This is a genomic window from Microbacterium sp. GW823-FHT02G05 (assembly GCF_058797175.1).
In genome coordinates this window covers 169,481-282,718 of record NZ_JBXAJK010000002.1, presented here as the reverse complement: position 1 = coordinate 282,718, position 113,238 = coordinate 169,481, and the positions used below count along the sequence as shown (strand labels likewise).

Here is a 113,238-nt window from a genome sequence, read left to right as displayed (position 1 = left end):
TTCCTGCCCCCGTGATCGCGCCGTCCCTGCACGAACGCGCGTTCGGCGAGGCGGAGGGGATTCTGGTCGAGGAGTTCCTCGATCGCTACGGCGACTGGCATGCAGAGGTTCCCGGAGCTGAGAGCTTCGACGAGGTGCGCGAGCGTGCACTCACAGCGCTCGACGACCTCGCCCGCCGCGCCCGCGCCCAGACCGCCCCACGCGCACCGCGCCTCATCGTGGTGACGCACGGCGGACTCATCCGGTCGCTCGTGCATCATGCCTCGAAGGGCACGATCCCCGCACACGGCAGCCGACTGCTCAACGGCTCGGTGCATCGGTTCGTCGCGGACACCGCCGGCGTGCACCTGCTGGCTTCGGATCTCGGGCAATCCGAAGAGCTCATCGGGGTCTAGACGGCGCCGTCATGCGCGCTGAAGGATCGAGCGCGCATGACGGAGCACGGGCTCATCGATCATCCGCCCGTCGTAGCGGAAGACGCCCCTCTCCCCCTCTGCGGCGGCCAAGACCCCCTGGGCCCACGTCACGAGCTGCGGATCCGGCCGGTAGGCCGCTCGGATGACGGCCACCTGCTGCGGATGGATACACGCGGTCGCGCCGAATCCGGACGCCGCCGCGTCCGCCGCCTCCCTTGCCAGACCGGAGACGTCGCCGATATCGAGGTGGACGGCATCGATCGCGGCGATTCCCGCCGCACCTGCCGCGAGCAGCACCTGGGCCCGCGCGACGCGAGCGACGTCGCGGTAGCGACCGTCCGCATCACGACTTGACGTTCCGCCGAGAGAGGCGACAAGGTCTTCCGCACCCCACATGAGCGCAGCGACCCGCGGATGCCGCGCCAGCTCCGGCGCTGCCTGCACACCGCGCGCCGTCTCACACAGTGCGATGAGGTCGTAGCGTACGCCGAACGCGTCCAGCGCAGACGCATCCTCGGCCTTCGCGACCATGACCGTGCGGATCCGCGTCTCCGCGAGGGCGGCGAGATCGGCAGCGAACTCATCGCTGTCGGTGCCGTTGACGCGAACGATCACGCGGTCGGGGTCGAGGTCTGCGTCGACGAGCGCGCGGCGTGCCGCTGCCTTCGCGGCGGGCAGCACAGCGTCTTCGAGGTCGATGATGGCCGCATCGGCCTTTGTGAGCGCGGATGCGTACCGTTCCGGACGATCTGCGGGACAGAACAGCAGCGCGGGTCCCAGGGAGAAGGAGGGAGACATCGGCATCACTTTCCGGGATCGGGACTGCAGAGGACGAGAACAGTGCGACTCGCGGTGGCCACGACCGTGCCATCCTGGTTGCGGCCGGTGTGTGCGATCGTGCAGATCCCCTGCCCTGGCCGCGAGGCCGACGGGCGCTTCTCGGTGATCACGCTCTCGGTGTAGAGGGTGTCACCGTGCAGAACCGGGTGTGGAAAGCGCACGTCCCCGAGCCCGAGCTGCGCGACGAGCGTGCCCTGCGTGAGCTGAGCGACAGACGCGCCGACCATGGTCGACAGCGTCCACATCGAGTTCATCAGGCGCTCTCTGTACGGCCCTTGCGTCGACGCGAAGGCGGCATCCAGGTGGAGCGCCTGCGTATTCATGGTGAGAGTGGTGAACAGCACGTTGTCTGCCTCCGTCGCGGTGCGCCCTGGCCGATGCAGGTAGCGCGCGCCGACGACGAACTCCTCGAAGTAGAGTCCACGCTGCACAATGTCAGGACCTGCGGTTTCTGCCTGCGCGTTCACGTTCTCCACGGTAGCGCTCCCCTCGCCTCAGGCCACGCCCAGGGCCCGTGCGATCACGAGCAGCTGCACCTCGGTCGTGCCCTCGCCGATCTCCAGGATCTTGGAGTCCCGGTAGTGGCGGGCGGCCGCGAACTCGTTCATGAAGCCGTTCCCACCGAGAATCTGCGTAGCGTCTCGCGCATTGTCCATGGCGGCTTCCCCGGCGACGAGTTTGGCGATCGCGGATGCCACGGCGAACGGCTCCCCCGCGTCGCGAAGTCGTGCTGCATGATGCCAGGCCAGTCGCGCGGTGTGCACGCGGGCTGCCATGCGGGCGAGTGTGAACTGCGCATTCTGTCGGGTGCTCAGCGCCGCGCCGAAAACCGTCCGACTCTGGGCGTAGCGGGTCGCCTCTTCGAGGCATCCCTCCGCAGCGCCGGTCGCGAGGGCCGCGATCGCGATGCGACCTTCGTCGAGAATGCTGAGGAAGTTGCGGAAACCCTCGCCGCGCACGCCCAACAGGTTCTCCTGCGGGACACGCACACCGTCGAGCGTCAGGGGGTGCGTGTCGGACGCGTTCCACCCCACCTTGTCGTAGGCCGGTTCGACGGTGAAGCCCGGGGTGCCGTTCGGCACGATGATCGTGGAGATCTCCTTGCGTCCGTCCTGCTGGCCGGTCACCGCAGTGACCGTCACGAAGCGCGTAATCGGAGTGCCGGAGTTGGTGATGAACTGCTTCGTACCGTCGATCACCCACTCGCCGCCGTCCTCGCGTGCGGTCGTACGGGTCGCGCCGGCGTCACTGCCTGCTTCGGGTTCGGTCAGGCCGAAGCCTGCAAGCGCATGTCCGGCGAGGAGATCGGGAAGGTACTCCTGCTTCTGCTCCTCCGTGCCGAAACGGAAGATCGGCATGGCCCCGAGGCTCACGCCCGCTTCGAGGGTGATCGCGATGGACTGGTCCACACGGCCCAGTGCCTCGATGGCGAGGCAGAGCGCGAAGTAGTCTCCGCCCTGCCCGCCGTACTCCTCCGGGAAGGGAAGACCGAAGAGACCGATCTCCCCCATCTGCCGCACGACATCCATCGACAGGGTGTGCGTGCGGTCGGCCTCGTAGGACTGCGGTGCGACGACGGTGTCGGCGAACTCACGGACGAGGCCGGCGAGCTCGCGTTCTTCGGCGGAGAGATCGTTCATGACAGGTGCTCCTTATGAGAGTCGGAGGCCTCGGGGTCTGAGGCGGATGCTTCTTCGGTGGCGACGATGCGGGCGACGGACTGCTCCCGACGCACCTGATCGCCGATGGCGACGAGCAGGGAGACTGTCCCGTCATGTGGTGCGAGGACGGGATGCTCCATCTTCATCGCCTCGATGGAGACGAGCCGATCTCCTGTGCGCACGACGGCACCGTCGCTGACATGCAGAGCGACGACCGTTCCGGGCATCGGCGCCCGGCAGAGCGGGTCATGCGCGGCGTCCTGCTGGGTCATGGCGGCTCGGCGCAGACGGAATCGTCCCGCGCGATCAATCGGACGAAGGCGGATGCTGTCGCCTGCGGCGCTCACCCAGACAGCGCCATCCGCGTCCACGGCCGCCGTGGCTCCTGATGCATCCCCGTTGTCGGGTACCTCGAAGACCTCATCGTTATCTGTGCGGAACCAGCGTGCGGCTCGCGGTTCCGCGCGGCCGAGCCGCCACCCGGGCCGCTCCGCCCACAGGCCGGAGACATGCGTGCTCGACGGTGCTCCGCTCGTCACTCCTGCGGCGGCGACGAGCATGGCGGCGGCGGCTGCGGACGGCGCGATCGGCAGCAGGGTCTCGATGAGCCCGGTGTCGATGTCTCCTTCCCGCACCCGCTCGTTCTGACAGAGCTGTCGGAGGAAGGCGATGTTCGTGTCGACCCCCAGCACGACGGTCTGCGCGAGAGCCGCATCCAGACGTTCCAACGCAATGCGTCGGTCAGGCGCGTGCGCAATGATCTTGGCGATCATCGGGTCGTAGGCGCCGGAGACAGTACTGCCGGTCTCGACCGCCGAATCCACACGCACACCCGCCGGTGCCGTGAACACCAGGATCTCTCCCAGTGACGGAAGGAATCCGCGCGCCGGGGCCTCTGCGTAGACGCGTGCTTCGACGGCATGTCCCTGCGTGATGAGTGTGGTCGCGCGCTCCGGCAGCGGAAGACCAGCCGCGACGAGAAGCTGCAGTTCGACCAGGTCCAGCCCGGTCACCTCCTCTGTCACGGGATGCTCCACCTGCAGGCGCGTGTTCATCTCGATGAAGAAGAACGTCGCGGGATCATCGGCGTCGACGAGGAACTCCACTGTGCCCGCGCCCACGTAGTCGACGCTCTCGGCGGCTCGCACCGCCTGCGCGAGGAGGGCGTCGCGCGTCGCAGCAGGGAGTCCCGCCGACGGCGCCTCTTCGATCACCTTCTGATGCCGGCGCTGCAGCGTGCACTCGCGTTCCCCCAGTGCGATCACGGTGCCGTGCTCATCACCGAAGACCTGCACCTCGATGTGGCGGGGACGCGCGACCAGTCGTTCCAGCACGAGGCTGTCGTCGCCGAATGCGGCCGCGGCAACCCGGCGCGCGGAGTCGAGTGCCGTCTGCAGCGTCGCGGCATCCTGCGCGATCTCCATGCCCTTGCCACCGCCACCGGCCGACGGCTTCACGAGGAGCGGATACCCGACATCCGTAGCACGGGCGGCGATCTCCTCGTCGCGGAGGCCGACAGCGGAGAATCCGGGAGCGACGGGGACGCCCCGAGCCAGGACATGAGCGCGTGCGGTCGCCTTGTCGCCCATGATCTCGAGCGCTGTCGCCGAGGGGCCGATGAAGACGATCCCGGCCGCCGCGCAGGCATCCGCGAAAGCCGCGTTCTCCGAGAGGAAACCGTAGCCCGGGTGGATCGCCTGCGCGCCGTTCATCTGCGCAGCCGCGATAACCGCATCGATCCGCAGGTACGACGACGTGGCCGGATCGGGGCCGAGGCGCACGGCGACATCCGCCTCCCGCACGTGGGGTGCCGTGGCATCCCCCTCGCTGTAGACCGCGACGCTGCGGATGCCGAGAGCGCGCAGGGTTCGGATGATACGACGGGCGATCTCCCCGCGGTTCGCGACGAGGACGGTGTCGAAGGGAGGTGTGTGGGTCATCGGGTCACATCCGGAAGAGTCCGAAGCGCGGCTCCGGAAGAGGACTGCGGGAAATCACGTCGAGGGCGAGTCCGAGGAGGTCACGCGTCTGGTCGGGGTCGACGATCCCGTCGTCCCACAGTCGCGCGGTGCCGTAGTACGGCTCCCCCTGGGTCTCGTATCCGGCGCGGATCGGGGCTTCGAAGGCCGCACGCTCCTCCGACGTCCACGTCTCGCCGCGTGCGCTGAGCTGGTCGTCCTTGACGGTGGAGAGGACGGAGGCAGCCTGCACTCCGCCCATGACCGAGAGCCTGCTCGCGGGCCAGGTCCACAGAAACCGCGGTGAGTATGCCCGTCCGCACATGGAGTAGTTGCCCGCACCGAAGGAGCCGCCGATCACGACCGTGAGCTTCGGTACGCGCGTCGTCGCGACGGCTGTGACCATCTTCGCCCCGTGCTTGGCGATGCCACCGGATTCGGCCTCCGTGCCGACCATGAATCCGGTGATGTTCTGAAGGAACAGCAGTGGGATGCCGCGCTGATCGCAGAGCTCGATGAAGTGCGCGCCCTTCTGCGCGGACTCTGAGAACAGCACGCCGTTGTTGGCGATGATCCCGACCGGGTGCCCGTGCAGCCGTGCGAAGCCCGTGACGAGGGTGGCACCGTAGTCCCGCTTGAACTCCGAGAACGATCCGCCGTCGATGAGCCGGTCGATGACCTCGTGGACGTCGTAGGCGGCATTCACGTCGACGGGGACGACGTCGTACAGACTTCCGCCCTCGTCGGGCGCGCGCGCCGGAAGCACTTCCCAGGCCGGCGCAAGCGGCGGCGGAAGCGTTGCGACGATGGAGCGCACGATCTCGAGTGCATGCTCATCGTCATCGGCCAGGTGGTCGACGACACCGGACACCCGGGCGTGCATCTCTCCGCCGCCGAGCGCCTCGGGAGTGACGACCTCGCCGATCGCGGCCTTCACGAGCGGCGGTCCGCCGAGGAAGATCGTGCCCTGCTCCTTCACGATGACCGTCTCATCGCTCATCGCCGGCACGTATGCGCCTCCGGCGGTGCAGGAGCCGAGAACCGCAGCGATCTGCGCCACCCCGGCGGCAGACAGCTGCGCCTGGTTGTAGAAGATGCGCCCGAAGTGCTCTCGGTCTGGGAAGACCTCGTCCTGCATCGGCAGATAGGCACCGCCGGAGTCCACGAGGGCGACGCACGGAAGGCGGTTCTCGCAGGCGATCTCCTGGGCGCGAAGATGCTTCTTCACGGTCATGGGGAAGTACGTTCCGCCCTTGACGGTGGCGTCGTTGCAGATCACCATCACTGGCCGTCCGTGCACGAGGCCGATCCCGGTGATCATCCCCGCCGCAGGCGCCTCGTCGTCGTACATTCCGTCGGCAGCGAGCGGTGCGATCTCGAGGAAGGGGCTGTTCTCATCGAGGAGTCGTGTCACACGATGACGAGGAAGAAGCTTTCCCCGTGCAATATGACGGTCCCTGGCGGCCTGTGGGCCCCCTTCCGCGACATGTTCGAGTCGCGCACGCAATGCCTCTGCGAGACTGCGTTGCGTGGGAGCATCCGTCATCCTGTGGTCCTCCTTGACTCACCGCCACCCGAAGGTAGAGATTAGAGACGAAACTGGTTAGTCTTCATTAACTGACGACTTCAGGTTAGCGAGGGTTAACTGAAATGACAAGGGTGTCCACTCCCCGATCGCGCGCGAAACAAGACCGTCAGACCGCCCTGCTGCGCGAGGCCGCCCGGCTCTTCGCAGCTCGCGGTTTCTCCGCGGTGAGCCTGGAGGAGATCGGTGCCGCCGTCGGCGTCAGCGGGCCGGCCGTCTATCGCCACTTCGCCGGCAAGCAGGCCCTTCTCGGCGCCCTGCTGGTCCAGGTCAGTCAGAAGCTGCGCGACGGCGGCCGCGAGGTCATCGATGCGCACACCGAGCCCGCCGCCCGCGTCGAGGCGCTCATCGGATTCCACGTCGACTTCGCCCTGGGCCACCCCGATGTGATCCGCGTGCAGGATCAGGACGCCGCACATCTGCGCGACGAGGACTACGCGGCCGTCCGTGATCTGCAGCGCGAGTACATCGAGATGTGGATCCGCGCGATCGAGCCCCTCGTCGCCGAGGACCGCTCCGCGCGTCGCCTGCGTGTGCAGGCGTGCTTCGGCCTCATCAACTCGACACCCCACAGCACGAGTGCGACGACGCGCGCGAGCAGAGCGACGGCGAACGTGCTATCGCGCATGGCCAGCGCCGCTCTGCTCGCCTGAGGGGCTCCCCGCAGTTCCAGAGGAGAGCCCCTCAGGAGGCGATCAGTAAAGCAGCGCCCGGCCTGGTTCCTGCAGGATGTCCGCGACCGCCTTCAGGAACTGCGAGCCCTCCGCACCGTCGACGAGACGGTGGTCGAACGACAGGCTCAGCGTCATGACCTCACGCAGCGCGATCTCGCCGCGGTGCTCCCAGGGCTGACGTCGGACCGCTCCGGTCGCCAGGATCCCGGACTGCCCCGGAGGCAGGATCGGGGTGCCCGCATCGATGCCGAAGCTGCCGATGTTCGTGATCGAGAAAGTGCCGCCCGCGAGTTCCGCCGGCTGCGTCTTGCCCGCACGCGCGGTCGACGCCAGCGTTCGCAGCGCCTCCGCCATCGCGGGCAGTGACAGCGACTGCGCCTCGCGGATGACGGGAACGATCAGCCCCCGCTCGGTCGCAGCGGCGATACCGAGATCGACGAAATGGTTCTGCACGATCTCCCCCGCAGACTCGTCCCAGAACGCATTGAGCCCCGGATACTGCGGCAGCGTCAGGCAGACTGCCTTCGCGACGACCGCGAGCGGGCCGATGCGATGCTCGCTCAACGTCCGGTCGGCGCGGAGAGACGCGATGAGTGCCATCGTGTCCGTGACATCCACCGTGTGGAAGGTCGTGACGTGCGGCGCCGTGAAAGCGCTGCGCACCATCGCCTCTGCGGTGTGCTTGCGGACACCGCGGATCGGGACGCGCGTCGTGCGCTCTCCGGACGGCAGCGGGGCCTGCGACCCCCGCTCCACGGGCACGGTGTCCCGCGCGGCTGTCGAACGCTCCGAGATCCGCGCGAGGTACGCGTCGACATCGCGGCGGGTGATCAGCGGAGCCCGATCGTCGACGGTCGCCATCTCGGCGCTCAGCAACACGAGGTCGACCCCGTGGTCCTTCGCATACTTGCGCACCGGCGGCGTCGAGCGTGGACGCTCCAGCGGCGCGTCCACCACGGCGGTTGCGACCGCGTCGTGCGGCGCTGCCGCGCGCACCGCCTCGTCCGCGCTCGCATCACTGACGGCCACACCGAGGCGCCGCGCGCGACGAGCCGGACGTCCGCGCGAACTGGGTGCGGCGCCGTAGCCGACGAGGTTCGGCTCCGCCTTCTCCTCGGAGGCGCTCTCCGCGTCCCCGGTCTTCGCCGGCGCATCCGGAGCAGATGGCTCCTCCCCTGCGACTTCGAAGGCGATCAGGGGCGCACCGACCTCGACGGTCTCGCCGGCCTGGGCGTGCAGGACACTGACGGTGCCCTCGTAGGGCGAGGGAAGCTCGACGACCGCCTTCGCGGTCTCGACCTCGGCAAGAGTCTGATTCAGGGCGACCGTGTCGCCGACAGCGACGAGCCACTGCACGACCTCCGCCTCGGCGAGGCCTTCTCCGAGGTCCGGAAGGAGAAACTCCTGCTTCATCGCTCTGCTCCCGTCAGGCTCTGCGAATCTCCGATGACCCGATCGACGGCACCGAGGATACGATCCAGATCCGGCAGATGGTACTTCTCCAGCTTCGCGGGCGGATAAGGAATGTCATGGCCCGTCACCCGGAGCGGCGCCGCCTCCAGCCAGTCGAAGCACTTCTCGGTCAGGCTCGCGATGACCTCGGCCGCGACACCCGCCTCCCGAGAGGCTTCATGCGCGACGACGACACGGCCCGTCTTGCGAACGCTCGCGGCGACGGTGTCGTAGTCGACGGGTGAGAGCGAGCGCAGATCGATGACCTCGAGCGAGCGTCCTTCGTCAGCGGCGGCGGTCGCGGCATCCAAAGCCGTTCCGACCATCGCTCCGTAGGTGATGATCGTCGCATCCGTGCCCTCACGCGCGACGCGTGCCAGACCCATCGGAGGCGCGTCCGCGAGTGCGCCCTCCAGATCGACCTCACCCTTCGAGTGGTACAGCCGCTTGGGTTCGAAGAAGATCACCGGATCGTCGCTCGCGATCGCCTGACGCAGACACGTGTAGGCGTCCTGTGGGTTGGACACCGCGATGACCCGCAGCCCCGCGGTGTGCACGAAATACGCTTCGGGCGACTCCGAATGATGCTCGGCCGCGCCGATGCCGCCCGCCCATGGGATGCGGATCGTGATCGGCATCCGCACGGTTCCCTGTGTGCGATAGTGCAGCTTGGCGACCTGCGCCACGATCTGATCGAACGCCGGATATACGAAGCCATCGAACTGGATCTCGACGACGGGCCGATACCCGCGGAATGCGAGCCCCACGGCCGTGCCGACGATTCCCGATTCGGCGAGCGGCGTGTCGATCACGCGCTGCGCACCGAACTCGTCCAGCAGTCCGTCCGTGATGCGGAACACACCACCGAGCTTCCCGATGTCCTCGCCGAGAAGCACGACCCGGTCGTCATCCTTCATCGCCTGTCGAAGACCTGCGCCGAGCGCCTTTCCCAGTGTGAGCGTCGTCATCTCACGCCTCCTCGAAGGTGTCCAGGTAGCGTGCGTAGTCCGCGCGCTGCTCGGCCAGTCCCGTGTGCGGCGCGGCGTACACGCCGTCGAAGACCGCCAGCGGCCCGCGCGTGACCATCCCCAGGCAGGCGGCGCGCAGTTCGCGGGCCGCAGTGTCCGCATCCGCCTGGATCGCCGCGACATGCTCATCGCTCAGTTCCTGCTGTGCCCGCAGGTGGGCCTCGACGCGAGCGAGTGGGTCGCGCGTGCGCCACGCCTCCAGCTCGACGTTGTCGCGGTAGCGAGTCGGGTCGTCCGCGGTCGTGTGCGGCCCCATTCGGTAGGTCACCAGCTCCAGGAACGCCGGCCCCTTACCGGAGCGCGCGTGGTCCAGCGCCCAGCGCATCGCAGCCAGACAGGCGAGCACGTCGTTGCCGTCGACCCGGAGACTCGGGATGCCGAAGCCCGGCGCGCGCCCGGCGATGGGATACCTCGCCTGCACGGAGACGGGCTCGGAGATCGCCCAGTGGTTGTTCTGGCAGACGAACACGACCGGCGCCTGATACGAGGAAGCGAAAACCATCGCCTCGTTGACATCACCCTGGCTCGTGGCGCCGTCGCCGAAGTAGGTCACGGCGACCTGGTCGGCGCCATCGTGCAAGATGCCGAGGGCGTAGCCGACGGCGTGTAGGGTCTGTGCGCCGATGATGATCTGGAGCGGTGCCATATGCATCACGGCCGGGTCGTAGGACGCTCCCTCTTCGCCGCGCCACATCCGCACGAAGTCTGCAGGCTTCGGGTCGCGCACATAGACGACCCCCGTCTCGCGGTAGCTGGGGAAGACGAAGTCATCGGCGCGGAGCGCACGGGCGGTGCCGATCTGGGATGCCTCCTGACCGTTGCACGGCGCCCAGAGGCCCAGCTGCCCCTGCCGCTGCAGGGCGACGCCCTCGGCGTCGATGCGGCGCAGGATCACCATGTCACGGTAGAGAGCACGCAGCGCTTCCGCGTCGATATCCGGGACGTAGGAATCCAAGAGCTGGTGCGCGCGCCGAGTCCCATCCGGGGCCAGAAGCTGTTCCGTCAGCGCGAGGTCTGTTTCGACATCGACGATCGGGGTGCTGTGCGGTGACATCATCGTCCTCCTCTGCAGAAGCTGCCCTTGTGGGGCGGCGTTCCTTCATCGCGGCGTCGTCGCCGGTACCCCAGAAGCTACGCGCGTTTCGCACCTAGCTCAAGCATTTGCGGGCGCCTTGAGCATGTTGCCAAGACATGCGCGGATTCGGGCTGTTACTGTTGGTCACTATGCCCGCCCTGGACCGCACTGATCTCGACCTGCTGGATGCTCTGACGGCTGATCCCCGCGCCACCGTGGTCGCGCTCGCAGAGAAGCTCGGACTGTCCCGCAACACGGTGCAGGCGCGAATGGCCCGGCTGGAACAGTCCGGCGTCTTCCTCTCCTTCGAGCGCTCACTCTCCCCCGCCGTCCTCGGCTTTCCTCTGCAGGCGTTCGTCAGCATCAGCGTGCGTCAGACAGAGCTGCCGCGCATCATCTCCGAGCTCGCGCGCATCCCCGAGGTGGTGCAGGCGCACGGGCTCAGCGGATCCGTCGACCTCCTCACGCGCGTGGCATGCCGTGACGCGCGTCATCTCTTCGACACGGATGCGCGCATCCTCTCGATCGACGGCGTCGAGCGCACAGAGACTTCCCTCGCGATGGGCGAGGTCATCCCGTTCCGTGTCGGCGGACTCATGGGACTCGCTCGCCGCGAAGTGTGAGCGAGGCTCAGACGAACTGACGGATCGCCGCGGCGGCTTCGGCCGGAGTCTCGTAGTGGATGAGGTGACCGACGTCGGCGATCTCGACGAGAGTCGCATCCGCGAACAGTGTCGCCAGCCGTCGCTCCGCCTCGATCGGGGTGATGTCGTCCTTCTGCGCGGCGACCAGGAGCGTCGGCACACGAATGCGCGCGGCGAATTCTGTGACATCGTGTGAGACGCTCGCGACGAAGGCATCCTTCAGCACATCGCGATCCGCGAACCGAGAGAAGTACGTATCGTGCTGGTCATGGATGAAGCGTCGCAGCACGGGATCGCTCGTCTTCGCCATAGTGACGCTCGCGACGCGCACGATGATCCGGCTCCGCAGCAGCGCCGTGCCGAGCTTCTCGGGTAGCCTCGCGCCCATCGCGTAGTAGAAGACGGCGAGCCGCGTCATGAGTCCCTTGGGGCCTTCGAGAGCCGGCGCACCGATCGGATTGATCAGGATGAGCTTCGGAGTCGCAAGCCCCCCGGCCACAGCCGCCGAGGTGATGATCGAACCGAAGGAGTGCCCGAGGATCACCGCGCCCGGCGCGACCTGCGCGGCGAACTCGGTCAGCCAGGCCGCATACTCATCGAGGTCGTGGGTGCGATCCTGAAGAGGCGAGGTCTCGCCGAAGCCCGGGAGATCCGGCGCGATCACGCGCACGTCGGGCAGGTACGCGAGCACGGGTTCAAGACCGTGGTGCTCGCCACGAAACCCGTGCACTGCGATGAGGGTCGTGGCGGCGTCATCCGGTCCGTACACCCAGTAGGCCGTCCTGCCCCCGCGCACGTCCACTTCATGCCGCTCCATCGGCAGGGCGGACAGGCGTTCTGCGTAGGGCGAGAAGACAGGCATTCTCCGAGTCTACGGAGCGTGGCCTGAGTGCTGCGCGCACACCCGAATGCCCCCCTTCCGCGCGTCATGTTCCGCGCTCTCCGAGCGCCTTCCGAGCGATGTCGGAGGCCGGCTCTAGCGTGGTGCTCATGACCTCCGCAGATGCCGCGTCCGACTGGCTCACCCGCGTCGGCGTCTTCGATCTTGAGACAACCGGAGTCGATGTCGTCCACGACCGGATCGTGACCGCGCACGTTGGCGTCCTCGACGCGAAGGGGCGAGTGATCGCTTCTCGCAGTTGGATCGCCGACCCCGGCGTGCCGATACCCGACGGCGCCGCCGCGATCCACGGCATCACCACCGCCCGCGCTCAGCACGAGGGTCGCCCCGCCGCCGAGGTGGTCAGTGAGATCACCGACGCTCTGCGCGCTCTCTTCGACCAGGGGCTGCCGGTCGTCGCCTACAACGCGTCCTACGATTTCTCGCTGCTGCACCATGAAGCGCTGCGCCACGACATTCGCCCGCTCGAGAATCCCTCGCCGGTCATCGATCCGCTCGTGATCGACAAGCGGGTCGACCGATACCGTCGCGGAAAGCGCACGCTCACCGCGGTCGCCGAACACTATGCGGTTCCGCTGACCGACGCACATGAGGCGTCTGCCGACGCGATCGCCGCCGGTCGCGTCGCACTCGCTCTCGCTGAGCGGTTCGCGCTGGCGTCCTCCGCCGGAGAGTTGCACGTGCAGCAGATCGGCTGGGCGCGTTCTCAGGCAGAGAGCCTCACCGAGTACTTCATCCAGATCGGTCGCCTGGACGCTACCGAGACGCTCGACGGCTCCTGGCCCGTCCGTGTCGACGCGAGCAGCACCTGACGACTCACACGCGCACCGCGGTACGCTGTGCCGATGGAGGACGTGTTCGGCTGGGCGACGATCGCCTTCATCGTGGCGATCGGCCCTGTTCTCCTGATCTGGGGCGTCGCGCGCGTCTTCAGCCCGCGCCCTCTCGAGACGAAGTACACCGGCTCGGGGCTGGGAGGTCTGGGCGGAGCGTTCGACGCCGTCTGGTCGCCGTCCGCTGCGGAAGCCGGTGCCGAGCGAGACCGTCAGCATCGGCGCACTGCTCCTGCTCCCTCCCCCGGTGATCCGCCGGATCTCGCGCAGAACGGTCGCATCATCATCACGCCGCCCGATGCGGAGCGCGCCGCGGGGTGAACACGCCGAGGGGTCCTGACATGCAGACGCAAAAGACCCCGCCGAAGCGGGGTCTTTTGGGAGCGGACGCTGCTTAGTTGCTGCTGCCGCCGAAGCCCTTGAAGCGCTGGTTGAACTTCTCGACGCGACCGGCCGAGTCCATGATGCGCTGCTTGCCCGTGTAGAACGGGTGCGAAGCCGACGAGATTTCCACGTCGATGACGGGGTACTCCACGCCGTCCAGCTCGATGGTCTTGTCGCTCGAGACGGTCGAACGGGTGAGGAACGTCTCGCCCGAGCCGAGGTCGCGGAACACGACTGCCTGGTAGTCGGGGTGAATGTCAGTCTTCATGGGATTCCTTAAGTGGTGCCCTGGATTGTGCCAGGGGCGAGGGAAGTCTGCGGCGCGAATCCGCACCAAGGATCAATCCTAACAGACGCGAGCGTCAGCCTGCGGAGCGCGCCGCGTAGCGTCCGGCCTCATGCGTCAGAGCGATCGGCATGCCGAAGGTCTCCGTGAGCGCCGCGGCCGTCAGAGTCTCGCCCAGCGGGCCCGCGGCGACGATGGCTCCGTCGCGGAGCAGCAGCACATGGGTGAAGCCGACCGGGATCTCCTCGACGTGGTGCGTGACCATGACCATCGCCGGCGTCATCGGCGACTGCGCATACTCACCGAGAAGGATGAGAAGCTCTTCGCGAGCGCCGAGGTCGAGACTCGCGGTCGGCTCATCGAGCAGCAGGAGCTCCGGGTCGGTCATGACGGCGCGCGCGATCTGGACGCGCTTCTGCTCGCCGTCGCTGAGCGTTCCGAACGTGCGCTCCGCGAGGTGCTCGAGCTTCCATTGTGCGAGGACGCGGCGGGCACGGCGCTCATCGAGCGATTCGTACTCTTCATTCCAGCGCCCTGTGACCGAGTAGGCGGCGGTCATCACAGTGTTGAGCACCGTCTCCGACGCCGGGATTCGACGTGCCATCGCAGACGAGGCGAAGCCGATGCGCGGGCGCAGCTCGAAGACGTCGACGTGCCCGAGCGTCTCCCCCAGGATGTCCACGCGGCCCGAAGTCGGGTGCATGAGGGTGTCAGCAAGCTGCAGCAGCGTCGTCTTGCCGGCGCCGTTCGGGCCGAGGACCACCCAGCGTTGGTCATCCTCGACGGAGAGGGTCACGTGATCGATGATGTTTCGGCCGTCGCGACGCACGACGACATCGCTGAATTCCAGGGCGCCAGACATGGTCCCCAGCCTATCGGCTCACGCACCCAGCTCCGTGTAGAGGCTGCGCGTCGTGTCGGCGATCGCCGCCCAGCTGAACTCCTGCGCGGTGCGGTCCCGTCCTGCCGCCCCATAGGCGCCCGCGCGGTCTGGATCCATCGCGACCTCTGAGAGGACAGCGGCGAGGTCCGTGACGAAGCGATCGGGATCGACGGGCGTCCCTGTGCCGTCCTGGAGCTGCTCGATCGGCACGAGACGCCCAGTGACGCCGTCATCGACGACTTCGGGGATGCCGCCGGTCGCCGTCCCCACGACGGCCGCGCCGCATGCCATGGCCTCCAGGTTCACGATGCCCAGGGGTTCGTAGACAGAAGGGCAGACGAAAGTGGTGGCCGCAGAGAGGATCGCCGAGAGCTGATCCCGCGGAAGCATCCGCTCGATCCAGACGACGCCGTCGCGCGACTGCTGCAGCGCGCGCACACCCGCCTGCACCTCGGCCATGATCTCGGCGGTGTCGGGAGCCCCGGCACAGAGCACGAGCTGCACCTCGGGCGGAAGGAGCGCGGCGGCGCGCAGCAGATAGGGCAAGCCCTTCTGCCGGGTGATCCGCCCGACGAACACGATGGACGGACGATCCGGATCGATCCCCTGGGCCCGCACGAAATCGGGGTTGTGCACGGGATGCCACGCCTCGACGTCGATGCCGTTGTGAATGACCCGCACGCGTTCGGGATCGACCTGCGGGTAGCTGCGCAGAATGTCCGCGCGCATCCCCGCACTCACCGCGATGATCGCGTCCGCGTTCTCATAGGCGAGCCGCTCGATGCCGCTGCTGACCACGTAGCCACCGCCCAGCTGCTCCGCTTTCCATGGCCGCAACGGCTCGAGGCTGTGCGCAGTCAGCACATGCGGGATGCCGTGCAGCTGCGACGCGAGGTGGCCGGCGAAGTTCGCGTACCAGGTGTGACTGTGCACGATGTCGGCACCGGCGATGTCGGGAACCATGACCAGATCTGTACCGAGCGTCTGCAGCGCAGGGTTCGCGGAGGCCAGCTCGAGGGGCGTTCGATAAGAGTTCGTCCCCTGTTCATCCCGGTCGGATCCGAAGGCACGAACCTGCACATCGACGTGCGGTCGCAGGGCTTTCACGAGCTCTGCGACGTGCACTCCGGCCCCGCCGTAGATCTCGGGCGGGTACTCCTTCGTAATCATGTCGACGCGCATGTTCTGAACGCTAGTACAAGGCGGTAATCGGCATCTATGGTGGAGCCATGTCGGCACCGTTGAAGGTTTTCGGGATCATCCTCGCCGGCGGCGAGGGAAAGCGACTCATGCCTCTCACGATGGATCGCGCCAAACCCGCGGTGCCGTTCGGCGGGCAGTACCGACTCATCGACTTCGCGATCTCGAACCTCATCAACTCGGGGCTCCGCCAGGTGGTCGTGCTCACGCAGTACAAGTCGCACAGCCTCGACCGGCACATCTCGACGACGTGGCGGATGTCTTCTCTGCTCGACTCCTATGTGACCTCGGTACCCGCCCAGCAGCGCCTCGGCAAACGGTGGTTCACGGGCTCCGCGGACGCGATTCTGCAGAGCCTCAATCTCGTCAACGACGAGAAGCCAGACATCGTCGTGGTCATCGGGGCCGATCACGTCTACCGGATGGACTTCCGGCAGATGCTCGAGGCGCACGTCGCGTCCGGCGCGAAGGTCACCGTGGCCGGAATCCGCCAGCCCCTCGCCCACGCGTCCCAGTTCGGCGTCATCGATGTCGCCGCCGACGGCTCAGGCCGGATCCACCAGTTCCTGGAGAAGCCGACGGATGCCACGGGCCTTCCCGACTCCCCGCACGAGGTTCTCGCGTCCATGGGCAACTACATCTTCGATGCTGACGCGTTGATCGCCGCGGTCGAGGAAGACGGCGAGCTGCCGACGTCCGGACACGACATGGGCGGCGACATCGTGCCGTACTTCGTCGAACGCGGCGAGGCAGGCTTCTACGACATGAAGCAGAACGAGGTTCCAGGGTCATCACCGCGCGACCGCGCCTACTGGCGGGATGTCGGAACGATCGACTCCTTCTTCGACGCCCACATGGATCTGATCTCCACTCTGCCCGTGTTCAACCTCTACAATATGCGCTGGCCGATCCGGTCGCAGGCGGTGAACTCGCCGCCCGCGAAGTTCGTCCGCGATTCGGTGGGCCGCATCGGCAACGCGATCGATTCGATCGTGTCGCTGGGGTCGGTGCTGTCCGGCACGCACCTCGAGCGCAGTGTGGTGGGTCCGTGGACGCTCGCCGCAGGCGGTTCGACCATCACGGAGTCAGTGCTCTTCGAAGGTGTTCAGGTGGGCGCCGGGTCGCGTGTGCACCGTGCGATCCTCGACAAGAACGTCATTCTCGCGGATGGCGCCACCGTCGGTGTCGATCGAGAGCGGGACCTCTCACGGGGATTCACGGTGACGGATTCGGGCATCACCGTGGTCGGCAAGGGCGTGCGCATCGAGGTCTGAGCGCCCGCTACGCTCGGAGCGTGACCGTTGCGCGCTTCCTTGTCGTCCTCGATGCCGATTCCACCCTTCTGCAGGATGAGGTGATCGAACTCATCGCCGACGAGGCGGGTCGTCGCGCAGAGGTGCAGGCCGCGACGGAAGCGGCGATGCGCGGAGAGATCGACTTCGCGACCAGCCTCCGCTCACGCGTCGCGGCGCTGCAGGGCGTCCCTCTGGAGGCGTTCGAGCGAGTGCGGACACGCGTGCGTCCGACCGTGGGCGTAACGGAACTCACCACCGCCGTGCATGCGCGTGGCGGCGTCGTGGGCGTGGTCTCCGGCGGATTCCACGAGGTGCTGGATCACATCGCCCCCGGGCTGGGCGTCGACCGATGGCGCGCCAACCGGCTCGGTCTCGTGGACGGCGCGCTCTCAGGTCTCGTCGAGGGCGAGATCGTGGATGCGGAGGCGAAGGCGTCCTCGCTGCGCGAGTGGGCAGATGAACTCGGGGTCCACGTCAGCCGCACGATCGCGATCGGTGACGGCGCGAATGATCTCCGCATGATGGATGCTGCGGGCCTCGGCATCGCCTTCAACGCGAAGCCCGCTGTCCGGGCCGCCGCGAACCTGGTGATCGGGCCGCAGGACCTCAGCGCGGTCATCCCCCTTCTTCCCTAGCTGGCGTACTCATGGCCAATGTCCAAGGCACGGCGTAGCGTGGCGGACATGGACATCATTCTCGTACCGGGACTCTGGCTCGACGAAGACAGCTGGGCTGAGGTGACGCCAGCGCTTACTCAGGCGGGGCATCGAGCGCATCCGCTGACGATGCCGGGCACCGGAGTCGCGGCCGCCCAGAGCGCACAGATTGGGATCGCCGAGTGGGTCCGCGCCGTGACAGACAAGATCGATGAGCTGCGCAAGCCCGTCGCTCTCGTCGGTCACAGTGGCGGCGGCAACGTGGTGTGGGCCGCCGCGTCCGAACGGCCAGAGCAGGTCAGACACGTCATCTTCGTCGACACCGTTCCGCCCGCCGACGGACACGGCATCAACGAGCTTCCCGTCGTCGACGGCGTCGTCCCGTTCCCCGGGTGGGACTTCTTCCCCGCGGAAGAGGTCGACGACCTCGACGAACACACGCGCACGCGTACTGCAGCGGCCGCGAAGAGCGTGCCGGCACGGATTCCCACCGATCCGATCGTGCTCTCGCACGAGGCGCGTTACCGCATTCCGGTCACGCTGCTGATGGGCTCCTTCGACGAGCAGTCGCTCGCCGAAGAGATCGCGAACTGGGGTCCGTTCGCGGCCGAGTACGACGCGATCGAGACGTCACGCGTGGTTCGTCTGGACTCCGGTCACTGGCCGCAGTTCTCGCAGCCGCAGAATCTCGCCACTCAGATCGTCGACGCCCTGCGCTGAGACTGCTGCAGCGTCAGTGGCCCATGCCAAGGCCGCCGTCCACCGGAATGACCGCGCCGGAGATGTAGGCGGCGTCGTCGGAGGCGAGCCAGGTTACGACACCCGCGACCTCATCCGCGCTCGCGAAGCGTCCGGCGGGGATGTTGGCCTCGTACTGCTTCTGGGTCTCTTCGGGCAGTTCCGCCGTCATGTCCGTCTCGATGAAGCCGGGCGCCACCACGTTGGCGGTGATGCCGCGACCGCCGAGTTCGCGTGTGAGCGAACGAGCGAAGCCGACAAGGGCGCTCTTCGACGCCGAGTAGTTGATCTGTCCCGCCGAGCCGTAGAGACCCACGACACTCGAGATCAGGATGACGCGGCCGAACCGCGCCCGCAGCATCGCCTTCGACGCACGCTTGACCACTCGGAAGGTTCCGCCGAGGTTGGTGGCGACGACGCTGTCGAAGTCATCCTCCGTCATACGCAGCAACAGGGTGTCCTTCGTGATGCCGGCGTTCGCGACGACGACCTCGACAGGGCCGAGCGTGTTTTCTACCTCGGTGAAAGCGGCGTCGAGAGCAGCCGCATCCGTCACATCGGCCCGCACCGTGAGCGTGCCCTCGGGACCTTCGCCGCTGCGAGCGGTGACCGCGACGCGGTAGCCGTCGCGAACGAAACGCTCGGCGATGGCGCGGCCGATACCGCGGTTTCCACCGGTGACAAGAACGACGCGGTCAGAGGTCATGAGTTTGTTCTCCCAGAAGAGCGAAAGCGGGCCGCACCAGCCTAGCGACCTCCTGTGCATCCTGTGCAGCAGACGAGTTGACACGCTCTCGCTTCGGCTGGAACGCTGAATCCATCGATGAAGGAGCACTGTGAGCGACAACACCTCTGCGGGAGGATTCCCAGACCAGCCGAGCCAGGTCTCGCCTCCCCGGCCCGGTTCCCCCGAGACGCCCTACCCCGGTGCGCCGACCAGCGATCCCGCACCGCGTACGGTCGCGTATGGCGCGCCGCCCGCACACCCCTACGGTGCACCGCCTGCGCTTTCGTATGGAGCACCGCCCGCATCTGCCTACGGTGCACCGCCTGCGCCTGCGCCTGCGCCTGCGCCTGCGCACGGGGCACAGGGATACGCGCCTCCGGCATACGGGGCAGCGCCCACATACTCGGCAACTCCCGGCTCCCCATATCAGGGACACGCAGCGCCTGCACCGCAGGGCTACGTCGTCCCCACGTACCCGCTTCCTCCTGCTCCTCGCCCCACGAGCGGCCTCGCCGTGGCCTCCTTGATCTCCGGGATCATCGGCGTCCTCTTCGGAATCTTCGGAATCGGCATCGCAGCGGCGATCGGGGCGATCGTCACGGGACACATGGCATCGAGCCGGCTTCGTGCCGATCCCGCTCTGGGCGGGCGCGGCCTCGCGATCGCCGGACTGATCATGGGCTACGTCGTCACAGCGTTCGCTGCGCTGTTCCTCGTCGGGTTCCTTTTCCTCCTGTTCGGAGTTGCCTGGTTCGCCTGAACCGCACGCGCTGGGGCCGCCGATGCGCCCCGAGCGGCGTAGGCTGGAAGCACCGTGAAGGCTTCCAGACACACCCCCTCGCTCACCTCGCTTCCGCGCGCGCCGCGCGACGAGGAGAGCGCGCGTGTGCGCCACTACATCATCACGATGGGCATTCGCGTCGTCTGCTTCATTCTGATGGTCGCGGTCACGCCGTACGGCTGGTACACCTGGGTGTTCGGCATCGCGGCGGCTGTGCTCCCCTACTTCGCCGTCGTGATCGCGAACGCGGGCTCAGACAACAAAGAGCCCACCGCAGAATCTCCGCAGATGCAGCTCGCGCCTCCCCCGCAGGACCCGGTCGCGCCGCCCGAGGAGCAGCCGCGCACGATCACACTGCATGAGTCGAGGCTCCTCGACGCACAGAACGACGACGCTGATGGTGATGATGAATCGAGCCGGCAGTGAGCGTCGAATGCTCGCGCGCCGCCTGCCGCGAGATCGCCACGCACCGCATCGTCTGGCGAAACCCCCGCATCCATGCCGCAGACAGAGAGAAGATCTGGTTGGCCTGTGACGAACACCTCGAGTTCCTCAGCGAGTATCTGCGCGCCCGAGACTTCCCCGTCGAGATTCGCGAGGGTCTGTCGTGAGGCGTGAGTGGGTGCTGCGCTGGTCGGGATACGTCGCCGTGGCGATCGTCTTCGCGATCGTGTGTGTCTGGCTGTCCAACTGGCAGTTCGAGCGCAACGAGAGCCGTTCGGTCGAGCTCGCGCTGGTCGCGCAGAACTACGACGTCGATCCCGTGCCGCTCGATGAGCTCCTGGCCCCGGGTGAGACGCTCAGCGAAGATCACACCTGGCGTCCTGTGCGTCTGATCGGCGAGTACAACGTGGATGATCAGGTCCTCGTCCGCAATCGCCCCCACGGGGGCACCAGCGCATTCGAGGTGCTCGTACCGCTGCGCATGGCGGACGGACGCGAGTTCCTCGTGAATCGCGGATGGGTCGCGCCGGGAGAGAGCGCCACACCGGATGTCATCCCCGCTCCCCCGAGCGGGCAGGTTGAGGTCATCGCGCGCCTCCGGCCCAGCGAGCCTCTCCCGCCTTCTGGGCGCACGTCGGCCCCTCCCGGGCAGGTACCGACGATCCATCTGGAGACGGTTGCCGCCGTCCTCGGCGATGACTCTCTGGAGACGGGCGCGTTCGGCGAGCTGGTGAGCGAGAGTCCCGCACCCGACACCCGCCCCGCGGCTCTTCCCGCTCCGACAGAAGACCCCGGACCCCATCTTTCCTACGCGATTCAGTGGATCCTCTTCGCCCTCATGGGCTTCATCTTCATCGGGTACATCATTCGCACCGAGGTCGTGAAACATCGCGAGGACGCCGAGGGCGCGCCCGCAGTCGAGAAGCGTCGTCGCCGGGATCGCGATGCCGACGAAGAAGACGAGCTTCTCGACGCGCACGTCTGAGCGCAGCGCGCGGCCGGCATGGCAGAATCCGCTTCCGGCCGCGCGCGCGAACTGACTCGGCCGCCGCTCAGGCGAGTTCGATGAGGTCCTGGTACTCCTGGCTCCAGATGTCCTCGACGCCGTCCGGAAGGATCAGCACGCGCTCGGGGTTGAGCGCCTGGACAGCACCGGGGTCGTGCGAGACCAACACGACCGCGCCTTCGTAGTGCGCGAGTGCGTCGAGGATCTCCAGACGAGACGCCGGGTCAAGGTTGTTCGTCGGCTCATCGAGAAGCAGCAGGTTGGCCGAGGACACGACGAGCGTCGCGAGAGAGAGTCGCGTCTTCTCACCGCCGGAGAGCACCCCGGCGGGCTTGAGCACATCGTCACCGGTGAACAGGAACGACCCGAGGACACGACGCGCTTCTGTCTCGGTGATGTGCGGCGCGGCCGAGACCATGTTCTGCAGAACCGAGCGATCGACATCGAGGTTCTCGTGCTCCTGCGCGTAGTACCCGATCTTGAGGCCGTGACCGTGCTCGATCGTTCCAGTGTCGGGCTCGTCGACGCCCGCGAGCATCCGGAGCATCGTCGTCTTGCCGGCACCGTTGAGACCGAGGATCACGACCTTGGAGCCGCGATCGATCGCGAGGTCGACGGAGGTGAAGATCTCCAGCGCGCCGTAGGACTTCGACAGCCCGGTCGCCATGATCGGGGTCTTGCCGCACGCTGCGGGCTTCGGGAAGCGCAGCTTCGCGACCCGGTCTTCCTGGCGGACATCCTCGAGACCGGCCAGCAGCTTCTCGGCACGGGCGACCATCTGGTGCGCGGCGGCCGCCTTCGAAGCCTTCGCGCCGAATCGGGCGGCCTGCTGCTGCAGGGTCGTGGCCTTCTTCTCGGCGTTCGCGCGCTCCTTCTTGCGCCGCTCTTCGTCGGCAGCGCGCTGACGAAGATAGTTCTTCCAGTTCATGTTGTAGGTGTCGATGACCTGGCGGTTCGCGTCGAGGTAGAAGACGCGGTTGACTGTCTCGCCGACGAGCTCGACATCGTGACTGATCACGATGAGCCCGCCCTTGTAGTTCTTGAGGAACTCACGCAGCCACACGACGCTGTCGGCGTCGAGGTGGTTGGTGGGCTCGTCGAGGATCATGGTCTGTGCATCCGAGAACAGGATGCGTGCGAGCTCGATGCGGCGGCGCTGACCGCCCGAGAGGGTCGACAGCGGCTGGTCGAGGATGCGATCGGGCAGCGAAAGGTTGTGCGCGATGGATGCGGCCTCGGCCTCGGCCGCATAGCCGCCCAGCGCTTCGAAGCGCTCCATGAGGTTGCCGTAGCGCCGCATCGCCTTCTCGGCGACGGCGGGGTCGTCGGATGCCATGAGGTGTGACGCCTCGGTGATGTTGATGTGCAGCTGACCCAATCCACGTGCGTCGAGGATGCGGGTGCGCGCGAGGTCTTCGGGGTTACCCGTGCGCGGGTCCTGCGGCAGATAGCCCAGCTCGCCGTGGCGGTCGACCTTGCCGCCCGAGGGCAGCAGGTCGCCGGCGAGCACCTTCGTCAGGGTCGTCTTGCCGGCGCCATTGCGACCGACCAGTCCGATCTTGTCGCCATCGGCGACGCGGAACGAGACATTCTCCATGAGGAGGCGCGCTCCAACGCGGATCTCGAGATCGTGCACGGCAAGCACAGCGGACGTCCGTTCGTTGAGGTGGGTAGATGACCGAGCGGTCAGCCCCCCAGTATATGCGGCGCGCCCGAGCGTCTGCTTTTCTCCGCAGGGACAAGATCACTCCAGAGAGGGAGGCGGATAGCGCCACGGGTGGATGCTGCAGGGCGGTCGCCGTTTCTACGGTGGACGGATGGACGTGATCAATGAGCTCATTCTGCAGGCCGTCGCCTCCCCCTGGCTTGTGCTCGTGCTGCTGCTCGTGACGATCATCGACGGGTTCTTCCCTCCTGTCCCCAGCGAGACCGTACTGGTCGCCGCAGCCGCCGCTGCGTCAGCGACCGGGAATGTCGGGACCATCGTGCTCCTCGGTGTCGTGGCGGCCTTCGGAGCCACGATCGGCGACAACATCGCGTTCCTGCTCGGACGCCGAATCGGCACCGAACGGTTCGCATGGATGCGCAGGCCGCGGGTGCGCTCCGCGTTCGCGCACGCTGGTCGTGCACTCGATCGGCGCAGTGCCTCGCTCATCCTCTGCGCCCGGTACGTGCCGGTCGGACGGGTCGCGGTGAACATGTCCGCAGGGGCACTCGGGTTCGCATGGCGTCGGTTCCTGCCCCTGAGTGTCGTCGCGGGCGCGAGCTGGAGCCTGTTCAGTGTCATGATCGGTCTGGCTGCGGGTGCGTGGCTGAAGGACCAGCCGCTGCTGAGCGCAGTGCTCGGAATCGTGATCGCTCTGAGCATCGGCCTCGTCATCGATCGGGTCGCGGCGTTTCGCCGGCGTCGCGCCGCCGTACCGCAGCTGGCAGGATGATTCGCATGACCGGCCGTTCTCGTCCCGTGCGATCGCCAGCGGCCGACGGTCAAATGCGCCGAACCCGCCCCGTCGTGGCACTCGTGCTGCTGTCTGCGGCAGGAGTCACGATCCTCTCGGTCATGATCCCGTTGCTCGCCGTCGCCTACGGCGTGCCGCTTTCCCTGTCGTTCCTGCTCTCGGCAGCGCTCTGTGCGGTGCCGTTGCTGTTCATCGTCGCGCCGCGCGCGGCGCTGATCCTCTTCGCTGTGGCGGTCATCGCGCTCCCCATCGTCGTCGACTCGGTACAAGCCCGTTCCGCACCATGGCCGTGGTCGGTCCCCGCGCTGCTCGCGTTCATCCTCGCCATCGTGACCATCACCCTTCACGCAGGGTTCCGTCGCGGCGCGCTGGTACTGATCATCGGCGTGGGGGCGTCGCTGGCAGCTCCCCTTCTCCGCGGAGACCTCACCAGCACGGCCGACGCCGCCGCGGTCGTCACCGCGAATCTGATCGTCGCGGCGTCCTGCTCCGTCGTCGCCTACGTGATCGCCGCGTTGATCAGGGCTCGCAGGAACGTGGCGGCGGAGCTCGAGCGTGAGCGTGAGCACACCGCCGTTGAACAAGCGCGGCGAGCCCTCGTGGAAGAGCGAACCCGCATTGCGCGTGAGCTGCACGACGTGATCGCACACAGCCTCTCGGTGATTCAGGTGCAGTCTTCGACCGCGCGCTTCCGCATCCCCGATATCGCCGAGGGAGCCGCACAGGAATTCGACGACATCGCTGCGACAGCGCGCAGGTCGCTGACCGAGATGCGACGGATGCTCGGCGTCCTGCGCACCGAAGATCACGCGGCCGAGCTCACTCCGCAGCATCGCATCTCTGACATCCCGTCGCTCATCGAGACGATGCGTCGCACCGGGGTGGGCATCAGCCTCTCGATCGAGAACGCGCAACTGTCGGCGACGGCCTCTGAGGGGGTTCAGATCGCCGCCTACCGAATCGTGCAGGAAGCCCTGAGCAATGCGGTGCGTCACGCCCCCGGCGGCACCATCGCGGTGCGGCTGACGACGGACGAGGGGATGCTGCGCGTGCACATCAGGAACGAGGCATCCGTGTCGCCTCCTCCGCCTCACGCCGGTGGCTTCGGCCTGCGCGGCATGCGTGAGCGCGCTGAGGCACTCGGCGGCTCGCTGTCCGCAGGGCCCGGTGCCGACGGGGGCTGGACTGTCGATGCGACCCTGCCGCTGTCCGCAGACCCGCCCACCCCCATCGACAAGGAGAGCGTGTGAGTATTCGCATCCTCATCTCCGACGATCAGGCGATGATTCGCGCGGGCTTCACGGCTCTGCTCGACATCCATGAAGACATCCAAGTGGTGGGACAGGCGTCCACGGGCGCAGAGGCGATCACCGCGTCCGCCCGCCTCAGCCCGGACGTCATCCTCATGGATGTGCGGATGCCCGAGATGGACGGCATCGAAGCGACCCGGCGGATCCTCGGCCCCTCGTACCCAGCCGCGAGCGTGCCCCGGATTCTGATGCTCACCACGTTCGACATCGACGACTACGTGTACGACGCCCTTGCGGCCGGTGCCAGCGGCTTCCTCCTCAAGGACGCCCTCCCAGAAGAGCTCGTCCACGCTGTCCGCGTGATCGCCGGAGGCGATGCCCTGCTTTCGCCCAGCGTCACGCGCCGAGTCATCGAGCAGTTCGCCGGGAACCGGCCACGGAGCATCCGCGACAGCACCGCCCTCGCAGCGCTCACAGAACGCGAGCGCGAGGTTCTGGTTCTCATCGGTCGCGGCCGCTCGAACACGGAGATCGCGGCCGACCTCTTCATCTCCGAGCAGACGGTGAAGACGCACGTCGGCAAGATCCTCGCGAAGCTGAACCTTCGTGATCGCGTCCATGCCGTGATCCTCGCGTACGACACTGGCCTCGTCGCCCCCTCCGCCTGAACCACGAGCGAATCACCCCTGAGTAGGGGTGCAGGTCCGCACTCCAGGGTGATGTGCCGGCTGACACCGGGTTCATAGCCTCCAAAGACATCCCATCCGAGGAGGACCCATGGCTCTTGTCTCCGCACCAGCGACACCGCGCAGCAGCACGCACGACAGCGCTGCGCTGCGGGATCCGGGCATCGACCTCGTCCGCGCCCTTTGCGTGGTGGGGGTCGTCCTGCTGCACGCGATCATGGTCGGTGTGACAATCGAGGACGGCGCACCCGTCTTCGAGAACGCCAGCGTCGGAACCTGGTGGATCGTGCCGGTCAGCTGGCTCCTGCAGGTGATGCCGCTGTTCTTTGTCATCGCCGGGTTCTCCGGGCTGCTCTCGTACCGCAGACACCGGGTGCGCGGCGGGTCGGATACCGCCTTCGTCGCCGCCCGCGTTCATCGACTGCTCCGCCCTGCGTTGTACGCCGTCGGCATTGTCGGAACGGCGCTCACGGTTCTGGTGATGTGCGGGATCCCGGCCGACTTCGTCGCGACTGCCGGATTCCGTTACGGACAACCCCTGTGGTTCCTCGCCGTCTTCCTCGGCTGCCAAGCGCTGCTTCCCGCTCTCACCCAGATGCACGACAATGCACCACTGCTCTCGATCGGCGCGCTCTCCACGCTCGCGCTCACTGTGGACATTCTGCGCGCGCTGACCGGGAACGACGGCCTGGGCTTCCTGAATCTCGCCTTCGTCTGGATCGCCCTCCAGCAGCTGGGATTCTTCCTGGCCGACGGCACCATCGATGCGCTGGCACGCCGTACACGTGGCGTCCTCGCGCTCTCCGCCACGGCCACGCTGTTCCTCGCGTGCGCCTTTGGGATCTTCTCCCCTGATCTCATCGCGAACATCAACCCGCCGACGACCGCCCTGCTGCTCGTGGGGCTCGCGCACACGAGCGTCTTGTCGCTGTATCGCTCGTGGGTCACCGGGTTCAGTCGACGACCGCTCGTCGCGCGGGTCACCGCGTTCATCACGCCCCGAACCATGACGATCTACCTCTGGCACATGCCGGTTCTGCTCACGATGGCCGGCCTCACCTCGGCTTTCGCACTGCACAGTGGGCTGCGCCTTCCGGCGTTGAGCAGCGTCGACTGGTGGACGCAGCGCCCGTTCTGGCTCGTGACGACGCTCGCTCTGACGGCGCTCGTTGCCCTCCTCCTCGCACGGTGGGAGTCGGGGGTCCCGACGCCGTCGACGGCCGGCGCGGCGGTCACGGGTGCCGTCCTGCTCGGTGTGGGCGGCACCCTCGCACTGCTGATTCTGGGAACCTCACCTCTCACCGCGGCCTTCGCCGTCAGCCTGTATGTCATCGCCCTGCGCCTGGCTGCGCGGCGCTCTTCTGTCAGCCCCGAGGGTTACGCAAGACCGCGTGCACTCAGCGCGTCCCCGACGTCGTCGGCATGACGCAGGACCCGCACGAGCACGGGCAGCAGAGCATGGCGTCCCATCCGCACCCCTCGCGCGGCATGTGCCGCCCGCACCTGAGCGAACACGTCCGCGACGAACGGCACGAGGGTCAGAGCGAGCATCAGGGTCAGCGCGACCGCATCCGCATTGACTCCCAGCGGACGCAACGGTCGCAGCATCCGATGCAGCGTGTCGAGAAGCGCGCCGACCGGCGTCGTGAGGGTCAGCAGCGCGGCCAACAGCATCAGAACCACGACCCGCGACGTGTTCACCACGGCGACCTCGGGCGAGACGAACACCGCCAGAGCGCCTCCGAGCACGAGAATCAGCCAGCGCAACCGCCACGTCTCACGCAGGATCGTCGCATCGTGGAACCCGGCGATGAGATAGAGCACGATCGTCGCGCTCAGTGCGATCCCCGCCGCCAGGAGGTCGTGCACCGCGGCCATGATGACGATGGCACTCAGCGCAAGCAACGCGAGCTTCACCCCCGCGGGTACACGGTGCAGGCAGCCCGTTCCCGGGCGATACAGCGGGATCACGCGTGCATGCCTCGATAATGCCGGAGGACGGCGGGCGGTTCGTCCGCCGCGATGACGCGGCCCTGATCGAACAGCACGGCGATGTCACAGCGCGCGGCCAGTTCGAGATCATGGGTGACGAGCACTACCTGGGCATCGATCTCCTCCAGCAGGAGCGTGCCGATACGCCGGGCGTTGCCCAGGTCAAGCAGGGTCGTCGGTTCGTCCGCAACGATCAGCGCCGGTCCTGTCACCAGAACCGAGGCGATCGCGAGCAGTTGCTTCTGCCCGCCGGACAGCGTGGACGCCGGAGCATCCGCGAGGTCAGAGAGTCCGTGAACTGCGAGTGCCTGCGCGACGCGCACACGCTGATCTTCTGCACCGAGGCCACCGCTGCGAAGTGACAGCGCCACGTCCTCGGCCACGGTCGGCATGAGGATCTGTGCATCCGGTGACGAGAAGACGAAGCCCACGCGCCGGCGCACGGCCGTACGCTGCGCGACAGGGTCGAGCCCGTGCACCCGCACATTCCCCGACGTCGCAGGCACAAGCCCGTTGAGCAGCCGAGCGAAGGTCGACTTGCCCGAGCCATTCGCCCCGATCACGGCGATGCGAGGAGCATCGAGGTCCAGACTCACCCCGGTCAACACGGTCCGCGCCCCGAAGGCGACCTCGACGTCCTCCAACCGGATCGAGGTTCCCGTGGCGTGAGCGTCGGCGCACTCGCGAACGTCAGCGGTGCGACGGGACAGGCGCATGGTCAGGGGTGGTCGCCGTGCGGCTCTCGAATGCGGTGCCGAAGGCGGGCGGATACGCCCGGTACAGTGCGAGCGAGAGGCCTGTGGCAACGGCAGCCTTGAGCAGATCGCCGGGCAGGAACACAAGGCTCGACACGGCCGTAGGCAGGAGATCGACGCCGGTCACGAGGGCCTGGACCGGGACACCGAAGAGGTAGACCATGAGGATGCCGCCGAGCAGCGCTCCGAGGATGACTCGCCACGCGCGCAGCGTCGACGCGCCTCGACGGACGATGAGACCGATCACGATGACACCCGCGATCCAACCGAGCATGTATCCGGCGGTCGGCCCCACGAACACGCCGAGTCCGCCACGACCGCCTGTCAGCACCGGAAGTCCGACGGCCGCGAGAGCGAGCACCGCGAGGATGGCCAGTGATCCACGCCAGGCCCCCAGCACGATGCCGGCGAGCATGACGCCGAGCGTCTGCCCCGTGATCGGAACGCCACCCGGCACCGGCACCATGACGGTGCCGAGTGCGATGATGAGCGCGGTGAAGATGGCGATGCGAGCGAGGTCACGAGCATCGAGGCGGGTGGGAGCTGGCACGGGATCTCTCTTCCTGAACAGTGTTCACATGAACGGCGTTCAGTATAGTGAGAACATGATGGCTGCGCGCAACCCGAGACACGACCGCGAGAGCGTCACGGATGTGGCACTCTCTCTGCTCGATCAGGTGGGCCTCCCCGATCTCTCAATGCGTCGACTCGCTGCCGAGCTCGACGTCCAGCCGAGCGCTCTCTACTGGCATTTCGCCAACAAGCAGGAGCTTCTCGCTGCCGTGGCCGACCGCATCGTCAGTCAGATTCCTCAGCGTTCTGCGGACAGCACCGATACCGCAACACGCCTGTTGCTGACCGCGCGCAGCATCCGCGACGCTCTGCTCGCCTATCGCGACGGCGCCGAGGTCGTCCAGAGCACTGCCGCCCTGCGGCTCGGCGCGACGCGCGCGACCGAGATCATCCGAGACGCGATCCTGGACGCGCCGCTGGCCCCCGACGTCCGTTCGGATGTCGCGGATGCGGTGCTGCAGTTCATCCTCGGGCACACCATGCTCCTGCAGCAGCGGATGCACGCGGCGAGCCATGGGGCGGATGCGGGAGAGGAGAACCCGTTCGCCGACGAGTCGTCGCGTGTCTTCGACACCGGCATCGCGCTCTTCTCTGCCGGGATTCCTCTCAGCGGCGCTCTTCGATCGGCGCAGAGCCCAGCCTGAGCCCCGGAACGATCCCGCCCAGCACGAGGAGAAGTCCCACGCCGAAGACGGCGAGGAAACCGGAGGCGACCGGCGATACCGTCGCGAATGCGAGACCCGCGACCGCTATGGCCACGGCCGCACCCGTCGCGTCGGAGATCGACAGCGCCGCCGAGTTGAAGCCTTCTGTCCCCGGCCGGGAGAACGCCAGAGTCAAGACCGTGAGGCGTGGGTACAGCAGGCCCATGCCGCCTCCGGCGAAACCCCAGCCGATGATCGCCAACCAGGGCGCCGCGCCGCTCAGCGCCACGATGAGCACCGACACCATGCCGATCCCCAGCAGAAGCAGACTCAGAGCGGCGATGCGACGGCTTCCGATCGCCTCGCCGTAGCGCCCTTGAAGTGCCGACCCACTCGCCCAGGCCAGGGCTGCGAGCGTGAGTGCAAGGCCTGCCCAGGTCGGGCTGAAGTCGAACTCCGCCATCAACAGAAACGGAATGTACGCCTCGGCCGCGAAGAATGCTCCCGCGACGATCCCGCGCAGCAGAACGACACTCGGAAGCCCGGGGCGCGCCCGCAGCATCCCCTTCGGGACGAGCGGGACGATCGCGATCGCGATCACGAGGACACACCCCGCCGCAGCAGCCCAGCCGAGGACGCCGGGGACTTCGGCCGCGAGGCCGACGCCGACCGCCGACAGCGCGATCACAACCGCGAGGAACATCCGCAGCCCGATCCTGGCTTCGGGCGTCGATGCCCCACCCTCCGCGGGATCCGCGACGATCGGCCCCAGTGGAGCCGCGCGCAGCTTCACCGCCACGATCGTGAAGGCGATCACAACGAGCACCGCGACGCCCAGGAACGCCCATCGCCAGTGCAGGAACTCGGTCACCGCGCCGGCGAGGAAGGGTCCGATCATCGACGGGACCACCCAGGCTGCCGCGAACACCGCGAAGATGCGCCCGTGCAGGTGCGCGGGGTACACACGGGCGACGACGACATACAGCGCCACCGTCTGCGCACCCGCGCCAAGCCCCTGCACCAGCCGCCCCAGAAGGAAGACGGGCATCGTGGTCGCGATACCCGCCACGACCAGCCCGATGATGAAGAGGATCACCGCCGCGTACAGCGGCCGGCGAGGCCCCGCACGATCCGACCACGCGCCCGCGGCAACCATGCCGATCACGCTCGTCGCCAACGTACCGGCGAAGGCGACCGCGTACAGAGCCATGCCGTCAAGGTCCTCTGCGACCACGGGCATCACCGTGGTCACGGCGAGAGACTCGATCGCCGCGAGGAAGATGAGTGCCGCCGCACCCAGGGAGATCCCCAGCCGCTCTCGATCCCAGATCGTGAGGGCGCGCACCTCCGCGCTCATGAGGCGAGCATCCGACCGATGCGCGCGATCGCCTCGGTGATGATCTCAGGGCTCGTACCGAAGTTCAGGCGCACATGACCGGCCCCTTCCGCACCGAAGGCTGGCCCGAAATGCAGCGCGACCTTCGCATCACGCAGGATCGCGCGAGAGGGGTTCTCCCCCAGGCCCGCGTCGGACAGGTCGATCCACGCGAGATATCCCGCATCCGGGATCCGATATCGCGCCGACGGAACGTGCGTCGCGAGGAGATCGGCGACAAGACGACGGTTCTCGTCAAGGGCCGCGAGGAGGCTGTCCAACCATGAGTCGCTCTCGGAACGGAATGCCGCGACGGCGGCAAGCAGGCCGAACTGTCCCGTCCGCCAGAAGACCTCGTCCGGAAGAGTGTGGAAGACAGCGGCCGTCGCATCGCTGCCCGCAATCATGAGCGCGCACTTGAGCCCCGCGAGATTGAACGCCTTGCTCGCACTCGTCACGACGTAGCCGACGGCCGAAGCCGCATCACCTGCCGCCAAAAACGGTGTGAACCCCGTGGCGGGCTGCGCCAGCGGCGCGTGGATCTCATCCGAGATCACGACGGCGCCGAACCGCGCGGCCAGCTCAGCCAGTGCGGAGAGCGAGGTTCGAGAGTGGACCGTACCCGTCGGATTGTGGGGGTTGCAAAGCAGGATCGCCCGTGCACCGTCGGCGAGTTCAGCTTCGATGCCCGCGAGGTCGAGCTCCCAGCCGTCTCCGATGTCACGCAGCGGCACCCGGGTGACGACACCGCCCGCCTCGGAGACGACATCGTAGAACGGCGGATACACCGGGGGGTTCACGATGACCCGGTCCCCCGGGACGATCAGCACGCGCAGGAGCTCGACGATCCCCATGCTGACATCTGCGGTCGTGCGCACACGGGACGCATCCACATGCCATCCGTATCGGCGGGCGGCGAAGGCAGCGAACACCTCGGGCAAGGCCGTCTGCCCCGCCACATATCCGGTGTCGCCGATGCTCACGGCGCGCTGCAAGGCCGCCTCGACCTCCGGGGCGAGCGCAAAATCCGTCTCTGCGACGAAGAGGGGCAGCACGTCCTCCGGGTACGTGCGCCACTTCGCACTCGTGCGGTCCCGGAGTTCGTGCAGAGGGAGCGCGCGCAGAGCAGAAGTGGTCATGAACTCAGCGTAGTGACCCCCGGACACGACAGAGCGCCTGCGTGCATTCCGGATTCTCTCCGAAATTGCACACAGGCGCTCTGTGCGAAGACGATCAGATCGCGAAGCCGAGGGCACGCATCATGTCGCGGCCGTCGTCGGTGATCCGCTCCGGACCCCACGGTGGCATCCACACCCAGTTGATGCGGAATCGGTCGACCACGTTGTCCAGTGCCTGCGCGGTCTGTTCTTCGAGGACATCGGTCAGCGGGCATCCGGCGCTCGTCAGCGTCATGTGGATCACGAGCGCGTCGTTCTCCTCATCCCACGAGAGGTCGTAGATGAGGCCGAGGTCGACGACGTTGATCCCGAGCTCGGGATCCATCACGTCCTTGAGCGCCTCGGTGACCTCGTCGTACTTCTGACCATCGAGAGTCACTGTCATGCGATCAGCCTACGCCTCGATGGGGGCCGCGGGGTCGAGGAAACGGTCGTAGCCTTCGTCCTCGAGGCGGTCAGCGAGCTCAGGTCCGCCCTCTTCCACGATCTTGCCGTTGACGACGACGTGCACGAAGTCGGGGCGGATGTAACGGAGGATGCGGGTGTAGTGCGTGATGAGCAGGACACCGAGGTTGGTCTGTTCCTTCGCACGGTTCACACCCTCGGACACGATCTTCAGCGCGTCGACGTCAAGACCGGAATCGGTCTCATCGAGGATCGCAAGCTTCGGCTTGAGCACCTCGAGCTGCAGGATCTCGTGACGCTTCTTCTCGCCACCGGAGAAGCCTTCGTTGACATTTCGCTGCGCGAACTTTGGGTCCATGCGCAGGTCTGCCATGGCGGTCTTCACGTCCTTGGTCCACTGACGGATCGCGGGCGCTTCGCCGTCGATGGCCGTCTTCGCGGTGCGGAGGAAGTTCGTCACCGTGACCCCCGGGATCTCGACCGGGTACTGCATGGCCAGGAACAGACCGGCGCGGGCGCGCTCGTCGACCGACATCTCAAGCACGTCGGCACCGTCGAAGGTGATCGAGCCGCTCGTGACGGTGTACTTCGGGTGGCCGGCGATCGTGTACGCGAGCGTCGACTTTCCGGACCCGTTGGGGCCCATGATCGCGTGGGTCTCACCCGTGTTGATGGTGAGGGTGATGCCGTTGAGGATCGGCGTCGTGCCGACTTCCGTCTCGACCGATACGTGCAGGTCGCGAATCTCGAGGACAGACATTCAGACTTCCTTTGTCACAGTGGGATCAATGAGCACGTCATCGCCGTCGATCTCGACGACATAGACCGGGACGGGCTCGTAAGCAGGGAGGTTGAGGGGCTTGCCGGTGCGCAGCGAGAACGCCGAGCCGTGGGCCCAGCACTCCAGCGTTTCGCCTTCCACAAAGCCCTCGGAGAGGGAGATGTCGCCGTGCGTGCAGACATCGCCGATGGCATGGACCTCGCCAGCGGAGTCGAGGACGACAGCCATCGGGACGCCGTCGAGGACGACCCGCACCGCGGTGTCCTGCTCCAGCTCACTCAGTGCGCAGGCGCGCTGTGCGGTCATGCATTCACCTCGGCGAGTTCCTTCTCGATCTCTTCCAGCAGCTCGTCCTCCAGGCTCGGAACGCCGATGCGCTGGACGATGTCACTGAGGAATCCGAGCACGACCAGACGGCGCGCTTCCTCCTCGGTGATGCCGCGAGCCTGCAGATAGAACAGCTGCTCGTCGTCGAAGCGACCCGTCGCACTGGCGTGACCCGCACCGACGATGTCACCGGTCTGAATCTCCAGGTTGGGGATCGAGTCGGCGCGCGCGCCCTCCGTCAGCACCAGGTTCCGGTTGGCCTCGTAGGAGTCAGTGCCCGTGGCATCCGGTCCGATCAGGACGTCGCCGATCCACACGCTGTGCGCGCTCGCACCCTGCAGCGCGCCCTTGTAGAGAACGTCACCGGTCGTGTGCGGACCCTTGTGGTGCAGGTAGACCTGGCTCTCGAGGTGCTGTCCCGCATCCGCGTAGGAAAGACCGAAGATGCGCCCCTCGGAACCCGCGCCCGAGAGTTCGATGTTCGGGTTCACGCGCACCAGGCCGCCACCGAAGCTGACGACGGTGTGGGTGAGGGTCGCGTTCGCGTCGACTCGCGCCTGGTGAGCGGAGACGTGAATCGCGTCCGCATCCCACTGCTGCACCGAGACGACCTTGAGGTGAGCACCGTCGCGGACGATGATCTCCACGTTCTGCGCATACCGCGCAGAACCCGAGTGCCGCAGCACAACAGTGGCCGAGCTGTGCGGCAGGGCTTCGATCACGATGTGCGCATCCGCACGAAGCTCTGCGCCCTGACCGAGGAAGGCGATCTCGATGGGCTCTGCCACCTCGACCTCGCGGTCGATGCGGACATGCATCGCCTCTGCCGCGCCGTTCCACGCGACGGCTGCCGTCACGTCTTCCGGACGGAAGAACTCGCCGCGCGGTGCCGTGCCCACGGCGAGAGGTGTCGCGATGTGCGAGGCGCCGGAGCGGATCTCCGTGACGACGCCCGCAGCGCCCGTCGCGGTCTCGAAGAGACCGGTCAGCGTGGCGACGGGGGTGTGCTTCCAGTTGACCTCACGGCCCGTCGGCACACCGAAGTCACTGATCTCAAAGGATGAAGGACGCTCGGAGCGGGTCTGCACCGGAACGAATCCGGCGTCGGCGACCTGGGCTGCCGGGTCTACGTGCGCGTGCGTGTTCGGCGCCTGCGAAGGCGCTGTCGTCGAGGCCGCCATTTAGCCGACCGATCCTTCCATGCCCATCTCGATGAGCTTGTTGAGTTCCATCGCGTACTCCATCGGCAACTCGCGTGCGATCGGCTCGATGAAGCCGCGAACGATCATCGCCATGGCCTCGTCTTCGGGCATGCCGCGCGACTGCAGGTAGAAGAGCTGCTCTTCGCTGACCTTCGACACCGTCGCCTCGTGCCCGAGCTGCACATCGTCGACACGGATGTCGATCGCGGGATATGTGTCGGAGCGGGACTTCGTGTCGACCAGCAGCGCGTCACAGCGCACGGTGTTGGCCGAGTGGTGTGCGTTCGCATCCACCCGGACCTCGCCGCGATAGCCCGCGCGACCGCCACCACGGGCGATCGACTTCGAGATGATCGAAGACTGGGTGTACGGAGCCTGGTGGATCATCTTCGCACCGGCATCCTGGTGCTGGCCGGGACCCGCGAAGGCGACGGAGAGCGTCTCACCCTTGGCGTGCTCGCCGACGAGGTAGATCGACGGGTACTTCATGGTGACCTTGGAGCCGATGTTGCCGTCGACCCACTCCATCGTCGCGCCCTCGTGCGCAACGGCACGCTTGGTGACGAGGTTGTAGACGTTGTTCGACCAGTTCTGGATCGTCGTGTAGCGAACGCGCGCGTTCTTCTTCACGATGATCTCGACGACGGCCGAATGCAGCGAGTCGCTCTTGTAGATCGGCGCCGTGCATCCCTCGATGTAGTGCACGTAGCTGCCTTCATCAGCGATGATCAGCGTGCGCTCGAACTGGCCCATGTTCTCGGTGTTGATCCGGAAGTAGGCCTGCAGCGGGATCTCGACGTGCACGCCCTTCGGGACGTACACGAAGGAACCGCCCGACCAGACAGCCGTGTTGAGAGCAGCGAACTTGTTGTCGCCGGCAGGGATCACGGTGCCGAAGTACTCTTCGAAGAACTCGGGGTGCTCACGCAGTGCCGTGTCGGTGTCCATGAAGATGACGCCCTGCGCCTCGAGGTCCTCGCGGATCTGGTGGTAGACCACCTCGGACTCGTACTGCGCGGCGACACCGGCGACCAGGCGCTGACGCTCGGCCTCGGGGATACCGAGGCGCTCATAGGTCTCGCGGATGTCTTCCGGAAGGTCTTCCCACGATTGCGCCTGCTTCTCCGTCGAGCGCACGAAGTACTTGATGTTGTCGAAGTCGATGCCCGAAAGGTCTGCACCCCATGTCGGCATCGGCTTGCGCCCGAACAGCTGGTAGCCCTTGAGTCGGGTCTTCAGCATCCACTCGGGTTCGCTCTTCAGCGCGGAGATGTCGCGGACGACCGCTTCATTGATTCCGCGACGCGCGCTCGCTCCGGCGGCGTCGACGTCGTGCCAGCCGAACTCGTACACCCCCAGACCGTCGAGTTCAGGACGGTCGATCAGCACATCCGACATCACACACTCTCCTTTATGGGCCGCAACGGTGTCATCCGCCCCGACACGCCTGTGCCTCCGTCGAGTCTGCGGAGGTGGCGGCCGATGTGGGCCCTCATCACTGACGCATCCATCGCGCCTAAACTGTAGGTGATGCGCTCTGCGTTCAACGCGCACATCACAACAAGACGATTCTACAGGTTCCCCCGCATCTGGTGCCGTTCTGCACGATGTCGGCGGAACCGGAGGACACATGCCCGAAACAGCCACCCGCCCCCTCGTCGATCCCCCCGCACGCTCGCGCTTCGCTCAGTGGTTGCCCACCGCCGTCGATACGCGCATTCGCGTGTTCGCGTGGATCTCCTTCGTCCTCAACGTCGTGATCATCGCGACCGGCGGTGCCGTTCGGCTCACCGGCTCCGGTCTCGGATGCAGCGACTGGCCCGTCTGCGTGCCCGGCTCGCTCGTCCCGACGCCGGAGCTCGGCATCCACGGTGTCATCGAGTTCGCGAACCGCACGATCAGCGGCCCCCTCCTGCTCGCAGCCCTGGGGGTGCTGGTTCTCGTCTGGCGGATGCGCCGCACACGCCGCGATCTCTTCGTCATCGCCGCTGTCATCGTCGCGCTCGTCATCGTGCAGGCGCTCGTGGGCGCCTTCGTCGTCTGGCAGGAGCTCGCCACTGCCCTCGTCGGCTTCCACTACACGGTCTCCGTCGTGATCGTGTGCATCGCGGCGACGTTCCTCGTTCGCATGCGTCAGGCCGGAGGCGAACGTATCGCGGCAGCCCCGCGCTCGTTCGCGATCCTCACGCACATCACAGGTCTGGCCCTGGCGGTCACGGTCTTCGTCGGCGTGCTCACGACCGCAGCAGGACCGCACTCCGGTGACGACGAGGTGATCCGCACCGGCTTCGACGCGAGCATTCTGGCGCACGTCCACTCCTGGCCCGGCTATGTGCTCGGCACCCTGGCGCTCATTCTCGCCGTGTCCGCCGTCGCCCAGCGCCTTCCGCAGCGCGGCTGGACGATCGCTCTCCTCGGCATCATCGCCGTCCAGGTCATCGTGGGCGTCATCCAGGCGCGCAACGGACTGCCGGAGATCCTCGTCGGAATCCACATGGTTCTCGCTGCGCTCTCCGCGGCGACCTACACGGCGCTCGCGATGAATCTGCGCCGCCCGGCGCGCTGAGCATCCACCGCACGAAGAAGGGACCCGCTGCCGTGGCAGCGGGTCCCTTCTTCTTTGACTCTTCGTGCTCCGTGCCTCAGAACGGCATGAGCGGGTCGATCGCGACGGCGATGAACAGCAGCGTCAGATAGGTGATCGACGCGTGGAAGACGCGCATCGGGGCGATGTCACGCCCCTTCACCGCATGGTTGTAGAGGCGGTGCGACTCATAGATGAACCATCCGCCGAAGACGAGGGCCGAGATCGTGTAGACCAGCCCCATCCCGGCCACCGGGATCAGCAGCAGCGAGCACACGATCGTCGCCCATGCGTAGAGGATGACCTGCAGACCGACCTGGCGAGCAGAACGCGTGACACCGAGCATGGGGACATCGACATCGTCGTAGTCGTCCTTGTAGCGCATGGACAGCGGCCAGTAGTGCGGGGGCGTCCACAGGAACACGACGATGAAGAGGATGAACGGTGGCCAGGCGAGCGAGCCCGTCACGGCCGTCCATCCGATGAGCACAGGGAAGCACCCGGCGATACCGCCCCAGATGATGTTCTGCTCGGTGCGGCGCTTCAGGATCATCGTGTAGATCACGACGTAGAAGAAGATGGCGCCGACCGACAGCGCGGCGGTGAGCATGTTCGTCGTCAGCAGGAGCCAGACGGTGGATGCGACAGCCAGCACCCACGAGAAGACGAGCGCGGCCCGATCGGAGATCTCACCCGTCACGAGCGGACGGTTGCGCGTGCGCTTCATGTGCTTGTCGATGTCTCGATCGAGATACATGTTGAAGGATGCCGCGGATGACGCGCTCATCGCGCCGCCGATGACCGTGGCCAGGACAAGCCAGAGGTTGGGCAGTCCGCCCTCTGCGAGGAACATCACCGGAACGGTCGAGACGAGCAGAAGCTCCAGAACGCGGGGCTTCGTCAGAGCGATGTACGCCTTGATAGTCCGCTTCAGCGAGCGATCTGCCACGACCGGCTGCGAGATCGTTGAGATGCTGATCGCCTCCTTCTGCGCGTGCGCATAAATCAGTGTCCATTCTATTGCACGCCGCCGAGGTGCACGGGCCGTTCGTGATGCGTCGTCAAAGAGCGCCGCGGCACCATGGGACCGCACTATGCTGAAACCACTCGCGCGCCCGGTGCATCTCTTCACGCCTCTCTCCAACGACGGAGAACGCGCCTGGAATCACGGGCGCCCTCAATCGTGTGAAAGGGCATATTCGTGTCAGAACTGCAGTGGGACGAGATCGATGCACGCGCCGTGGACACCGCGCGCGTGCTGGCCGCAGACGCCGTGCAGAAGGTCGGCAACGGCCACCCCGGCACCGCGATGAGCCTGGCTCCCGTCGCCTACCTGCTCTATCAGCACGTGCTCCGTCACGACCCTGCCGACACCGACTGGCTCGGCCGCGACCGCTTCATCCTCTCGGTCGGTCACTCCTCACTCACGCAGTATGTGCAGCTCTACCTCGGCGGCTTCGGACTTGAGCTCGACGACATCAAGGCGCTCCGCACCTGGGGCTCGCTGACGCCCGGCCACCCGGAGTACGGTCACACCAAGGGTGTGGAGATCACCACCGGCCCGCTCGGCCAGGGACTCGCCTCGGCGGTGGGCTTCGCTTACGCCGCGCGCTACGAGCGCGGTCTGTTCGATCCGGATGCTGCCGCGGGCACGAGCCCGTTCGATCACTTCGTGTATGTCATCGCCGGCGACGGCGACCTGCAGGAGGGCGTGACGAGTGAGGCATCCTCGCTCGCCGGTCACCAGCAGCTCGGCAACCTGATCGCGATCTATGACTCCAACCAGATCTCGATCGAGGGCGACACGGACGTCGCCTTCACAGAAGATGTCGCCGCACGCTACGAGTCCTACGGCTGGCAGGTGCTGCACGTCGATTGGCGGCGCACCGGCGAGTACGTCGAAGACATTGCCGAGCTGAACGCGGCGATCGAAGCAGGCAAGGCCGAGACCTCGAAGCCGACGCTCGTGATCCTCAAGACGATCATCGGCTGGCCTGCACCGAACCAGAAGGGCACCGAGAAGGTGCACGGCAATGCGCTCGGTGCCGACGAGGTCGCGGCGACCAAGGAGGTCCTTGGCTTCGACCCGACGCAGAGCTTCGTGGTCGAGGATGCTGTGATCGAGCGCACCCGCTCGCTCATCGGACGCGCGGCAGAGGCACGCGCCGCATGGCAGGCGGACTTCGATGCCTGGGCCGCGGCCAACCCCGAGCGCAAGACGCTGCTCGACCGCCTGGAGGCGCACGCGCTTCCGGAGAACATCGACGCAGCGGTGCCTGTCTTCGAGGCTGGCACAGAGATCGCCACCCGCGCAGCCTCGGGCAAGGTCATCAACGCACTCGCCGCAGAGCTGCCGGAACTGTGGGGTGGCTCTGCCGACCTCGCAGGCTCGAACAACACCACGATCGCCGGCGCGAAGTCCTTCATCCCCGCCGAGTGGTCGACGCACGACTGGAGCGGCAGCCCCTACGGTCGTGTGCTGCACTTCGGTATCCGCGAGCACGCCATGGGATCCATCCTCAACGGCATCGTGTTGCACGGCCCCACCCGCCCCTTCGGCGGAACCTTCCTCATCTTCAGCGACTACATGCGGCCCGCCGTTCGCCTGGCTGCCCTCATGAACGTCCCGAGCATCTTCGTCTGGACGCACGACTCCGTGGCGCTCGGTGAAGACGGCCCGACCCACCAGCCGATCGAACAGCTCGCCTCGCTGCGTGCCATCCCGAACCTCGCCGTCGTGCGTCCGGCAGACGCCAACGAGACCTCGGCGGTCTGGCTCGAGATCCTGCGCCGCCACGGCGGTCCCACAGGACTCGCGCTGACTCGTCAGAACCTGCCGGTCTTCGCGCGCGGCGAAGGCGCGGCTTCCGGTGAGACGTTCGCAGCAGCCTCGCACGCGGCCAAGGGCGCCTACGTCCTTGCCGAAGCTCCGAACGGCACCCCCGACGTCATCCTCATCGCCACCGGCTCCGAGGTCCAGCTGGCCGTCTCCGCCCGTGAGACGCTCGCTGCCGAGGGCATTAACGCGCGTGTCGTGTCGGCTCCCTCGCTGGAGTGGTTCGACGAGCAGTCGGCTGAGTACCGCGAGAGCGTGCTTCCGGCGGCGGTGACCGCCCGCGTCTCGGTCGAGGCCGGCTCCGTCCTGACGTGGCGTGGCATCGTCGGCGACCGCGGTCGCTCGATCGGCATCGATCACTTCGGCGCCTCCGCCGACTACAAGACCCTGTTCCAGAAGTTCGGCATCACCGCCGAGGCCGTCGTCGAGGCGGCGCGCGAGACCCTCAAGGAGAACGCATGAGCACCCCCACCGCACAGCTGTCCGCAGCCGGCGTCAGCATCTGGCTCGACGACCTTTCGCGCACCCGCATCACGTCGGGCAACCTCGCCGAGCTGATCGAGTCCCGCAACATCGTCGGAGTCACGACGAACCCGACCATCTTCGCGAACGCGATCACGAACCCCAACGACACGTCCTATGACGGACAGGTCGCGGAACTCGCCGGCCGCGGCGCCTCTGCAGAAGAGGCGATCTTCGAGGCAACGACTCAGGATGTCCGGGATGCTCTCGACATCTTCCGACCGGTCTGGGAGGCCACCTCGCACGTCGACGGTCGCGTTTCGATCGAGGTCTCCCCCGACCTCGCGCACGACACCGACGGCACCATCGCACAGGCGAAAGAGCTGTGGGCGAAGGTGGACCGCCCGAACCTGCTCGTGAAGATCCCCGCCACGAAGGCCGGCCTTCCCGCGATCACCGCGGCGATCGCGGCAGGCATCAGCGTCAACGTCACCCTGATCTTCAGCCTCGAGCGCTACGGCGAGGTCATGGACGCCTACCTGACCGGTCTCGAGCAGGCCAAGGCGGCCGGAATCGACCTCTCCACGATCCACTCCGTCGCCTCGTTCTTCGTGTCGCGCGTCGACACCGAGACGGACGCGCGTCTCAACGCGATCGGCACCGATGAGGCTCTCGCGCTTCGCAGCAAGGCCGGCCTCGCCAACGCGCGTCTCGCCTACGAACTCTACGAGCAGGTCTTCGCGGGCGACCGTGCAGCAGCGCTGCTTACGGCCGGCGCCAACGCTCAGCGTCCGCTCTGGGCGTCCACCGGCGTCAAGGATCCGGCACTGCCGGACACCCTGTACGTCACCGGCCTCGTCGCCGCGAATGTGGTGAACACGATGCCCGAGAAGACGCTCGAGGCCACGTTCGACCACGCCGTCGTCACGGGCGACACGATCACGGGCGGCTACGAAGGCGCACGCGCGGTGTTCGCCGGGCTCGAGGCTGTCGGCATCGACTTCGTCGACGTCACCCAGGTTCTGGAAGACGAAGGAGTGGCGAAGTTCATCGACTCCTGGCACGACCTGCTCGCTCAGGTCGCTGAAGGCCTGGAGGCACAGCGATGAGCGTGGCGATCCACGCGTCCGGTGCCGCCGCCGAGGCGATCGACGCCGTCGTTCCGCAGCTCGTCGGCGAGCTGATCGCCTCGCGCATCACGGCAGCGGACTCCACTCTCTGGGGTCCGGCAGCCGAAGAAGAGGCTTCGAAGCGCCTGGGCTGGGTGGAAGCCGTGTCGATCTCGCGTCCGCTGGTCGCGGAGATCGAAGCGCTGCGCCACGAGCTCAACGCCAAGGGCATCACGCGCGTCGTCCTCGCCGGCATGGGCGGGTCTTCGCTCGCCCCCGAGGTGATCGCCCAGACTGCGGGCGTCGATCTCACGATCCTCGATTCGACGGCCCCTGGTCAGGTCCTCGCGGCCATCGACGCGGGTCTCGCAGACACCGTGCTCGTGGTCTCGTCGAAGTCGGGATCCACCGTCGAGACCGACTCCCAGCGTCGTACGTTCGAAGCGGCGTTCCGCGACCTCGGCATCGACCCCGTCGAGCGCATCGTCGTCGTCACCGACCCGGGCTCCCCGCTGGACGAGTCCGCGCGCTCGGCCGGCTACCGCGTCTTCAACGCCGATCCCAACGTCGGCGGCCGCTACTCCGCTCTGACCGCCTTCGGTCTCGTGCCATCGGGCCTCGCCGGCGTCGACATCGCCGAGCTGCTCGACGAGGCCGAGGCGACGCTTCTCCAGGTCGCCGTCGACTCGGCGGAGAACCCCGCTCTGCGCCTTGCCGCCGCGATCGCGGGCGCTCAGCCTCGCAAGGACAAGGTCGGCCTCATCACCGACGGCACCCACATCGTGGGCCTGCCGGACTGGATCGAGCAGCTGATCGCCGAGTCCACGGGCAAGGAGGGCACGGGTGTCCTTCCTGTCGTGCTCCTGCCGGTCTCCCCCGAGGTCGAGTCCACCCCCGCGGATCTGCAGCTCGTGCGTCTCGTCGATGACGCCGCCGAGTTCCACCTGCGTGAGCGTCACCCCGGTGAGATCCTGGTCAGCGGAACGCTCGGCGCACAGTTCATGGTGTGGGAGTACGCGACCGTCATCATCGGGTACCTGCTCGGCATCAATCCGTTCGATCAGCCCGATGTCGAGTCAGCGAAGGTCGCCGCGCGTGGCCTGCTGGACGCACGTCCCGAGCCCGCGGCGCCTGCGTTCGTGCTCGACGGCGTCGAGGTTCGCGTCTCCGATCCGTCGCTCGCCGCATCCGGAACCATCGCGGGCGTGCTCGACGCGCTCTGGGCGCAGCTCGCCGATGACGGCTACGTGTCGATCCAGGCCTACGTGAACCGCCTGGAGCTCACGCAGCTCCAGGGGCTGCGCGAGATGGTGGCAGCAGACTCGGGCCGACCGACCACATTCGGCTGGGGCCCGCGCTTCCTGCACTCCACCGGTCAGTACCACAAGGGTGGTCCCGCGCAGGGTGTCTTCCTCCAGATCCTGGAGGCAACCGACGTCGACCTCGAGATTCCGGAGCGACCGTTCACCTTCGGACAGCTGATTCAGGCACAGGCGGCAGGCGATGCTGCAGTGCTCGCTGCACAGGGCCGGCCCGTCGTGACTCTCACTCTCACCGAGGCGTCCGATGACGTCCTCGATCTTTTCGAAGCCGCCCAGTAGGAGAAACCCCCTCTGATGACCGTCCCCATCTCGCGCGGGAACAACCCACTGCGCGATCCTGACGACCGCCGACTGCACCGTATCGCCGGGCCGAGCGCCCTCGTGATCTTCGGCGTCACCGGCGACCTGTCGCGCAAGAAGCTGATGCCCGCCGTGTATGACCTCGCCAACCGCGGTCTGCTTCCCCCCGGATTCGCACTCGTGGGCTTCGCCCGCCGCGACTGGGAGGATCAGGACTTCGCCGAGGTCGTGCTCTCTGCGATCAAGCAGCACGCGCGCACGCCCTTCCGCGAGGAGACCTGGCAGCAGCTGCTGCAGGGCATCCGTTTCGTCCAGGGCACGTTCGATGACCCGGAATCGTTCGCGCGCCTGCGCCAGACCGTGGAGCAGCTCGACACCGAGCGCGGCACGATGGGCAACCACGCGTACTACCTGTCGATCCCGCCGAAGGACTTCCCTCTGGTCGCGAAGCAGCTGCGCGAGTCCGGGCTCGTCGACGAGAAGCAGGACGACGATCGCTGGCGTCGCGTCGTCATCGAGAAGCCCTTCGGTCACGACCTCGCTTCGGCGCGCGCGCTGAACGATGCTCTCGAGGGCACGTTCCCTGCCGACTCGATCTTCCGCATCGACCACTACCTCGGCAAGGAGACGGTGCAGAATATCCTCGCGCTCCGCTTCGCCAACGAGCTGTACGAACCGATCTGGAACCGCAACTACGTCGACCACGTGCAGATCACGATGGCGGAAGACATCGGGGTCGGCGGTCGCGCCGGCTACTACGACGGCATCGGTGCAGCACGCGACGTCATCCAGAACCACCTCCTGCAGCTGCTCGCACTGACCGCGATGGAAGAGCCCATCAGCCTGTCCGCCGAGCACCTGCGTGCCGAGAAGGAGAAGGTGCTCGCCGCTGTTCAGGTTCCCGAGGACCTGGCACTCGCCAGTGCCCGCGGACAGTACGCCGGCGGCTGGCAGGGTGGCGAGAAGGTCACCGGCTTCCTGGATGAAGACGGCATGAACCCGGAGTCCACCACGGAGACCTACGCCGCGATCAAGGTCGAGATCGGAACCCGCCGCTGGGCGGGTGTGCCGTTCTACCTGCGCACCGGCAAGCGTCTCGGCCGGCGTGTGACCGAGATCGCCGTGGTCTTCAACCGCGCCCCGCAGCATCTCTTCGGGCGTGGACAGACCTCCGAGCTCGGGCAGAACGCTCTCGTGATCCGCGTGCAGCCCGACGAGGGTGTCACGATCCGCTTCGGGTCGAAGGTGCCGGGCGCCGGCACCAACGTCCGCGATGTCACGATGGACTTCGGCTACGGCCACGCATTCACCGAGGCGAGCCCCGAGGCCTATGAGCGCCTCATTCTCGATGTTCTCCTGGGCGACCCGCCGCTGTTCCCCCGTCACGAAGAGGTCGAGCTCTCCTGGAAGATCCTCGACCCGTTCGAGGAGTTCTGGACCGCACAGGGCGGCCCGATCGAACAGTACGCACCTGGATCGTGGGGCCCGGAATCTGCCGATGCCCTGCTGGCCCGCGACGGACGAGTCTGGAGACGCCCGTGATCATTGACCTCCCCGACACCACGGTCAGCCAGGTCGCCAAGCAGCTCGTGAAGACGCGTGAAGAGGGCGGCGCTGTCGCCCTCGGGCGCGTGCTCACGCTGATCATCGCCGCCCGCAACGGCGTCGCAGAGTCGGCGATCGACGCGGCGAACGACGCCTCCCGCGAGCACCCGATGCGCGTCATCGTGCTCACCACAAGCGACGGTGAGGCGCGTCTGGATGCCCAGATCCGCGTGGGCGGAGACGCCGGCGCGAGCGAGGTCGTCGTCCTGCACGCCTTCGGCGACGCCGCGGCGAACGCGGAGAGCCTCGTCACCGGGCTGCTTCTGCCGGATGCTCCGGTCGTGGCATGGTGGCCGGAGGACGCGCCGGAGAATCCCGCCACCTCTCCCCTGGGCCGCATTGCGCAGCGTCGCATCACCGATGCCGCAACGGCCGAGGACGTCACCTCACGGCTCGCTGAACTCGGTCGCACACACGCACCCGGTGACACCGATCTCGCCTGGACTCGTCTGACGCACTGGCGTGAGCAGCTCGCCGCTGTGCTCGATCAGCCGCCGTTCGAGACCGTCACCGGTGTGGAGGTACGCGGTTCCGCGGCTTCGCCGTCGACGGCACTGCTCGCAGGCTGGCTCCAGCTCGCTCTCGATGTTCCCGTGCGCTGGTCGCACGAGAAGCCCGAGGTCTGGCAGGAGGGTATCAAGTCGGTGCGTCTGACGCGCGCGAGCGGTGACATTCTGTTGGAGCGGCCTGTTCCGGGAACGGCGGTGCTGACGCAGCCCGGCCAGCCCGACCACGAGTTGCACCTCCCGCGGCGTACGCTTCGCGAGTGCCTCGCCGAAGAACTGCGCCGGCTGGACCCGGACGTGCTGTATGGGCGCGTCATCACCGAAGGCTGGGACAACCTGTCCGCGCCGGAGTCGGGAGAGTAATCCGATGGGTCGTGATTCGTCAGAGAAGCGTGTCGTCGTCGTCAGTGATCCCGCCGCGCTCGCGCAGCGAGTCGCCGATCGGTTCCTGGTGAGAGTGCGCGCGCGCACCGCGGACGGTCGACTGGCGCATATCGCGCTCACCGGGGGTTCGATGGGCGCGGCCGTCCTGCGCGCCGTCGCGCAGCATCCGGATGCAGCGGGAATCGACTGGTCGCTCGTGCACTTCTGGTGGGGCGACGAGCGGTTCGTCCCGGCGGCCGATGCAGAGCGCAACGCTCTTCAGGCGCGAACCGCTCTGCTCGACCACATCGACATCCCCGCAGAGAACATTCATGAGGTTGCAGCGAGCGATTCCGGCCTGACGCTGGATGCTGCGGCTGCGGCCTACGCAGCGGACCTTGCGCGCTTCGGCACCGCCGAGCAGGCTTGGCCGTCGTTCGCGGTCTGCTTCCTCGGGGTCGGGCCGGATGCGCACATCGCCTCGCTGTTCCCGGACCGCGACGAGATTCTCGTGACCGATGTGGCGGCGGTGCCTGTTCGTAACTCGCCGAAGCCCCCGCCGGAGCGTGTCACGCTGACCCGCCCGGTGATCAACGCGTCCAAGCGGGTCTGGCTCGTCCTGACCGGCGCCGAGAAGGCCTCGGCACTGGGGCTGGCTCTCGCAGGTGCCAACTACACGAGCGTGCCGGTTGCTGGCGCGAAGGGCCGCAAGCGCACGGTGTTCTTCGTGGATGAGGCTGCCGCCTCGAAGGTGGAGCCCGACCTCATCGACGCCGCATACTGAACGGCTCTCCGCGCGAACGCCTCCTGATGATCAGGGGGCGTTCGTCGTTGCGGTGCCGTCGCCGTTGCTGCCGCGCATGATGGGCAGCTCCTGGCTCTCGCTGAGCACCTGAGGGTGGTGTCGCGTGAGACTCACGACGCCCCAGACGGCGACCGCGCCCGTGATTCCGAAGGCGACGAGCACCCCCCAGGGGGCGGAGGAGGCCTCGCCGAGGACGAGCAGTCCGATCAGCACGGCGATGATGGGGTCGATGACGGTCAGTCCCGCGATCACGAGGTCAGGCGGGCCCGATCCGTAGGCGGTCTGCACGAAGTAGGCGCCGACCGCGGCGGCGGCGATGAGTGCGACGACGCAGATCAGGGTGATCCAGTCGAAATCCTGCGCCTGGATGCGTTTGATGACGACCTTCGCGAGCGTCGCGACGAATCCGTAGAGGATGCCGGCGCCGGTGACGTAGAAGAGTGCGCGCATGCGGTGGCGCAGGATGAGCCAGCAGGCTCCCAGCAGGATGATCACGAGCAGCAGGATCGCGAGGATCGTGAACAGCTGGCGTTCGGTGATGTCGCTCTCTGTGGCATAGACGGCAGCGAAGCCGACGAAGACGAAGACACCGCCGACGCAGGCGGCGATCGCGATGACAGAACGCCGAGTCGGCGTATGACCGGAGATGCGTGCGTTGATCAGGGTCGTCATGACGAGCGCGATCACGCCGAGCGGCTGCACCACGATGAGGGGTGCCACCGACAGCGCCGCGAGCTGGCAGACGATCGCCAGACCCAGCATGAGCGTGCCGAGCAGCCACGACGGCCGCGTCAGAAGACCGCGCAGCTGCGTCATGGAGAGTCCTGATGCGGCATCCGACCCACTCAGTCGTTCGACCTTCTCGACACCGCGGTGCTGATACTGCGCGCCGAGCGACATGAACACCGCACCGGCCAACGCCAGCGGGATGCCCATGAGGAGTCCGGGGTTCTGGAAGGCACCGACCAGTTGATCGCCCACCTCTTCGGCTCCGGCCATTCGCACCCATGTGTCCCAGCTCACCCTCCGACCTTACCGGGCAACCCCCGGCGACTAGGGTTAAGGCGTGGCTGTACTTCCGATTTGCATCTTGGGCGAACCCGTCCTCCATTCTGTCGCCGACCGTGTCGAGACGATCACAGACGAGATCCGCACGCTGGTCGCGGACATGTACGAGACGATGGATGCGGCGCCTGGCGTGGGTCTCGCGGCTCCGCAGGTGGGTGTGGGACTGCGCATCTTCACCTACTCGTATGTCGATGACGACGAGCGCCCCTGGCGCGGCGTGGTGATCAACCCGGAGCTGTGGATGGTCCCGCTGGAGCCGGGCTCCCCCGATCCTGATCTGGAGTCCGAGGGATGCCTGTCGTTCCCCGGCGAGCGTTTCGCACTGCGTCGTTCCGACCGGGTCATCGTGACCGGCATCGATCTCGATGGCGCACCCGTGCGCCTGGAGGTCGACGGATGGCGCGCACGCATCCTGCAGCACGAGTTCGACCACCTCGACGGCATCATCTACGTCGATCGGCTCGATGACGGCGACTGGAAGACAGTCCAGAAGATCGCCCGCAAACGCGGGTGGGGGCGCCCCGGCGCGAGCTGGATGCCGGGAGTCGACGACCTTGAGGGCTAAGTTCCGCTGAACGATCGACGGGTGAATTGCGGCGTCCACCCTCCGCCCGCTACCTTCGGATGGGCGCTGGTGACCAGCGCCCATTCTTTTCACCGAGGGGATATATCACAGCATGAAGGCTCAGTCTCTTTCTCGCGCCGCCGGCCTGACGGTCGCCGCACTCGCACTGGCCATGTCGCTGACCGGATGCAGCGCACTCACCGATCTTCTGCAGGTCGGCAAGACCGACGCGCAGCGTGACGACTCCGGCAGCGTCACGGAATCCGCGAACATCGACATCTTCGCCCTCAAGGTGGGTGACTGCATGCCCCAGAGCGAGGGCGGCGTCATCTCCGAGGCCGATGTCGTGCCCTGCGCGGAGCCGCACGCCGACGAGGTCTACTGGGAGTTCACGCTCCCCGAGGGTGACTTCCCGACCACGGAAGCCCTCTCCGCAGCCATCGAGGCCGAGTGCCTTCCTGCGTTCGAGACTTTCGCCGGCATCGCCTACGACGCATCCGCGCTCGAGGTCTACACGATCGAGCCGACGGCAGAGACCTGGGCGCAGGCAGACGACCGCGTCGTGCAGTGCGTGGTCTATGACCCCGCCGGCGACGTCACTGGTTCGCTGAAGGGCTCGGCGCGCTAAGCGTTTCGCACCGCTGAGAGGGGCATCGTCTTCGGACGGTGCCCCTCTTCGCATTACCGTTCGCGGTGCGACTGCACGCCTGGTGAACAGGACTGCGGCAAGGAAAGGGAAAACCCCTGGAACTCCGTAGAGTTCCAGGGGTTTTGTTGGCTCCCCGGCTTGGACTCGAACCAAGAACCTGCCGGTTAACAGCCGGCTGCTCTGCCAATTGAGCTACCGAGGAATGTTCTCCGCTGCGCGGGCAACTCATTTATCGTAGCAAACTCTGAGAGCCACTTTTGCCACTTTGGCCCCTCCCGCGCGCCCATTTCACGACACGCCCGAGGTTTCTCTGCCTAGGGCGCGGAGAGCATCTCCGTACCCGGAGTCCACGTCAAAGAGCCGCCACTTCCCTGGGCGACGACGTGTCCGTCACGGAGGATGAGTTGATCGGCTCCGAGCTGCCGGACGAGGCTGTCGTCGCTGGTGACGAGCAGCGCGGCCATGCCGTCACGGCAGCGCCGCGCGATCGCCTCGGCGACCACGGGACGGACATCGGGATCGAGCCCGGCGAGAGGCTCATCTGCGATGAGCACCTTCGGCTGCAGCATGAAAGCGCGCGCGATCGCCACCCGCTGACGCATGCCGGCGCTCAGCTCATACGGGAACTTCGCAGCAGCCCCCAACGGCAGATGCAGCTCGTCGAGGAGGGTGGCGACGCGGATCGAGAGGGCTCGAGTGTTGACCCTTCGCTCCCGTTGCAGAATCGGCTCGGCGATGATCTCCTGCACGCTGAGCGTCGGAGCAAGCTCGCTGCCCGCACCCTGCGGGACGTACCCGCTGAGGTAAGTGAGCTCGCGGTGACGTCGCCCAGGGCGTCGAATCGGAATTCCGTAGACGTGGGCGTCGCCTCCGACGATCCGCAGGGACGGATCCGTAACACCGGCGAGCGTGCTCAGCAGCGTCGACTTTCCGGACCCCGTGGAGCCCGAGACGCACAGGACCTCTCCTGCGTCCAGAACGAACGTGACTCCGTCGACGGCACGGGTGGCGCCCGAGTGCCCCAGTCGGTCGATCACCAGATCGACGCACTCGATCGCACTTGCACTCTTCCCCGCTCTGGCCATGCTCCCATCCTGCCTGACTCAGGCTGTACGCGTCAGGATTCGACGAAACGCTGCCGTTCGGCGTCGATGTCGCGCAAGCGCACACGCAGGGCACGCCCACCATCGGAATCGGCGGGAACCCGCTGAATGGCACCGAGCAGCTCATGCTTCTCGCGCTCCAAGTCGCGGACGATGAGGCCTCGTGCGAGATCGGTCGCCGAGTACGCGGCGCCTTCCTCGTCACGGGCAGGGAACGGACGCATGAGGAGTTCACCGGCGATGGACCGGTACGGCTCCCGCACGGCGTCGACGGCCTGCATCGACCAGCCCGCACGCGTATGGTCCGGCACGGCCGCGATCGCCTGCCGCACCGCCTCGAACGCCGCAGTGGTGAACGGTGAGGCCAGCGCCCGTCGCAGCAGTTCAGGTTCGATCCTGTGGCCGTACTGCAGGACGCCCATGAGGGCGTCGCGCTCGAGTGCGACCTCCGGAGTGGAGGGCAGCGACCGCAGAGTCACGGGCGGAAGCGCAGCGTCCGTTCCGTCCTGCGCGGATGCGGGCGGAGTGGGCTCAGACGACGTCGAACGAGAGCCGGAGGCGGCCGCGCGCACAGCGCGGCGCACAGCGGTGGGATCCATGCCGAGTCGGCGTGCGAGGATGCGCTCGTACTCGGGAAGCAGGAGCTGGTCGCGGATCTCCGCCACGATGGGTGCCGCTGCGCGCAGGGCGCCGACGCGCCCCTCCGCCGTACCGAGGTCGAACGCGGCGAGTCGACGGTCGATCACGAACTCGAACATCGGCACCTTGCGCTCCAACAGCCCGCGCACGGCCGCATCACCGCGCTGCAGGCGCAGGTCGCAGGGATCCAGTCCGTCTGGCGCAACCGCGACGAAGGTCTGCGCGTTGAAACGGTTGTCCTCCGTGAACGCACGCAGCGCGGCCTTCTGTCCGGCTTCATCACCGTCGAAGGTGAAGACCACCTCGCCGGCACCGGAATCGTCACCCATCACACGACGCAGCACCTTGATGTGATCGGTGCCGAACGCCGTGCCACACGTCGCGATCGCCGTCGTGACGCCGGCCAGATGGCAGGCCATCACGTCGGTGTATCCCTCCACGACGACCACACGACGCGGCTCGCCGCGCGCGATGTCGCGCTTCGCGAGGTCGAGTCCGTACAGGACCTGCGCCTTCTTGTAGATGGGGGTCTCCGGCGTGTTCAGGTACTTCGGTCCCTGATCGTCCTCGTAGAGCTTGCGGGCACCGAAACCGATGGTCTGCCCGGTGACGTCGCGAATCGGCCAGACCAGACGTCCGCGAAAACGGTCGTACACGCCTCGCTGTCCGGCCGAGACCAACCCCGCCGTGGTGAGCTCCTCGCGGGTGAAACCCAGCGCGCTGAGCGCCTTGAGCATGCCATCCCAGCCGCGCGGCGCGTAGCCCACGCCGAAGTGCGCGGCAGCACCGGCATCGAAACCACGCTCACCGAGGAATCGCCGGGCGGTCTCCGCCTCCGGCGACAGGAGCTGCGCGCGGAAGAATTCAGCCGCGGCCGTGTTCGCCGCGTACAGCCGGCTGCGTCCGCTCGTCTCGGGGGCCGCACCTCCGTCCTCATACTGCAGCGTGTAGCCGATGCGTCCGGCCAGACGCTCCACGGCCTCTGTGAAGCTCACGTGGTCCATCTCACGCAGGAACGAGTAGACGTCTCCGGAGGCACCGCAGCCGAAGCAGTGGTAGTAGCCGACCTGCGGACGAACGTGGAAGCTCGGGCTCTTCTCGTCGTGGAAGGGGCACAGTCCCTTCAGCGAGCCGACACCCGCTGACTTGAGGGCCACACGGTCGGAGACGATGTCAGCGATGTTGGTCCGCGCCTTGACCTCGTCGATGTCGGTCTGGCGGATGCGAGCCATCAGCGCACCTCGGCGGGGGTGGTCTGCGCGGGCGACCAGATTCCGATCGTGGCGGCGTCGATCTCGCCGACGAGCCGAGAGTGCCAGGCAAGTGCCACCTGATCAGTCAGGCTCGCGACCTGATCGACGATGACGCGCCGCTGTGCGTCCTCTGTCTCGGCCGCGTGGAAGTCGGCGACGAACACGGGTTCGAGAGCGTCCGGGCCGTTGTCCCAGATCGCTGTCGCGAGTCGCTTGAGCACCCGACGCTGCTCCCGGTAGAGCTCCTTGCGGCCATCGATCGTGACGACGGTCGCGCCGATGATCCCTTTGAGCACGGCGATCTCGACCTCGACCACGCGCGGCACCACGACGTGGGCGCGGTAGCGGGTCAGCTGCGTGCCGGGGTAATGCTCCTGCGTCGCGCTTGTCGCGGCACGGGCGAATCGCCCGATGAGATCCGAGGTCAGGTTCTTCAGCTGGGCCAGATCCGAGCGCGTCCCGCGGAACGATCGCAGCCAGGTGGGCAGGTTCGTGAGACGGAAGAGCCCCTCTTCGAGTTCTTCGCGCGAGAAGTCGAAGCCGACCCAGCGCTGAATCGCCGTCACGAGCGACTCGTGCTCCGCGGGATCGGTGAGCCGCGCGGGGTCGAGGTAGCCGTTCGTCACGGCGTCCTCGAAGTCGTGCACGGAGTAGCCGATGTCATCGGAGAGGTCCATGACCTCTGCCTCGATGCAGCGGACACGACCGGGAGCGCCGTCGCGCATCCAGCGGAAGACATCCTCGTCGTCGGGGTACACGCCGAACTTCAGCCGCCCGCCGGGATCCGGCAGCGGCTCGTCGATCGTCCACGGATACTTGCAGGTCGCGTCCAGGCTGGCGCGTGTGAGATTGAGCCCGACGCTGCGTCCGTCTGCCGCGGACACCTTCGGCTCCAGACGGACGAGGATGCGCAGGCTCTGCGCGTTGCCCTCGAAGCCGCCGAAGTCCTCTGCCCACTCGTTGAGGGCGCGCTCGCCGTTGTGACCGAATGGCGGATGCCCCAGGTCGTGACTCAGGCACGCCGTGTCGACGATGTCCGGCGAGATCCCGAGTCGGGTCGCGAGCTCGCGGCCGACCTGCGCGACCTCCAGGGAGTGGGTCAGCCGGTTGCGTGCGAAGTCCACAGGATTGGCGGGGCTCAGCACCTGCGTCTTGGCTGCGAGGCGTCGCAGCGCCGCGGAGTGCAGCACGCGGGCACGATCGCGCGCGAAGTCGGGACGCTCGGATCGGTGGTTCTCCGGGATGAATCGTTCGACGTCGGAGGCGTCGTACCCGTCAACCACCATTGTTCTCGACTTCCGCGCCGCGCAGCATGTCGGACGCATCCGCGCCGATCTCCCGTGAATCCAGCCATCCGTCCGGCAGCGCCGTGCGCTTCGGGGTTCCGGCACGACCGCGCTGCCCTTCCGCGGCGCTGCCGGGGTAGCGCGCATCGCCGAGCTGTCCGACGAGGTCGTCGATCTCGGCGAGACTCGAGACGCGGGCGAGCTGCGCACGGAGGTCGCCGCCGACGGGGTATCCCTTGAAGTACCAGGCCGCGTGCTTGCGGATGTCTCGGCAACCGCGGTCCTCGTCCTCGAAGAACTCGACGAGCAGTTCGGCATGCCGACGGAATGCTGCGCCGACGAAGGCGAGCGTGGCATCGACGAGCGGACCGTCCTTCGGCGTGCCGGTCGGATCGAAAGCGGCGGCGAGCTCACCGAACAGCCACGGGCGCCCAAGGCACCCGCGTCCGACGACGACGCCGTCGCACCCGGTCTCGGCCATCATCCGCACCGCGTCGTCGGCCGACCAGATGTCGCCGTTGCCGAGTACCGGGATCGAGGTGATGGCCTCTTTCAGTTCACCGATCGCGTTCCAGTCGGCATGCCCGGAGTAGTACTCCGACGCTGTGCGCGCGTGCAAGGCGATCGCCGCAGCGCCCGCGTCTTCCGCCGCGCGACCGGCGTCAAGGAAGGTGAGGTGGTTCTTGTCGATGCCCTTGCGCATCTTCACCGTGAGCGGGATTTCGCCGGCGGCCTTCACCGCCTGCGTGACGATGTCGCTAAACAGCGTGCTCTTCCACGGCAGAGCTGCTCCGCCGCCCTTGCGGGTGACCTTCGGCACCGGGCAGCCGAAGTTGAGATCGATGTGGTCGGCGTGATCTTCCGCGACGATGATCCGCACTGCCTCGGCAATCGTCTTCGGATCGACGCCGAACAGCTGGATCGACCGCGGCGTCTCGCTCTCGTGGTGCTGGATGAGACGCATCGTGACCTCGTTGCGCTCCACGAGCGCCCGCGAGGTGATCATCTCGCTGACGTACAGACCCGCTCCGTACTCACGGCACAGTCGCCGAAACGCAGTGTTGGTGATGCCGGCCATCGGCGCGAGGACGACGGGAACATCGATCTCGAGCGGACCGATGCGCAGCGAGCGGGCGGGAGCAGGGGCAAGTGTCACTCCCCTATTCTCCCAGACGCTCGGCCCTCGGTGGGCGAAGCGGCTCTAGGCTGTCAGGATGAGCGAAACGGCACTGCGCAGCATCCCCTTCCGCGACGCCACGGGCGCGGAGAAGACCCTCGATGATCTCGGCGCGGATGTGGTCCTCGTCGTCAACGTCGCCTCCCGCTGCGGGCTCACGCCGCAGTATGAGCAGCTCGAGCAGCTGCAGCGCGAGTTCGGAGACCGCGGATTCACGGTCGTCGGGTTCCCCTGCAACCAGTTCCTCGGCCAGGAGCCGGGGTCGCTCGACCAGATCCTCGACTTCTGCTCCACGACCTACGGGGTGACTTTCCCGGTCGTCGACAAGATCAAGGTCAACGGCAAGAACGCCACCGAGCTCTACAAGTCGCTCAAGCAGACTCCGGATGCCGCAGGCAAGACCGGTCGCGTGGAGTGGAACTTCGAGAAGTTCCTGGTGTCGGCGGACGGCTCGGTGCAGCGTTTCCGCCCGAAGACCCGCCCCGACGACCCGGCGATCGTGACGGCGATCGACGCCGCGCTGACCCGCTGATCCTGGCAGACGAGAGAGGGCGACTCCGAGTGTTCTCGGAGCCGCCCTCTCGTTCGGTCTACTCGGCGGGCGCCGCGACAGCGCCGCGGCGCTGCGCCCACAGGTCGCGAAGAACGTTCTCGAACGCTTCCGCCGGCTGCGCACCGCTGATGCCGTACTGGCCGTCGATCACGAAGAACGGCACCCCCTGGATGCCGTAGGCGCGTGCCTGCGCCTGGTCCGCCCGGACGTCGTCGAGGTGACGAGCAGATTCCAGGGCCTCGCGCGTCTCAGCCGCGTCGAGGCCGACCTCCGCGGCGAGATCAACCAGGTCATCGACGCGACCGACGTGCTTGCCCTCGGTGAAGTATGCCGACATGAGGCGCTCTTCCATCTCGTGCTGCAGTCCCTTCGCCTTGGCGTGGTGCAGGAGCTCGTGCGCCTTCACGGTGTTCGTGTGCTGCAGGAGGTCGAAGCGGTACTCGAGCCCGGCCTTCGCCGCGACGCCGGTGACGTTGTCGAGCATCTGCTGCACCTGCTCACGCGGCATGCCCTTGTGGCCCGCGAGGAAGTCGATCTCGTCGCCGTCGAAGTCGACGGGGGTGTCGGGCGAGAGCTCGAAGGAGTGGAAGGTGACGCTGACCTGCGGGGCATCCTCGTCGGATGCCACGGCCGCGAGCCCGTTCTCAAGATTGCGCTTGCCGATGTAGCACCAGGGGCAGGCGATGTCGGACCAGATGTCGATGGAGATGGGTTCAGTCACATTCATATCCAACCGCATGAAAAGACGACGTATTCCCTTGCTAGCATCCTTCGGTGCTCTCCTGCGATGATCCTCTCCCCCTGGTACCGCAGCGCGTACTCATCGCCGGGGTCACCGGATCAGGAAAGACGACGCTCGCGGGCCGGATCGCCGCTCTCTGGACACTGCAGCAGCACGAGATCGACGCGCTCCATCACGGGGCCGACTGGACGCCCCGCCCGGAGTTCCTCGACGACGTGCGCACCTTCTCCGCGACGGACCGCTGGGTCGCCGAGTGGCAGTACACGAGCAAGGGCACGGACGAGATCATGACGCCGCGAGCGGAGCTCGCGCTGTGGCTCGACTACCCGTGGCGCGTGGTGCGCTGGCGCCTGCTGCGACGCACGCTCCTGCGTAGCGTTCTTCGCACGCGCATGTACAACGGCAACGTCGAGAAGCCCCTCTGGCATCTGCTCGCCACGCGCGACCCCGCGGAGAACATCCTCGCCTGGCAGACGAAGACGCGCAGGTTCTGGGCAGAGCGGATGCCGGATCGCGAGAAACAGTTCCCCACCCTGACGATCGTCCGCCTGCGGCATCCGCGGGAGACCGAGCGCTGGTTGCGCCGTCAGGCGGAGGCGTCAGGGGTGTTGATCGCCCCGCCGAAGCGCCGATCGCGCGACAGGTAGATGCCGATCGCCCGCCAGAGCTCCTCTCGGGAGAAGTCCGGCCACAGCGTGTCGAGGAACACCATCTCGGCGTAGGCGGACTGCCACAGGAGGAAGTTGGAGGTGCGCTGCTCCCCCGAGCTGCGCAGGAAGAGATCGACGTCCGGCATGTCCGGCACGTAGAGGTTCTTGCGGATCTGCTTCTCGGTGATCGCGCTGGGTTTCAGGCGCCCGGCTTTGACGTCTTCGGCCATCGCACGCATCGCATCGACGAGTTCGACGCGCCCTCCGTAGTTGACGCACATCGTCAGCGTGAGGGTGTCGTTGCCCCGCGTGAGCTCTTCGGCGTACTGCAGCTCTTTGATGACCGTTCCCCAGAGGCGGGGCTTGCGTCCGGCCCAGCGCACACGCACGCCCCACTCGTTGAGCTGATCCCGTCGGCGGTGCAGCACATCGCGGTTGTATCCCATGAGAAAGCGCACCTCTTCGGGGGAACGAGCCCAGTTCTCGGTCGAGAACGCATAGACGGAGAGATGCTTCACGCCCGCCTGTATGGCGCCAGCGACGACATCCAGCAGCACCTCCTCGCCCGCCTTGTGCCCTTCGATGCGGTTGAGGCCGCGACGGTTCGCCCAGCGGCCGTTGCCATCCATGACGATTGCGATGTGTTCGGGAACCCCGGCGGGCGGGAACGCCGGCGGGTAGACGCCCGTCCAGTCGAGGGGGCGATAGGCCACAGCATCCTTGTGGGTGTAGGGCTTGGGGCTCACAGCGTTCCTTCCACGTGTGCGAGCGAGCGGATGCCGCGCTCCATGTGCCATTGCGCGTAGGCCGAGACGAGGCCGGAAGCCGCCGCGTGCTCCGTCGGCGACGCGCCATCGACGCTCTGCCAGTCCCCCGCGACGAGTGCATGCAGGAGGGACAGGGTCGCAGGTTTGATCCGGGCGCTGCCCGCGGGCGCACAGTCCGTGCACACCGTCCCGCCCAATTGGGCGACGAACATCGGATGCGGCCCGGTGCGCGCGCATCGCGCACAGTCGCCGAGTGCGGGCGCCCAGCCGGACAGCGCCATGACACGCAGCAGGTAGGAATCCAGGATGCTGCGCGCCGCATGCTCACCACGCGCAAGCGCTCGAAGACCACCCACGAGGAGCAGGTACTGCTCCGGCGTCGCCTCCGCGTCGCTCATGCGATCGGCGGTCTCGACCATCGCGTTCGCGGAGGTGAATCGGTCGTAGTGCACCACGATGTCTGCGCCGTAGGCGCCCAAGGACTCGGCCTGCTGCACGATGTCGAGCGAGCGCCCCTGGTAGAGCTGCACGTCAGCGACCATGAAGGGTTCCAGGCGCGAGCCGAACTTCGACGATGTGCGGCGCACACCTTTGGCGACCGCACGGATCTTGCCGTGCCGCCGCGAGAGCATGGTGACGATGCGATCGGCTTCACCCAGTTTGTGGGTGCGCAGGATCACTGCTTCGTCACGGTATGTGGGCATTACTCGATTATCCCTCGCACCCCGGACAATAGAGGGGTGACTGAACCGCTCTTCACGATTCCGCTCTGGGCAGACCTCCTGGGCGTCGGCCTCGGTGGTGTGCAGGGTGCGATGTTTGCCTCCGGTTTCCAGGGGCAACGGCGCCTCGACCTCCTGGGGGTCGCGATCATCGGCATTCTGATCGGGATGGGCGGCGGTCTCATCCGCGACCTCATGCTCGGACTTCCCCCCGCGACGCTGCAGAGCAACTGGTACCTGCTCACGGCGACCGGCGCCGCCATCATCGGCATGCTCCTGGCAGGACTGCTCAACCGCGCCAACGGCGTGATCGTCGGGCTGGACGCGATCGTGATCGGCATGTTCGGCGCGTTCGGGACCAGCAAGGCCATCGGGCTGGGTGTCCCTCCGGTCCCCGCCGTGTTCATCGGCGTGTGCGCTGCCGTCGGCGGCAGCATCCTGCGCGATGTGATCATGGGTCTTCCCGTGGCGATCATGCATGTCGGCTCGCTCTACGCCGTCGCAGCCGCCGCGGGAAGCATCGTGATCGTCAGCGCCTACGCGCTGGGCCTCGATCTCGTGATCGCCGGCATCGTCGGCATCGTCGTGACCGCCGTCATTCGCGTCCTGGCCGTGATCTTCGACCTCTCTCTGCCGGAGCAGCGCCGTCTCTACCGACGCAAGGTCGCCGCGGAGACCGGAATGATCCCGATCATCAAGCCGTAGCGTAGACACGAAAGAGGGCGGATGCTGCGCAGCATCCGCCCTCTTCTCGTTGTCTCAGACCGATGCCAACTCACGGTCACGGCTGCGGATCGAGCGGTTCACGCCCGAGACGATCGCCTTGAGCGATGCCGTCGAGATGTCGCTGTCGATACCGACGCCCCAGAGACGCTGGTCACCGACCTGCAACTCGACGTACGCGGCGGCCTGCGCATCGCCGCCAGAGCTGAGGGCGTGCTCCACGTAGTCGTAGACGGTGATGTCGAAGCCCTGGCCGCGCAGGATCTCGACGAAAGCGGCCACCGGGCCGTTGCCCTGCGCCGAGGCCGTCTGCCGTTCTTCGTCGTCACGCAGCACGACGTCGAGCGACACCGCGCCGGACATGTCGCTGCGCGTCTCTGTGCCCAGCAGCTCGAAACGCCCCCAGCGGGCGTCGGCGTCATCTGCCGGCAGGTACTCATCCGTGAAGATGTTCCAGATCTGCTCGCTCGTGACCTCGCCACCCTCGGCGTCAGTCTTCGCCTGGACGACACCGGAGAACTCGATCTGCAGCTTGCGCGGCAGGTCAATGGCATGGTCCGTCTTCAGCAGATACGCAACCCCGCCCTTTCCGGACTGCGAGTTCACACGGATGACGGCCTCGTACGAGCGCCCCAGATCCTTCGGATCGACGGGCAGATACGGCACGGCCCACTCGATCTCGTCGACCGTGACCCCCTTCTCGGCCGCTGCCGCCGCCATGGCCTCGAAGCCCTTCTTGATGGCGTCCTGGTGTGATCCGCTGAACGCGGTGAAGACCAGATCGCCCGCCCAGGGGCTGCGCTCAGGCACCGGCAGCTGGTTGCAGTACTCGACCGTGCGCTTGACCTGATCGATGTCGCTGAAGTCGATCTGCGGGTCGATGCCCTGAGTGAACATGTTGATGCCCAGCGCGACCAGGTCGACGTTGCCGGTGCGCTCGCCGTTGCCGAACAGGCATCCTTCGATGCGGTCCGCGCCGGCCATGTACCCGAGCTCGGCCGCAGCGATCGCCGTTCCCCGGTCGTTGTGCGGGTGCAGCGAGATGATGATGTTCTCGCGGTGGTTCAGGTGACGGCTCATCCACTCGATCGAATCGGCGTAGACGTTCGGCGAGGACATCTCGACCGTGGAGGGCAGGTTGATGATGACCTTGCGGTCGGGCATCGGCTCGAAGACCTCGATCACCTGATTGCAGATGTCTGCCGCGAACTCGAGCTCTGTACCCGTGTAGCTCTCGGGGGAATATTCGTAGAAGACCTGCGTCTCGGGGATGCGCTTCTCGAACTCCCGACACAGGCGAGCGCCTTCCAGCGCGATGTCGATGATGCCCTGCTTGTCGGTGCGGAAGACCACATCGCGCTGCAGCACGCTCGTCGAGTTGTACAGATGAACGATGGCCTGCTTCGCGCCGGCGATCGCCTCGTAGGTACGCGCGATCAGATGCTCGCGCGCCTGGGTCAGCACCTGGATCGTCACGTCGTCGGGGATGACGTTGTCGTCGATCAGGTGGCGGACGAAATCGAAGTCCGTCTGGCTCGCCGAAGGGAAACCGACCTCGATCTCCTTGTAGCCCATGCTCACCAGCAGGTCGAACATCACGCGCTTGCGCTCGGGCGACATCGGGTCGATCAGCGCCTGATTGCCGTCACGCAGATCGACCGCGCACCAGCGGGGCGCCTCGGTGATGCGGGCATCGGGCCAGGTGCGATCCGGCAGGTCGACGCGAAGCTGCTCGTGATACGGACGGTACTTGTGGACCGGCATCGCGGAGGGGCGCTGAGTGTTCTTCATGATGGGCTTCTTCTCTTCGTCAGAAATGTGTGGGGCCAACACAAGCGCCGCGACGAGGAAGGCCCTGTATTAGGACTCGTCGCGGCAGCTAAGAAGAAGCAGACCGCCAAAGCGCATGCGACCATGATAACAGTCGTGTCGGCCTGCCACCGCACGTGCGCCCTGAAGCTCACCTCAGAAGCCGAGACGACCCAGCTGCTTGGGGTCGCGCTGCCACTCCTTGGCGACGCGCACGTGCAGCTTGAGGAACACGCGCGTGCCCAGAAGCTCCTCGATCTGCGCCCGTGCCCGAGCGCCGACGTCGCGCAGACGCGAGCCCTTGTGCCCGATGATGATCGCCTTCTGACTGTCGCGCTCGACGACGATCGACGCATGGATGTCGGTGAGATCCGAGTCTTCCCGTGGCTCGATGTCATCGACGACCACGGCGATCGAGTGCGGCAGCTCATCGCGCACGCCCTCGAGCGCCGCTTCGCGGATCATCTCGGCGATCCGGTCTTCCGTCGACTCGTCTGTGACGACATCGTCGTCATACAGCGCGGGTCCGGTCGGCATGAGCTGCAGGATCTCATCCGACAGCACGTCGAGCTGTACCCGTGTCAGTGCCGACAGCGGGATGACCGCGGCCCAGTCTTCGCGCAGCGCGTCGACCTCCATGAGGCGCTCGGTGATCTCATCACGCCCGGCCACGTCGACCTTCGTCACGATCGCGATCTTCCTCGCGCGCGGGTAGCCGTCGAGAGATGCCGCGATCCGTCGGTCACCCGGGCCGATCTTCTCGTTCGCAGGGACGCAGAAGCCGATCACATCGACATCGCCGAGCACCTGCTCGACCAGATCGTTCAAGCGCTCGCCGAGGAGCGTGCGGGGCTTGTGGATGCCGGGGGTGTCGACGATCACCAGCTGTCCGCCGGGGCGGTTGAGGATGCCTCGGATGGCACGCCGTGTCGTCTGGGGCTTGGCGCTCGTGATGGCGATCTTCTCGCCGACGAGCGCGTTGGTGAGCGTCGACTTTCCAACGTTCGGTCGACCCACGAACGTCACGAAGCCGCTGCGGTTCTCCGATTCGAGCTCAGTCATGGTCTGTGTCCTGTTCCTTCTCGTCTTCGGCGCGAGCGACGAAGACGGTCGCGAGGCCGCGTCCGCGTCCGCGGGAGGTGCCACCGGTGAGTTCCAGACCGCGGACGACCGCGGTGGAGCCGGGCAGCGGGATACGTCCGATGGCCTTACCCAGCAGACCGCCGATGGAATCGACATCATCATCTTCGAGATCGATTCCGAAGAGGTCACCGACGTCTTCCAGGCTCAGGCGAGCACTGACGCGGTAGCGTCCGTCGTCCAGCGCGACGACCTCCGACGACGGCAGGTCGTACTCGTCTGCGATCTCACCGACGAGCTCCTCGATGAGGTCTTCAAGGGTGACGAGGCCGGATATCCCGCCGTGCTCATCGACGACCAGACAGACGTGGACCGCTTCGCGCTTCATCTGCTGCAGCAGGGTCTCTGCACGCATCGACTCGGGGACGAAGCTGGCCGGGCGGGCGATCGTGCGCACGGAGCCGGTCTTCCAGCCGACCTCGTCGCGGAACGCGAACTGCACGAGGTCCTTCAGGTAGAGCACGCCGACGACGTCATCCGCCTCATCGTCGACGACGGGCATGCGCGAGACTCCGCGGTCGAGGAACAGCCCCATCGCCTCGCTCGTCGTGGCGTCCGCATCCACGGTCACCATGTCGGTACGCGGCACCATGACGGCGCGCACGAACTGGTCGGTGAAGTCGAAAACGGAGTGGATCAGCTCGCGGTCGTCGTCTTCGATGAGGTCGTGCGAGGCAGCCTCGTCGACCATGCTGAGGAGCTGCTCCTCCGAGGTGAAGGTGCTGCGACCCGTCCCCGGGGTGACGCGGCGACCGACGACGACGAGGCCCTGCGCGAGGGGCCCGAGGATCAGGCGCACCCCGCGCACCAGCGGCGCACAGGCGCGCAGCATCGCATCGGCGTGCTGGCGGCCGAACGAGCGCGGGCTGGCTCCCACGAGGACGAAGGTGATCCCGGTCATGAGCACAGCGGCAGCGAGCATCGCCCACCAGATGTTCCCGAAGAACAGCGTGAACGCGACCGTGACGAGCACGGCTGCCGTCGTCTCGGCGAGCACCCGGATGAACGACACCGCGTTGGTGTGCACCTCCGGGTTCTCCGCGATCCGCGCGAGCGAGGGAGCGTTCCTCCCCTCCTCGCCCATAGCCTCCAGGTCGCTGCGCGATCGGACACCGAATGCGGCATCGATCGCGGCCATCAGCCCGGCGAAGGCGACCAGAAGCACCGCTGCGAGGAGCAGCAGGACGGCAGTCATGTTCATCGATCTCGCTCGCGCTCTGCGGCGGCGAAGCTCAGGATGAGCTCCCGCTGCAGACCGAACATCTCCCGCTCTTCGTCGGGCTCGGCGTGGTCGAAGCCGAGGAGGTGCAGCAGGCCGTGCGTGGTCAGCAGGATGAGCTCGTCCATGAGCGTGTGGCCGGCCGTCGCGGCCTGCCCCTCCGCCACCTGCGGGCACAGCACGATATCGCCGAGAAGCCCCGGGGGTGTGGGGCGGTCGATCGTGCCGGGACGCAGCTCGTCCATGGGAAAGCTCAGGACGTCCGTGGGTCCGGGCTCGTCCATCCACTGCACGTGCAGCGCTTCCATCGCTCCCTCATCGACGAGCACGATCGCCACATCGGCGTCGGGACTGACGTTGAGCTGGGCCAGGTTGTGATCGGTCAGGCGCAGCAGCACCGTCTCATCGATGGCGATGGCCGATTCGTTGTTGATCTCGATCATGAGCGTCCTCGTTTCGGCGCGCGGTCGTGTGTTCCAGGACGCATCCCTGCGCGTCGTTCTGCGCGGTTGGCGAACTCGGCCGCCTGCTCCCGCTCGTGACGCGCAGCCATGCGCTGTTCGTCGTACTCGCTGTAGGCGTCGACGATACGCCCGACCAGGGAGTGGCGGACGACGTCGTCGCTTGTCAGGCGAGAGAAGTGGATGTCGTCGATGTCTTTGAGCACGCGTGTCACGAGACGCAGACCCGATGCGCCCTGCGGCAGGTCGATCTGCGTGATGTCGCCGGTCACGACCATCTTCGAGCCGAAGCCGAGACGCGTGAGGAACATCTTCATCTGCTCGGGGGTGGTGTTCTGGGCTTCGTCGAGCACGACGAAGGAGTCGTTGAGCGTGCGGCCACGCATATACGCGAGCGGGGCGACCTCGATGGTTCCGGTGGCCATGAGCCGCGGCACGATCTCCGGGTCCATCATCTCGTTGAGAGCGTCGTAGAGAGGCCGGAGGTAGGGGTCGATCTTGTCGGTGAGAGAGCCGGGAAGGAAGCCGAGCCGCTCCCCCGCCTCGACCGCCGGACGCGTCAGAATGATGCGCTCGACCTCTTTGCGCTGCAGCGCCTGCACGGCCTTCGCCATCGCGAGGTAGGTCTTGCCCGTACCGGCCGGACCGATGCCGAAAACGATCGTGTTTTCGTCGATGGCATCGACGTACTCTTTCTGGCCGAGTGTCTTCGCACGGATGACCTTGCCTCGCGAGGTCAGGATCGGCTCGCTCAGCACCTCACTGGGCCGGGGCCCCGCGTCGCGCTGCAGGATGCGCGCCGAGTTCTCGACATCACCAGGCGCGAGGTCGTGTCCCGAGCGCGTCATCGCGATGAGCTCATCGAGCAGCGTGCGCGCGGCCGCGACATCCGCCGCCGGACCGCTGAGCGTCAACTCGTTTCCGCGCACCAGGACATCGACGGATGGATGCTGAGCCTCGAGCATCTTGAGCAGGCGATCCTGTGCCCCCAGGAGACGCACCATCGCGATGCCGTCTGCAGAGAGCCGATCGACGACGTGGTCGTCTTCCGGATCAGGCACCGACGCTCGCCTCGCTCAGACCACCGGCGAGCACGTGCGCGTGCACATGGAACACCGTCTGCCCCGCGTGGGCTCCGGTGTTGAAGACGAGCCGGAACTCGCCGTCGGCATGTGCAGCGGCCAGATCGTTCGAGAGCGAGACGATCTCGCCGAGGAGCTCAGGGTCGCCCTCAGCAAGCTCGACCACGTTGCGATACTGCTCGGTCTTGGGGATGACGAGCAGATGCACGGGAGCCTGCGGGTTGATGTCGCGAATCGCGAAGACGCGGTCGGTCTCCGCGAGGATCTCGCCGGGGATGTCCCCGTTCAGGATGCGCGTGAAGATCGAAGGTTCCGTCATAGCGCCCAGTCTATCGGCGCGATCTGGCCTGCGCGGGTGGTACGCGCCCAGCGGAACTGCAGGATCACCAGCGTCCGAGAGCAGCCGAGAGCACCGCGATCGCGGCGGGCCCCGCCGTGGAGGTGCGCAGCACAGCATCACCGAGGACGACTCTCTCGGCGCCGGCCGCTTCGAGGCGCTCAAGCTCTTCGGCACTGATGCCGCCTTCCGGACCGACCACCAGCACGATGTCGCGGCCATCGAGTTCGAGCTCGGTGAGCCTGAGCGTCGCCGACGGCTCCAGCAGGAGCATCCGCTGCGTGCCTGCCCGCTGTGTGAGCTGCGCAGTGCTCTGCACCTCGGAGACCGTCGGAATCCATGCGCGATGGGCCTGCTTCGCTGCCTCACGGACGATCGTCGCCCAGCGCTCGCGCCCCTTGGCGGCCTTGGCACCCTCCCAGCGCGACACGCTGCGCGATGCCTGCCACGGCACGATCTCGTCGACACCGAGCTCGCACGACGCCTGCACGGCCAGCTCGTCGCGGTCGCCCTTCGCCAGCGCCTGGACGAGCACCAGCTGTGGGCTCGGCCGTTCGACGTCGGTCCGCGATGTGATCTGCACGTCGACACGCGTGGCTTCGACGAGGGATGCAGCGCCGCTCAGCCATACGCCGGAGCCGTCTCCGAGCGTGATCTGCTCGCCGAGGCGCACACGGCGCACGACGGCCGCGTGCTTCGCCTCCGGCCCGGTGAGGGTCACGATGTCGCCGACAGCAGCAGCGGAGGCATCCGCAGTGACGAAGTGCAGAGCCATGGCTCAGGAGTTCCGGAAGCGGTCGCGCAGCTTCGAGAACAGCCCCTGGTGGAACTCGGCGAGCTTGGGCGCCGGTGCCTTCGAAGTGCGGGCGAAATCTTCGATCAGCTTGCGCTGCTTCGAGTCCAGACGCGTAGGCGTCACGACCTGCACACCGACCCGCAGGTCGCCGCGCTGGGTGCCGCGCAGGGGCGTGACACCGCGGTTCTTGATCGTGAGGACGTCACCGGACTGCAGACCCGCGCGGATCTCCAGATCGACCGCTCCGTCCAGCCCCTCAATCGTGGTCGTCGTACCGAGGATCGCATCGCTCATCGCCACCTCTAGCGTCGCGAGCAGATCGTCGCCCTCGCGGCTGAACGTCGGGTGCGGAGCGACGCTGACCTCGATGTACAGGTCGCCGCTGGGCCCACCGCCCCGGCCCACCTCACCAGAGCCCGGAAGCTGCAGACGCAGGCCGTCCTCGACTCCCGCCGGGATGTCGAGCGCGACCGTGCGGCGCGAGCGCACACGGCCCTGGCCGCTGCACGTCGCACACGGGTAGGGAATCGTCGTTCCGTAGCCCTCGCACGAGCCGCAGGGCTGCGTCGTGATGACGTTGCCGAGGAGGCTCCGCACCTGCTGCTGCACGTGACCGCTTCCCTTGCAGATATCGCAGGTGACCGGCGACGTGCCCTCCTGGCAGCAAGAGCCCTGACACGTCTCACACAGAACCGCGGTGTCGACCTCGATGTCCTTGTGCACGCCGAACACGACATCGCCGAGCTCCAGGCTGATGCGAACGAGGGCGTCCTGGCCGCGTTCACGACGCGACCGCGGTCGGGCCGTGCGACCGCCACCGCCCGCCCCGAAGAACGTCTCGAAGATGTCGCCGAAGCCACCGAAATTGCCGAAGTTGCCGCCGGCGGAGTCGCCGCCCATGTCGTAGCGGCGACGCGACTCGGCGTTGCTGAGCACGTCGTAGGCGTGCGTCACGAGCTTGAAGCGTTCAGCCGCATCCTCACCGGGATTCACATCCGGGTGCAGCTGGCGCGCCAGCTTGCGATACGCCTTTTTGATCTCTTCCTCGGTCGCCTCGCGAGAGACTCCAAGGATCTCGTAGTGATCAGCCACTTCTCCCTTTCCAACGCCCCGGCACGCGGGGCCGTCTCACGTGCCGCTCAGCGGCCCGTCTCGTCGTCTTCGAGCATCCGCGACAGGTAGCGGGCGACGGCCCGCGCTGCGGCGAAGTTGCTCGGATAGTCCATGCGCGTCGGCCCCATGACCCCGACGCGTGCCGTTCCCCCGTGTGTCTGATAGTCGCTCGCGACGATCGAGGCCTCGGGCAGGCCGAAAGCCTCGTTCTCTGCGCCGATGCTCGCCGCAAGGCCGTGCTCATCGGCGACCATCTCACGCATCAGACGCAGGAGAGTCACCTGCTCTTCGATCGCCTCCAGCAGCGGATGGATGCTGCCGCGGAAGTCCTGCTCCCGTCGTGCCAGCGTCGCAGCCCCGGCCATCACGAGGCGCTCCTGCCGGAACTCCGCGAGTTCTTCGCCGATCGCCTTCGCCAGCGCCGACATCGCCGCGGTCGTGCGGGCCGGACCGACTTCGTTCTGCAGCGCCGTGAGGCACTCGGAACCATCGCGCACCGAGCTGCCGGTCAACGTGCCCGTCAGTCGTATCCGCAACGCGGTGAGGTCGGCCTCGTCGAGGTCGACGGGCAACGGCACGATGCGTTGCGAAACCCCGCCCGCGTCGGTCACGAGAATCACCAGCAGGCGGTTGGGCGCCAGCGATACGAGCTCGACATGCGTCACGTGCGCACGCGCGAACGACGGGTACTGCGCCAGGGCGACCTGCCCGGTGAGCTGGGTGAGGACGCGCACGGTGCGGATCATCAGATCGTCGAGGTCGGTCGGTTCGGTGAGAAAGCTCGAGATCGCGGAGCGTTGCGCCGTCGAGAGCGGCCGTACCTGCGCGAGATGATCGACGAAGACGCGATAGCCCTTGTCGGTGGGGACGCGGCCCGATGAGGTGTGGGGGGCCGTGATCAGCTCTTCGTCTTCGAGCAGCGCCATATCGTTGCGGATGGTGGCCGCGGAGACGCCGAAGGAGTGACGCTCGACGATGGACTTGCTACCAACCGGCTCGTGGGATGCCACGTAGTCCTGCACGATCGCACGGAGAACCTGCAGACCTCGTTCGCTGACCATCGCCCCTCCTCTCGGGTGCTCTCCGACCGCAGGAGCGCATTGGCACTCCCCACCTCTGAGTGCCAATCTTAGCGCGCGGTGCTGGACACTGGCCGAGCCGACGCGCCTACCCCTACGATGTGGCCATGAGCCCCCAGCGCCCGCGTGTCCGCTTGTCGACAGGAGAGATCGAGGGAGAGAGCCGCGGCGGAATCGACCGATTCCTCGGGATCCCCTACGCCGCACCCCCGTTCGGCGAGCGTCGTTTCGCAGAACCTCAGCCGCCCGAGCCCTGGAGCGGCGTTCGCGATGCCCGCGCTTTCGGCGCGACGCCACCGCAGCGTCCGTATCAGGGGCGCCTGCAGGCTCTGCTGCCCACGGTGACCATCGCCGGAGAGGACGTGCTGACGGTGAACGTCTGGGCACCACGCGACGCGCAGAATCTCCCCGTCGTGTTCTGGCTGCACGGCGGCGCCTTCGAGCGCGGCACGACGGCGCTTCCGCTCTATGACGGGAGCGCGTTCGCGCGAGACGGCGTCATCTTCGTCTCGGCCGGGTACCGTCTCGGCGCGGAGGGCTTCTCCGTTCTCGAAGGCGCACCGCGCAACCTCGGGCTCTCGGATGCCGCATGCGCTCTGCGCTGGACGCACGAGGAGATCGCGGCATTCGGCGGCGACCCAACCCGCATCACGGTCATGGGCGAGTCCGCTGGCGGCGCGCTCGCTGCCGCGCTGCTCGCACGGCCGGATTCCGCCGAGATCCCGGCGGCGCTGATCGTGCAGAGCGGCCCCCTCTCGGCCGACAGCCCGACGAAGGCGGGACGCGTGACCGCAGCACTCGCGAAACGACTCGGCGTGTCCGCGACCGTCGAAGACTTCCGCGCCCTCACCCCTGACCAGCTTCTCGACGCGCGCCAGGCGCAGTCCGCCGGAAGCACACCCCTGCGAGGGGCGCCCGGGTACCTGCTGTGCCTCGACGCGACCTCACTCCCACGCTCGCCGGAGGAGGCTCTGCGCGAGGCGCAGATTCCTGTGCTGATCGGCACGAACACCGACGAGTACCGCCTCTGGTTCGCGCCCGAAGCCCTCTCCCGCATCCGTCCCCTCCAGCTGCTGCTCGCGCGCCTCGCCCTCGGAATCTCGCGATCTGCCGTGCGCGCATACCGCCGCGAGTTTCCCGAAGCGACGACCGGCGAGATCTTCGGACAGCTCGCAACGGATGTCCTGCTCCGGGCACCTGCCCTCCGCGCGGCCGGTGCGAGAACCACCGTGACGTGGGTATACGAGTTCGCCTGGACGACACCACTGCACGATCTCGGCGCTGCCCACGCACTCGAACTGGGCTTCGTCTTCGACGCGCTGCAGACGGATCACGCGATTCGCCTCGCCGGTCCGGAGGCACCGCAGGCTCTTGCCCAGCAGATGCACGGCGACTGGGTGCGCTTCGTCCTCGCCGCCGAACCCGTCTGGCAGCCGTACGCGGCGCACTCGCGGATCACCCGTGTCTACGACAATGAGATCCGTGACATCCCTGCTCGTCGCACCGCCGCCCTCGATCTGCTGCCGACAGCGCGGTCACGCTGAGCCGCGCTCGGCTCAGTCAGTGAGAGCGCGGACGACCGCGTCAGCGAGCAGCCGTCCGCGAAGGGTCAGCACGACCGTGCCGCGCAGAGCGGACGCCGGATCGATCAAGCCGTCTGCGATGAGCCCCGCCACCTTGGTGCGGTGCGTCGCGGAGAGCACATCGATCGGCAGGCCCTCGGCCATTCGAGAGCGCAACAGCACGCGCTCGAGCGTCACAGCGGTGGCATCCGGACGCTCCTGGCCCGCCGCCGGCGATTCACCCGCAGCGAGGCGTGTCGCGTACGCGGCGGGATGCTTGACGTTCCACCACCGCAGGCCGGCCACATGACTGTGCGCGCCGGGGCCGAAGCCCCACCAGTCGGTCCCCCGCCAGTACGCGCTGTTGTGTCGCGACTCCTGCTCAGGCGTCCGCGCCCAGTTGCTGACCTCATACCAGGACAAACCGGCATCCCCGAGCATCCGATCGGCCAGCTCGTACATGTCGGCCTGCAGATCATCGTCCGGTGCGGGAACTTCGCCGCGGCGGATCTGCCGGGCGAGTTTCGTCCCGTCCTCGATGATGAGGGCGTAGGCAGAGATGTGATCCGGAGCCAGTTCCAACGCGGTCTCAAGGGACAGTCGCCAGTCTTCCAGTGACTCCCCGGGTGCGCCGTAGATGAGGTCCACGCTCACGTCGAATCCGGCAGCACGGGCGGCCTCGACGGCGGTGCGCACGTTCTCGGGTCGGTGCGTACGATCGAGCGCGGCGAGCACGTGCGGCACCGCCGACTGCATGCCGACCGACATGCGGGTGACACCGGCGCGTGCGAGCTCAGCCGCCACTTCGGGCGTGACCGTGTCCGGGTTCGCCTCGACCGTGACCTCCGCGCCGGGGCGGATCCCGAAGGCCTCGACAGCGGCGCGCAGCATCCGCCCCAGATCTCCCGCGGGAAGCAGGGTCGGGGTGCCGCCGCCGAAGAAGACCGTGTCGAGTGGACGCAACGCCCCCGCCTCATCGAGGACCGCACGGGCGAGCGCGATCTCGGAGATGAGAGTGTCGGCGTAGGTGTCCTGGCGGGCGCCCTGGAGTTCAGACGAGGTGTACGTGTTGAAGTCGCAGTACCCGCAGCGCACGCGACAGAAGGGCACATGGAGGTAGGCCGAGAACGGTGCGTCCGCGTCGATGCGCAGATCCGCGGGGAGGCGCCCATCCGTCGGTGCGGGATCTCCCTGGGGCAGTGCTCCGGCCATCAGAGCGGAGTCGCGTACAGCGGCGAGATCGCACGAAGATAGCGCGCGAAGAGCTCGCGGCGGCGGCGCTTCACGAGTGCCGGAAGCACCCGGTAAAGAAGACCGACCGGAGCATCGAACGCTCGCACGGTGAACCACACCTCGTCCGTGTCTTCACGCCACTGCAGGTCGAACGACTCCTCGCCGCTGACGACGGAATCCCCCACCGTGCCGAGAACGAAGCCGATGTGGCGGCGCTCCTCCGTGACCGAGATCACACGAAGCTCCGCGTCCGCACGCATCCCGCCGACGCGCCCGTCCAGGCGGATCGTCATTCCGGGACCGACGAACGGCGTGCCCTCGGCGTCGAAGCGCTGTTCGACGTCGCGCGTGCTCGGCGCGATGGGCGTGCCCTCCTCATCGAAGGTGACCCCCGCGTAGGCCGGTCCGGCAGCAGGGCGGACATCCTGCAGAGTGAGTCCTGCCGCACGCTGGGCGGTCCAGGACAGCAGCGCCTCACCGGCGATCTGGAATCGCTCCTCGCCGCTGCCGATGCGCCACGATTCCTCCGCAGGAATGCTGTGCTCCGGCGGATACTGCATCAGATCCGGCGCATGAGTGGCACCGACGGCGGCATAGTCCACCGTCCCAGCTCGGAATGTTCCGCGACGCATGTTCTCCAGAATACTTGGGCTCACCTGAGCAGACACCGGACACGCGGCCCGACGTCGAGGACGTCAGGCCGCGCCCCTGTCACTTCTTGTCTTTGCCTTCGACGTCGCCCGACAGCGCGGCGATGAACGCCTCCTGCGGAACCTCGACGCGGCCGACCATCTTCATGCGCTTCTTGCCCTCCTTCTGCTTCTCGAGGAGCTTGCGCTTACGGCTGATGTCACCGCCATAGCACTTGGCGAGGACGTCCTTGCGCAGGGCGCGGATGGTCTCACGGGCGATGATGCGGGCACCGATCGCCGCCTGGATCGGCACTTCGAAGTTCTGACGCGGGATGAGCTTGCGCAGACGCTCGGTCATGAGCGTGCCGTAGGCGTAGGCCTTGTCACGGTGCACGATCGCGCTGAAGGCGTCGACCTTGTCTCCCTGCAGCAGCACGTCGACCTTCACGAGGTCGGCCGTCTGCTGGCCCGCGGGCTCGTAGTCGAGGCTCGCGTAGCCCTGCGTCTTCGACTTCAGGTGATCGAAGAAGTCGAAGACGATCTCACCGAGCGGCATGTTGTAGCGCAGCTCGACGCGCTCTTCGCTGAAGTACTCCATGCCCAGAAGCGACCCTCGGCGCGACTGGCAGAGTTCCATGACCGTTCCGACGTAGTCCTTCGGCAGCAGGATCGCGACCTTCACCACGGGCTCTGCCACCGAGGCGACCCGCCCGTCCGGGTACTCGCTCGGGTTCGTCACGGTGACCTTCTCACCGGTGTCGGTCGTGACCTCGTAGATCACGCTCGGCGCCGTCGTGATGAGATCCAGGCCGAACTCGCGGCTCAGACGCTCGGTGATGATCTCGAGGTGCAGCAGACCGAGGAAACCACAGCGGAAGCCGAAGCCGAGTGCGACGGATGTCTCGGGCTCGTAGACGAGCGATGCATCTGACAGCTTGAGCTTGTCGAGTGCCTCACGCAGATCCGCGTAGTCACTGCCGTCGATCGGGTACAGCCCCGAATAGACCATGGGCTTCGGGTCGGTGTAGCCGGGAAGCGACTCCTCCGCCGGCTTTCGCAGCGTTGTGACGGTGTCGCCGACCTTCGACTGGCGCACATCCTTCACACCGGTGATCAGGTAGCCGACCTCACCGACGCCGAGCCCCTTCGTGGGGATCGGCTCGGGGCTGGACACACCGATCTCAAGGAGTTCGTGCGTGGCACGTGTCGACATCATCTGGATGCGCTCGCGCGGCTCCAGCTTGCCGTCGACCATTCGCACGTACGTGACCACACCGCGGTACGAGTCGTACACGGAGTCGAAGATCATGGCGCGCGCCGGAGCATCCGGGTCGCCCTTCGGTGCAGGGATCTGCTCGACGATGCGGTCGAGCAGGTCTTCGACGCCGACACCGGTCTTGCCCGAGACGCGGAGGACGTCGTCGGGGTGACCGCCGATGAGCGAGGCGAGCTCCTTCGCGAACTTCTCGGGGTCGGCCGCCGGCAGATCGATCTTGTTCAGCACAGGGATGATGTGCAGGTCGTTCTCGAGAGCAAGGTAGAGGTTCGCCAGGGTCTGGGCTTCGATGCCCTGCGCCGCGTCGACGAGGAGGATCGCGCCCTCACAGGCCGCAAGCGAACGGGACACCTCGTACGTGAAGTCCACGTGGCCCGGGGTGTCGATCATGTTGAGTGCGAAGGTCTCACCGCCCGCAGACCAGGGCATGCGCACCGCCTGGCTCTTGATCGTGATGCCGCGCTCGCGCTCGATGTCCATGCGGTCGAGGTACTGCGCCCGCATGTCACGGTCAGAGACGACACCGGTGATCTGGAGCATCCGGTCGGCAAGAGTCGATTTGCCGTGGTCGATGTGCGCGATGATGCAGAAATTGCGGATCTGCGCAGGCGGCGTTGCAGCCGGACTCAGGGGGGTGGAAGCACGTGGTGACATATCCAATCCAGAGTACCGTGGCGCGGCGTCAACCTCGATTCCAAGAGAGAAGTGATAGTGTCCCCAAGGTTGCGATGGCACTGAGTGTCATCTTCGCCATGACTCAGTAACGTCCTCGCAGCGAGTCTGCAACGTCGCCGACTCGTCACAGGGCTTGTACCTACAAGTACCCATTCTCAGCGCGTTATCGGCGATCCCGATGACGTCTGTGAGAGAGAAAGAACATCCACCTTGATCAAGTACCTGTTGCGCCGCCTGTTCGGTTGGTTGCTCATGATCGTGGTGGCGACCAACATCACGTACTTCCTCGCGTGGGGTTTCCTTGACCCGCGCAGCAACTTCGTCGGCCGCCGCCCACCCGCAACCGAAGAGCAGATCGTTCAGACGCTCACGCCGCGAAATCTGAGCGACACTGTTCCCCTCGCCGAACGGTGGTGGAACTGGTTCAGCGGGATCATCTTCCGCTGGGACTGGGGCGTCAGCCCCGTCGGGCAGTCGGTCAACGATCAGGTCGCGTATCGCATGTGGGTCAGCGCGGAACTCGTGCTCGGCGCGACGATCATCACGACGATCCTCGGCATCGCGATCGGTGTGTACACGGCATCGCGCCAGTACAAGCTCGCCGACCGCATCGGTCAGGCCACCTCGATCATCACGATGAACATCAACATCGTCGTGGCCGCGCTCGGCATCGTGCTGCTCGCGATCAACATCAACGACCTCGCCGGCTTCCGCATCTTCTACGTGACGGGCTCATCATCCAAGGGCGTCACCGGGTTCTTCCCCGTCCTCATAGATGCCTTGCAGCACCTGATCCTGCCGACGATCGCCCTCGTGCTGGTCGGCTATGCGAGTATCCACTTCTTGCAGCGCTCGCTGCTGCTGGACAACATCAACGCGGACTATGTGCGCACCGCGAGGGCGAAGGGTCTGACGAAGCAGCAGGCGATCCGCAAGCACGCTCTGCGCACGTCCCTCATTCCCGTCGCCACGCAGGTCGCCTTCACGATCCCGGCCGTCTTCACCGGCGCGATCCTGACCGAGACGATCTTCGCCTGGAACGGCATGGGCCGATACTTCATCGATGCCCTGAGCAAGAACGACATCCACGCCACTGTGGCCATCGCGGCGTTCGGCGCCGTCCTGACGGCGATCGGCGCGATTCTCGCCGACATCACCGTCGTGGTCCTCGATCCCCGAGTGCGGGTGAGCTGACATGACTGACGAGAAGATCATCGATTCCGCGGATGCCGCAGCTGTCGCCACTGCTCCCGCACCGCGTCGCCGCATGTCGAAGTGGGAACTGTACTCGAAGCGCTTCATGCGCAACAAGCCGGCCGTGGTGGGTGTGTTCATCTTCATCGCGCTGGTGCTGTTCGCGATCATCGGCCCGCTCGTGGCCCGCTACGACCACATCGAGCTCGACTTCCTCAACATCGGCACTCCCCCGTCGGCAGAGCACTGGTTCGGCACCACGAGCGCCGGAAACGACACCTTCGCGCAGGTCGCAATCGGCCTGCAGCGTTCACTGCTCATCGCACTCATCGTCTCGATCGGCACGACCGTGCTGTCCGCACTCGTTGGCACGGCCGCGGCCTACTTCGGCGGTCTCGTCGAGCGCACGACGCTGCTCGTCATCCACTTCCTGATGGTGATCCCGGTCTTCCTGATCCTGTCGCTCGTCTCGAACGACGCGGGCGGTGACTGGCGGGTGATCTCGCTGATCATGGTGCTCACCGGCTGGTTCTTCCCGGCGCGCGTCATCTGGACCGTCTCGCTCTCGCTGCGCGAGCGCGAGTACGTGCACGCCGCTCGGTACATGGGCGTTCCCGGCATGAAGATCGTGATGCGCCACCTGCTGCCGAACATCGGCTCGCTGCTCGTGATCAACTTCACCCTCGGCGTCGTCACCGCCGTCATGACCGAGACCGGCCTGTCGTTCCTCGGCTTCGGCGTGAAGATCCCGGATGTCTCGCTGGGCTCCCTCATCGGCTCGGGCGCCAACACGATCACGAGTGCACCCTGGCTGTTCTACTTCCCGGCCGGTGCGCTCACCCTGCTCACCGTGTCAATGGCTTTGATCGCCGACGGCCTGCGCGATGCACTCGACCCGACCTCGGCTGCAGGAGGACGCGCATGACCGCCCCCATTCTCTCCGTCCGTGACCTCAAGGTCAGTTTCGCCTCCGAAGCAGGTCGAGTGGATGCCGTGCGCGGCGTCTCCTTCGATCTCGAAGAGGGCCGCACCCTCGGCATCGTCGGTGAATCCGGATCCGGCAAGTCGGTCACGTCGCTCGCGATCATGGGCCTGCTCGACGAGAACGCCAAGGTCACAGGCTCGATCATGTTCGACGGACAGGAGCTTCTCGGCAAGACCGACAAGCAGCTCTCCGCCATCCGCGGCAACGGCATCGCCATGATCTTCCAGGATCCGCTGACGTCTCTCACGCCCGTGTTCACGGTCGGCGACCAGCTGGTCGAAGCGCTCACCGTGCACAAGAGCATGTCGCGCACGGATGCCTGGAACCGCGGTATCGAGTTGCTGCGCCTCGTCGGCATCCCCAGCCCTGAGCGCCGCATGAAGTCGTTCCCGCATGAGTTCTCGGGCGGTATGCGCCAGCGCGTCGTCATCGCGATCGCGATGGCGAACAACCCGAAGCTGATCATCGCCGACGAGCCCACGACGGCCCTCGACGTCACGATCCAGGCACAGATCCTCGACCTCATCGCCACGGCGCAGCGTGAGACCGGCGCCGCCGTCATCATGATCACGCACGATATGGGCGTGGTCGCGAAGACGGCGGACGACGTGCTCGTGATGTACGCGGGGAAGCCCGTCGAGCAGGCCCCGGTCCGCGAGCTGTTCCACAACACGCGGATGCCGTACTCGATCGGTCTGCTGGGTGCGATCCCGCGCGTGGACAAGAAGGAGAAGACGCCGCTGGTTCCGGTGAAGGGCAACCCGCCCCTTCTCGTGAATCTGCCGGACGCCTGCCCCTTCGCCGCACGCTGCCCCATCGCCGTTGCCGCCTGCCACGCCGGCGAGCCGGCGCTCGTCGACGTCAACACCGGCGGTGACGGCGTGCACCGCGCGGCCTGCATTCGCTCACACGAGATCGACAGCAACGGCATGATCGGCGGCGTTCCCGTCTTCCCCGTGCCGGAGATCCCTGTGAGCGCGCTCGAGGATATCCCCCGCGAGGATCGTCCCGTCACGCTTGACGTGCAGAACATGAACAAGTCGTTCCCGCTGCTCAAGGGTTCGTTCCTGAAGCGCAAGGTCGGCGAGGTGCACGCGGTCAAGGGCGTCTCGTTCGACATCCGCGAGGGTGAGACGATGGCGATCGTCGGTGAATCCGGATGCGGCAAGACGACGACCCTTCTGCAGATCATGGACTTGGTCAAGCAGACCGATGGCGAGATCACGATCGCCGGCACCAAGGTGTCGGAGCTGCACGGACACCGCAACGAGCGCGAGCTGCGTCGCGACATCCAGATCGTCTTCCAGGACCCGATGGGTGCCCTCGATCCCCGCATGACGGTGGCGGATGTGATCGCGGAGCCGCTCCGCGCGATCGGCATCGACCGCGACACGGCCAATGCCCGCGTCGACGAGCTCATGGACCTCGTGGGCCTCGACCCCAGTCACAGCAACCGCTTCCCCGGCGCCTTCTCGGGCGGGCAGCGACAGCGCATCGGCATCGCGCGTGCATTGGCCACGAACCCGAAGATCGTGGTGCTGGATGAGCCGGTGTCCGCGCTCGACGTCTCGATCCAGGCGGGCGTCATCAACCTGCTGGACGAGCTCAAGGTGAAGCTCGGGCTGTCGTACCTGTTCGTCGCGCACGACCTCTCCGTCGTTCGGCATATCGCGGATCGCGTGGCCGTGATGTACCTCGGCTCGTTCGTCGAACACGGCGATGTCGACGAGATCTTCGACGACCCGCAGCATCCGTACACGCAGGCGCTGCTCTCGGCGATCCCGATCCCCGATCCAGACATCGAGCGGTCGCGCGAGCGGATCGTGCTGCAGGGCGATCTGCCCAGCCCTACGGAGCAGACGAACGGATGTGCATTCGTCACGCGCTGCCCGCTCTACAAAATGCTCGGCGCCGAGCAGAAGCTGCAGTGCGAGACCGAGGTGCCCCAGCTCACGGGGTCGTCGGCGCACAGCAACGCCTGCCATCACCGGTGATTCTCCGAAACGTTACGACCCGTTAACGGTTCGCGAGTTTTTCCGGCGCGTTTCCGAGGGGCAGGATAATCTGCCCGTATTCCCCCAAGAAGCCGACAAGGCAACGAAGGAGCACCATGAAACGGCACCAGAAGCTGATGGGCGTCATCGCTCTCGGCGGCGCCCTTGCACTCGCGATCAGCGGTTGTGCAGCGGGCGGCGGTAGCACCGGCGGCGACGACGCCAAGCCCGTCGAGGTGAAGGCAGCGGACTACAACCCGCAGCCCCGCGAGAACCTCAAGGAGGGTGGCACGGTCACCTTCCCGATCAACGAGATCACTCCCCAGATGAACCCCCTGAACGGCGACGCCTCGGCCGACACGACGCGCCTCGCCTCGTGGTTCCAGCCGCAGGTCGTCCTCATGAAGGACGACGGCACCCCCTACAAGAACGACGCCTACCTCGACGCCTGGGACTTCGCCGTTGAAGACGGCAAGACGGTTCTGAAGTTCACCTTCACGGACAAGGCCACGTGGAACGACGGCACGCCGATGGACTGGACGGCCATCGAAGCGACCTGGGTCGCCAACCGCTCGTTCGACGAGGGCTACACGCCCAACGCGACCGACGGCTACAAGGAGATCGAGAAGGTCGAGATGGGCGCTTCCGAGAAGGAAGCAGTCGTCACCTTCAAGGGCGAGTTCGCCTGGCCGCAGATGCTCTTCACGCAGATCCTGCACCCGGCCGTCAACACGCCGGAGATCTTCAACGAGGGCTTCATCGAGAACCCGCACCCCGAGTGGGGCGCCGGCCCGTACAAGCTCACCGACTTCGACATCAACGGCCAGACCGTGACGTTCGAGCCGAACGAGCTGTGGTGGGGCAACAAGCCGCTTCTTGACACGGTGACCTTCCGTGGCCTGGACGCCGCTGCCTCGATCAACGCCTTCAAGGCGGGCGAGATCGACATGGTCGGCACGGCCACCAAGGACCGCCTGGCACAGGTCGCCGACATGGAAGACGTCGTCACCTACCGCGCCATGCAGACGGCCAACACGCTGATGCAGGTCGACTCGGAGAAGCCGCAGTTCGAGGACATCAAGGTCCGCGAGGCGTTCTTCAAGGCCATCGACCTCGAGCAGCAGAAGCAGATCGCCTGGAACGGCCTCGACTACACGGAGGAGCCGGCCGGCTCGTTCACGCTGTTCTCATTCCAGCCGGGCTACTTCAACGCTCTGGAAGAGGCGGGTTACAAGCACGACGTCGAGGGCTCGAAGAAGCTCCTCGAAGAGGCGGGCTGGACCGAAGGCGAAGACGGCGTTCGTGAGAAGGACGGCGAGAAGCTGGCTGTCACCTACCCGATCTTCAGCGACGACCCCGTGCAGGAGGCCCTCGCGAAGGCTCTGCAGCAGCAGCTCAAGGCCGTCGGCTTCGACGTCACCATCGACAAGCGCTCGCCGCAGGACTTCTCGACGGACTACACCTCGAAGAACTGGGACATCTTCTCCCTGCGCTTCACCTCGTCTGACTCGTTCGGTGCCGCCTGGTTCTGCCAGCTGTACTGCTCGGACAGCGGTCTGAACCTGTCGGCCACGGGCACCCCCGAGATCGACGCACGCATCCACGACGAGCTCGAGACGATTTCGGACCCCGAGAAGCAGACGGCCGCGGCCATGAAGCTCGAGGCGGAGATCTTCGCCGAGACCTGGGGCATCATCCCGATGTACAACGGTCCGTCGATCTTCACTGTCAAGAAGGGCCTCGCCAACCTGACGCCGGAGCCCTACGTGGGCCTGGACCTCTTCGGCGTCACGCCGGTGGAGAACGTGGGCTGGGAGAAGTAAGACTTCTCGCACTCGAAGCGGGGTCGGTGGTTTTCCACCGGCCCCGCTTTCGCGTTGTCTAGGCTGGGCGCATGGCCACAAGCGTCGTCCTCGTCCATGGCATCCGCACCTCGCACACGATGTGGCGCGCGCAGGTGGAGGACCTGGAGCGACGGGGTCAGCGGGTGATTGCAGTCGATCTCCCGGGCCACGGCACACGCCGCGGGGAGCCGTTCGCTCTGTCGGGTGCCTTCGACACGATCGACGAGGCCGTGCAGGCGGCATCCGTCGACGGTCCTGTCCTGCTCGTCGGACACTCGATGGGCGGTCTGCTGTCACTGCAGTATGCCGCCGATCACCCGGAGGCGCCGCTCGCGGGCCTCGTCGCGGCGTCCTGCACCGCTCTGCCGCGAGGTGCCGCACTCGCCACGTACCGGCTCCTCGCCCGCGCACTCGACTCGCTGCCGGATCGCGGCTTCTGGCTCTCGGAACGGATGCTCGACGCGACGATCCCCCCGGAGACGAGGGGCGACTTCGCGGCGGGCGGCTACGCGCTCGACGCACAGGATGCCGCTCTCAGCACTCTGGTGGGGCTCGATATCGCGGATGCCCTCCAGCGCCTGAGACTGCCCCTGTGGTTCGTGAACGGTCAGTTCGACCAGCTGCGGGCCAACGAGCGTCAGTTCCTGCGATGGGCTCCGCACGCGGAGCTCATCGTGGTCCCCCGCACCTCGCACCTCGTCACGGCGATGCGGCCGGCGGTGTTCAATGCGGTGCTGCAGCTGGCGACGGCGAGCGTTGCGGACTCCGCACCGCGAACGTCATGACGGCACCGACGATCGAGAGCGCCGCAGCGCCGGCGAACAGCAGCCAGAAGCCGCCCACGAGCGCGACGAGCCCCGCGCCCAGCAGTGGTCCGAGCAGCTGCCCGAGGCTCGCCGAGACGTTGACCACTCCGAGATCTCGTGCGTGATCTTCCGGGTCACGCAGCAGCAGCGTGCTGAACGACAGGCTCACCGCCATGTACGCTCCGTAGCCCGTCCCCATGAGCCCTGCGGCCACCAGGAGCATCTCGAAGGTCGGACTCGCGAGGATCGCGATGCCGGCCGCTCCCTGGATGAGCGCGGCGATGATCGTGAGCGCACGGTGGGCTCCACGGCGGTCGGAGATCGCACCGGCGGCGATGGATGCGAGGACGACGAAGACGGTGTAGACCACGATGAGCAGGAGCAGGCTGTCTTCCGCGGATGCCGCGGGGATGCCGATCCCGTAGATCAGGAAGAACAGCAGTAGCGCCGTGCCGAGCGCATTGCCGATGTTCACGACGAGGCGCCCGCTGAGCAACCACAGGAAGTCGCGGTCGCGCAGCGACGAGGAATGTGGCCCCCTCGGCGCATCCTGGATCTCCGCGCGCGGCGGATCCGGGAGAAGCACCGCTGTGGCGACACCGACGACTGCGATGAACCCGGCCAGAACCAGGTAGGACTCGACGATCCCCAGACCGAGCAGTACGACTGCCCCCACGCCGACGACGATGCCGACGGCCTGCGCCGAGCTGGCCGCCGCGGATGCGACGCCCCGCTGATCGGTGAGCTGGTCGGCGATCAGGGCGGTCAGCGCGGTCGAGGCGACGGCGATTCCTACGGAGACGCCGACCCACGCGGCCCCCACCGCGACAGGACCATCCGCGAAGGCCGTGACGACGAGCGACGCGGCGGCGAGAAGCGATCCACCGATTCCCCAGGGACGACGACGTCCCCAGCGCGAGCGGGTACGGTCCGACAGGCGCCCCGAGAGCGGGCCGGCGATGATTCCGGCACCGCCTCCGACCGAGAGGACGATCCCCGACCACACCACGCCGTCCAGCCACTGTCCGCCCGTGTTCTGACTGTCGAGCTGCAGTGGGAGCAGGAGCTGGACCGGTGTGAGCTGCACGGTCCAGATCGCCAACCAGGCGATCGTGAAGAGCGTGAGCCAAGAGCCGCCGACGCGGGTCGGCGCTGCGGCCGTCATGCCCGCGCCTCGGCGATGAGCGCGCGATACCAGTCGTACGAGGCTTTCGGAGTGCGGGCGGATGTCTCGCTGTCGACGTGCACGAGGCCGAAGCGCTGCGTGAAGCCCTCCGCCCATTCGAAGTTGTCGAGGAGGCTCCAGACGGTGTACTCCTCGATATCCACGCCTGCGGCGATCGCGGCAGCGACGGCCTCGATGTGCCCGCGCAGATAGTGGATCCGGTCGCGGTCGTCGATCATGCCGTCGGCGTGGTCCGGCTCGGGGAACGAGGCGCCGTTCTCCCCGATGATCACAGGGGGCAGATGGACGCCGTACCGCTCCTTGGCATCGATCAGGAAGGCGGTGAGCCCTTCGGGCACGATCGGCCACAGCGGACCGAACCCCGTGTGCGGAGCATCCGGAATCGGGAGTATCTCGAACGGCACCGGTCCGCTCGAGGCACCGATCCGCGTCGGATTGTAGAAGTTCACGCCGTAGAAGTCGTTGTGCGCCGAGATGATGTCGAGATCGCCCGACCGCACCGGAAGCTCTACGCCCAGCGCGGTGAGGTCCGGATACTCCCCGAGCAGCACCGGATCCGCAAAAAGGCGGTTGTGGATCAGATCATAGATGTATGCCGCTGTCTGATCGTTCTCGCTGAGTGACGCAGGAACCACGGCGGTGTGATTGTTGACGATGCCGACATGCGTCGCCCCGTGCGTGCGGAGACGCTGCGCGGCCAGGCCGTGGGCGAGCAGTTGGTGGTGCACCGTGGGCAGGGAGTCGAACAGCATCGTCCGGGCGGGCGCGAGTTCGCCGATCGCGTACCCCTGCAGCGATGTCGACACCGGCTCGTTGATCGTGTACCAGTGCGCCACGCGATCACCGAGCGCCTCCGCGATGATCTCCGCGTACTCCGCGAATCGCTCGGCGGTGTCGCGGTTCAGCCAGCCGCCCTGCTCCTCAAGATGCACCGGCAGGTCCCAGTGATAGAGCGTCGGAAAGGGAGTGATGTCTGCGGCGAGGAGCTGATCGACGAGACGATCGTAGTACGCGATCCCTTTCTGGTTCGAATGGCCGGAGGCATCTGGCAGCACCCGCGTCCACGAGACGGAGAATCGATAACGGTCCACCCCCAGGCCGTGCAGCAACGCCACATCCTCGGAGCTGCGGTGATAGCTGTCCGGACCAGGCTCGGCTGTGCTCCCATCGCGGACGCGGCCCGGCGTGTCGACGAAGTCATCCCAGATCGACCGCCCTCTCCCGTCCGCGATCCGGGCTCCCTCGATCTGGAACGCTGCCGTGGCCGCAGACCATCGCAGCCGGGCAAGGTGAGTGAATGACGACGTTTCGGGCAACGACGCTGATGTCATGGGCGACTCCTTTGTCTCCTTCGCTCAGCATGCACCATCCCGTCATCCCGGGCGCGCGACGCGCGGAGCGGTACCGCGCATGTGACGCCCTCGAACCTGGTAGACTCGGTGATTGGCTTGCGTGTGGGTTCTTCCCTCACGACCGCTGTACAACGCCCCTCTCTCGTTGGCAGCACATCCACCATCACTTCGAACGAAAGTTTCCACACGTGGCAAACATCAAGTCGCAGATCAAGCGCAACAAGACCAACGAGAAGGCGCAGGAGCGCAACAAGGCGATCAAGAGCGAGCTGAAGACGGTCATCCGTAACACGCGCACCGCGATCGCTGCTGGCGACAAGGCTGCGGCCGAGACCGCACTCAAGACGGCGACCAAGAAGCTCGACAAGGCCGTCAGCAAGGGCGTCATCCACGAGAACCAGGCGGCGAACCGCAAGTCCTCGATCGCCAAGAAGGTTGCCGCTCTCTGAGCCACCCCATTCTTCTCGAAGGCCCGTCTCCTCGGAGGCGGGCCTTCGGCGTTCACTCGTTAGGTCGCTGAGAGCCCCGCTTCCGCGGGCGAGGCGATACGAGGTGCTGAACCGGTGCTCAGGCGCCGAAGGGTGCGCGGGTGGCGACGACGGTGACCATGCGCTCGAGGGCGAAGATCGGATCGCGCGCACCACCCTTGACTTCGGCGTCGGCGCGAGCGGTGGCCTGGATCGCCAGCCCGAGGGAGCGTTCGTTCCAGCCGACGAGGTCGCGCTTCGCACGGTCGACCTGCCAATCCTTCATGCCCAGGCGCTGCGCGAGCTGTCTGCTGGGCTCTCGGTTGCCGGCGACACGCGCCATGGTGCGCAGCTTCATGGCGAACGCGGCGACCATCGGGACAGGGTCGGCTCCGGAGGCCAGGGCGTGACGGAGAGCGACGAGCGCGGCCCCGTACTGTCCGGCGATCGCCGTATCTGCGACCACGAAGGCGGAGACCTCGACGCGTCCGCCGTAGTACCTGGTCACGACGTCGTCAGTGACGTCACCGTCGACGTCGTTGATGAGCTGCTGACAGGCGGCGGCGAGTTCGGTCACGTCGTCAGCGAACGCCGAGACGAGAGCACGCAGTGCCGTGGGCGCGATGCGCTTGTTCGCGGCGCGGAACTCCCCCGTGGCGAAGTTCACCTTCTCGTCATCGCGTTTGATCGCCGGGCAGGCGATCTCGACCCCGCCGCCAGTGCCGGATCGCAAGGCGTCGAGCAGCTTCTTGCCCCGGACCGTGGCACCGGTGTGGCGCAGAATGACGGTCGCGCCCTCTTGCGGATGGTCGAGGTAGGCGATGGCCTCCTGCAGGAAGGCATCGGAGCACTTCTCGACGCCGGCGACGCGGACCAGTCGCGGCTCACCGAACAGCGAGGGCGACGTGAGACTGAGTAGAGTGCCCGCCGCATAGTCGTCCGCTCGCACATCGCTGACCTCGAGGGCGGCGTCTTCTGCGCGAAGGTAGTCGCGCACGCCGGCGATCGCGCGCTCCGCGCAGACTTCTTCGGGGCCTGACACCAGCACGATCGGAGCCGGACGGGGGCTGCGCCACGAGACCTGAGGAATCGCCGTCGCCTTCGCGCCGCCGCGTGCGGAGGAACGAGGAGCAGCCATGCCTCCAGCCTACCGGCGGGCACGGACGTCGCCGCCCGTCATTCGGAACTCGGTGCTGCCTCTCGTTCGGTCCAGATCGCCAGACCTTCGTCGGTCTGGGTGATGAGGATCTGCCCTTGCAGGTCGGTACGGGCGATCACTGCTCCCGTCGCTTCGAGCATGCTCAGGGTCTCTTCCCGCGGATGACCATAGCTGTTGTCCGCGCCGACGGTGAAGATCGCGAGCCGGGCGGCCGCTTCGGCGTACAGATCCGCGTCCTGGTCGGCGCTCCCGTGGTGCGCGACCTTGACGATCGCATACGGCCCGCGTACCGCGCTCACCCGCTGCATCAGACGCTGGGCGTCCGCGGAGAGATCGCCGAGGAGGAGCATCCGCGGGACTCCCCCGCCGCTGATCTCCCAGACGACGCTGGCGTCGTTTCCCGCCGGGAAGACCGGTTCTGGTGCACGCGGCCAGAGAACCCGCCACGATGCGTCACCGAGTTGTCCGGTCTGGCCCCGCGCCGCCTCGTGGAGCGTGGCTCCCCCTGCACGCAGATTCTCCAGCGCGCGCACGTCGCTGCTGCCCGTCGGCGGTCCGTGCAGAACCGTGTCGATCCGGCCCCGCAGCGCTTCCATTCCGCCACCGTGATCAAGGTCGAAATGAGTCAGGACGAGGAGATCTACCCGGGTGATGCCCAGCGACTCTAAGCAGGCGCTGAGTGTCGCAGGATCCGGGCCCGTGTCGACGAGCGCGACCTGACCGGCGCTACGGACGATCACGGCGTCTCCCTGTCCGATGTCGCACGCGGCGACGCTCCAGTCGGAGGGGCGTGAGAGCGGAGCGAGTGGTCCGCGCACGAGTGCCCCGCCGGCGACTCCGGCCGTCGTGACCGCGACGATGAGCAGAGCCCCCGCTCGCAGCCAGCGTGGACGTGCGTCCGCCGACCGGAGTAACAGCCAGCCGAGCGCCGCACTCAGCAGCGCGATGCCCACCGCCGGCAGCACCCCGGCTGGAACAGCCACCGTCGCCAGAGGAAGCTCTGCCGTCACCTGGGCGGTGGTCGCGATCCAGGCGGAAGGAAGCCACGCCGTCGCGGCGAGCAGATCAGCCAGCCACGGAAGGAACATGGTCACGCACGAGAGGAGCCCGATGACCGTGGCGATGGGAGCCGCCGGCGCAGCCAGCAGATTCGCGACGACGCCGATCAGCGACTGGTTATCGGCGAAGAGCGCGATGACCGGGCCGCACGCCAGCTGTGCTGCCAGAGGGACGGCGAGAACGAGCGCGAGGGGATACGGCATCCACCGAGACAGCCCGCGAGCGAGTGGCGGCGCGAGGACGATCAGAGCTCCGGTCGCGACGGCAGAGAGCGCGAAGCCTGCCGTCGACGCCAGCCACGGGTCCGCGATCAGGAGCACTGTGACCGCGAGCAGCAGCACGGCGAAGCCCGCCCGCGGGCGTCCGAGAAGCAGACTGAGCATTGCAAGTCCCGCCATGGCAGCGGCGCGAATCACGCTGGGCTCCGGCGTCACAAGAACCACGAATCCTGCGAGGCTCACGGCGGCGATGATGATGCGCAGCATCCGACCTCCCCCGAGCAGCGCAACCACGCCGAACGCCGCTGCGGTCACGATCGCGCAGTTCGATCCGCTCACCGCCGTCAGGTGGGAGAGCCCGCTCGCGAGCATCGCGTCATTGAGCTTCTCGTCCACGGCGCGGGTGTCACCCACGGCGAGGCCAGGCAAGAGCGCTGCGCCCGGAGCGGGCAGGCGCAGCGCGCGCTCGATGAATGCCGTCCGCACGCGGTCTGCCTGTTCCGCGATGAAACCCCCTCGTTCGGCGACAACAGCGGAACCCTGGCCGAAGAGCACCAGAACCGCCCGCTCCCCCGAACCCGCTCGTTTCGCCTCAGCGCGCAGGCGCAGCTGCATGCCCGGGGACAGTCCGCTCTCGACCTCCTCTGCGGCAATTCCCAGCCGCACGGGCGCGCTCGCCTCCTGAATTCCGTGCCCAGGACGCGCGGCAGCAACGGCATGAGCATCCGCCCATACCCGCCCGTCGGAACCCGGCGACGGATTCGACAGCACCTCGACGACGACGTCCACGCTGCCGCCCTCGAGGGCAGCGACCTGGGCACGTTCAGGGGACACGATCGTGACTGTGAGTGCGGGACCTGCAACGGCAGCAAGACAGACCACGACCATCCCGGCCGCCGCTCGCAGATGCCTCTGCCACACCCGAGCCGTCCCGCTCCGCGTACGACGCCGGATCCATTCGGAGCCGCCCGCGACGCCGGCGGTACCGAGCGCGACGAACATGACGGTCGCCGACAGGTCCGGCATGTACACGCACAGCAGCGCTGATGTCCACGCGCACAGTGCCACGGGCAGCAGCCGCAGGTCGCGCCCCCTCACACCCGCACCTTGCTGCGCAGCCCCGCGAGCAGCTTCTCACCGATGCCGGGGACGGCGAGGAGATCATCTACGGACTGGAATCTCCCGTTCTCTTCCCGCCACGCGATGATTCGCTCCGCGATCGCTGGTCCGATACGAGGGAGCTCCTCCAGCGCTGCGGAATCCGCCGTGTTCAGGTCGATCGTTCCGTCCGAGGTGGCTCCAGGAGCGGCAGGCGCGCTCGAAGCCCACAGCGCGGCCACGACCAGCTGCTCACCATCGCTCACGAGACGGGCAAGGTTGATGCTCTGCAGATCGGCGGTCTCGGTCGTGCCTCCCGCCGCCGCCAGAGCATCTGCGACGCGTGCATCGGCCCCGAGCACATAGAGCCCGGGATTGACGACTTCGCCGAGGACATGCACGTAGGCCTCGGCTCCACGCGGCGCGCCGGTCTCTTCGACGGCGTCCCACTCGATGGCCTCCGCGGGGCGGACCTGGCCCTGCACCAGGGCCACGCCCACGATCGTTGACAGCACGATGAGGCCGACCACCACCGCGGCGCCGACACTCAACCGGAAGCGACGAGGAGACGGCGCCAGACCCTCATCTTCATCAGGCGAATCCGGTGCGGGAACGGGCGAAGTGGGCACACGTCGACGCTAGGTTCGCCGGATCGCATGGCTCCCCTCGTGCACGTCGTCGGTGGAGAAATGCGGGAGGACCCAGGTCTGTGCAGAATCGGATGCCCTTGGAGACAGCAACGCGGCACCCGGCCGAAGCCGTGGTGCCGCGTTGTCGGATGCTTCGAACTCAGCCCTTGACGGCGAAGTTGACGATCTTCGGAGCGCGGACGATCACACGAACGATCTCCTTGCCCTCGAGCGCGCGCTGCACCTTCTCGTCAGCGCGGGCGAGCGCCTCCAGCTCGGTGTCGCTGATCCGCGCGGGGACCTCCAGAGTGCTGCGCACCTTGCCGTTGATCTGCACGGCCGTCGTGACCGTGTCTTCCACGAGCATGTCGGCTTCGGGCTGACGCCAGACGACGAGTCCGACAGACGGCTCGTGTCCGAGAGCCTCCCACATCTCCTCCGCGGTGTGCGGCGCGATGAGGTCGAGCATGACGGCGACCGTCTCCGCTGCTTCGCGCACAGCCGGGTCCGCGGCACCCGCGCCCGCGTCGATCGCCTTGCGGGTGCTGTTGACGAGGTCCATGAGACGAGCGACGAGCACGTTGAACTTCGTGTGCTCGACGAGACCAGGCGCGTCCGCGAGCAGACGGTGGGTCACGCGACGCAGCGCCACATCACCCTGGGCGAACGGCGCACCGACCGGAGACTGCACCTCCCGGGCGATACGCAGCGCACGGGAAAGGAACTTCTGCGCGCCCGTCATCGAGACGTCCGCCCAGTCCTTGTCGTCTTCCACCGGACCCGCGAAGGCGAGGCCGACACGCAGCGCATCCGCGCCGTGCGCCTCGAGCTCCTGCTGGAAGAGCACCAGGTTCCCCTTGCTCTTGGACATCTTCTGCCCGTTGAGGATGACCATGCCCTGGTTGATGAGGCTGGAGAACGGCTCGGTGAAGTCGACCAGACCCATGTCGAACAGAACCTTGGTGAGGAAGCGCGCGTACAGCAGGTGCAGGATCGCGTGCTCGACACCGCCGATGTACGAGTCGACCGGCGCCCAGCGACGAGCGTCTTCAGGAGTGAAGGCGGCCTCGTCGTTGCCCGGAGACAGGAAGCGCAGGAAGTACCAGGAGCTGTCGACGAACGTGTCCATCGTGTCGGGGTCGCGCAGAGCCGGCTCCCCCGTCGTCGGGTCGACCGTGCGCACCCACGACTCGGCAGCGCCCAGAGGCGACGTGCCCTTCGGCGAGAGGTCGAGACCCTCCACACTGGGCAGGCGCACCGGCAGCTGCTCTTCGGAGACCGGCACGATGCCGCCGTCCTGCGTATGCAGCATCGGGATCGGCGTACCCCAGAAACGCTGGCGAGAGATCAGCCAGTCGCGCAGGCGGTAGTTCTTCGCCGCCCGGCCCGTTCCGGCTGCCTCCAGCTTCTCGATCGTGCGAGCGATCGCGGTGCGCTTGGAGAGGCCGTTCAGCTCACCCGAGTTGATCATCCGACCGTCGCCGATGAGAGCGACACCGGTCTGAGCCGGGTGCTGCTCCTCGAGCGTCGCCGCCGGGTCGACAGGCACGCCATCAGCGTCGACCTCGACGACGGGCATCGCTCCTGTGATCGGCGCCGTCGTATCGACGACGACCTTGACGGGCAGATCGAAGGCGCGGGCGAAGTCGAGGTCGCGCTGGTCATGGGCGGGCACGGCCATGACCGCACCGTGACCGTAGTCGGCCAGCACGTAGTCGGCTGCCCAGATCGGCAGGCGCTCGCCGTTGACCGGGTTGATCGCGTAGCGCTCCAGGAACACACCGGTCTTCGGACGGTCAGTCGATTGACGATCAATCTCGCTCGTCTTCTGCACCTGCGTCAGGTAGTCCGTGAAGCGCGCACGCACCTCTTCCGGAGCATCCGCGGCGAGCTCCGCCGCCAGATCGGAGTCGGGAGCGACGACGAAGAAGGTCGCACCGTGCAGGGTGTCGGGGCGCGTCGAGAACACGGTCACGGCGCCTTCGCGACCCTCGATCGTGAAGTCCACGTCCGCGCCGACCGAGCGACCGATCCAGTTGCGCTGCATCTGCAGCACCTTGTGCGGCCAGAAGCCCTCGAGCTGGTTCAGGTCATCGAGCAGGCGGTCTGCGTAGTCGGTGATCTTGAAGTACCACTGCGTGAGCTTCTTCTTCACGACCTCAGCGCCGCAGCGCTCACAGCGGCCGTCGACGACCTGCTCGTTCGCGAGCACCGTCTGGTCGTTGGGGCACCAGTTCACCGGGCTCTTCTTACGATAAGCCAGACCGCGCTCGTACATCTTCAGGAACAGCCACTGGTTCCAGCGGTAGTACTCCGGATCGGAGGTGTGCAGCACGCGCGACCAGTCGAACGAGACGCCGTACTGCTGGAAGGCGGCCTTCTGCTGGGCGATGTTCTGGTAGGTCCACTCGCGCGGGTCGGCACCACGACGGATCGCGGCGTTCTCCGCCGGCAGACCGAAGGAGTCCCATCCGATGGGGTTCAGGACGTTGTGTCCGCGGTGACGCCAGAAGCGGGCGACCACATCGGAGTAGAGGTAGTTCTCGGCGTGCCCCATGTGCAGGTCGCCCGAGGGGTACGGGAACATCGCGAGCACGTACTTGCGCGGACGCGTGTCGTCTTCGCCACCTGCGAGGAAGGTCTCGTTCTCGGCCCAGTACTTCTGCCACTTGGCCTGAAGCTCGTGCGCCGACAGCGACTCATCAGCGGACTCGGTGACGGGGAAGGACGCGTGCTCAGACAACGAAGGACCAATCTACGGGTGCGGAACGGCGCGAAAGCCGGATATTCCAGGGTATCCGACTTGACCGGCCCCTGTTGCGTCTCAGCGAGCGCCGTCCGCAGCCTGCTTCTGCAGGAGATCTGACCACTCGCGGGGCAGCGCGGCACCGAGTGCAGCGAGCGGAGCGCGCGCCTTGGTCGCGACCTCCGCGGCCTCCTCTGCGGGGTTCGAGAGCCAGGTGATGCCGCCGCCGGCACCCACGGAGGCGGTGCCTCCGACGTAGATGATCGTGCGGATCACCATCGCGAGGTCGACTTCACCGTCGAGGCCGATGAATCCGAAGCATCCGCTGTAGACGCCCCGCGGCGCGGCCTCCAGTGCGTGCAGGATCGTCATCGCGGACAGCTTGGGGGCTCCCGTCATGCTGCCGGCGGGGAACACCGCGTCCATGAGGTCGCCGAGGAGCACTCCGGCGGTCAGATGGCCGCTCACGGTGCTGACGAGCTGATGCACCGCGGGATACGACTCCACGGCCCAGAGCGCCTCGACGGCGATCGTTCCGGGCTCGGAGACGCGAGAGAGATCGTTGCGCATGAGGTCGACGATCATGACATTCTCAGCCCGCTCCTTCTCGCTCTCCACGAGTTCACGGGCGAGGCGCGCGTCAGCCTCTGCGGTGGCGCCTCGCGGGCGCGTTCCCTTGATCGGACGCGTCCGCGCGACGCCGCCGGAGACGTGCAGGAACTGCTCCGGACTCGCGCTCAGCAGCGCGTGAGGGCCGACTCGGATGAAGCCGCCGTGATGCGCGGGACTCGCCGCACGCAGGCGCAGGTATGTCTGCACCGGGTCGGGTGCATCCTCGACAGTGAAGCGGGTCGTGAGGCAGAGCTGATACGCATCGCCGACGCGGATCGCCTCACGGCACCGCTCGACGAGGGCCGTGTAGTCGTCGACTCCGTGTCGGGCGCGCGCGACGCGCGCCGAGGAGGCGGATGCTGCTCTCTGGCGACCTTCATCGACGGAGACGAGCCAGGCGATCCACTCGTCGAGTTCGTGCTCCTGCGCGAGGACCCACCGCACGCCGTTCCCGTGATCGATCGCCAGCAGATGCGTGACGCCGATCCATGTCTGGCCCGGTACCGTGTCGTCGACGGCCACGGGCGCTCCGGCCACCGCGGCGCCTTCCTCATAGCCCGTCCAGCCGATCCATCCGCCTCGGAACGGGGGAAGACCTGGCTCGGTGGGGCCCGTGCCGTTCAGAGACTGCGCGCGGACGGCGCTCGCATCTGCCGCCACGACGCCGCGCCCGAGATAGCTCCATCCGCTGTCTGCATCCGCGCCCGCGTCAAGCCAGAACACACCCGTCGCACCCGTCACAGCTTTCGCCTCAAGCGCGCTGAAGACGGCCGCGAGATCGACATCGACAGGCAGCCTGCGGGCAGGAAGAGAGGCCGGGCTGTGCACACTCCCAGCGTACGTGGCGGTGCGGGCGCATTACTCTCGTGGTGTGAACGACATTCTGCTCTGGTTGCTCGATACCGTGCAGTCCGTCGACCCGGTTCTTCGGACGGTCCTCGCGGGCATCGCGATCATGCTCGAGACCAGCATCCTGATCGGACTGATCGTCCCGGGCGACACGATCGTCATCGTCGCCGCCATGGGTGTCACGACTCCCCTGCAGGGAGTCGCGCTTGCCATCACCGTCATCATCGGAGCCCTCATCGGCGAGAGCATCGGCTTCGCGCTCGGGCGATGGCTGGGACCGCGCATCCGGCACTCATGGATCGGGCGTCGGATCGGCGAGCACAACTGGGAGCGCTCGGAACGGTACCTGCAGCGCCGCGGCGGCATCGCCATCTTCCTCTCACGCTTCCTCCCCGTTCTGCACTCCCTCGTGCCGCTCACCGTGGGGATGAGCAACTTCAGCTACCGGCGGTTCCTCGCGTGGACGACTCCCGCCTGTGTGATCTGGTCGATCGCCTACGTGAGCGTCGCATCCGTCGCGGCCGGGAGCTACCGCGAGCTCTCCAGCACCGTGCATTTCGCGGGCTACATCTTCGTGGGCGTCATCGTGCTGTTTCTCCTCGCCGCTCTGCTGGGCAAGAAGCTCCTGCAGAAGCGGGAGGAGCGTCACATGCGGGCGACCGCCGAGGAACCTCAGGGAGACGTGAAAGACTGAGGTGATGGCTTCCCCCACTTCCCGCCCGCGGAAGATCCACTGGTTCGCCCGCCTGGAGCACCGCTTCCACGCGTGGCGTGAGCGGCGTGCCCGCAGACGGGGTCGCACGGCGACGGTGCTGCCTTTCCCCGGCTATGGCGGTCCTGGTTGGGTTCGCGTTGTCGGGCGCGTGCTGATCGTCCCGCCGCGGCCGCGCACGGCCAGCGGCGAGTTCGCGAGCGTCCGCGGCTGGCGCAGCTTCGTCGGAATCCCCGTGAGTTTCGCGACCGTCCAGGTCACGGTCAACGGGCGTGTGCATGAGGTAACCGCCGACCGCGGCGGTGTCGTCGACGCGGTCATCCATGAGGAGCTGCCGTCCGGATGGCAGAGCATGCAGATGCGCGTCGAGGGTCAGGATCCTGTCGAAGCCCGAGTCTTCGTCGTCTCCGCGGATGTCCGTTTCGGGGTGGTCTCCGACATCGATGACACGGTCATGGTCACCGCTCTCCCCCGACCGCTCGTCGCCGCGTGGAACTCGTTCGTCGTCGACGAGCACGCGCGTCTTCCCGTCCCGGGAATGGCCGTGCTCCTGGAGCGGATTCTCCGCGACAACCCCGGCTCCCCGATGCTCTACCTCTCCACGGGGGCCTGGAACATCGCCCCCACCCTGTCGCGATTCCTCTCGCGGCATCTGTTCCCGGCTGGTTCCTTTCTGCTGACGGACTGGGGTCCCACGCACGATCGCTGGTTCCGCAGCGGCCGCGAGCACAAGCTGACGAATCTTCGCCGTCTTGCCGTCGAGTTCCCGCACATCAAGTGGCTGCTCATCGGCGACGACGGACAGCACGACGAGGCGATCTACACGCAGTTCCTCGCTGAGCACCCGGCGTCGGTCGCGGGTGTGGCGATTCGTCGACTGCGCCCCGCCGAGGCGGTGCTCGCGGGTGGCCGTGTCGCGCCCGAAGATCATTCTGACGACGATGTCCCGTGGGTGAGCGCCGAGGACGGCGCGGGCATCCTTGAGAAGTTCGTCGAGGCCGGACTCCTTCGCTAGGACGATCGTCATGACTTCCTCCTCCCCCGCGATCCGCGCCGAGGTTCCGCGGGTGCTGACTCGGAATCGCTGGCGCGCCCGGGAAACCGCGCACCAGGAGCGGGCGGATCGACTGAGCGCGGAGCACCGTGCGCGGGCACAGCGGGGTGAGAAGCATCCGGTCTGGGACTTCCTCTTCACCTACTACGGCTACAAGCCCTCGCAGTTGCGTCGCTGGCATCCGGGGGCCGGTGTCGTCCTCGAAGACGCGTCCGAGCGTGCCGAGTGGCGATGGTACTCGGCAGGCGATCGTCCGGACAGTGTCGTCCCCGATGCCACACGGTACGCGCACGAGAAGCCGGAGCTCGCGCAGCTCGTCGAGCGGATGCTGCGACGCACCGCAGCACGGCCCGGACAGTTCGGATGCTTCGGCTTGCACGAGTGGGCGATGGTCTACCAGCAGGATGAGACGCGGCATCCGGTTCCGCTGCGTCTCGGACGCGCCGGAACCGATGCGGTGGTCGAGTCGAACGAGCTGCGGTGCACGCATTTCGATGCCTTCCGCTTCTTCACGGCCCCCGCGGTGCCCCGCAACCGTCTGGCGCTGTCGCGCGAGACGCAGCCGGACTTCGAGCAGCCCGGATGCCTGCACGCGGGCATGGATCTGTACCGCTGGGCGATGAAGCTCGGTCCTCTGATCCCTGGAGAGCTGCTGCTCGACACGTTCGAACTCGCACGGGACATCCGTCTGCTGGACATGGAGGCTGCTCCCTACGATCTTGCTGCCTGGGACGTGGTGCCCGTCGCCATCGAGACGGTGGAGGGCAAAGCGGAGTACGTGCGACGTCAGCGCGAGTTCAGCGTGCGGGGAGCTACTCTGCGCACGGCGCTGCTGGAGGCCTGGCTCGGCACCGAGCCCTCTGCCGCGTAAGATCACGAGATATCACCGGCGCGACGACGCACCCAGGAGAATCATGCTCGAACGCGAGATCACCGAGCCCGTGTCCCTCACGCTCCCCGATGGCCGCTTCAATCCCGATGCGCAGGGCTGGACACGCACGCCGCTGCACGATACGTCCGGCATCGGTCGACGACGGTGGGGGCGCAACAAGCGCTGGGAGTACTGGAACGTGATGACCCCCACGCACATCGTGGCGCTCACCGTGTCGCACGTCGACTACGTGTCGCTGCATTCGGTCTGGGTGTTCGACAGGGCGACCTCCGCGGCCGTCGAGGTGACAGACATCCTTCCGTTGGGCCGAAGCGCCACTTTGCCGGCGTCGCTGGGTGAGGGTCCTGCGCGCGCCCGTACGCGGCGCCTGTCGATCGACATCGATGAGAATGAGCCCGGAACGCGTCTCCGGGCTCGTACCTCGCGCGTTGACCTCGACATCACCGCCGAGCGTCCCTTCGGGCATGACGCACTCGGCGTCGTGGTGCCCTGGCGCACGCCGAGAGGCATCTCCCGGTTCCAGTACACGGTGAAAGACGTCGCGCGCCCGGCTCACGGCCGCATCACGATCGATGGCACGGCCCACGACTTCGATACGGATGCGTGGGCTGTCCTCGACCATGGAGGAGGACGCTGGCCCTACCGCGTCTGGTGGAACTGGGCGGCGGGCAGCGGCGTCGCGGACGGCCGCGTGATCGGGCTGCAGCTCGGGTCCAAGTGGACCGACGGATCCGGATCGACCGAGAACGCGCTCGTCGTCGACGGACGTCTGTCGAAGATCAGCGAGGAACTCCGGTGGGACTACGACGCGAATGAGTGGATGCGCCCCTGGCGAATCACCGGCGACAGCGCCGAGCTCACCTTCACTCCGTTCTTCAACAAGTCCTCGCGGACGAACGCGCTCGTGATCTCATCACGCACGGATCAGCTCTTCGGCGTGTGGAGCGGATGGGCACGTGACGAGCACGGACGGAATGTCACGGTCGACGGCATCCAGGGTTTCGCCGAGGACGTGCTCAACCGCTGGTGACGAGAGTCGAGTCCACGGTGAGCGCCGCGATCACGCCGCGCGCGGCCGCACGTCCGGCACGGTTGGCCCCGATCGTGCTCGCCGAAGGACCGTAGCCGACCATCTGCACGCGCGGGTCGGCGACAGCGGTCGTCCCGCGACCGGCGCGGTCGAGCTGGATGCCACCATGCGGGCTCCGCAGCGCGAGGGGCGCCAGATGGCCGATGGCGGGACGGAACCCCGTGGCCCAGAGGATCACGTCCACACGCTCGAACCTTCCATCCGCCCAGCGCACACCGTCCGGCTCGATCCGCGCGAACATCGGCAGCCGATTCGCGTACACACCCATGCTCTCGGCTTCGCGCTCCTGCTCGCGAAGGATGAGCCCGGTGACGCTCACCACGCTCTGCGGTGGCAGGCCCTCGGCGACGCGCTTCTCGACGAGCGCGACGGCCGCAGCACCCGCCTCGGACGTGAAGTCGTCGCTGCGCCACACCGGCTCACGTCGGGTCGCCCAGAGAACATCGGCAAGCGGGGCGAGAGCGCCGAGGAACTGCACGGCGGACGCCCCACCTCCGACGACGAGCACGCGCTTGCCACGGAAGTGCGCGGGTCCGGGGTAGTCGACCGTGTGCAGCTGCTCGCCGAGAAAGGTCTCCATGCCGGGGTAGTGCGGCAGGAACGGCTGAGTCCATGTCCCCGTCGCGTTGACGAGGGTGCGGGTGCGCCAGGTGCGGTCTCCTGCGATCACGGCGAGGATGCCGTCCTCGTCGTGCACGCTGTCGACGTGGACGGGGCGGATCACCGGAAGCGCATGCGTGCGCTCGTACTCCTCGAAGGAGTCCGGGACCGCTCGGTTCGCCTGTCTGCCGTCTCGAGCCGGAGGACGTGCGTCAGGGAGTTCGGCGACCCCGTGCACGTCGCGCATCGTGAGCGCGTCCCACCGGTGCTGCCAGGCTCCCCCGGGTGCGGCGTTCGCATCCAGGACCACATGCCGGATGCCTCGGCGGGTCAGATGATACGACGCCGACAGCCCCGCCTGGCCTGCACCGATCACGAGACTGTCGAGGATGTCCATATCGAGAGACAACGCGCCGCTGCTGCGGATTGTTCCGGTATCCACGTCTGGGCTGCCCGTTCGCGACCTGGCATGCGCCGTCGAAGATCGAAGTTTCGACATGCCCGTGAAACGAGAGAATCCCCGCCGAGGCGGGGATTTCGATGGTGGACCTGAGGGGACTCGAACCCCTGACCCCCTGCATGCCATGCAGGTGCGCTACCAGCTGCGCCACAGGCCCATCTTGCTGTTGCGATCTTCACCGCAACAACTTGATAAGCGTACTACACGCCCGGCGGCGATTCCCAATCGGGAGGACCTCCTGCGATCAGCCGGGCGTGTTGCCGCTTTGCTACTCCCCCGCGACGGGGCTTGCGGTCTCGATCGGGACCGTCGGGCAGTCCTTCCAGAGGCGCTCGAGATCGTAGTAGCTGCGTTCTTCTTCATGGAAGATGTGCACGACGAGGTCGCCGAAGTCGAGCAGAACCCAGCGCGCCTCGGTGCGGCCCTCGCGACGAACACGCTTGTGACCGGCCTCGATGAGCTTGTCTTCGATCTCGTCCGCGATCGCGGCGACGTTGCGCTCGCTGTTGCCGGTGACGATGAGGAAGATGTCGACGAGCGGAAGCGGCTCCGACACGTTCAGGGCGACGAGATCCTCGCCGCCCTTCGATACCGCGGCATCAGCTGCGAGCTGCAGCATACGGGCTGCGGTTTCTGGTGACTGCATTACGAGAAGACTCCTGTTGTGAAGGCGACCACGAGGGCACCGACGAGAGCGAGCGCAAGCGCACCCGCAGTGATCGTCAGCGCCAACATGAGCTTGTTGCCCTTGTCGGGCTCCGGCGGGCGGATGACCTCGCCGGCGGGCTTGATGGTGCTGATCGCGGAACTTGCTGCGATCGGCACGGGAGAGGATGCGGCGGGGATCTCACCGTCGAGGAGGACAGCGTCGACCTCTTTGCCGTCTGCGGCGCCGATGGCGTGACCCTGCGAGCCGATGCCATCGGGCAGTGACATCATGCCGGTGATGAGGATCTCACCCGTCGTCGGCACCGGCCCGGAGAGGGATCCGGCGCCAGGGGTCTGGTTGTAGATCAGAGCGCTCGGTGCGACGCGCGAAGAACCCGTGGAATCGCCGGCCGTGAGCAACTCGCCGAAGGAGTTCGACGGGCGCGGAGCCCGTGGCTCTTCCTTCGCCAGGAGGGCCTCGCCGAATCCGGGATTGACCTTCGGGCGCGAGTCCTGCGGCAGCGGTGCGACCTGGGGCTGCGGTACGTTCTCCGCGACAGCAGGAGCGACCTCGACCTCCCCGGTCTGGCGGTCGAACGGAAGATCACCGAAAGCGGGCGCGCCGAACGGCGCGGACGCTTCTGCCGGACGTTCGAACAGTGACGACACCGACTCCTTCGAGACCGGCGAGTCCCAGGAGATCGTCTCCCCTTCCGGCTCGACCGGCGCATCGAACGCCGGCGCAGTGAACGTGGGAACGTTCGTCGCAGGCGCGGACGGCATCACCGGAACGGAGGCGATCGGCGCGGACGAGGCCTCGTCGCGACTGGGGGCAGCTGCGGGTGTGGCATCCGGTGCCGGAGCCGAGCCGGACTCGGATCCCGTCGCGATGGAACCCGTCCGCAGACGCTCCTCTGCACGCGCACGCTTGCGCGTCATCGGGGCGTCGGGCGTGGTGACGGCTTCGACGGTGGCCGCGGGGGGAACCTCGATCGGTTCGGCGGCGCGCGGAAGCGGCGCAGCCGGGACGACAGGCGTGACCGTGGGTGCGGTCTCGACGTCGACGGCAACGCGCCCGGCGGGTTGCGCAGAGGCGGGTGCGGCGCCTGACTGCGGTGTCGCCACAGGTGTCGAGCCGGTGAGGCGCACCTCACGCAGCTGCTTGCGGGTAAGCGAACCAGATTCGGGCTGATCCGATGTGCTCATACCTTGCTCCGATACAGATGATGCTTCGCTATGTACTGCACGACCCCGTCGGGAACGAGGTACCACACCGGATCCCCCGCGCGGACGCGCTCCCGGCAGTTCGTTGACGAGATGGCCAGAGCCGGAACTTCCAGTTGACTCACGTCATCACTGGGAAGTCCGTCCGTGCTGAGCACGTGCCCTGGGCGGGACACGGCGACGAAGTGCGCCAGGTCCCACAACTCATCATGATCCCTCCAGCTGAGAATCTGCGCTACGGCGTCGGCACCGGAGATGAAGAAGAACTCCGCCTCCGGCCGTTGAGCCTTCAGGTCGCGCAGTGTGTCGATCGTGTAGGTGGGTCCGTCACGATCGATGTCGACACGACTCACGGTGAAGTTCGGGTTGGATGCGGTCGCGATCACCGTCATCAGATAACGATGCTCACTGAACGTGACGTCATCTTTGTGCCAGGGCTCACCCGTGGGCACGAACACGACCTCATCGAGATCGAAGGAGTGCGCAACCTCACTCGCAGCCACGAGGTGGCCATGGTGAATGGGGTCGAAAGTTCCACCCATCACGCCGATGCGCGGTGTACGAGTGGTCGTCGTCATGCGCGAAGCCTAGTGGCCGTGACCTGCTCCATGCTTGCCGTGCTTCGCAGCCCAGGCCTCGGCCTTGGCGGAGTGGCGGTTCGCCACGTTGCGGTACGACATGGTCACGATCGCAAGGAGACCGAAGATGAGGGCGGCGATGACACCGAAGATCAGCGTCTCGAGCGCGACGTTGCCGTGTTCTGCCTCGGCGGCTGCCATCACGATCTGGGAGGCGAGGTTCATCAAATCTCCTATGTAGAACCGGGTACGAGAATTCTCGGTCCCAGTCTAGCCGTCAGGCGCGCGTCTGACCGGAACCGCGCGCGAGCCACTTGGTGCTCGTGAGTTCGGACAGACCCATCGGTCCGCGCGTGTGCAGCTTCTGCGTCGAGATGCCCACCTCAGCACCGAAGCCGAACTCGCCTCCGTCGGTGAAGCGCGTCGAGGCGTTGGCCATGACGACTGCGGAATCCACCTCGGCGAGGAAGCGCTCCGCATTGCGCGAATCGGTCGTGATGATCGACTCGGTGTGTCCGGTGCTGTACCGACGGATGTGGGCGAGCGCCTCATCGAGCGTGTCGACGACCTTCATCGACACATCGAGGCTAAGGTACTCGGTCGCCCAGTCCTCTTCCGTCGCGGGAACGACGCCCGGCACGAGCTCCGCGACACCGGCATCGCCGTGCACGGTCACGCCCTGCGAGACAAGCGCCTCGACGACGTTCGGGACCAGCCGCTCGGCGGCCGGGCGCAGCACGAGGACGGTCTCGACCGCGTTGCACACGCTCGGACGCTGCACCTTGGCGTTCACGACGATGTCACGCGCCCAGTCATCCGGAGCACTTTCGTCGAGCACGATGTGCACGACACCCGCACCCGTCTCGATGACCGGCACCGTAGACTCGGTCACGACGGCCTCGATGAGTGATGCGCTCCCCCGAGGGATCAGCACGTCAATGAAGCCGCGGCCGCGCATCATGGCGTGCGCCCCCTCGCGACCGAAGTCATCAACCGTCTGAATCGCCTCCGCCGTGATCCCCGCAGAGTCGAGCGCAGCACGCATGACCTCGACCAGCACGGTGTTCGAGCTGCGAGCCGCGCTTCCGCCGCGCAGCACAACGGCATTGCCGGAGCGCAACGCGAGAGCGGCGATATCGACGGTTACGTTCGGGCGCGCTTCGTAGATAACGCCCACCACGCCGAACGGCACGCGCACCTGCTCGAGGGCGACACCATTGGGCATCCGGTGTCCGCCCACGACCTGTCCGACCGGATCCGCCAGCGCAGCGACCTCGCGCACCGCCGAGGCGAGTCCCGCGATACGCGCGTCGTCGAGGCGCAGACGGTCGAGAAGTCCAGTCGTAAGACCGTTGTCACGGCCGCGCTCGAGATCTTCCTGGTTCGCCGCGATGATCGCCGGGGCGCTCGCCACGAGCGCATCAGCGATCGCGTGCAGAGCACTGCGCTTGTCGTCACTCGTCAGCTGAGCTGTCGCTCGCGACGCCTCCTTCGCCAGCGCCATGCGCTGCTGAGGAGTGTCGGTCACGACGGGCGCGGAAGACGTGTCAACGGTCATGCGCTCAGTGTACCGAGGGCCTCAGACCCTCGGATCCGTGTCAGCGCTGTGTGACGTCTGCCGGCTCGAACCAGGTGCCGATGTCAGACCCCGCCAGCGCCTCCTCGATGAGGTCAGCGCTGGTCACGAGCACGCCGATGCCGGATGCTGCCGCCAGACGCGCCGCGGAGACCTTGGTCGCGGCCCCTCCGGTGCCCACGCCGTTCACCACGGTCGCTCCGAACTCAAGTCCAGACAGGTCGGAACCCGCCGGAATCACGTCGAGGGGCGTCGCCCCGGGATCACTGGGAGGCTTCGTGTACAGCGACTCGACATCGCTGAGCAGCACGAGAGCATCGGCTCCGATCAGCTGAGCGACAAGCGCGCCGAGCCGGTCGTTGTCGCCGAAGCGGATCTCCTGCGTGGCCACCGTGTCGTTCTCGTTGACGATCGGCAGCACACGCAGCGCAAGCAGACGCTCCATGGCACGCTTGGCGTTGCTACGAGACGTCGCGTTCTCGAGGTCGTTGGTCGTCAGCAGCACCTGGCCGGAGACGATCGCGTGCGGTCGCAGCGCCTCCTGGTATCGGTAGATCAGATAGTTCTGACCCACGGCCGCTGCGGCCTGCTGAGTCGCCAGATCGGTGGGTCGCGCATCCAGACGCAGGAACGGGATGCCGGTGGCGATCGCACCCGACGACACGAGCACGACCTCGGCACCACGCGCGTGCGCCGCGGCCAGGGCATCGACGATCAGCGGGATGCGCCAGGCAGAATCTCCACTGATGGACGAGGACCCGACCTTGACGACGATTCGTTCGGCGGTCGCGAGATCCGCCCGGGCGCGAGCGGTCACTCGCCCTCCGCGGGAAGGTCGTCGCGGCGCGCGAGACGCTCGGTCTCGAGCTCTGCACGCGCGGCAGCCTTTGCGTCCATCCGCTCGTGATAGCGCTCACGACGCTGGCTGGTCGTCCGACGCGTGTTGGTGTCGAGGCGGGAGTCTAGGCCTCTCGCCGACGTGATGAGCTCGGCGGACGAGGTCATCGTCGGCTCCCAATCGAACACGACGCCATTGCCCTCGCCGATGATGACGGTCGCACCGGCGGTCGCGCCGAGCTTGAAGAGCTCGTTCTCGACGCCGAGCTTCTCGAGGCGGTCGGCGAGGTACCCCACGGCCTCTTCGTTCTGGAAGTCGGTCTGCAGCACCCAGCGCAACGGCTTCTCGCCGAGCACGTGGTACACGTTGCCGTACGTGCCGCCTTCGACACGGACCGTGAACTCCTTGACCGCGCCCTTGGGGCGGATGACGACACGCTCGGCGGGCGCTTCGACAGCCGCGGCAACACGGTGCTTCTCGACGAGCTCACCGAGAGCGAACGTCAGCGGACGCAGTCCCTCGTGCGACACCGTGGAGATGTCGAAGACGCGGAATCCGCGGGCTTCGAGCTCAGGACGCACAAGATCTGCGAGATCGCGCGCCTCCGGCACGTCGATCTTGTTGAGTGCGATGAGCTGCGGGCGCTCCAGCAGCGGAATCTGTCCTTCGGGAACCTCGTAGGAGCCCAGCTCGGCGAGGATCACGTCAAGGTCGGAGATCGGGTCACGACCGGGCTCCAGGGTCGCACAGTCGAGCACGTGCAGCAGCGCGCTGCATCGCTCGACGTGGCGCAGGAACTCCAGTCCGAGTCCGCGGCCCTCGCTCGCCCCCTCGATGAGACCCGGGACGTCGGCGACCGTGTAACGCGCATCGCCCGCCTGGACGACGCCGAGATTCGGGTGCAGTGTGGTGAAGGGGTAGTCGGCGATCTTCGGGCGCGCCGCAGAGATCGCAGCGATCAGGCTGGATTTCCCGGCCGACGGATAGCCGACGAGCGCGACATCCGCGACCGTCTTGAGCTCGAGCACGATCGAGCCCTCGTACCCGGGGGTTCCGAGCAGGGCGAAGCCGGGAGCCTTCCGCTTGGGCGAGGACAGCGCGGCGTTGCCGAGTCCGCCCTGCCCACCGGCTGCAGCGATGAACCGTTCGCCGGGGACGAGAAGATCGACGAGCGTCTCACCGTCGGCGGTCTTCACCACGGTGCCGACGGGCACCGGAAGCTCGAGGTCCTCCCCCATCGCACCGGAGCGCATGTCGCCCATGCCGAAGCCGCCGTTGCCGGCCGCGCGGTGCGGCGAGTGGTGGTAGGACAGCAGCGTCGTGACCTGCGGGTCGGCGACGAGGACGACGTCGCCGCCGTCACCGCCATTGCCACCATCCGGACCACCCAGAGGCTTGAACTTCTCACGGTGCACGGAAACACATCCGTTGCCACCCTTACCTGCACGCAGGTGCAGCGTGACGGTATCAACGAACGTGACCATGTCGGGAGTCCTTTTCAAATACGCAGACGGGGCGGGCCGAAGCCCGCCCCGTCTGGATGTCTATCTGTCGCTCAGGCGACAGCGGTGACGATGTTGACGACCTTGCGGCCGCCCTTGTTGCCGAACTCGACCGCACCGGCTGAGAGGGCGAAGAGGGTGTCGTCCTTGCCACGGCCGACGTTCACGCCGGGGTGGAAGTGCGTGCCGCGCTGGCGGACGATGATCTCGCCGGCGTTGACTTCCTGGCCGCCGAAGCGCTTGACGCCAAGTCGCTGGGCGTTGGAGTCACGACCGTTACGGGTGGAGCTTGCGCCCTTTTTATGTGCCATTCCTTAAGCCTCTTCCGCTTACTTGATGCCAGTGACCTTGACGCGCGAGAGCTCCTGACGGTGGCCCTGACGCTTCTTGTAACCGGTCTTGTTCTTGTACTTCTGGATGACGATCTTCGGGCCGCGGAGGTTGCCGAGAACCTCAGCCGTGACCTTCACCTTTGCGAGCTTGTCGGCGTCAGTGGTGACGGCGTCGCCGTCAACGAGCAGCACCGCGGGAAGCTCAATCGTCTCGCCCTTGGCCGCGCTGACGCGGTCGAGCTGGACGACCGTGCCGACCTCAACCTTCTCCTGCCGGCCACCGGCGCGCACTACTGCGTAAACCACTTCACACCTGTTTCATTGGGGAGCACATGGGCTCCGTACTCTCACGGAAAGACTCTGCTTGCATCGATGCCACAGCGGAGAACCGCTTCAGCGGGTGCAGCTGCAAGACATCATCCGTGCGCCCAGCAAATGCGGACGGCACGGTGCACCAAGGAGCTACTTTACCGGATGCCACGCGATGCCGCAAAGCGAGCCACGCCGTAGGATCGCGGCATGGCAATTCTTGTGGACGATGCGATCTGGCCGGCGCACGGACGCCTCTGGGCGCACCTGGTCAGCACCGCCAGCATCCAGGAGCTCCACGAGTTCGCCGCGGCGCACGATCTGCCGCGCCGTGCCTTCGACCTCGATCACTACGACGTTCCCGCAGAAGCGCTCCCCCGGCTGATCGCCGGAGGAGCGCGTCATGTCACAGGCAAGCAGCTTGTGCGGGCTCTGATCGCCTCAGGACTCCGTATCCCCGCCCGAGACCGCTGACGGCGCCGTTGTGGGCGTGTGCACGACCGGCGTGCCCGATAGCGCCGCGGTGGAGACGCGACGACGTCCGCGCCCCTGACCGGGGGCCTTCGGCTCGGGCAGTGCGTCGAGCACGGAGTCCAGTAGAGCTTCGGTCTGCGTCTTGGGCGCGGAGCGGTCGCCGCCGCGCTTCTTGCGCGACTTCTTCGGACGCTCACCCTGCACGCTCTCCGCCGGAGCAGCGGGCGCCGCACCCTCGACCTCGATCTGCGGGAGCAGCGTGGAGGCAGCGATCTGCGCGAGTGCCGACTTCGCACCCTCGGGGATGCTGTGCGTTGCGGATGCGGCGGGCGCAGACGCCTGCGAGGACGAGGCGTTGCCGTTTCCTCCGCTGTTGCCGTTGCCGTTGCCGTTGTTTCCGCCGCCGTTGCCGTTGCCTCCGCGCTGACGACGATTCGAGCCGCCGTTGCCGTTGCCTCCGCCGGAGTTCGACGACGAACGGTGCTTCACGACCGGATCGTGGTGAACGATGACGCCGCGCCCGGCGCAGACCTCACAGGCCTCGCTGAAGGTCTCCAGCAGTCCGAGGCCGAGCTTCTTTCGCGTCATCTGAACCAGGCCCAGCGAGGTCACCTCGGCGACCTGGTGCTTGGTCCGGTCACGACTCAGGCACTCGACGAGACGGCGCAGCACGAGATCGCGGTTGGATTCGAGCACCATGTCGATGAAGTCGACGACGATGATGCCACCGATGTCGCGCAGACGCAGCTGACGGACGATCTCTTCCGCCGCCTCCAGGTTGTTCTTCGTGACGGTCTCTTCGAGGTTGCCCCCGGAGCCGACGAACTTGCCGGTGTTGACGTCGACAACCGTCATGGCCTCGGTGCGGTCGATCACAAGCGATCCACCGGAGGGCAGCCAGACCTTGCGGTCGAGCGCCTTCTCGATCTGCTCTGTGACACGGAAGGCGTCGAACGGATCGACGTCATCCTCGTACGCCTCGACGCGCTCCAGCAGGTCGGGGGCGACGCTCTCGAGGTAGCCGCGGATGGTGCGGCTGGCGTCCGTGCCCTGGATGAGCATCTTCGTGAAGTCCTCGTTGAAGACATCACGCACGATCTTGACCAGCAGGTCAGGCTCTGCGTGAAGCAGGGAAGGTGCCTGGATGCTCGTGACCTGCGTGCGGATGTGTTCCCACTGGGCGGTCAGACGCTGCACGTCGCGCGTGAGCTGCTCCTCGGTCGCACCCTCGGCCGCCGTGCGCACGATCACGCCGGAGGATTCCGGAAGCACCTCCTTGAGGATGCGCTTCAGGCGCGCACGCTCGGTATCGGGGAGCTTCCGGGAGATGCCGTTCATGGATCCGCCGGGCACGTACACGAGGTAGCGGCCGGGGAGGGAGATCTGGCTCGTCAGACGGGCGCCCTTGTGGCCGACCGGGTCCTTCGTGACCTGCACGAGAACCTTGTCGCCCGGCTTGAGCGCCAGCTCGATCCGGCGGGGCTGATTGCCGGTCTCGACACCGTCCCAGTCGACCTCGCCCGAGTAGAGGACGGCGTTGCGTCCTCGTCCGATGTCGACGAAGGCCGCCTCCATGCTGGGCAGCACGTTCTGCACGCGCCCCAGGTACACGTTGCCGATGAGCGAGGCGTCCTGGTTGCGGGCCACATAGTGCTCGACGAGAACGTTGTCCTCAAGCACCGCAATCTGCGTGCGGCCGTTCTTGGATCGGACGATCATTTCGCGGTCGACAGCCTCACGGCGAGCGAGGAACTCGGCCTCGGTGACGACCGGGCGGCGACGACCGGCATCGCGGCCATCACGCCGACGCTGCTTCTTGGCCTCAAGGCGCGTGGAGCCCTTGATTCGCTGCGGCTCGGTGATGTACTCGACGACGCGCTGACGCTGACGCGGCTCTTCACGCGTCTCGTCGGCGTCTCCGCCGCGACGGCGACGACCACGGCGGTTGCCGCCGGAGGCGTCATCCGCATCTGTCAGGCTGTCTCGCTCCGGACGAGCCGGCAGCGGCACGAACTCCGGGGCGTAGAAGTGCAGCTGCGTGGACACCCGGGAGACGAACACCTCGGGGAGCAGCCCCAGACTCACGGCCGTGACGGGAGCAGGCTTCGTCGGCTCCACCGCCGGGACGACGGCTTCCGCGTCCGGAGCGGCGGCGGAAGCATCCGCATCCGACGCCTCTGCGGCGGGCGCCTCGACCTCGGCCGCGCCCGGTGCCGCTTCATCGGCCTCGACCGAAGTCTTCTCGACAGTCGTCGACTCCTCCGCCTCGACGGCCGCGGGCTCGTCTGCGTCCGCGGCGGGGGCCTCTGCCGGCTCCTCCGCAACAGTCGACGCCGTGCCGCCTTCAGGTTCTGCGTCCGGCGCAGCATCCGTCTCGGGCGTGTCGATCAGCGTCTCGAAGGAGAGCTGTTCGTCACCATCATGGGTAGGACTGTTGTCAATGTTCTCATCGGCCATCTCTGGCTTACTCCCTGCACAGGGGCCTGCGCCCCCGTGAAATCGTGCGGCACTCTCGGTGCCGTCTCACTTGGCTGCGATCGGCGAACGCTCTGATCGCGAGGAGGCATGTGCCTCCGAAAGTCTGCGTGCGATGTCCCCTGGCTCGCCAGGTACGACATCAACGTTCATTATCGCACCATGCGACGCAGAACGCGGCATCCGACGGCGATCCCGACGAACTTCCGCGTCATCCACAGGACACACCCCGCCCATAGGAAAACTTCGGCATAATCCGAATCATGACTGCCGCACGATCGCGCCCTGTTGTCTTCGCCCTGTGGCTCATCGTCGCCGGCGTGATCGGCTGGTGGGCGGCCTTCCAGCTCACGGTAGAGAAGTTCCACCTGCTCAGTGATCCCAACGCGACGCTCGGCTGCGATTTCAGCCTTCTCGTGCAGTGCCAGGCGAACCTGGATTCCTGGCAGGGATCGGTGTTCGGCTTTCCGAATCCGATCATCGGGCTCACCGGATGGATGGCACCGGTCGTCGTGGGTGCCGCGCTCCTTGCCGGCGCGCGATTCAACCGCTGGTTCTGGCTGCTGTTCGGCCTGGGCATGACCGGTGCCCTGGCTTTCGTCATCTGGCTGATCACGCAGAGCATCTTCGTGCTCGGCACGCTGTGCCCGTGGTGCATGGTCACCTGGTCAGTGACGATTCCGACCTTCTTCGCCACGCTGGTGCATCTGTTCCGCGTGGGGGCGTTCCCCGTCAGCACGAAGACGCAGGAGGCGGCGGACCGGCTCATGAGCTGGGTTCCCCTCGCCACGGTGCTGGCTTTCGCGGTCATCGCAGTCATCGCGCAGCTGCGTTTGGATGTGCTGGGCAACCTCTTCTGAGCGCGCTTCGTAGAAAGAGGCGGCACCCCTCACCAGGGGTGCCGCCTCTTTCCTGTGTGGCTCAGGAGAACCAGATGCCCAGTTCACGGGCAGCCGACTCGGGGCTGTCCGAGCCGTGCACGAGGTTCTGCTGCACCTTGAGTCCCCAGTCGCGGCCGAAGTCACCGCGGATGGTGCCGGGAGCGGCGGTCGTCGGGTCGGTGGTGCCCGCGAGCGAGCGGAAGCCCTCGATGACGCGGTTGCCTGCGAGGCGGATCGCCACCGATGGTCCCGACATCATGAACTCGAGGAGCGGCTCGTAGAAGGGCTTCCCCTCGTGCTCGGCGTAGTGCTGCTCCAACAGCGCACGGTCGGGCTCGACGAGGCGGATGTCGACGAGCGAGTACCCCTTCGCCTCGATGCGCGCGAGAATCGCGCCGGTGAGGCCGCGGGCCACACCGTCGGGCTTGACCAGGATCAGCGTCTCTTCAGTAGTCATTGCGTTCACTCTCTGTGTCGAATTCGAAAGGTGTCGGTTCAGCTGTCGGCCTGGGCACGTGCCGCTTCGCGGTCGGTGCGTCCGCCGGCGATCATCGCATAAGCCCACATTCCGCCGAAGACGACGGCGATGAAGGCGACGGCCGGAACGAGGAATCCACCGAGGGCGACGAGCACCTGGAGCGTCCATCCTGCGACGACACCGCCACGGGTGTGCACGCGGCCAGCCGTGATGATCATGGCGAGGGCGATGACGCCTCCGCCGACGATCGCCCACCAGGGTTCAATTCCCTCAGGCAGGGCGCGGAGGCCGAAGACGGTCAGCCCGCCGAGTCCGACGACGACGGCCTCGAACCCGAGGACGACGGCGCCGAGCTTCGCCGCCAGGCCGCGGGGCGCGCGGCGGGACGGAGTCGCGGACGCCTCGCTCATGCGCGCCATCCGCTCTTCCAATCTTCAGCCTCGGCCAGCGCGATGGCCTGCCCAGCGAGGACGACAGACCCGGCGATCACCACGGCGCGTCGATCCGCCGAAGCGGCCCACTCCCGGGCGGCGTCAGCCGCATCCTGCAGCGACGGGTGCACCGTCACGCGTTGACCGGCGGCCTCGACGAGGTCGGCGATGGCGTCGGCGTCGTTCGCCCGATCGGAGTCGGGCGCGGTCGCGAAGATGTGCGTCGCGGCGGGTGCGAGTGCTGCCACGATGCCTTCTGCGTCCTTGTCGGCGAGCACACCGAGAACGATGCCCCACTCGCCGAAGTCGAAGTTGTCCCGGAGCGCCTCCGCCAGCGCACGTGCACCGTGCGGATTGTGCGCAGCATCGACGATGACTGTCGGTGCGATGCCGAGGAGCTGGAGACGCCCCGGCGACGTGGTTCCCTGCAGTCCGTCGGCCACGATGTCGGCCGCGATCGGCTTGGTCGCACCTCCGATGAGTGATTCGACCGCGGCGATCGCCAGCGTCGCATTGAAGCCCTGGTGCGCACCGTACAGCGGCAGGTACTCCTCGGCGTACTCCCCTGCGAGGCCCTGCAGGCTGATCTGCTGCCCGCCGACCGCCAGGCGCTGTTCACGCAGCGCGAAGTCCTGACCTTCGAAGGCGATGGATGCGCCGCGCTCGGACGCCACGCGACGCAGGACGGCCTCCGCCTCCGACGTCTGTCTCGCGGAGACGACTGCGGCGCCATCCTTGATGATCCCGGCCTTCACCTCGGCGATCTTCGCGATCGTGTCCCCGAGCCTGTCGGCGTGATCGATGTCGATCGGCGCGAAGACTGCGACATCGCCATCGGCGGTGTTGGTGGAATCCCAGGCACCGCCCATGCCGACCTCCAGGACGAGGACGTCGACCGGAGCATCCGCAGCAGCGGCGAAAGCCAGTGCGGTCAGCAGCTCGAAAAACGTCAGCGGCTCTTCACCGGCGGCTGCCAGCTCGGCGTCGACGAGCCCGACGAAAGGCTCGATGTCGTCCCAGGCGTCCGCGACCGCGGCATCGTGGATCGGTTCGCCGTCGATCATGATCCGCTCGGTGAAGCGCTCCAGGTGGGGGCTCGTGAACAATCCGGTGCGCAGCCCGTGCGCGCGCAGCAGGCTCTCGATCATGCGGGCCGTCGATGTCTTGCCGTTGGTGCCGGTGATGTGCACGACGCGGTAGGTGCTCTGCGGGTCGCCCAGCAGCTCGAGCAGGCGCGCGGTGCGCTCCTTGCGGGGCTGAACCCAGCGCTCCCCCGCCCGGCTCAGCAGCGTCTCGTAGACGGCGTCAGCGCGATCCTGATCGCTCATGAGGCCACCTCAACCGGAGTCGAATCGATCGTGACGATGAGTGCGGCCTTGCCGACGCCGAGTGCGCGGGCACCGGAGCAGAACACGCCGTCTCCGGGGCTCCTGACCTCATCCACCAGCGCATCGGTGTTCTCAGTGGCCTGCACAGCGAAGCCCACAGCCAGCGTCTCAGCGGCGATGAGATCGGCGTGCTGCTGGAGCGCAGCGGCCTCGGCGGCGTCCGCATTCAGAGCCAGCACAATGCGGTCGCTGACCTCGAGACCGGCGTTCTTGCGAGCCTCCTGCACGACGCGGATCGCGTCGCGGGCGAGGCCTTCGGCTTCGAGCTCGGGTGTCGTCGTCGTGTCGAGCAGCACGAAGCCCCCGCTCGGCACAACAGCCAGCGCCTCACCTTCGGGGCGTCCCGAGGTCTCGAGCGCGAGCTCATACTCGTGCGGCTCGAGCTCGATGCCGTCGGCGGTGACCACGCCGCCGTCTTCGGTCCAGAGGCCGGCCTTGGCCGCCTTGATCACGTGCTGGACGTTCTTGCCCAGACGCGGTCCCGCGGCACGCGCGTTGACACTCAGACGGTGACTGATGCCGTACTCGGCGGCCGTGCTCTCGCCCAGGGCGACGAGCTCGACGCTCTTCACGTTGAGCTCCTCTCGGAGGATGTCCTCGAACTGCGCGAGGGCATCGGCCTGCGCCGAGACAACCGTGAAGCGCGAGAGCGGCAGACGAACGCGCAGCCCCTCCTTCTTGCGCAGCGCGTTACCCACGCTCGACAGCTCGCGCACAGCGTCCATCGCGTCGGCGATGTCCGCCGCGTTTGGGAACTGCGCGGCGTCCGGCCAGTCCTGCAGGTGCACGCTGCGCCCGCCGGTCAGTCCCTGCCAGACGCGCTCGCTGATGAGCGGAACGAGAGGAGCTGCGACACGAGTCAGCGTCTCGAGCACCGTGTAGAGCGTGTCGAAGGCCTCGCGGCTCTTCGGGTCGTCATTCACGCCGACCCAGAAGCGGTCGCGCGAGCGACGGATGTACCAGTTCGTCAGGACCTCGACGAAGTCGCGCAGACGCGCCGACGCCGTCGTCGAGTCGAGACCGGTGAGGTCCGCATGCACCTCGCGTACAAGGTCGCCGAGACGGGACAGGATGTAGCGGTCGAGCACGTCGGTCGAATCGGTGCGCCAGCTCGCTTCGTAGCCCTCGCCACCCGCACCGCCCGCGGCGTTCGCGTAGGTCGAGAAGAAGTACCACGAGCTCCACAGCGGCAGCAGGAACTCGCGTACGCCGGCGCGGATGCCCTCCTCGGTGACCGAGAGGTTGCCCCCGCGCAGCACCGAGCTCGACATCAGGAACCAGCGCATCGCATCCGAGCCGTCGCGGTCGAAGACCTCCGAGACGTCCGGATAATTGCGCAGCGACTTCGACATCTTGTAGCCGTCGTTGCCGAGCACGATGCCGTGGCAGCTCACCCCAGTGAACGCCGGGCGATCGAAGAGCGCGGTCGAGAGCACGTGCATGACGTAGAACCATCCACGCGTCTGCCCGATGTACTCGACGATGAAGTCGGCCGGCGAGTGCGAGTCGAACCACTCCTGGTTCTCGAACGGGTAGTGCACCTGGGCGTAGGGCATCGATCCCGAGTCGAACCACACGTCGAAGACGTCTTCGATACGGCGCATCGTGCTCTTGCCGGTGGGGTCGTCCGGGTTGGGACGCGTCAGGTCGTCGATGTACGGGCGGTGCAGATCGATCTCGCCCTCGGGGTTGCGCGGCAGCGTGCCGAAGTCACGCTCAAGCTCCTCCAGCGAGCCGTAGGCGTCGATGCGCGGGTACTCCGGGTCGTCGCTCTTCCAGATCGGGATGGGCGAGCCCCAGTACCGGTTACGGCTGATCGACCAATCGCGGGCGCCTTCGAGCCACTTGCCGAACTGTCCGTGCTTGACGTTCTCGGGCACCCAGGTGATCTGCTCGTTGTTCGCGAGCAGGTCGTCCTTGATGTCGGTGACGCGGATGAACCAGCTCGACACCGCCTTGTAGATCAGGGGGTTGCGGCACCGCCAGCAGTGCGGGTACGAGTGCTCGTAGCTCTGCAGCCGGACGAGACGGCCGTCTGCGCGCAGCAGGCGGACGAGCGGTGTGTTGCCGTCCATCCACAGCTCACCGGCGACGTCCGTCACCTGCGGGAGGAAGCGCCCGCCGTCGTCGAGCGAGATGATCGTGGGGATGCCCGCGGCGTTCGCGAGACGCTGGTCGTCTTCACCGTAGGCCGGGGCCTGGTGCACGATGCCGGTGCCGTCGCTGGTCGTGACGTAGTCATCGACGAGGATGCGCCAGGCGTTCTCGGTGCCCCACGTCTCGGCATCGGCGTAGTAGTCGAAGAGGCGGTCATAGGTGACATCCGCCAGCGCCGCGCCGAGGTGGGTCGCGCTGATCGCCGCGACGGCGTCATCGGCGCTCTCGTAGCCGAGATCCTTCGCGTAGCCGCCGAGCAGCTCGCGCGCGAGCAGGTACTCATGCGCGGATGCTTCGATGACGGCGTCATCCGAGCCCGCGGCTGCGTGCACATCGGCCGCGCCGTTCGGTCCCGCGGGCACGACGACGTACTCGATCGCTGGTCCGACGGCGAGGGCAAGATTGGTGGGCAGAGTCCACGGCGTTGTCGTCCAGGCGAGAGCGCGCACATTCGTCAGACCGAGCGACTCGGCCTTCGCCCCCGTGAGCGGGAAGGTGACTGTGACCGACGGGTCCTGACGCATCTGATAGACGTCGTCATCCATGCGCAGCTCGTGCGCCGACAGCGGCGTCTCATCGCGCCAGCAGTACGGCAGCACGCGGTGTCCCTCGTAGGCGAGGCCCTTGTCGTAGAGCGTCTTGAAGGCCCAGAGCACGCTCTCCATGTATCCGAGGTCGAGCGTCTTGTAGCCGCGGTCGAAGTCGACCCACCGCGCCTGACGGGTGACGTAGTCCTGCCACTCGTGCGTGTACGCGAGCACGGAGTCCTTCGCCTTCGCATTGAAGACGTCGATCCCCATCTCTTCGATCTCGCTCTTCTCGGTGATGCCGAGCTGCTTCATCGCCTCGAGTTCTGCGGGAAGACCGTGCGTGTCCCAGCCGAACACGCGATCGACCTTGTGCCCGGTCATCGTCTGGAACCGCGGGAAGACGTCTTTTGCATAGCCCGTGAGCAGGTGCCCATAGTGCGGCAGTCCGTTCGCGAACGGAGGACCGTCGTAGAAGACCCACTCCGGCGCGCCCTCGCGCCGCGCGATCGACGCACGGAACGTGTCGTCGGCCTGCCAGAAGTCGAGCACCTCGCGCTCGATCTGCGGGAAGCGCGGGCTCGGAGCGACGTCGGCGGCGGGGCCGAAGGCGGAGGAACGCGGGTAGGTCATCGTGTCTCGCAGTTGTCGTGTGGCGATCTCTGCGAGGACGATCCCGTGCCGGATTTCGCCGACGGACCGCGGTACCACCTCGCGTGCATCGGATACGTCGCATCCGGTGCCACTCTCACTGCGGCGATGACGGGCCTGCCCCGCTCGGTTCTACTGAGTCGTGCGACCGTTCTTCCGAGAGCTCCCCGGCGATACCCGGATCAAAGCTGGTCTGGCTATTGTACGCAGATCCGCTGGCGAGCGGTGGCCCGTCCGCGCGGGCGATGTCCGCAGCCACCCGTACGCTCGACGCATGGCTCGCAAGAACGACTCCCCGACCGCCCCTCGTGTGTCCGCCCCGGATCTTCCCGCGACCCTGACCCCCGCCCCCGCTGCACGACGTGCCCACCTCACCGCCGCGCAGTTGAGCCTCGCGGGCGACGTCGACCTGGCCTATGCAGACCTCGACCAGTGCACGTTCTCGGCGGATGCCGGCTCGATCGAT

Annotated in this window: 110 protein-coding genes and 2 tRNA genes (2 of these 112 only partly in view); 43 read left to right on the top strand and 69 right to left on the bottom strand. The window is 66.9% G+C overall.

What is annotated here, in order from left to right:
- Window positions 1-395: the 3' portion of a histidine phosphatase family protein gene (locus AC1REM_RS11290; RefSeq protein WP_492514717.1), read on the top strand. 214 nt of this gene lie to the left of the window's left edge; 395 of the gene's 609 nt are visible here — the last part of the coding sequence; its start codon lies off the left edge, out of view; the stop codon is at window positions 393-395.
- 9 nt (window positions 396-404) lie between these two features.
- On the opposite strand, the gene AC1REM_RS11285 is transcribed toward AC1REM_RS11290, so the two are convergent.
- Genes AC1REM_RS11285 through AC1REM_RS11265 form a run of 5 tightly spaced genes read right to left on the bottom strand, consistent with a single transcriptional unit; the run spans window position 405 to window position 6,421 of the window.
- Entirely contained in the window at window positions 405-1,214 is an 810-nt protein-coding gene (locus AC1REM_RS11285) for an HpcH/HpaI aldolase/citrate lyase family protein (protein ID WP_492514716.1), read from the bottom strand.
- Window positions 1,215-1,219: 5 nt separating this feature from the next.
- Complete coding sequence (locus AC1REM_RS11280) at window positions 1,220-1,723, bottom strand: MaoC family dehydratase (protein ID WP_492514715.1); 504 nt, start codon at window positions 1,721-1,723, stop codon at window positions 1,220-1,222.
- A gap of 27 nt (window positions 1,724-1,750) precedes the next feature.
- Window positions 1,751-2,896 (bottom strand): acyl-CoA dehydrogenase family protein, encoded by a 1,146-nt coding sequence (locus AC1REM_RS11275; RefSeq protein WP_492514714.1) that lies wholly within the window; start codon window positions 2,894-2,896, stop codon window positions 1,751-1,753.
- Window positions 2,893-4,857 carry an acetyl/propionyl/methylcrotonyl-CoA carboxylase subunit alpha gene (locus AC1REM_RS11270; protein ID WP_492514713.1) on the bottom strand — a complete coding sequence of 655 codons (1,965 nt, stop codon included), beginning with the start codon at window positions 4,855-4,857 and terminating at the stop codon, window positions 2,893-2,895. The genes AC1REM_RS11275 and AC1REM_RS11270 overlap by 4 nt, the downstream gene beginning before the upstream one ends.
- Window positions 4,858-4,861: 4 nt before the next feature.
- On the bottom strand, window positions 4,862-6,421 hold the full coding sequence (locus AC1REM_RS11265; protein WP_492514712.1) for a carboxyl transferase domain-containing protein: 1,560 nt from the start codon (window positions 6,419-6,421) through the stop codon (window positions 4,862-4,864).
- A 104-nt stretch (window positions 6,422-6,525) separates the two neighbouring features.
- On the opposite strand from AC1REM_RS11265, the gene AC1REM_RS11260 reads away from it, so the two are divergent.
- Entirely contained in the window at window positions 6,526-7,113 is a 588-nt protein-coding gene (locus AC1REM_RS11260) for a TetR/AcrR family transcriptional regulator (protein ID WP_204939899.1), read from the top strand.
- Window positions 7,114-7,155: 42 nt separating this feature from the next.
- On the opposite strand, the gene AC1REM_RS11255 is transcribed toward AC1REM_RS11260, so the two are convergent.
- The 3 genes from AC1REM_RS11255 to pdhA are packed head-to-tail and all read right to left on the bottom strand — an operon-like array spanning window position 7,156 to window position 10,668.
- Window positions 7,156-8,547, bottom strand: a complete 1,392-nt coding sequence (locus AC1REM_RS11255; protein WP_492514711.1) for a dihydrolipoamide acetyltransferase family protein — start codon at window positions 8,545-8,547, stop codon at window positions 7,156-7,158.
- Complete coding sequence (locus tag AC1REM_RS11250; protein ID WP_492514710.1) at window positions 8,544-9,554, bottom strand: alpha-ketoacid dehydrogenase subunit beta; 1,011 nt, start codon at window positions 9,552-9,554, stop codon at window positions 8,544-8,546. Before AC1REM_RS11250 ends, AC1REM_RS11255 begins: the two co-directional genes overlap by 4 nt.
- Before the next feature lies 1 nt (window position 9,555).
- Window positions 9,556-10,668 carry a pyruvate dehydrogenase (acetyl-transferring) E1 component subunit alpha gene (gene pdhA, locus AC1REM_RS11245; RefSeq protein WP_492515475.1) on the bottom strand — a complete coding sequence of 371 codons (1,113 nt, stop codon included), beginning with the start codon at window positions 10,666-10,668 and terminating at the stop codon, window positions 9,556-9,558.
- A 170-nt stretch (window positions 10,669-10,838) separates the two neighbouring features.
- Between pdhA and AC1REM_RS11240 the strand changes: the two genes are divergently transcribed.
- Complete coding sequence (locus AC1REM_RS11240) at window positions 10,839-11,312, top strand: Lrp/AsnC family transcriptional regulator (protein ID WP_204939895.1); 474 nt, start codon at window positions 10,839-10,841, stop codon at window positions 11,310-11,312.
- A 7-nt stretch (window positions 11,313-11,319) separates the two neighbouring features.
- On the opposite strand, the gene AC1REM_RS11235 is transcribed toward AC1REM_RS11240, so the two are convergent.
- Complete coding sequence (locus AC1REM_RS11235) at window positions 11,320-12,195, bottom strand: alpha/beta fold hydrolase (RefSeq protein ID WP_492514709.1); 876 nt, start codon at window positions 12,193-12,195, stop codon at window positions 11,320-11,322.
- 128 nt (window positions 12,196-12,323) lie between these two features.
- Here AC1REM_RS11235 and AC1REM_RS11230 point away from each other — a divergent pair, with 128 nt between their 5' ends.
- Together AC1REM_RS11230 and AC1REM_RS11225 are read left to right on the top strand one after the other, a co-directional pair.
- Window positions 12,324-13,046, top strand: a complete 723-nt coding sequence (locus tag AC1REM_RS11230; protein ID WP_492514708.1) for a 3'-5' exonuclease — start codon at window positions 12,324-12,326, stop codon at window positions 13,044-13,046.
- Window positions 13,047-13,079: 33 nt separating this feature from the next.
- Window positions 13,080-13,388, top strand: a complete 309-nt coding sequence (locus AC1REM_RS11225) for a hypothetical protein (protein ID WP_492514707.1) — start codon at window positions 13,080-13,082, stop codon at window positions 13,386-13,388.
- Window positions 13,389-13,461: 73 nt separating this feature from the next.
- Here AC1REM_RS11225 and AC1REM_RS11220 read toward each other — a convergent pair whose 3' ends face one another.
- The 3 genes from AC1REM_RS11220 to glgA all read right to left on the bottom strand — a co-directional run bounded on the left by AC1REM_RS11220 (window position 13,462) and on the right by glgA (window position 15,802).
- Window positions 13,462-13,719 carry a type B 50S ribosomal protein L31 gene (locus tag AC1REM_RS11220; RefSeq protein ID WP_204939891.1) on the bottom strand — a complete coding sequence of 86 codons (258 nt, stop codon included), beginning with the start codon at window positions 13,717-13,719 and terminating at the stop codon, window positions 13,462-13,464.
- A gap of 94 nt (window positions 13,720-13,813) precedes the next feature.
- Window positions 13,814-14,599 (bottom strand): ABC transporter ATP-binding protein, encoded by a 786-nt coding sequence (locus AC1REM_RS11215; RefSeq protein ID WP_492514706.1) that lies wholly within the window; start codon window positions 14,597-14,599, stop codon window positions 13,814-13,816.
- 18 nt (window positions 14,600-14,617) lie between these two features.
- Window positions 14,618-15,802, bottom strand: coding sequence for a glycogen synthase (glgA, locus tag AC1REM_RS11210; protein ID WP_492514705.1), 1,185 nt, complete (start codon window positions 15,800-15,802; stop codon window positions 14,618-14,620).
- Between the two features lie 47 nt (window positions 15,803-15,849).
- Here glgA and AC1REM_RS11205 point away from each other — a divergent pair, with 47 nt between their 5' ends.
- Genes AC1REM_RS11205 through AC1REM_RS11195 form a run of 3 tightly spaced genes read left to right on the top strand, consistent with a single transcriptional unit; the run spans window position 15,850 to window position 18,491 of the window.
- A complete protein-coding gene (locus tag AC1REM_RS11205) occupies window positions 15,850-17,094 on the top strand; it encodes a glucose-1-phosphate adenylyltransferase (RefSeq protein WP_204939888.1) in 1,245 nt (414 codons plus the stop codon).
- 20 nt (window positions 17,095-17,114) lie between these two features.
- Window positions 17,115-17,750, top strand: a complete 636-nt coding sequence (serB, locus tag AC1REM_RS11200; RefSeq protein WP_492514704.1) for a phosphoserine phosphatase SerB — start codon at window positions 17,115-17,117, stop codon at window positions 17,748-17,750.
- A 48-nt stretch (window positions 17,751-17,798) separates the two neighbouring features.
- Window positions 17,799-18,491 (top strand): alpha/beta fold hydrolase, encoded by a 693-nt coding sequence (locus AC1REM_RS11195; protein ID WP_492514703.1) that lies wholly within the window; start codon window positions 17,799-17,801, stop codon window positions 18,489-18,491.
- Between the two features lie 13 nt (window positions 18,492-18,504).
- Here the strand turns inward: AC1REM_RS11195 and AC1REM_RS11190 are convergent, their stop codons facing one another.
- Window positions 18,505-19,215, bottom strand: coding sequence for a beta-ketoacyl-ACP reductase (locus AC1REM_RS11190; RefSeq protein ID WP_492514702.1), 711 nt, complete (start codon window positions 19,213-19,215; stop codon window positions 18,505-18,507).
- A gap of 130 nt (window positions 19,216-19,345) precedes the next feature.
- On the opposite strand from AC1REM_RS11190, the gene AC1REM_RS11185 reads away from it, so the two are divergent.
- Genes AC1REM_RS11185 through AC1REM_RS11170 form a run of 4 tightly spaced genes read left to right on the top strand, consistent with a single transcriptional unit; the run spans window position 19,346 to window position 21,446 of the window.
- Entirely contained in the window at window positions 19,346-19,996 is a 651-nt protein-coding gene (locus AC1REM_RS11185; protein WP_492514701.1) for a DUF4190 domain-containing protein, read from the top strand.
- 54 nt (window positions 19,997-20,050) lie between these two features.
- Window positions 20,051-20,443, top strand: coding sequence for a DUF3099 domain-containing protein (locus AC1REM_RS11180; RefSeq protein WP_492514700.1), 393 nt, complete (start codon window positions 20,051-20,053; stop codon window positions 20,441-20,443).
- Complete coding sequence (locus AC1REM_RS11175) at window positions 20,440-20,628, top strand: hypothetical protein (protein WP_492514699.1); 189 nt, start codon at window positions 20,440-20,442, stop codon at window positions 20,626-20,628. Before AC1REM_RS11180 ends, AC1REM_RS11175 begins: the two co-directional genes overlap by 4 nt.
- Entirely contained in the window at window positions 20,625-21,446 is an 822-nt protein-coding gene (locus AC1REM_RS11170) for an SURF1 family cytochrome oxidase biogenesis protein (RefSeq protein WP_492514698.1), read from the top strand. The genes AC1REM_RS11175 and AC1REM_RS11170 overlap by 4 nt, the downstream gene beginning before the upstream one ends.
- Before the next feature lie 67 nt (window positions 21,447-21,513).
- Here the strand turns inward: AC1REM_RS11170 and AC1REM_RS11165 are convergent, their stop codons facing one another.
- Entirely contained in the window at window positions 21,514-23,112 is a 1,599-nt protein-coding gene (locus AC1REM_RS11165) for an ABC-F family ATP-binding cassette domain-containing protein (protein ID WP_492514697.1), read from the bottom strand.
- Between the two features lie 172 nt (window positions 23,113-23,284).
- On the opposite strand from AC1REM_RS11165, the gene AC1REM_RS11160 reads away from it, so the two are divergent.
- The 4 genes from AC1REM_RS11160 (at window position 23,285) to AC1REM_RS11145 (ending at window position 27,288) form a co-directional block, all read left to right on the top strand.
- Window positions 23,285-23,905, top strand: coding sequence for a DedA family protein (locus AC1REM_RS11160; RefSeq protein WP_492514696.1), 621 nt, complete (start codon window positions 23,285-23,287; stop codon window positions 23,903-23,905).
- Between the two features lie 53 nt (window positions 23,906-23,958).
- A complete protein-coding gene (locus AC1REM_RS11155; RefSeq protein ID WP_492514695.1) occupies window positions 23,959-25,176 on the top strand; it encodes a sensor histidine kinase in 1,218 nt (405 codons plus the stop codon).
- Window positions 25,173-25,844, top strand: a complete 672-nt coding sequence (locus AC1REM_RS11150; protein ID WP_492514694.1) for a response regulator — start codon at window positions 25,173-25,175, stop codon at window positions 25,842-25,844. The genes AC1REM_RS11155 and AC1REM_RS11150 overlap by 4 nt, the downstream gene beginning before the upstream one ends.
- Window positions 25,845-25,953: 109 nt before the next feature.
- Window positions 25,954-27,288, top strand: a complete 1,335-nt coding sequence (locus AC1REM_RS11145; protein WP_492514693.1) for an acyltransferase family protein — start codon at window positions 25,954-25,956, stop codon at window positions 27,286-27,288.
- Here AC1REM_RS11145 and AC1REM_RS11140 read toward each other — a convergent pair.
- From AC1REM_RS11140 to AC1REM_RS11130, 3 genes are read right to left on the bottom strand one after another with little or no spacing between them, the layout of a single operon-like run.
- The gene (locus tag AC1REM_RS11140) at window positions 27,240-27,833 is read right to left on the bottom strand and encodes a CbiQ family ECF transporter T component (RefSeq protein WP_492514692.1); all 594 of its coding nucleotides are present in this window, start codon (window positions 27,831-27,833) and stop codon (window positions 27,240-27,242) included. The two genes, AC1REM_RS11145 and AC1REM_RS11140, sit on opposite strands and share 49 nt — an antisense overlap.
- Complete coding sequence (locus tag AC1REM_RS11135) at window positions 27,830-28,570, bottom strand: energy-coupling factor ABC transporter ATP-binding protein (protein ID WP_492514691.1); 741 nt, start codon at window positions 28,568-28,570, stop codon at window positions 27,830-27,832. Before AC1REM_RS11135 ends, AC1REM_RS11140 begins: the two co-directional genes overlap by 4 nt.
- Window positions 28,545-29,159: a biotin transporter BioY gene (locus AC1REM_RS11130; RefSeq protein ID WP_492514690.1), complete on the bottom strand. Its 615-nt coding sequence runs from the start codon at window positions 29,157-29,159 to the stop codon at window positions 28,545-28,547. Before AC1REM_RS11130 ends, AC1REM_RS11135 begins: the two co-directional genes overlap by 26 nt.
- A gap of 28 nt (window positions 29,160-29,187) precedes the next feature.
- Here AC1REM_RS11130 and AC1REM_RS11125 point away from each other — a divergent pair, with 28 nt between their 5' ends.
- The gene (locus tag AC1REM_RS11125; protein WP_492514689.1) at window positions 29,188-29,826 is read left to right on the top strand and encodes a TetR family transcriptional regulator; all 639 of its coding nucleotides are present in this window, start codon (window positions 29,188-29,190) and stop codon (window positions 29,824-29,826) included.
- Here AC1REM_RS11125 and AC1REM_RS11120 read toward each other — a convergent pair.
- From AC1REM_RS11120 to sufB, 7 genes are all read right to left on the bottom strand, one after another.
- A complete protein-coding gene (locus AC1REM_RS11120) occupies window positions 29,789-31,183 on the bottom strand; it encodes an MFS transporter (RefSeq protein ID WP_492514688.1) in 1,395 nt (464 codons plus the stop codon). The two genes, AC1REM_RS11125 and AC1REM_RS11120, sit on opposite strands and share 38 nt — an antisense overlap.
- A complete protein-coding gene (locus AC1REM_RS11115; RefSeq protein ID WP_492514687.1) occupies window positions 31,180-32,340 on the bottom strand; it encodes a MalY/PatB family protein in 1,161 nt (386 codons plus the stop codon). Before AC1REM_RS11115 ends, AC1REM_RS11120 begins: the two co-directional genes overlap by 4 nt.
- 94 nt (window positions 32,341-32,434) lie before the next feature.
- Complete coding sequence (locus AC1REM_RS11110; RefSeq protein WP_204939873.1) at window positions 32,435-32,764, bottom strand: metal-sulfur cluster assembly factor; 330 nt, start codon at window positions 32,762-32,764, stop codon at window positions 32,435-32,437.
- Between the two features lie 9 nt (window positions 32,765-32,773).
- The gene (gene sufC / locus AC1REM_RS11105; RefSeq protein WP_492514686.1) at window positions 32,774-33,544 is read right to left on the bottom strand and encodes a Fe-S cluster assembly ATPase SufC; all 771 of its coding nucleotides are present in this window, start codon (window positions 33,542-33,544) and stop codon (window positions 32,774-32,776) included.
- On the bottom strand, window positions 33,545-33,871 hold the full coding sequence (locus AC1REM_RS11100; RefSeq protein ID WP_204939871.1) for a non-heme iron oxygenase ferredoxin subunit: 327 nt from the start codon (window positions 33,869-33,871) through the stop codon (window positions 33,545-33,547).
- Entirely contained in the window at window positions 33,868-35,073 is a 1,206-nt protein-coding gene (gene sufD / locus AC1REM_RS11095; protein WP_492514685.1) for a Fe-S cluster assembly protein SufD, read from the bottom strand. The genes AC1REM_RS11100 and sufD overlap by 4 nt, the downstream gene beginning before the upstream one ends.
- Window positions 35,074-36,492, bottom strand: a complete 1,419-nt coding sequence (gene sufB, locus AC1REM_RS11090; RefSeq protein ID WP_204939869.1) for a Fe-S cluster assembly protein SufB — start codon at window positions 36,490-36,492, stop codon at window positions 35,074-35,076.
- A 232-nt stretch (window positions 36,493-36,724) separates the two neighbouring features.
- Here sufB and AC1REM_RS11085 point away from each other — a divergent pair, with 232 nt between their 5' ends.
- Window positions 36,725-37,660, top strand: coding sequence for a COX15/CtaA family protein (locus tag AC1REM_RS11085; protein WP_492514684.1), 936 nt, complete (start codon window positions 36,725-36,727; stop codon window positions 37,658-37,660).
- A 76-nt stretch (window positions 37,661-37,736) separates the two neighbouring features.
- Here AC1REM_RS11085 and AC1REM_RS11080 read toward each other — a convergent pair whose 3' ends face one another.
- Complete coding sequence (locus AC1REM_RS11080) at window positions 37,737-38,657, bottom strand: heme o synthase (RefSeq protein ID WP_492515474.1); 921 nt, start codon at window positions 38,655-38,657, stop codon at window positions 37,737-37,739.
- 222 nt (window positions 38,658-38,879) lie between these two features.
- Here AC1REM_RS11080 and tkt point away from each other — a divergent pair, with 222 nt between their 5' ends.
- The 6 genes from tkt to pgl are packed head-to-tail and all read left to right on the top strand — an operon-like array spanning window position 38,880 to window position 46,965.
- Window positions 38,880-40,976 (top strand): transketolase, encoded by a 2,097-nt coding sequence (gene tkt / locus AC1REM_RS11075; protein WP_492514683.1) that lies wholly within the window; start codon window positions 38,880-38,882, stop codon window positions 40,974-40,976.
- On the top strand, window positions 40,973-42,085 hold the full coding sequence (gene tal / locus AC1REM_RS11070; protein WP_492514682.1) for a transaldolase: 1,113 nt from the start codon (window positions 40,973-40,975) through the stop codon (window positions 42,083-42,085). The genes tkt and tal overlap by 4 nt, the downstream gene beginning before the upstream one ends.
- Entirely contained in the window at window positions 42,082-43,686 is a 1,605-nt protein-coding gene (locus AC1REM_RS11065; protein ID WP_492514681.1) for a phosphoglucose isomerase-related protein, read from the top strand. The genes tal and AC1REM_RS11065 overlap by 4 nt, the downstream gene beginning before the upstream one ends.
- A 15-nt stretch (window positions 43,687-43,701) precedes the next feature.
- Window positions 43,702-45,249, top strand: a complete 1,548-nt coding sequence (gene zwf, locus AC1REM_RS11060; protein WP_492514680.1) for a glucose-6-phosphate dehydrogenase — start codon at window positions 43,702-43,704, stop codon at window positions 45,247-45,249.
- Window positions 45,246-46,181 carry a glucose-6-phosphate dehydrogenase assembly protein OpcA gene (locus AC1REM_RS11055; RefSeq protein ID WP_492514679.1) on the top strand — a complete coding sequence of 312 codons (936 nt, stop codon included), beginning with the start codon at window positions 45,246-45,248 and terminating at the stop codon, window positions 46,179-46,181. Before zwf ends, AC1REM_RS11055 begins: the two co-directional genes overlap by 4 nt.
- A 4-nt stretch (window positions 46,182-46,185) precedes the next feature.
- Window positions 46,186-46,965, top strand: a complete 780-nt coding sequence (gene pgl, locus AC1REM_RS11050) for a 6-phosphogluconolactonase (RefSeq protein ID WP_492514678.1) — start codon at window positions 46,186-46,188, stop codon at window positions 46,963-46,965.
- 30 nt (window positions 46,966-46,995) lie between these two features.
- Here pgl and AC1REM_RS11045 read toward each other — a convergent pair whose 3' ends face one another.
- Window positions 46,996-47,985 carry a DMT family transporter gene (locus AC1REM_RS11045; protein WP_492515473.1) on the bottom strand — a complete coding sequence of 330 codons (990 nt, stop codon included), beginning with the start codon at window positions 47,983-47,985 and terminating at the stop codon, window positions 46,996-46,998.
- A 67-nt stretch (window positions 47,986-48,052) separates the two neighbouring features.
- Between AC1REM_RS11045 and def the strand changes: the two genes are divergently transcribed.
- Complete coding sequence (gene def / locus AC1REM_RS11040; RefSeq protein WP_489969406.1) at window positions 48,053-48,619, top strand: peptide deformylase; 567 nt, start codon at window positions 48,053-48,055, stop codon at window positions 48,617-48,619.
- A 112-nt stretch (window positions 48,620-48,731) separates the two neighbouring features.
- On the top strand, window positions 48,732-49,247 hold the full coding sequence (locus tag AC1REM_RS11035) for a septum formation family protein (protein WP_492514677.1): 516 nt from the start codon (window positions 48,732-48,734) through the stop codon (window positions 49,245-49,247).
- A 147-nt stretch (window positions 49,248-49,394) separates the two neighbouring features.
- On the opposite strand, the gene AC1REM_RS11030 is transcribed toward AC1REM_RS11035, so the two are convergent.
- The 5 genes from AC1REM_RS11030 to dusB form a co-directional block, all read right to left on the bottom strand.
- Window positions 49,395-49,470, bottom strand: a tRNA-Asn gene (locus AC1REM_RS11030).
- 112 nt (window positions 49,471-49,582) lie between these two features.
- On the bottom strand, window positions 49,583-50,353 hold the full coding sequence (locus tag AC1REM_RS11025; protein WP_492514676.1) for an ATP-binding cassette domain-containing protein: 771 nt from the start codon (window positions 50,351-50,353) through the stop codon (window positions 49,583-49,585).
- Window positions 50,354-50,385: 32 nt separating this feature from the next.
- Window positions 50,386-52,242: a DNA primase gene (gene dnaG, locus AC1REM_RS11020; RefSeq protein WP_492514675.1), complete on the bottom strand. Its 1,857-nt coding sequence runs from the start codon at window positions 52,240-52,242 to the stop codon at window positions 50,386-50,388.
- Window positions 52,242-53,549, bottom strand: a complete 1,308-nt coding sequence (locus AC1REM_RS11015; protein ID WP_492514674.1) for a deoxyguanosinetriphosphate triphosphohydrolase — start codon at window positions 53,547-53,549, stop codon at window positions 52,242-52,244. The genes dnaG and AC1REM_RS11015 overlap by 1 nt, the downstream gene beginning before the upstream one ends.
- Window positions 53,539-54,705 carry a tRNA dihydrouridine synthase DusB gene (dusB, locus tag AC1REM_RS11010; protein ID WP_492514673.1) on the bottom strand — a complete coding sequence of 389 codons (1,167 nt, stop codon included), beginning with the start codon at window positions 54,703-54,705 and terminating at the stop codon, window positions 53,539-53,541. Before dusB ends, AC1REM_RS11015 begins: the two co-directional genes overlap by 11 nt.
- A gap of 58 nt (window positions 54,706-54,763) precedes the next feature.
- Here dusB and AC1REM_RS11005 point away from each other — a divergent pair, with 58 nt between their 5' ends.
- Window positions 54,764-55,258, top strand: coding sequence for a glutathione peroxidase (locus AC1REM_RS11005; RefSeq protein ID WP_492514672.1), 495 nt, complete (start codon window positions 54,764-54,766; stop codon window positions 55,256-55,258).
- A gap of 58 nt (window positions 55,259-55,316) precedes the next feature.
- Here the strand turns inward: AC1REM_RS11005 and AC1REM_RS11000 are convergent, their stop codons facing one another.
- Window positions 55,317-56,000 (bottom strand): DsbA family oxidoreductase, encoded by a 684-nt coding sequence (locus AC1REM_RS11000; RefSeq protein ID WP_492514671.1) that lies wholly within the window; start codon window positions 55,998-56,000, stop codon window positions 55,317-55,319.
- A 53-nt stretch (window positions 56,001-56,053) separates the two neighbouring features.
- On the opposite strand from AC1REM_RS11000, the gene AC1REM_RS10995 reads away from it, so the two are divergent.
- A complete protein-coding gene (locus tag AC1REM_RS10995) occupies window positions 56,054-56,668 on the top strand; it encodes a P-loop NTPase family protein (RefSeq protein ID WP_492514670.1) in 615 nt (204 codons plus the stop codon).
- Here AC1REM_RS10995 and AC1REM_RS10990 read toward each other — a convergent pair.
- A complete protein-coding gene (locus AC1REM_RS10990; RefSeq protein WP_492514669.1) occupies window positions 56,608-57,417 on the bottom strand; it encodes an isoprenyl transferase in 810 nt (269 codons plus the stop codon). The genes AC1REM_RS10995 and AC1REM_RS10990 overlap by 61 nt on opposite strands.
- Window positions 57,414-58,142: a DNA repair protein RecO gene (gene recO, locus AC1REM_RS10985; RefSeq protein WP_204939851.1), complete on the bottom strand. Its 729-nt coding sequence runs from the start codon at window positions 58,140-58,142 to the stop codon at window positions 57,414-57,416. Before recO ends, AC1REM_RS10990 begins: the two co-directional genes overlap by 4 nt.
- Window positions 58,143-58,178: 36 nt before the next feature.
- Between recO and AC1REM_RS10980 the strand changes: the two genes are divergently transcribed.
- Complete coding sequence (locus AC1REM_RS10980) at window positions 58,179-58,865, top strand: trimeric intracellular cation channel family protein (RefSeq protein ID WP_204939850.1); 687 nt, start codon at window positions 58,179-58,181, stop codon at window positions 58,863-58,865.
- A 54-nt stretch (window positions 58,866-58,919) separates the two neighbouring features.
- Here the strand turns inward: AC1REM_RS10980 and leuA are convergent, their stop codons facing one another.
- The 9 genes from leuA to hrcA all read right to left on the bottom strand — a co-directional run bounded on the left by leuA (window position 58,920) and on the right by hrcA (window position 67,901).
- Window positions 58,920-60,674 (bottom strand): 2-isopropylmalate synthase, encoded by a 1,755-nt coding sequence (gene leuA / locus AC1REM_RS10975; protein WP_492514668.1) that lies wholly within the window; start codon window positions 60,672-60,674, stop codon window positions 58,920-58,922.
- A 174-nt stretch (window positions 60,675-60,848) separates the two neighbouring features.
- A complete protein-coding gene (gene era, locus AC1REM_RS10970; RefSeq protein WP_492514667.1) occupies window positions 60,849-61,754 on the bottom strand; it encodes a GTPase Era in 906 nt (301 codons plus the stop codon).
- Complete coding sequence (locus tag AC1REM_RS10965) at window positions 61,747-63,027, bottom strand: hemolysin family protein (RefSeq protein ID WP_492514666.1); 1,281 nt, start codon at window positions 63,025-63,027, stop codon at window positions 61,747-61,749. Before AC1REM_RS10965 ends, era begins: the two co-directional genes overlap by 8 nt.
- Window positions 63,028-63,029: 2 nt before the next feature.
- Window positions 63,030-63,494: an rRNA maturation RNase YbeY gene (gene ybeY / locus AC1REM_RS10960; protein ID WP_204939846.1), complete on the bottom strand. Its 465-nt coding sequence runs from the start codon at window positions 63,492-63,494 to the stop codon at window positions 63,030-63,032.
- Window positions 63,491-64,516: a PhoH family protein gene (locus tag AC1REM_RS10955; RefSeq protein WP_492515472.1), complete on the bottom strand. Its 1,026-nt coding sequence runs from the start codon at window positions 64,514-64,516 to the stop codon at window positions 63,491-63,493. Before AC1REM_RS10955 ends, ybeY begins: the two co-directional genes overlap by 4 nt.
- Window positions 64,517-64,565: 49 nt before the next feature.
- Window positions 64,566-64,913 (bottom strand): HIT domain-containing protein, encoded by a 348-nt coding sequence (locus AC1REM_RS10950; protein ID WP_492514665.1) that lies wholly within the window; start codon window positions 64,911-64,913, stop codon window positions 64,566-64,568.
- 64 nt (window positions 64,914-64,977) lie between these two features.
- Window positions 64,978-65,706, bottom strand: coding sequence for a 16S rRNA (uracil(1498)-N(3))-methyltransferase (locus AC1REM_RS10945; RefSeq protein ID WP_492514664.1), 729 nt, complete (start codon window positions 65,704-65,706; stop codon window positions 64,978-64,980).
- Between the two features lie 3 nt (window positions 65,707-65,709).
- Window positions 65,710-66,819, bottom strand: coding sequence for a molecular chaperone DnaJ (gene dnaJ / locus AC1REM_RS10940; protein ID WP_492514663.1), 1,110 nt, complete (start codon window positions 66,817-66,819; stop codon window positions 65,710-65,712).
- 47 nt (window positions 66,820-66,866) lie between these two features.
- Complete coding sequence (gene hrcA / locus AC1REM_RS10935; protein ID WP_492514662.1) at window positions 66,867-67,901, bottom strand: heat-inducible transcriptional repressor HrcA; 1,035 nt, start codon at window positions 67,899-67,901, stop codon at window positions 66,867-66,869.
- Between the two features lie 125 nt (window positions 67,902-68,026).
- On the opposite strand from hrcA, the gene AC1REM_RS10930 reads away from it, so the two are divergent.
- Entirely contained in the window at window positions 68,027-69,463 is a 1,437-nt protein-coding gene (locus AC1REM_RS10930; protein WP_492514661.1) for a carboxylesterase/lipase family protein, read from the top strand.
- Window positions 69,464-69,475: 12 nt separating this feature from the next.
- Here the strand turns inward: AC1REM_RS10930 and hemW are convergent, their stop codons facing one another.
- From hemW to lepA, 3 genes are all read right to left on the bottom strand, one after another.
- Complete coding sequence (hemW, locus tag AC1REM_RS10925; RefSeq protein WP_492514660.1) at window positions 69,476-70,693, bottom strand: radical SAM family heme chaperone HemW; 1,218 nt, start codon at window positions 70,691-70,693, stop codon at window positions 69,476-69,478.
- On the bottom strand, window positions 70,693-71,346 hold the full coding sequence (locus AC1REM_RS10920) for a DUF1990 domain-containing protein (protein WP_492514659.1): 654 nt from the start codon (window positions 71,344-71,346) through the stop codon (window positions 70,693-70,695). Before AC1REM_RS10920 ends, hemW begins: the two co-directional genes overlap by 1 nt.
- A gap of 79 nt (window positions 71,347-71,425) precedes the next feature.
- Complete coding sequence (gene lepA / locus AC1REM_RS10915) at window positions 71,426-73,276, bottom strand: translation elongation factor 4 (RefSeq protein ID WP_204939838.1); 1,851 nt, start codon at window positions 73,274-73,276, stop codon at window positions 71,426-71,428.
- Window positions 73,277-73,507: 231 nt separating this feature from the next.
- Between lepA and AC1REM_RS10910 the strand changes: the two genes are divergently transcribed.
- The 5 genes from AC1REM_RS10910 (at window position 73,508) to AC1REM_RS10890 (ending at window position 80,099) form a co-directional block, all read left to right on the top strand.
- A complete protein-coding gene (locus AC1REM_RS10910) occupies window positions 73,508-74,491 on the top strand; it encodes an ABC transporter permease (protein WP_204939837.1) in 984 nt (327 codons plus the stop codon).
- Window position 74,492: 1 nt separating this feature from the next.
- Window positions 74,493-75,416, top strand: coding sequence for an ABC transporter permease (locus AC1REM_RS10905; RefSeq protein WP_492514658.1), 924 nt, complete (start codon window positions 74,493-74,495; stop codon window positions 75,414-75,416).
- Window positions 75,413-77,470, top strand: a complete 2,058-nt coding sequence (locus tag AC1REM_RS10900; RefSeq protein ID WP_492514657.1) for an ABC transporter ATP-binding protein — start codon at window positions 75,413-75,415, stop codon at window positions 77,468-77,470. Before AC1REM_RS10905 ends, AC1REM_RS10900 begins: the two co-directional genes overlap by 4 nt.
- Window positions 77,471-77,586: 116 nt before the next feature.
- Entirely contained in the window at window positions 77,587-79,293 is a 1,707-nt protein-coding gene (locus AC1REM_RS10895; RefSeq protein WP_492514656.1) for an ABC transporter family substrate-binding protein, read from the top strand.
- A gap of 71 nt (window positions 79,294-79,364) precedes the next feature.
- Window positions 79,365-80,099 (top strand): alpha/beta fold hydrolase, encoded by a 735-nt coding sequence (locus AC1REM_RS10890; protein WP_492514655.1) that lies wholly within the window; start codon window positions 79,365-79,367, stop codon window positions 80,097-80,099.
- On the opposite strand, the gene AC1REM_RS10885 is transcribed toward AC1REM_RS10890, so the two are convergent.
- On the bottom strand, window positions 80,038-81,285 hold the full coding sequence (locus AC1REM_RS10885; protein WP_492514654.1) for an MFS transporter: 1,248 nt from the start codon (window positions 81,283-81,285) through the stop codon (window positions 80,038-80,040). The two genes, AC1REM_RS10890 and AC1REM_RS10885, sit on opposite strands and share 62 nt — an antisense overlap.
- Entirely contained in the window at window positions 81,282-82,637 is a 1,356-nt protein-coding gene (locus AC1REM_RS10880) for a GH1 family beta-glucosidase (RefSeq protein WP_492514653.1), read from the bottom strand. The genes AC1REM_RS10885 and AC1REM_RS10880 overlap by 4 nt, the downstream gene beginning before the upstream one ends.
- A gap of 209 nt (window positions 82,638-82,846) precedes the next feature.
- On the opposite strand from AC1REM_RS10880, the gene rpsT reads away from it, so the two are divergent.
- The gene (rpsT, locus tag AC1REM_RS10875; RefSeq protein ID WP_204939831.1) at window positions 82,847-83,107 is read left to right on the top strand and encodes a 30S ribosomal protein S20; all 261 of its coding nucleotides are present in this window, start codon (window positions 82,847-82,849) and stop codon (window positions 83,105-83,107) included.
- Window positions 83,108-83,225: 118 nt separating this feature from the next.
- Here the strand turns inward: rpsT and holA are convergent, their stop codons facing one another.
- The 5 genes from holA to pabB form a co-directional block, all read right to left on the bottom strand.
- Entirely contained in the window at window positions 83,226-84,263 is a 1,038-nt protein-coding gene (gene holA, locus AC1REM_RS10870; RefSeq protein WP_492514652.1) for a DNA polymerase III subunit delta, read from the bottom strand.
- Between the two features lie 38 nt (window positions 84,264-84,301).
- Complete coding sequence (locus AC1REM_RS10865) at window positions 84,302-86,659, bottom strand: ComEC/Rec2 family competence protein (RefSeq protein ID WP_492514651.1); 2,358 nt, start codon at window positions 86,657-86,659, stop codon at window positions 84,302-84,304.
- The gene (locus AC1REM_RS10860) at window positions 86,656-87,288 is read right to left on the bottom strand and encodes a ComEA family DNA-binding protein (protein WP_492514650.1); all 633 of its coding nucleotides are present in this window, start codon (window positions 87,286-87,288) and stop codon (window positions 86,656-86,658) included. The genes AC1REM_RS10865 and AC1REM_RS10860 overlap by 4 nt, the downstream gene beginning before the upstream one ends.
- 160 nt (window positions 87,289-87,448) lie before the next feature.
- Window positions 87,449-89,983, bottom strand: a complete 2,535-nt coding sequence (gene leuS / locus AC1REM_RS10855; protein ID WP_492515471.1) for a leucine--tRNA ligase — start codon at window positions 89,981-89,983, stop codon at window positions 87,449-87,451.
- A gap of 129 nt (window positions 89,984-90,112) precedes the next feature.
- Window positions 90,113-91,474 carry an aminodeoxychorismate synthase component I gene (pabB, locus tag AC1REM_RS10850; RefSeq protein ID WP_492514649.1) on the bottom strand — a complete coding sequence of 454 codons (1,362 nt, stop codon included), beginning with the start codon at window positions 91,472-91,474 and terminating at the stop codon, window positions 90,113-90,115.
- A gap of 43 nt (window positions 91,475-91,517) precedes the next feature.
- On the opposite strand from pabB, the gene AC1REM_RS10845 reads away from it, so the two are divergent.
- The 4 genes from AC1REM_RS10845 to AC1REM_RS10830 are packed head-to-tail and all read left to right on the top strand — an operon-like array spanning window position 91,518 to window position 95,183.
- Window positions 91,518-92,189, top strand: coding sequence for a DedA family protein (locus AC1REM_RS10845; protein ID WP_492514648.1), 672 nt, complete (start codon window positions 91,518-91,520; stop codon window positions 92,187-92,189).
- A 4-nt stretch (window positions 92,190-92,193) separates the two neighbouring features.
- A complete protein-coding gene (locus AC1REM_RS10840) occupies window positions 92,194-93,222 on the top strand; it encodes an App1 family protein phosphatidate phosphatase (RefSeq protein ID WP_492514647.1) in 1,029 nt (342 codons plus the stop codon).
- A gap of 10 nt (window positions 93,223-93,232) precedes the next feature.
- Complete coding sequence (locus AC1REM_RS10835; protein ID WP_492514646.1) at window positions 93,233-94,132, top strand: 3-methyladenine DNA glycosylase; 900 nt, start codon at window positions 93,233-93,235, stop codon at window positions 94,130-94,132.
- 43 nt (window positions 94,133-94,175) lie between these two features.
- Window positions 94,176-95,183, top strand: coding sequence for a DUF2804 domain-containing protein (locus AC1REM_RS10830; protein ID WP_492514645.1), 1,008 nt, complete (start codon window positions 94,176-94,178; stop codon window positions 95,181-95,183).
- On the opposite strand, the gene AC1REM_RS10825 is transcribed toward AC1REM_RS10830, so the two are convergent.
- The 11 genes from AC1REM_RS10825 to rplU form a co-directional block, all read right to left on the bottom strand.
- The gene (locus tag AC1REM_RS10825) at window positions 95,170-96,240 is read right to left on the bottom strand and encodes an NAD(P)-binding domain-containing protein (RefSeq protein WP_492515470.1); all 1,071 of its coding nucleotides are present in this window, start codon (window positions 96,238-96,240) and stop codon (window positions 95,170-95,172) included. The genes AC1REM_RS10830 and AC1REM_RS10825 overlap by 14 nt on opposite strands.
- Before the next feature lie 144 nt (window positions 96,241-96,384).
- Window positions 96,385-96,460: transfer RNA gene (locus AC1REM_RS10820), tRNA-Ala, on the bottom strand.
- Window positions 96,461-96,571: 111 nt separating this feature from the next.
- Window positions 96,572-96,949: a ribosome silencing factor gene (gene rsfS / locus AC1REM_RS10815; RefSeq protein WP_204939820.1), complete on the bottom strand. Its 378-nt coding sequence runs from the start codon at window positions 96,947-96,949 to the stop codon at window positions 96,572-96,574.
- Window positions 96,949-98,157 carry a hypothetical protein gene (locus AC1REM_RS10810; protein ID WP_492514644.1) on the bottom strand — a complete coding sequence of 403 codons (1,209 nt, stop codon included), beginning with the start codon at window positions 98,155-98,157 and terminating at the stop codon, window positions 96,949-96,951. Before AC1REM_RS10810 ends, rsfS begins: the two co-directional genes overlap by 1 nt.
- Window positions 98,154-98,753 (bottom strand): nicotinate-nucleotide adenylyltransferase, encoded by a 600-nt coding sequence (gene nadD, locus AC1REM_RS10805; RefSeq protein ID WP_204939818.1) that lies wholly within the window; start codon window positions 98,751-98,753, stop codon window positions 98,154-98,156. Before nadD ends, AC1REM_RS10810 begins: the two co-directional genes overlap by 4 nt.
- A 9-nt stretch (window positions 98,754-98,762) precedes the next feature.
- Window positions 98,763-98,978 carry a hypothetical protein gene (locus AC1REM_RS10800; RefSeq protein WP_204939817.1) on the bottom strand — a complete coding sequence of 72 codons (216 nt, stop codon included), beginning with the start codon at window positions 98,976-98,978 and terminating at the stop codon, window positions 98,763-98,765.
- A 52-nt stretch (window positions 98,979-99,030) separates the two neighbouring features.
- Window positions 99,031-100,311 carry a glutamate-5-semialdehyde dehydrogenase gene (locus AC1REM_RS10795; protein WP_492514643.1) on the bottom strand — a complete coding sequence of 427 codons (1,281 nt, stop codon included), beginning with the start codon at window positions 100,309-100,311 and terminating at the stop codon, window positions 99,031-99,033.
- Window positions 100,312-100,351: 40 nt separating this feature from the next.
- On the bottom strand, window positions 100,352-101,146 hold the full coding sequence (gene proB, locus AC1REM_RS10790) for a glutamate 5-kinase (protein WP_492514642.1): 795 nt from the start codon (window positions 101,144-101,146) through the stop codon (window positions 100,352-100,354).
- On the bottom strand, window positions 101,143-102,651 hold the full coding sequence (obgE, locus tag AC1REM_RS10785; RefSeq protein WP_492514641.1) for a GTPase ObgE: 1,509 nt from the start codon (window positions 102,649-102,651) through the stop codon (window positions 101,143-101,145). The genes proB and obgE overlap by 4 nt, the downstream gene beginning before the upstream one ends.
- Window positions 102,652-102,722: 71 nt before the next feature.
- The gene (gene rpmA, locus AC1REM_RS10780) at window positions 102,723-102,980 is read right to left on the bottom strand and encodes a 50S ribosomal protein L27 (protein ID WP_204939813.1); all 258 of its coding nucleotides are present in this window, start codon (window positions 102,978-102,980) and stop codon (window positions 102,723-102,725) included.
- Window positions 102,981-102,998: 18 nt separating this feature from the next.
- Entirely contained in the window at window positions 102,999-103,307 is a 309-nt protein-coding gene (gene rplU, locus AC1REM_RS10775) for a 50S ribosomal protein L21 (protein ID WP_204939812.1), read from the bottom strand.
- 213 nt (window positions 103,308-103,520) lie between these two features.
- On the opposite strand from rplU, the gene AC1REM_RS10770 reads away from it, so the two are divergent.
- A complete protein-coding gene (locus AC1REM_RS10770; protein ID WP_204939811.1) occupies window positions 103,521-103,784 on the top strand; it encodes a DUF4031 domain-containing protein in 264 nt (87 codons plus the stop codon).
- Here the strand turns inward: AC1REM_RS10770 and AC1REM_RS10765 are convergent.
- Window positions 103,752-106,241, bottom strand: a complete 2,490-nt coding sequence (locus AC1REM_RS10765) for an Rne/Rng family ribonuclease (protein WP_492514640.1) — start codon at window positions 106,239-106,241, stop codon at window positions 103,752-103,754. The genes AC1REM_RS10770 and AC1REM_RS10765 overlap by 33 nt on opposite strands.
- Before the next feature lie 281 nt (window positions 106,242-106,522).
- Here AC1REM_RS10765 and AC1REM_RS10760 point away from each other — a divergent pair, with 281 nt between their 5' ends.
- The gene (locus tag AC1REM_RS10760; RefSeq protein ID WP_492514639.1) at window positions 106,523-107,119 is read left to right on the top strand and encodes a vitamin K epoxide reductase family protein; all 597 of its coding nucleotides are present in this window, start codon (window positions 106,523-106,525) and stop codon (window positions 107,117-107,119) included.
- Between the two features lie 61 nt (window positions 107,120-107,180).
- On the opposite strand, the gene ndk is transcribed toward AC1REM_RS10760, so the two are convergent.
- From ndk to ileS, 4 genes are read right to left on the bottom strand one after another with little or no spacing between them, the layout of a single operon-like run.
- On the bottom strand, window positions 107,181-107,597 hold the full coding sequence (gene ndk / locus AC1REM_RS10755; RefSeq protein WP_204939808.1) for a nucleoside-diphosphate kinase: 417 nt from the start codon (window positions 107,595-107,597) through the stop codon (window positions 107,181-107,183).
- Window positions 107,598-107,635: 38 nt separating this feature from the next.
- A complete protein-coding gene (locus AC1REM_RS10750) occupies window positions 107,636-108,028 on the bottom strand; it encodes a DUF4233 domain-containing protein (RefSeq protein ID WP_492514638.1) in 393 nt (130 codons plus the stop codon).
- Window positions 108,025-109,377, bottom strand: coding sequence for a bifunctional folylpolyglutamate synthase/dihydrofolate synthase (locus AC1REM_RS10745; RefSeq protein ID WP_492514637.1), 1,353 nt, complete (start codon window positions 109,375-109,377; stop codon window positions 108,025-108,027). Before AC1REM_RS10745 ends, AC1REM_RS10750 begins: the two co-directional genes overlap by 4 nt.
- Complete coding sequence (gene ileS / locus AC1REM_RS10740) at window positions 109,374-112,754, bottom strand: isoleucine--tRNA ligase (protein WP_492514636.1); 3,381 nt, start codon at window positions 112,752-112,754, stop codon at window positions 109,374-109,376. The genes AC1REM_RS10745 and ileS overlap by 4 nt, the downstream gene beginning before the upstream one ends.
- Window positions 112,755-113,046: 292 nt before the next feature.
- Here ileS and AC1REM_RS10735 point away from each other — a divergent pair, with 292 nt between their 5' ends.
- A protein-coding gene (locus tag AC1REM_RS10735; RefSeq protein ID WP_492514635.1) for a pentapeptide repeat-containing protein crosses the window boundary here: on the top strand, window positions 113,047-113,238 show its 5' portion. It continues 459 nt past the right edge of the window; the window shows 192 of its 651 coding nt (coding positions 1-192); its start codon is at window positions 113,047-113,049; the stop codon falls past the right edge of the window.

Bases quoted from the DNA above. Each gene is read 5' to 3' on its own strand.
- AC1REM_RS11285 (WP_492514716.1), bottom strand. From the start codon at position 1,214: ATGTCTCCCTCCTTCTCCCTGGGACCCGCGCTGCTGTTCTGTCCCGCA.
- AC1REM_RS11275 (WP_492514714.1), bottom strand. From the start codon at position 2,896: ATGAACGATCTCTCCGCCGAAGAACGCGAGCTCGCCGGCCTCGTCCGT.
- AC1REM_RS11270 (WP_492514713.1), bottom strand. From the start codon at position 4,857: ATGACCCACACACCTCCCTTCGACACCGTCCTCGTCGCGAACCGCGGG.
- AC1REM_RS11265 (WP_492514712.1), bottom strand. From the start codon at position 6,421: ATGACGGATGCTCCCACGCAACGCAGTCTCGCAGAGGCATTGCGTGCG.
- AC1REM_RS11260 (WP_204939899.1), top strand. From the start codon at position 6,526: ATGACAAGGGTGTCCACTCCCCGATCGCGCGCGAAACAAGACCGTCAG.
- AC1REM_RS11255 (WP_492514711.1), bottom strand. From the start codon at position 8,547: ATGAAGCAGGAGTTTCTCCTTCCGGACCTCGGAGAAGGCCTCGCCGAG.
- AC1REM_RS11250 (WP_492514710.1), bottom strand. From the start codon at position 9,554: ATGACGACGCTCACACTGGGAAAGGCGCTCGGCGCAGGTCTTCGACAG.
- pdhA (WP_492515475.1), bottom strand. From the start codon at position 10,668: ATGTCACCGCACAGCACCCCGATCGTCGATGTCGAAACAGACCTCGCG.
- AC1REM_RS11240 (WP_204939895.1), top strand. From the start codon at position 10,839: ATGCCCGCCCTGGACCGCACTGATCTCGACCTGCTGGATGCTCTGACG.
- AC1REM_RS11235 (WP_492514709.1), bottom strand. From the start codon at position 12,195: ATGCCTGTCTTCTCGCCCTACGCAGAACGCCTGTCCGCCCTGCCGATG.
- AC1REM_RS11230 (WP_492514708.1), top strand. From the start codon at position 12,324: ATGACCTCCGCAGATGCCGCGTCCGACTGGCTCACCCGCGTCGGCGTC.
- AC1REM_RS11225 (WP_492514707.1), top strand. From the start codon at position 13,080: ATGGAGGACGTGTTCGGCTGGGCGACGATCGCCTTCATCGTGGCGATC.
- AC1REM_RS11220 (WP_204939891.1), bottom strand. From the start codon at position 13,719: ATGAAGACTGACATTCACCCCGACTACCAGGCAGTCGTGTTCCGCGAC.
- AC1REM_RS11215 (WP_492514706.1), bottom strand. From the start codon at position 14,599: ATGTCTGGCGCCCTGGAATTCAGCGATGTCGTCGTGCGTCGCGACGGC.
- glgA (WP_492514705.1), bottom strand. From the start codon at position 15,802: ATGCGCGTCGACATGATTACGAAGGAGTACCCGCCCGAGATCTACGGC.
- AC1REM_RS11205 (WP_204939888.1), top strand. From the start codon at position 15,850: ATGTCGGCACCGTTGAAGGTTTTCGGGATCATCCTCGCCGGCGGCGAG.
- AC1REM_RS11195 (WP_492514703.1), top strand. From the start codon at position 17,799: ATGGACATCATTCTCGTACCGGGACTCTGGCTCGACGAAGACAGCTGG.
- AC1REM_RS11190 (WP_492514702.1), bottom strand. From the start codon at position 19,215: ATGACCTCTGACCGCGTCGTTCTTGTCACCGGTGGAAACCGCGGTATC.
- AC1REM_RS11160 (WP_492514696.1), top strand. From the start codon at position 23,285: ATGGACGTGATCAATGAGCTCATTCTGCAGGCCGTCGCCTCCCCCTGG.
- AC1REM_RS11155 (WP_492514695.1), top strand. From the start codon at position 23,959: ATGCGCCGAACCCGCCCCGTCGTGGCACTCGTGCTGCTGTCTGCGGCA.
- AC1REM_RS11145 (WP_492514693.1), top strand. From the start codon at position 25,954: ATGGCTCTTGTCTCCGCACCAGCGACACCGCGCAGCAGCACGCACGAC.
- AC1REM_RS11135 (WP_492514691.1), bottom strand. From the start codon at position 28,570: ATGCGCCTGTCCCGTCGCACCGCTGACGTTCGCGAGTGCGCCGACGCT.
- AC1REM_RS11125 (WP_492514689.1), top strand. From the start codon at position 29,188: ATGAACGGCGTTCAGTATAGTGAGAACATGATGGCTGCGCGCAACCCG.
- AC1REM_RS11120 (WP_492514688.1), bottom strand. From the start codon at position 31,183: ATGAGCGCGGAGGTGCGCGCCCTCACGATCTGGGATCGAGAGCGGCTG.
- AC1REM_RS11115 (WP_492514687.1), bottom strand. From the start codon at position 32,340: ATGACCACTTCTGCTCTGCGCGCGCTCCCTCTGCACGAACTCCGGGAC.
- AC1REM_RS11110 (WP_204939873.1), bottom strand. From the start codon at position 32,764: ATGACAGTGACTCTCGATGGTCAGAAGTACGACGAGGTCACCGAGGCG.
- sufC (WP_492514686.1), bottom strand. From the start codon at position 33,544: ATGTCTGTCCTCGAGATTCGCGACCTGCACGTATCGGTCGAGACGGAA.
- AC1REM_RS11100 (WP_204939871.1), bottom strand. From the start codon at position 33,871: ATGACCGCACAGCGCGCCTGCGCACTGAGTGAGCTGGAGCAGGACACC.
- sufD (WP_492514685.1), bottom strand. From the start codon at position 35,073: ATGGCGGCCTCGACGACAGCGCCTTCGCAGGCGCCGAACACGCACGCG.
- sufB (WP_204939869.1), bottom strand. From the start codon at position 36,492: ATGTCGGATGTGCTGATCGACCGTCCTGAACTCGACGGTCTGGGGGTG.
- AC1REM_RS11085 (WP_492514684.1), top strand. From the start codon at position 36,725: ATGCCCGAAACAGCCACCCGCCCCCTCGTCGATCCCCCCGCACGCTCG.
- tal (WP_492514682.1), top strand. From the start codon at position 40,973: ATGAGCACCCCCACCGCACAGCTGTCCGCAGCCGGCGTCAGCATCTGG.
- AC1REM_RS11065 (WP_492514681.1), top strand. From the start codon at position 42,082: ATGAGCGTGGCGATCCACGCGTCCGGTGCCGCCGCCGAGGCGATCGAC.
- zwf (WP_492514680.1), top strand. From the start codon at position 43,702: ATGACCGTCCCCATCTCGCGCGGGAACAACCCACTGCGCGATCCTGAC.
- pgl (WP_492514678.1), top strand. From the start codon at position 46,186: ATGGGTCGTGATTCGTCAGAGAAGCGTGTCGTCGTCGTCAGTGATCCC.
- AC1REM_RS11045 (WP_492515473.1), bottom strand. From the start codon at position 47,985: ATGGCCGGAGCCGAAGAGGTGGGCGATCAACTGGTCGGTGCCTTCCAG.
- AC1REM_RS11035 (WP_492514677.1), top strand. From the start codon at position 48,732: ATGAAGGCTCAGTCTCTTTCTCGCGCCGCCGGCCTGACGGTCGCCGCA.
- AC1REM_RS11025 (WP_492514676.1), bottom strand. From the start codon at position 50,353: ATGGCCAGAGCGGGGAAGAGTGCAAGTGCGATCGAGTGCGTCGATCTG.
- dnaG (WP_492514675.1), bottom strand. From the start codon at position 52,242: ATGGCTCGCATCCGCCAGACCGACATCGACGAGGTCAAGGCGCGGACC.
- AC1REM_RS11015 (WP_492514674.1), bottom strand. From the start codon at position 53,549: ATGGTGGTTGACGGGTACGACGCCTCCGACGTCGAACGATTCATCCCG.
- AC1REM_RS11005 (WP_492514672.1), top strand. From the start codon at position 54,764: ATGAGCGAAACGGCACTGCGCAGCATCCCCTTCCGCGACGCCACGGGC.
- recO (WP_204939851.1), bottom strand. From the start codon at position 58,142: ATGCCCACATACCGTGACGAAGCAGTGATCCTGCGCACCCACAAACTG.
- leuA (WP_492514668.1), bottom strand. From the start codon at position 60,674: ATGAAGAACACTCAGCGCCCCTCCGCGATGCCGGTCCACAAGTACCGT.
- era (WP_492514667.1), bottom strand. From the start codon at position 61,754: ATGACTGAGCTCGAATCGGAGAACCGCAGCGGCTTCGTGACGTTCGTG.
- AC1REM_RS10965 (WP_492514666.1), bottom strand. From the start codon at position 63,027: ATGACTGCCGTCCTGCTGCTCCTCGCAGCGGTGCTTCTGGTCGCCTTC.
- ybeY (WP_204939846.1), bottom strand. From the start codon at position 63,494: ATGATCGAGATCAACAACGAATCGGCCATCGCCATCGATGAGACGGTG.
- AC1REM_RS10955 (WP_492515472.1), bottom strand. From the start codon at position 64,516: ATGGTGCGTCTCCTGGGGGCACAGGATCGCCTGCTCAAGATGCTCGAG.
- AC1REM_RS10950 (WP_492514665.1), bottom strand. From the start codon at position 64,913: ATGACGGAACCTTCGATCTTCACGCGCATCCTGAACGGGGACATCCCC.
- AC1REM_RS10945 (WP_492514664.1), bottom strand. From the start codon at position 65,706: ATGGCTCTGCACTTCGTCACTGCGGATGCCTCCGCTGCTGCTGTCGGC.
- hrcA (WP_492514662.1), bottom strand. From the start codon at position 67,901: ATGGTCAGCGAACGAGGTCTGCAGGTTCTCCGTGCGATCGTGCAGGAC.
- AC1REM_RS10930 (WP_492514661.1), top strand. From the start codon at position 68,027: ATGAGCCCCCAGCGCCCGCGTGTCCGCTTGTCGACAGGAGAGATCGAG.
- hemW (WP_492514660.1), bottom strand. From the start codon at position 70,693: ATGGCCGGAGCACTGCCCCAGGGAGATCCCGCACCGACGGATGGGCGC.
- AC1REM_RS10920 (WP_492514659.1), bottom strand. From the start codon at position 71,346: ATGCGTCGCGGAACATTCCGAGCTGGGACGGTGGACTATGCCGCCGTC.
- lepA (WP_204939838.1), bottom strand. From the start codon at position 73,276: ATGTCACCACGTGCTTCCACCCCCCTGAGTCCGGCTGCAACGCCGCCT.
- AC1REM_RS10905 (WP_492514658.1), top strand. From the start codon at position 74,493: ATGACTGACGAGAAGATCATCGATTCCGCGGATGCCGCAGCTGTCGCC.
- AC1REM_RS10900 (WP_492514657.1), top strand. From the start codon at position 75,413: ATGACCGCCCCCATTCTCTCCGTCCGTGACCTCAAGGTCAGTTTCGCC.
- AC1REM_RS10895 (WP_492514656.1), top strand. From the start codon at position 77,587: ATGAAACGGCACCAGAAGCTGATGGGCGTCATCGCTCTCGGCGGCGCC.
- AC1REM_RS10890 (WP_492514655.1), top strand. From the start codon at position 79,365: ATGGCCACAAGCGTCGTCCTCGTCCATGGCATCCGCACCTCGCACACG.
- AC1REM_RS10885 (WP_492514654.1), bottom strand. From the start codon at position 81,285: ATGACGGCCGCAGCGCCGACCCGCGTCGGCGGCTCTTGGCTCACGCTC.
- AC1REM_RS10880 (WP_492514653.1), bottom strand. From the start codon at position 82,637: ATGACATCAGCGTCGTTGCCCGAAACGTCGTCATTCACTCACCTTGCC.
- holA (WP_492514652.1), bottom strand. From the start codon at position 84,263: ATGGCTGCTCCTCGTTCCTCCGCACGCGGCGGCGCGAAGGCGACGGCG.
- AC1REM_RS10840 (WP_492514647.1), top strand. From the start codon at position 92,194: ATGGCTTCCCCCACTTCCCGCCCGCGGAAGATCCACTGGTTCGCCCGC.
- AC1REM_RS10835 (WP_492514646.1), top strand. From the start codon at position 93,233: ATGACTTCCTCCTCCCCCGCGATCCGCGCCGAGGTTCCGCGGGTGCTG.
- AC1REM_RS10830 (WP_492514645.1), top strand. From the start codon at position 94,176: ATGCTCGAACGCGAGATCACCGAGCCCGTGTCCCTCACGCTCCCCGAT.
- AC1REM_RS10825 (WP_492515470.1), bottom strand. From the start codon at position 96,240: ATGGACATCCTCGACAGTCTCGTGATCGGTGCAGGCCAGGCGGGGCTG.
- rsfS (WP_204939820.1), bottom strand. From the start codon at position 96,949: ATGCAGTCACCAGAAACCGCAGCCCGTATGCTGCAGCTCGCAGCTGAT.
- AC1REM_RS10810 (WP_492514644.1), bottom strand. From the start codon at position 98,157: ATGAGCACATCGGATCAGCCCGAATCTGGTTCGCTTACCCGCAAGCAG.
- nadD (WP_204939818.1), bottom strand. From the start codon at position 98,753: ATGACGACGACCACTCGTACACCGCGCATCGGCGTGATGGGTGGAACT.
- AC1REM_RS10800 (WP_204939817.1), bottom strand. From the start codon at position 98,978: ATGAACCTCGCCTCCCAGATCGTGATGGCAGCCGCCGAGGCAGAACAC.
- AC1REM_RS10795 (WP_492514643.1), bottom strand. From the start codon at position 100,311: ATGACCGTTGACACGTCTTCCGCGCCCGTCGTGACCGACACTCCTCAG.
- obgE (WP_492514641.1), bottom strand. From the start codon at position 102,651: ATGGTCACGTTCGTTGATACCGTCACGCTGCACCTGCGTGCAGGTAAG.
- rpmA (WP_204939813.1), bottom strand. From the start codon at position 102,980: ATGGCACATAAAAAGGGCGCAAGCTCCACCCGTAACGGTCGTGACTCC.
- AC1REM_RS10770 (WP_204939811.1), top strand. From the start codon at position 103,521: ATGGCAATTCTTGTGGACGATGCGATCTGGCCGGCGCACGGACGCCTC.
- AC1REM_RS10765 (WP_492514640.1), bottom strand. From the start codon at position 106,241: ATGGCCGATGAGAACATTGACAACAGTCCTACCCATGATGGTGACGAA.
- AC1REM_RS10760 (WP_492514639.1), top strand. From the start codon at position 106,523: ATGACTGCCGCACGATCGCGCCCTGTTGTCTTCGCCCTGTGGCTCATC.
- ndk (WP_204939808.1), bottom strand. From the start codon at position 107,597: ATGACTACTGAAGAGACGCTGATCCTGGTCAAGCCCGACGGTGTGGCC.
- AC1REM_RS10750 (WP_492514638.1), bottom strand. From the start codon at position 108,028: ATGAGCGAGGCGTCCGCGACTCCGTCCCGCCGCGCGCCCCGCGGCCTG.
- AC1REM_RS10745 (WP_492514637.1), bottom strand. From the start codon at position 109,377: ATGAGCGATCAGGATCGCGCTGACGCCGTCTACGAGACGCTGCTGAGC.
- ileS (WP_492514636.1), bottom strand. From the start codon at position 112,754: ATGACCTACCCGCGTTCCTCCGCCTTCGGCCCCGCCGCCGACGTCGCT.